The sequence below is a fragment of the Nostoc sp. genome (assembly GCF_036919895.1).
In the GTDB taxonomy this organism is placed as follows: Bacteria; Cyanobacteriota; Cyanobacteriia; order Cyanobacteriales; family Nostocaceae; genus Nostoc.
In genome coordinates this window covers 1-108,155 of sequence record NZ_JBALBW010000078.1, presented here as the reverse complement: position 1 = coordinate 108,155, position 108,155 = coordinate 1, and the positions used below count along the sequence as shown (strand labels likewise).

The window sequence follows — 108,155 nt, the reverse complement described above, 5'->3', positions numbered from 1 at the left end:
AATGCACGAGCGCAATGCTCACAACTTCCCTCTAGATTTGGCTGCTGGGGATCTTGCTCCTGTTGCTCTTTCCGCTCCTGCTATCAACGGTTAATCCGGTTAATGATAATCTGAAATACTTTACGATTATCTGTAAGTAAAAGACGCTCTCCCGAAAGGGAGGGCGTTTTTGCATTGGTTAACGTTCATTACTTCAGAATTTAGGCAATAATTATCAAAAAGTAAATTTTACGGGTAATAATTGCTAGCAGCGCAGATAATTGCCTCAAAGCTCAACTATAAGGAGAAGCCAAGAATGATTTTACACCGTGGGCGTAGGGTAGTAGCTGCTTTATTGCTGTCAGTGGTACTACTTACAACCGCCTGTACTCCAAAAACACCTGGACGTTTTGACCAGGTACAAAAAGAAAGCACTCAACAAAAAAGCGGCCAAGGGGTTGCTAAAACAGCAACTCAGGGTAGCGAATTTAATAAACTTTTCCCAGAAGGTGGTGATGGCTACCAGCGTGTCTATACCCAAGAGAAAAAAGGCTTTGCAGAAGCGAAGTTGAAAAAAGGCGGTAAAGAACTAGCGTTGCTATCTATTTCTGATACTACAAGTACACCTGGTGCAGCAGCAAAGTTCTCAAAGAGTAGCAAAAAAATTGGCGGTTATCCCGCAATCGAAGTTGGGAAGACGCAAACCGCAATTTTGGTAGGTAAGTACCAAGTAAAAGTACTTTCCCGCGATCCGTCATTTAAAGCTAGCGATCGCGCCGATTGGATAGAGAAGTTTAATCTGAATCGTCTGGCTAGCCTCAAATAAGCCGGATACTCGACATTGAAGATAATAAAATCTAAGCAAGGAGATTTTTGTGAGCAAATCGATTTTTGAATTGGTAGATCAACTACCAACTGGTGGATTAACTGTTTCTATGTTGAAGTCCCTTGATTTTGTTGCTCCTGGAGAGTGGCAAAATACCGTCGGCTTTGTCAATACTATTAAGACTGTTACAGGCGAAGACGACGAAGATTTAATTCAGCAAATTGGCGAAAGAGCGATTTATCTATTCAACGACAAGTCCCAAGGATACCAAACAGCTTTGTGGCTATATCAAACCGTTGATAATACAGATAAAGCCCTTGGTGCAGCCGCTTTAGCTAACAAAGTTAGTGAAAAAATCCCTTTATTGGGTTTTTTAAACTCTGTCACTCCCAAACCAGACAAAGCCCAAACCATCGATCTGACATTAAAATTAGTGGCTGAGTTGGTGGCTTTTTGCCAAATTAACGGTATTCCTGGAGATAGTATTGGTGATTTTGTCGCCTCTTTAGGTGAATATAGTGGTGAGTCACTCATCCGCATGGTGGCGTTAGTTTGCGTTGATGGTTTGATTCCTCTGGGGCCAGACTTCATCAGCAAAGCAATATCTGGACTTAATCAAACCAATCCACAGGAGTTAGAACAGAACTCGACTTTCCAAAGCATCAAAGATGTGATTCCAGGGAGCAATGCTGGTAGTAAACTCAACTTTATCGGCGAAAGCTTTGACTCAGTTAAAGGTTGGATGAGTGGTATTGTCAGTGCGAATAATTTAACGCCAGAAAAAGTAGTTGGCAATTTGCAAAGTTTTGTCGCTATTGCCGATGACAAGTTAGACTATCTGGCGGCGTTCCTAGATGTAGCAACGAATTATTATGAACACACTGGCACGCAAACTTTAGCACGTCGCTTGATTGAACGGGCGATAGCTGAGATTTAGATTGATTGGGAAAGTGGGAAATAGGGAGTGATGGGAAAAATAACCAATTCCCAATTCCCAATTCCCATTAGGGTAAATGCAAATCTGCTGCGATCGCATACAAGTAAGGTTGAAAAATAGCCAAGTCTTCTAGTTTATCAAACTTACCCGTTTGCGTACCTGTGTCAAATGCAGTGGTAATTACATAAAGTTTAGTACCATCAAAAGCAACATGACCGATATGTTGCTCTTGTACTCCACCTTTTTGCTTAATTCCAGCGAACCCATAGCGGATTCCCTGAAGCTTACCAATGGGTACTGCTTGCGGTGGGTAGGCTGAGAAAGTAATCTCTTTGCCATATTCACTCTGACGATCTTTTGCAAAAGCAGTGTAGTGGTCTGTAACCCAAGCTTTGAGTGCTGGTAATACCTGGTTTTGATACTTAGGACTTTGATAATCCACTTGGGAACCAATTGGAATATTATCTGCTACAAGTTTCTTTCGGAAATCCTCATTGTTTGCTAATGGGTAAACGTTAATCTCAACTGTACCCAAACGTTCCCCTTTGGAGGAGATACACAATAACGGTGCATTTCCTTCACAAGGGGCAACTTGCCAGTTAGTTGGAGCAGCAGCGTTTCCCAGTATTTTCTGCCAGATATTTCCCTCTTTTGAGTTGGCAAGTTTGGCAACAGTCGGAGGTTTTACCGCTTTGGGTGGAAAAAATTGGGGAATAACAAATTTTGCTCCCACAGGTATCGACACTACCAAAATAGAACCTAGTAATAAATGATAAAGTCGTAACATTTTTTCAAAATCCAGAGCCAATGATTGCAGACTAACGATATCTACAATACTTTATGGGTATAAAGGAAGAATACATTTATATTGCTGCGAGTTCCGCAAATGGAACTCAACAAACTATAGCGCTTCTTTATGCCTAATTTTTGTGTTTCGCTGGAGGTATGGCAATAATGAAGAGATCCTGGCTGCATGTAAAAGCAAATTAAAAAATATTCACCCTCAAATGCGCCATTAGCTGCGATCGAACTGTGCTAGAATTTTTTCTGCTTCCTGGCACAGGGCTTCGTGATATTCACCATTACTAGCTAGCAAACCTCCCCATTGATTGATATCACCAGTGTTATACTGCAACGGAGTCCCATCAAAATGCGTAAACTTACCACCAGCTTCTGTTAGAATCAGTTCTGGGGCTGCTATATCCCAGTCTTTGGGCGCAGACTTACCAGAAAGGGAAATATAGATATCTGCTTGTTGCTCGACAATGGTGGCGATTTTGCAGCCTACACTACCCACACCTTTCTGATTTTGACAGGGTAAATTTTGGAGCAAGTAATCTAATCGTTGGTTGCGGTGAGAGCGGCTAACGACTAAAGTTAAATCTTCAACTCGTTTACCTAACGACACTTGTAAAGGAATAGAGCGATCGCGGGTTTCTACAAATGCTCCCCCACCTTTGGTAGCATAATATAACTTTTCTGCCTCTGGTACTGCCACCACTGCCAATACTGGGCGTGTTTCCTTGACTAAAGCAATGTGAACTGCATAGTCACCAGTTTTTTCGATAAAGTCTCGCGTACCATCTAAAGGATCAATTATCCATACCCAAGGCAAAGAAGAGTGTGCGCCTGTACTTGGCAATTGATAAGTTTCTTCGCTGATGTAAGCAAAATCTTCATTACCCAAACTTGCTTGTAGCTTCTGCAAAATATATTGACTCACAGCTACATCGGCAACGGTAACAGGCTCATTCTGTTTATATTGAACATCTAAATTAGGATCTTTTGCGGTGCCGTGGTAATACGATCGCAGTATATCTGCTGCGCCCCAACCGATCTCACGGGCGATCGCTAATATTTCTTGTAAATCTTTCATTAATTTAGCCCAATTAAAAATATGTATAATATGAGTAGAGGCGCACTTTGCGATCTAACAGTCTTAAAATTACGAATTATTTTAAATCCATCCAGCGCCGAGTCCCAAAAAATTTGCAGGAATCAGCTGCAATATTAGCTGCTAGCGCCAGTGTATCAGTAAAACTTTCCCGTAAAATGTAATCACAAAAAGCACCGTGGAAAATATCTCCAGCCCCCAATGTATCAACCGCTTGAATCAGTGGAATATCTACGATACCAGTTTTAGTGCTACTCAAGTATTCAATTGGTTTTTGCCCGTGGGTAATGGCGATGTGAGCAATGTTAAATTCGCTCAGATAAGCAAAAACGTCTTCTCCAGTCTGGCAATTAGGGGGATAAAAATTAGCTGAACAGATGGCATAATCCACAAACGGTAGAATTTCCTCAAATCCAGGTTTCCAACTACCACCATCAATTACTATTGGGATATTCTTAGCTTTAGCCATTTTAGCTATAGAATAACCAACAGCAATTTGATGTCCATCAATCAGTACTATATCGACATTTGATAAAATATCTGGCGGGATAGATGCTTCGCTGGCTGGAGTTTTGACAGCATTGATGGAAACCACAGCCCGTTCACCTGTGGCTTGGGTGACAATGATTGAGGAGACAGGCGGTGCTAAATCAGTGGTAGGCTCAAGGTCTGCGATCGCAACTTGGTAATTTGCCAAATCATCTCGGATTAGCTGCGTCATTGGGTGAGAACCAACTACACCTAAGACTGTAGCCTGATTACCTAAATAACTGAAAGTTACAGCCGCGTTAGTTGCTGGGCCACCTGCCGCTACAGTATAGTCAGTAGCGACAATCTTTTGATTATTCTTAGGGGCAGAGTCGGCAAGGTAAATCAAATCCAAGGTTACTAAACCCACAAATAACCCCCGATCTAATTTTGGATTTTGGATTTTAGATTTTGGATTAGTCATCATATATTTTCCTATAGGTGCATAAATTCTTATTTTTAACTCATAACTCCTAACTCTCCCTAATGCAAACCGATCCAAAACCAGGAACACTTTATGTTGTCGGCACACCAATTGGTAATCTGGAAGATATAACCTTTCGGGCGGTGCGAATTTTGCAGACTGTAGATATTATTGCTGCGGAAGACACCCGTCATACAGGGAAGCTGCTACAACATTTTCAAGTTAAGACTCCCCAAGTGAGTTACCACGAACACAATCGTACCAGTCGCATTCCAGAATTATTAGAGCATTTAATTAACAATAAAGCGATCGCTCTTGTGAGTGATGCTGGAATGCCAGGTATTTCCGATCCGGGATATGAACTGGTGAAAGCTTGTATAGAGGCGGGGATTTCCGTAGTTCCCATTCCTGGCGCTAGTGCAGCAATTACCGCTTTGAGTGCGGCTGGATTACCAACGAATCGATTTGTCTTTGAAGGCTTTCTCCCGGCGAAAACTCAACAGAGACAAGAACACTTAGAATCTCTGCAAACAGAATCTCGCACATTGATTTTCTATGAATCGCCCCATCGCTTGCGAGATACTTTGCAAGACTTAGCAGAAGTTTGGGGAAGCGATCGCCAAATTGTGCTGGGGCGAGAGTTAACAAAATTGTATGAAGAATTTTGGCGGGGGACAATTGCCGAGGCGATCGCTCACTACAGCCAACGAGAACCCCAAGGTGAATATACATTAGTAGTGGCAGGAATTCCAGCCAATCAGCCCCAATTGACAGAAGAGGAGTTGAAAGCCGAATTGAAAGAGTTAATTAGTCAGGGAATATCGCGATCGCAAGCTAGCCGTCAGTTAGCAAAATTTACCTCCCTTCCCCGTCGCCAACTCTATCAACTAGCTCTTTCCATAGTCCTGACTCCTGAGTTGTGAGCAGCTAATACCACTTAAACATCCTCTGAGTTTATATTTTGTAATCGATCTTGCACCAATCTGAATTATGGGATTTAGTCACTCAGTATTGAATCTAAAACCATTAGTTTAGCGATAAAGTTCAATAAAAAGAATGTAGCTTTATTGCACTTGTGTTAACTAAATCTGGGTTTATACAGAGAGGTGCAAGACATGAGTAAATTAACTACTTTCAGCGTTCCATAAATCATCTATCGGTTCTCAATAATTACAGAGATGATGTAGAAAATGCCAGTCAGTTAAACAGTAAATATGCAACTACAAAAAAATCCAGACAATTACCTGCACTGTTTGGATATTGGGATTTGTCGGTCTGCTAACAGATATTAACTCTGAGATGATTCATTCTGTGTTGCCCTTATTTCTGGCATCAGTTTTAGAGGTAGATGTGTTAACTGTGGGTATCATCGAAGCCATTGCTATATATTATATATATGCATATATATGCTGTGCTTTATCCATAATTCTTTGTGAGCAAGCTTTTTAAGACTTAATTGTAAAAGTTAGATGTAGATAAGCTACCACAAAACTTGCTTGCGCGATAATAGATATAAACTACGAAAAGTTACGTTGCCATAGCATTGTAGCTGCCTATTCTCATCTCTAATATTACTAAAATTATAATTATAATGTTATACAAGAATTTAAATATCATCACAAAAGTATCTGCTAATCTCCTCTGTAAGCTTTTAGGACAGCCTAGTGTTAGTAATTTAGAAAGTAAACTGCACGATCAACACGTTCAAATTCAGCAGATAGAAGAGCAAGAAAGGGCGCTTTACCGAGTTATTAGTAAAATCCGAGCTTCTCTTGAGTTAGAAACAATTTTTCGTACAGCTACTAAGGAAACTTGCAAGTTGCTCCGCGTCGAGCGGATTGCTGTCTATCGTTTCCATGAAAACTGGGGTGGAGAATTTGTCAGCGACTTCGAGTTTGCAGAGACTGGATGGGATGATGTCGAGACATTAGGAAAAAATACAGTTTGGAATGACTCTTACCTCCAAGAACATCAAGGTGGACGGTATCGTAATAATGAAACTTTAGTTGCTTCAGATGTCTATACAATAGGCTTGTCTCAATGCCATTTAGAAATTTTAGAACAGTTCCATATTCGAGCTTATGCAACTGCACCAATTTTTGTTGGAAAAAAATTGTGGGGAGTGCTTGCTGCTTATCAGCACTCACAACCACACGAATGGAAAAAATTAGAAATTCAATTTCTGTCTCAGATTGCAACGCAGTTAGGATTTGCAGTTAAACAAGCAGAATTTTTAGCTCAAGCAGAACAAAAAGCCGCAGAACTGTATAAAGCGAATCAGCAACAGAATATTCTGTTTAATTTAGTTGCTGAAATTCGTGAATCTCTTAATCTAGACACCTTGTTTAAAACTACTGCACGAGAAATTCGGAAAGCTCTCCGTAGCGATCGCGTCAGTATCTTTCGATTTGACCCGGAATCGAACTATACTTCTGGGGAATTTGTCTGCGAGAATGTATTGCCTGACTACGATTCTATGATCGCCATCAAAGTAAAGGATGGTTGTTTTGGTGAAAAATATGCAGATCCTTATCACCAAGGGCGGATACAGGTATTATCAGATATTTATCAAGCTGGGCTAAAGGATTGTCACCTGCAACTGTTAGAGCAATTTCAAATCAAGGCGCAAATTGTTGCACCTCTAATGAAAGGAAAAACCTTATGGGGGTTACTATGTGTTCATCAGTGCCGTTGTCCGCGCAAATGGAAAACATCTGAAATTCAATTTATCCGACAGTTAGGTGCTCAGTTTAATGTCGCTTTAGAACATTCCGAATTATTAGAGCAATCCCGCTCTCAAGCTAATCAACTTGCTCAAGCGAACCATGCTTTAGAAGTTGCAAACTCTCAGCTAGAAAAAATCAGTAACCTAGATGCTTTAACCCAAATCGCAAATCGTCATTGTTTTAATGAATTTTTAGAGCAGGAATGGAATCGACTAAGACTAACAGAAAAATTTTTATCTTTAGTTCTATTTGATATTGATTATTTTAAGGATTATAACGATTCTTATGGACACCTAGCTGGAGATGAGTGCTTAATACAAGTTGCTCGTGCAGCCCAAGCTGCATTAAAGCGTCCTACCGATCTACTAGCTCGTTATGGTGGTGAAGAATTTATTGTCATTTTGCCAAACACGAGCGAATCAGGTGCGATTAAACTGACTAGGTTGATTCAAAATTCTATTCAAGAATTAAAGATTCCCCATAAGAAGAATAATAACTTTAAATATTTTGTGACCGTCAGTTTAGGTGTTGCGACTCAAAAACCAACAGCTAAAAGTTCAGCTCAAGATTTGATTAACGCAGCCGACAAAGCTTTGTATAAAGCTAAAGAACAAGGACGTAATAGGTGGGTTTGTGCTGCAAAACTCTAAATCTGGGGGGTAGATTGCTGAGAGCGACTTTAGCGCTACCCAGCAATAAAAGAGTTCCCAGGCACTAATGCCAACAAGCAATCAGTTGTGATTTTTTTGCCTCACTCGGAACTCATTTTCGGCTTGATGTATGCGATCGCATGTTTCCAAACAGTAGTTTGGTGACTGTTTTCATCCGCAAGAGAGATACACTGTGGGTCTTGCCATAAAACCTTCCCTGTCAGTACATCGCCAGTCAGCAGCTTTAATTCCACTGGCGTTGTTTGTTTAATCAGGTTTTGGACTTGTCTAATACTGGGTAAAGTGGTGTCAAATTCGGTAAGCATTTTTAGTAAAGATGAACCTACAAGGCAAAATAAAGAGTAACTAATCCTTGATAATTCATCCTTGAAGAAATGGCAATCGAATTTACTAAGTATCATGGTCTAGGCAACGATTTTATTCTGATTGACAATCGCTCGTCATCAGTGCCTGTAGTGACTCCAGAGCAAGCCATCAAGGTGTGCGATCGCCATTTTGGTATCGGTGCTGATGGTGTTATTTTTGCCCTACCTGGAGAAAACGGCACTGACTACACCATGCGGATTTTTAATTCCGATGGTTCAGAACCAGAAATGTGTGGCAATGGCATTCGCTGTTTAGCTGGCTTTTTGGCAGATTTAGAAGGCGAATCCCGGAATAAAGATTCATATCGCATTCATACTTTGGGTGGCGTAATGACTCCCCAACTCTTATCTGATGGTCTAGTTAAAGTAGATATGGGTTTACCCAGATTACTGGCTGGCGAAATTCCGACTAATCTTGCACCTGCTCAAGAAAAAGTAATTTCTCAGCCGTTGGAGGTGGCGGGACAAACTTGGGAAGTCACCTGTGTAAATATGGGGAATCCGCACTGCATTATTTTTGTAGAAGATGTATCAGCAATTGAGTTAGAAAGCATCGGCCCTAAATTTGAGCATCACCCAGCTTTTCCCCAACGCATAAATACCGAATTTATTCAAGTGGTACGCCGTGATTATTTGAAAATGCGGGTTTGGGAAAGGGGGGCTGGGATTACATTAGCTTGCGGAACTGGTGCTTGTGCTTCCTTGGTGGCTGGAGTATTAACCGGGAAATGCGATCGCACCGCCACTATAGAATTACCAGGTGGCCCCTTACAAATTGAATGGTCAGAAGTAGACCAACGGGTTTACATGACAGGCCCGGCTGAGAGGGTATTCACTGGGAAACTATAACCAACTTCCCATTGATGTTACGCAAGTAGCAAACTTATTTCGAGTTTAGTATAGCCTTCCTTAAAAAGGGGGAAGAATCAAAGTCCCCCTTTTTAAGCTATCCATTATAAACATCTTTCTTAACAGAAAGTTTGAGAGAAGCCAGAAGTTGTGTATTGTCTATATCAAGAGGTGGAAACATACCTTAGTCAGCAAATGGAACAATGGATCGCACAAGAACTAGAAAGAACCGAATAAGGAAGGGTTCTGGTTGTGTCTTCTTTTCCTTGCTAATGGAAACTCACATTCTATATCATTTATCAATGCGTAAGTCCTACTGATGATTTTTTTGTCTGAATCCTCTACTACATAACTGCTTACTTCTGTCAAGTTTTCTGTTAAGAAAGATGTTTATAATGGATAGCTTAAAAAAGAGGGGTTAGGGGGGATCAATAAGTGCCTAAAATCACAGCTAAATACTTTTCAAACAACCTCTTAGATCGTTAGCGATCGCTGAATAATAGTGAAAAAATCAAACTTAAATGCCTGAAAATTCATACCCGTATTTAATTACTTCTGTCAATGCGTAAGTCTTAAACATAAGACTTTTGACTTCCGCGCAGAGGTACTAGTCTCTTTTTTATATGTTCTGGTGTAATTAGTTCATGACTGTTGCTTAGATACCAAATCTTGATATATCTTTAGCATCCGCTTTTGTAAAATTGCCTCATCATACTGCTCGACAATAACTTGCCGTGCTTGTGCAAGATGTGCTTGTCGCTCTTGGGTGGGTTGATTGACGACTTTGATCATTGCCTCTGCTAAAGCATCTGGGTTTTCAGGTTCTACCAAAGTACAAAATTCTTCAACGAACGTACCCCGATAAGCTAATAAATCACAGGTAATCACCGGGCGTTCGCAAGCAACAGCTTCAATGAGTGTCGAAGGAAAGGCATCGCTGGCAGGATAATTGATAATTACATCTGCTAAGTTGTGGACTGTAGGCATTAGACTGTAAGGTAGACCAGGCATCCAGCGTAGGTTGTCTAATAAGCCAAGTTCTTCTGCTTGGTTGCGGATGTTTTCGTAAATAGCTACCGCTTCCTTACCACCGGCACGCCCTAACTTTAAAAAGAGAAGTATCGTCGGTTTGGTGAATTGAGGAAAAGCCTGTGCATAGGCTGCAAATATCTGCTCATGATTGTACACTTTAGCCCAGCCACGGGGCGAAAGCAGAATTGTGGCTGCTTCGTTAATCTTCAATACTTCCCGCCGCCACTTTGGTAAATCCTTGGTGACTCCAGAGCGAAAATGTTGGGGGTTTGCCCCTAGAGGAATTAATTCTACCCGTTGATCAGAGTTCAGGAGTGCTTTAGATTTCTCTATCAAACTAGGTGTCTCTACAATCAGCACACCAGTATTCTTAAATACTTGGCTAACCCGATCTTTCTGTTTGCTTTGTTCCCTTTCTGGTTGTAGTAGATGATTTAAAAAGCCCCAAGCAGAGACAACAAGAGGACTTAGATTCGCTAGGGCGCAACACTGGGCGTGCCAGCCAATGGCATGGACATGGATAATATCAGGCTGGAATTCCTCTACAAGTTTACGTAACGGCTCCGCCATTTCCTCAGCCATCTGTTCTTCATGAGGGTAGGTGTCGGTAAACTCCTCTAGATACTTTCGCCAAACAGTGGGGAAATAGCGGTAGTTTTTAGGAGCTTCGGTTTCATAGGGGTCTACATCTCCTAGTAGCCAAACTTCATAACCTGCTTTGACTACCCAATCTAAGGGTCTTGTCAAGGCAACGCCCCCAGCACCAATCATCAGTACACGCATAATTTGATTATTTACGTTAAGAATCAGTAATTTCCACTAGTCCAGCTTTGACTAATTTCTCAATAAACTTGAACAAATCTTGTTTTAACCTCTCTGGCTCTACCTCATACTCTTTTAGCAAGGTGTCATAAGCTGTCTGGATAGAATCTGACTCAGTTAGCAGAAAAAATATTTTTGTACCAACTTCGTTTTGACTAAAATATTCTTCGCTTTGTAGATTCAACAAAACGGACTCCCCTGCTAAGTCTTGAGTTAGAACATTTGCGGATAGAGATACTTTTTGGTTTAAGACTATTTGTGTTGTCATTCTTTATAAAGATATATCGAGTTTAGTTAATTAGTGTTCATTAAGCTGTTACTTGGAATTGCCAATTGCCTTAAATTTAGGGGGCTTGAATCGTTGCAAGTTTAAAGATTGGTAAGCTAATCGGCATTTGAGTTACATAATCAGGGCGGGCAAGATGCCCACCCCACAAGATATTGAGCAAATTTGAATATGCAAATTAGATGTGTTTTAGCTTATTCACAACTACTAAATTCACACTTTCGGTAGTATATAACAATCCATTAACTAAAAAATGATATCGAAAAACAGTAGTATTTGAAAAGGTAAAGGCAGTTCTTGCAGGAGAAACTGCTAAAGGGAGAGCGCAAAAATCTGGACTGAAGCGATCGCCTGATTGAGAGTAATGTTATAGTACTGTGGGTAATGCACTAACATTTCCCTAAATTCACGACATTTGAATATAGAGATGGATACTCAAATGTGTGAAAAGTACCTGGAGAGGTGTCCGAGCGGTTCATGGTGACGCACTCGAAATGCGTTTTGGGGAAACCCAACGGGGGTTCGAATCCCCCCCTCTCCGTCTTTCCTTATTTTGTAAGCGGGTACAGACATCCTTTTACCTTCAATAGAAGTACAATATTAGGACTTACGCACTGTACAAAATAACTATCTTGTGTATCAACGTAAATACGTTGTTTCAGGCTTTTATTAATCACTCAAGATTTGCTGCAATCGCCAAAATATCATTGAAAAATCTAGCTAGAAGCCTTGAAAACTATACCTGTTACTTTGGCTTCTCTGTCAATGCGTAAGTCCTATGATATACAAAAAGAGAAAAATATTATAAATAATAATGAATATTTTGATTTTCTCGTCAAAAAAATTATGTGACGAGTAATAACTAGTGCATTATTATACATTTTATTGATATTTTACGGAAAATATTGTATCATTATACTACAGCAATATACGTAATACTACAGTAATATACGTAATGTAAATCATTACTTGTGTGTGATTTAAGTCAACATAACTACTTGATATTCGTACTAATAATTCATCTCCTAGTCCTAACATTTGCTTTATCTGCTGATAAGCTAATGAGCATTTAAGTTGCATAAAAGCAGGGCTGAAGCCCTTACTACGAGCGAATCATTCTGGAAAAATGAATGACGATTAGCTTAACTCCTGGTTCGCTCATTTTCTAGGCGGTTAGAAAAAAGACGGAACGGAATAATTAGGGTTATAGCGTTTCTCCCAGATTGCGATCGCAAGCGTTGCGAATTAATCTTCGGTATTGGTTGACCATTTGGTACCATCCAAAAACTTGATTTATCTCAAACCCTTATGAATACGTTATTTACCAATTTTTAGAACTTAAAAAAATGGGCGAACCGGGAGTAATCAAGCTTTTCCCAAAAATCCGATGAAGATTAATAAGAAGGGAGAAGTTGTTGTCCAGAAAAGGAAATAAATGTGAGATTAATTTTAACTTGAAGACAAAATCTAAAATTGACTAATTATTATCATCTTGTAGCTTTTCCTGCAATTTGCGATCGCTCTGCGGTTGATTATCAGTCTGTGAATTTTGCTTTTCCAGTGTTGGTACTACCACCGCAGAAGGATCTGACTGTTTGGATTGTGTGGGTGGTGTTGTTGGTATAACCACAGAATTTGGCGGAATCACCGGTTGAGGGGAAGCCGAATTCTGATTAGAAGTGGGTAAGTTCTTTTGTGGCAATGGTGCGGGCGAAGCACTCCGAGATGACCTGATTGCCCGTAATTTCTCCACTAGCGAGGGTGTGGGGGAAACGCTAGGTGATGGTGCAGATTGCTCCAAATCGCTGCGTTGTGATTCTTGTGTAGGGCTGCTGGGAGTTTCTTGTGGGGAAGAACGGCGATTACGCCGCCGCTTGGAATTATAAACAGGTGTTGATTCGGTTGTTGAGGTGGCGTTAGTCTCTTTACCATTATCCGGGTTAGGTACTTTCGCATCTGGTTCTTGAGTTGGCTGTTCAAAAAGCGGCTTTGCAGTTGGCTGCGGCTGAGATTTCGGTAAGATGCTAGTGATGCCAAAACCTGCCGTAGCAGCAACCAGGGCTACACCGATAGCAATCAATATTGATGAGCCAGGTTTTTTAGTCAGTACATTTTCCTTGGCGATACTTGGGTTGGGCTGCGCCAACACGGATGGTTTATGAATTCCATTTTGGGCCGTTTTCCCCAGCAAAGTTGCGGCTTGTTGGGCAGATAAATTGACTGTTGGAACTGCATAACTTGCTAAGGCTTGCGGTGACAGATTCGCCTCATTTCCAGGTAGCAGTTGTAACCATTCAGCAACTGTCGCTGGGCGAAAACGAGATTCCACCGCCATCCCGCGCATTACTGCCTGGTTGAGAGCAGCACTCAAGTGTGGTTGCAGTTCGCGGGGAGAAGGCATTTGTTCGCGATCGCGCAATAATGCTGGCATCGGAACTTGGGCTGTCAACAGTGCATATAAGGTTGCGGCTAAACCATAAACATCGGTGGCGGGTGTGCGCGGCGCTTGCGTCAAATACTGCTCAAGTGGAGAATAGCCTTCAGAAACTAGACCGGTGTGAGTCTGCCGGACACTGCCATTAAATTCCCTGGCAATGCCAAAATCAATTAGTACTACTTCTTGGGTTCCAAGGCGTTGGATAATATTATCTGGTTTGACATCTCGGTGTAGCAAACCATTATTATGTACTACCTGCAAAGCTGCCCCAATTTGCCGGATGTAATGAATTGCTGTGGCTTCAGGTAAGGTTATTCCTGGTAATACAAATGCGTCTCCCAAGGTTTCGCCACGAATGTATTCCATCACCATGTAAGACAATCCGGCTTCCACAAAAAAGTCACTGACTCGGACTATATTGGGGTGGATACACGTAGCTAATCGTCTGGCTTCATCTTGGAATTGGCGCTCAAATTTCGCAAAATCAGGATGTTGTCGCAGCCGTTCATTGATGGTTTTCATCACCACCTCCTGACCTAAGTAGTGATGGGTAGCTTGGTTGAGTCGATGGGGGATATTATTCCCCGCACCTCTCAGTTAAATCTGGGCGTGCGACTTTCACCGCACCCAGCTTCCGATGTTCTCAGCTTGCGCTTTTGCTCATGTGTTTGTAATCGTGGCAACTCTCATGAATTGCTTCCAGATTACTTTTCTTCCAGTTGGCGTGATTTTTATCGATGTGATGCAGGTTTACCCGTTCTTCATCGATAAATTTTAAACCGCAGGAAGCACATTTATGGTTTTGCTTTTTAAGGGCTTTAGAGGTTTCACCGTCATAGAGTTTACTGTTACGTTCGCTCCAGTAGACGGTATCTCCGTCATAGGGGGATTTTATTCCTTTAACCATGACGTGTTTTCCTTCGGAGTAGGAAACTGTTGGGAATGCCTTTTTAATTAGCTCCTTGCTAGTGTGGCGTGTAAGCTTTGTTTCCTTGTTAAATACCGTGTAGGCTCTGCGGTTTATGAACCAAAGCGAGTGCTTTGTCCCGTCCATCTTGCAGAACTTGTGGTAATTTCTCCAGCCTCTAACTATCGGGGCTAATTTCTCAGCCTTTGCGGTAGCACCATAATTCGAGTTGTTGACAATGTGTTTTACTTTCTTACGAAATGCTTTGAAGTTATCCACTGAGGGAGTACTTTTGAGTTTTCCGTTTTTCTGGACTTGAAAGTGCCAGTCGAGGAAATCAAACCCATCTGTCGCGGCGGTAATTTTGGTTTTCTTTTGGCTTACATTCATTCCGCGTTTGCGGAGGAACTCGCTGATTCTTTCAAGTATCTCTGTCGCATTATCTTCGGGGCGGAGTATAATAACCATGTCATCTGCGTATCGGATTGATGGCTCGATGATATTACTGGCTGAGGTTTTAGCAGTTATTCTGAATCCTCGTCTTTCGTGATGTCTATGTATACTCTCAATCCCGTTGAGTGCAATATTTGCTAATAGTGGGCTAACTACTCCCCCTTGGGGTGTTCCCTGTTCGGGGAATTCTGGGTTTACTCCTGCCTTGAGGCATCGGAAAATACCGAGTTTTAAGCCTTTGGGCGATATGAGTTCATCCATTATTACTGAGTGGTTAATCCTATCGAAGCACTTTTCGATGTCGAGTTCTATAACTCGTTTCTCTATTCCATTACTACTGGAGTTAAGGTTGTTAAAGATGTACCTTTGTGCGTCGTGGGCAGAGCGCCCTGTTCTGAACCCGTAACTCCTGGCGTGGAAAGTGGCTTCGTGTGCTGGTTCTAGTGCATATTTTGCTAGGCATTGCCAAGCTCTATCCGAGATGGTTGGTATCTTAAGTATTCTGGTAGTTCCGTCCTTTTTAGGGATAGGGATTTCCCTTAGTCCTTGATGTTTCCAATTTCCACTGTTCATTTTCAGTAGTTCTTCAAGATTGAAGCGTTCTTCAAATGAGAGGGATTTCTTACCATCAATACCAGCCGTCTTTTTACCAGCATTTAGCTGAGATACAAGTCTAATTGCAAGAAATCGAGCCGAGGTTGATTTTAGAATAAGCTTTTGGAGTGACCTAGCTTTCCGCTTGTCTCCAACAAGAACCGCTTTGTACACTCGCTTTTGAAGGCGGAAAAGGGTACGGCGGAATTTCTTCCACGGTAAGGCTCTCCAAGATTCACTAGTTTTTAAACTGTGTCTAATCATTTTCTCTTCTAGAGTTTGTGTATTCTGAACACCTCAGACCAATTACGGTCTGTCCTACCCGAATCAGAGGGATTCCGTATCCCGTCTTACCTACCTGGGGTTCGACTCCCCCAAGACCTTTGATTCGTTTTTATTCGTTCCCTCGGTAAGATTGATTGTTCCGTTAGGTGTGGTCAATTCAACTACTGGATTCCCATGACTCTTGCCGATATCCGTTCAATAATGCGGCGGGAATTAATTCTCCAGTGGAGTCAGGGATGTTGTGTTACGCCCTGCTTGCATCTAAGTTGCTTTTCTAGACCCGGTTTCACCGTGGGAACTCCCTGTTAGCGCCAGTGTCAACCCGTAACGGTTGTCTGATTGCGCCCTTTTCCCAGCTTCACTCTACAAGAACCGAGCTTGTTCGGTGTGGGCAGTTAAGGAGTCAAATCTGAGTCTGATTGGTAGGGCTTTCACCTACATCAAACCGAGAGTTCAGCCTTTAGTGTCAGTAATCTGCTGACGGGCTGGGTTAGTTATTTACGGACTGGATACCGTGATTCACTAGCCAACGAATCGCACTAAACGTAATGCCAAAGCCACCCCGCCCTATTTCTTGAATTAGGGTATATTTTCCATCCTGCAAAATTGTGCCTGCTAACATAAAGAGTCCTGATTCCTGAGTGAGCAGATAAGTAGCGATTCCTGAGTCTTGAGGGATTCCCAAAAAATTTTCCCATATTTTTTATATCGAGCAGGGTTTCCGCCTGTCTATTTTACGGGATGATTTAGTTGTTGGAACTCTCAAAGTGAGAAAGACCTCCCCGCGATCGCAATAGTTGCATCTTTTTCAGATGATAACGCGAGAGTCAAGAAATCTTGAAGTAGGAAACAGGCTTAAGCTTACGGTTGTGACGTGATTCCCCTAATCCGGGCAGAAGTGCAAAAGCGGGAGCGACAAGCAGCTGTTATTGCTTAGTAAAGCTTTGCGGAAAATTGTAGTATTTTCAAACGCAGAGGTACGCAGAGTCTTTTCAAGCAATTTAACTACTCGCCATTCCTATGCTTAAATATCTGAAAACTTTTGTAAATAATTTGATTATTTCAAAACTGCATGACTAAAGTCCTCATTCTCAATGCCAACCAACAACCGTTGTATCCAGTACACATTAGCCATGCTAGGCTGCTATTGTCACAAGGTAAAGCTACTGTATTTCAACGGTATCCCTTTACTATCATTCTCAAGGAGTCTCTATCTCATCTAAAACTTGAGCAACTTGGCTTTAAGATTCACCCCAGCATTAAAATAATTCGTAATCCGTAATTACTTAATCTTAGTCACCTCCAAAACCGAGGAATTATAGATGAGAAACCATACCATTTTGGAACCATTACCAGAAGACCAATGGTTTATTGAGAGCCAGGAATTACTATCCTTTATAGCAACAGTGCGAGAAATTAGCGATCGTCAGCAGTGCGATCGCCCACAAACTCTCGCCAGATTAGAACCATATTTTCAAGAACTGCTTGCCCAACAGGAATGGCTACCTGAAAAGTTTGCCCAAATTAATCCTGAAAGCAAGATGGGCGGCGGTATAGGTCAGTGGCTCCTTTATCGCGCCAAAGACCGCTCCCTCTCAGTCTTCAGTTTGGTGATTCCCCCAGGTTCCACGACTCGCGTCCACGACCATTTAGCCTGGGGATTGATTGGTTTATACAAAGGCAATCAAGAAGAAACAGTCTATCGCCGTGTAGACAACGGCGATGCTGAAGGACACGCACAATTACAAGTAACTGAAGTGCGTAGGCTTCAACCAGGGGATATCTACCGCCTCTTACCCCCAGATGGTGACATCCACGCCGTCAAAACTACATCCCAGAGCGCATCTGTATCTATTCATATTCTGGGTAATGATACTGGCTGCATCCTGCGTCACCAGTTCATCCCAGAATCTCATAGCGTCAAATCCTTTCGCTCTGGATATTCTAACGCTCCCTGTAAAGAGGAAGAGGAAAAAGAACATGCCCAGGTACGATAGACCACAACCTCCTATATTTGAGCGAATTGAAGACGAACGTCTGCACCGTCAGCAACGCCTCGCCGCAGCTTTCCGCCTATTTGGTAAGTTTGGGTTCACCGAAGGAGTTGCAGGCCATATTACAGCTCGCGATCCAGAATTTACAGACCATTTTTGGGTCAATCCATTAGGAACATATTTCGGTCACATCCGAGTTTCTGACCTGATCTTAGTTAACAGAGAAGGTGAGGTGGTTAAAGGCGATGCCGAAGTAAATCGAGCCGCTTTCGCCATCCATTCTCAGATTCATGAAGCTCGACCTGATGTAATTGCGGCGGCTCACGCCCATTCACTTTATGGTAAAGCTTGGTCTAGTTTGGGTCGTCTCCTTGACCCCTTGACTCAAGATTCCTGTGCTTTTTACGAAGACCACGCGCTATTTGATGATTTCACAGGTGTGGTTTTAGAAACTTCTGAAGGTCTGAGACTGGCGGAAACTTTGGGGCCAAAGAAAGCCATAATTCTCCGTAACCACAGTATTTTAACTGTGGGACATACGGTAGATGAAGCTGCCTATTGGTACATTAGCTTAGAGCGATCGTGCCAAGCCCAACTACTGGCAGAAGCTGCCGGTAGACCAACTACTATCAAACACGAAACAGCCCGTTTAACCCAAACTCAAGTGGGTTCACGGACAAGTGGGTGGTTCGGTTTCCAGCCCCTTTACGACAGAATTGTTCGCGAAGAACCTGATTTGCTGAATTAATGTTTTTTGGCACTGGGATAATAAACGGGGAAGTATAAATTTACCCACTTCCCTCTATTCTTTTGAAGTCCCATTTCCCATTATGTACTGCACTTTTGAAGTCAAGTATGGGAAGCGAGTCCTCATACTTAGGTTAAAGGTTGATCGCCCTTTCCCTGTCCTTGTGCCCCTGCCTCCCCTCGTGGTGCAGACATTATTTGTTTTTGGTGTTCTTGTAGCCAGGTTTCAAAGAGCTCATTCAAGAGGCGCACTTTCATAAATTCATCCAGTTGTGCGGGGATAAATTTTTCCAGTCGCAAAATCACGAACCAGTCAGCGATGCGGGTAGGGGGCAATATCTGACTTGGTTGACTGCTAGAGAGCATTTGCACCATTACTGGATGTAGTGCATTCAGTTCAATCGGGCCAACTAAGCCACCAGTCTGGGCTTCTGGCCCGAGTGAGTATTCCCGTGCTAAGTCAGCAAAAGAGTTTTCTTTTGCCTGAATCCGAAAGTAAAGTTCTTGGGCAATTCCCACATCCTGAGTTCGTAGTAGTGAATAAATCACTTTGTCTAGTTTTGCCTTGGACTGAAAAAAGTAGGATTCTAGTTTATTACCCCAATTAGCTTGCTTGAATTTTTCAATTTTCAGCTTACGAGTGGTAATAACTTCTAGTTGTTCAGGAATCAGCCCTTGATGTGCCATCCAAGCCTGAATGTCTTCTTCATTTTTGAACTGTTTTTCGGCGTAAAACTGCTGTTTGGCCTGGGCTACTTCCTCAGGTGTACACTCTATCCTTACCTTCTCGGAGCGTGAGTTTTGCTCTATCGCCTCATCAATGATCAATTCTCGCTGCAACTGTGGCAGCATTTGGTAACTTGCCAGCAAGGAAATCAGTTCACTCGCTGTGATTGTCCGATTACCGATTTGGATCGCTTCAGTCATTAGCTTTCGGGCATCTCAAGAATATCTGGTTTGTTAAAGAAGCTAAATGGTAGCCATTCGCTAGGAGCTTTTGTCTTAATCTTACCGAGTTAGGTACAGTAACCTCACTAGTAATTCCGATATCTTGGCAGCAGTTAATCGGTTTTTTCGTTCATTTAATTCCTGATAACCACTGATGGTGGCAAAAAGCTGACAAACTCAGACTGTCGTTTTTCTGTGGCTTGCTAAGTGGGATAATCTTTGTAAGCGAGTAAGAGTGTTCCAAAAAATAAATGATCCAAAACCCGTCATTGAGAGCGAAGCAAAGCAATCGTAGCCCTTGGGATTGCTTCGCTTCGCTCACAATGACATTCCAGAAATCATTTACAACGACTCTAAATAGCTCAAAAGATCTGCCATTTCTTGGGTGCTAGGCTGAAATTTTGGCATTGGCGGCGTTTCGCCACTGATTACCTGATGAATCAATCCATATTGAGACTTATGCTTGGAAACAGCTTGCAAACTTGGCCCTACTCGCCCGTCTGCTTCCAAGCCGTGACAACCAGCACAGTTAATTTGAAAGATCGCGTGTCCTTGAACTGGGTTTCCTGTTAGGGATAAAACACTCTTGACATAGGGATCGGAGGCTTGAACCAACTGAACACCAAAAAAGCCCAAAGGGACTGATAGCAGTATGGCCAGCGTCAATAAAACGATGCGCTGAATCAAAATTTCAGGTTTGGTAATCTGGTTATCCAAAAGGTTTGCGGTGAAAGTCTAGGTGTGCTAAAAAGTTTTCTTTTCCTACACATAGCTTAAAAGTTCTTGATGGTGTCTGCAAGCACAGAAGACTATTTTCTTTTGAGCAGTCGCCTTCCAAAAAGTCTGTAGGGCGCAGGATTCATACCAAATTTGGTAAAATCAAAAACAGGCAACGAATATTTAATAATTACAAAGAGGAGATTTCCAGTGGTTGAACCCCTGCTATCAGGTATTGTCCTTGGTCTAGTTTTCGTCACCCTCGCCGGACTGTTTTACGCTGCCTATAAGCAATACAAGCGCCCCAATCAGTTGGGCGGTTGAGGAAGCAGTGAGGGCTGAGTTCCCAGTGCTGAGTTAGGAGTGAGGAGTTAGGAGTGAAGAGTTAGGAGTTATGTTGTTCCTCATCTCCTTTATTTGCCCCTGATTCCTCACTCCGAATTCTGTAGAAAGTAAGTGATGTGTTGCCGTAAACTTTCTCGCGGCAAATTTCCCAATCGGGAATCTCTGGCGGTATCCAACCTTGTGAGGCGTGTTCAACTGCGATTTCGCCACTAGGATCTAAGAGTTGATGGTGAGCGATCGCTTCTAATACTGGCTGGTACAATCCACTGGCATAAGGTGGATCGAAGTAAATTCTATGGAATTGCTTGCCTGATAAAGTCTTTAACTGCTGCGTAATATCTCCCCGCAATACCCGAAATTCTTGCTCGGCATTAGCTACCTGCTGCCAATTTTGTTGAATGGTGGCACAGGCTCGGCTGGATTGTTCAATTCCCACTGCTAGGCTAGCTCCTCTACACAAAGCCTCTGCGCCCATTGAACCAGTTCCGGCGCACAAATCTAGCCAGCGACAACCTGCAATTTCTCCCTGCCAAATATTAAAGACTGCCTCCCTTACCCGCGCACTGGTAGGTCTAGTTTCTTTCCCTGGTAAAGTTTTTAGCTGGCGATTCCCGTAAATTCTCAGGCTCATTGGTTATTAGTCATTGGTCATTAGTCATTAGTAATTGGTCATTAGTTTTAGACAAAGGACAAAGAACAAATGACAAAAAGAGTTTAGGCAGGAATTTTTTCGCGGACTTGAGCAACAAAATTAGATAGGATTTGCAATCCGATATTAGAGGATTTTTCGGGGTGAAATTGAACTGCCATCAGATTTTCGTGAGCGATCGCAGCTGTGACGGTTTGAGTCCCGTGGGTGATGGTTGCTGCACGGATTAGCGGGTCTATTGGGTCAACATAATAAGAATGGACAAAATATACCCAAGGATCGGCCGGTAAATGCTCCCACAAAATACTTTTTGCCTGAGTCATTTCCAGCTGATTCCAACCCGTATGAGGAATAGTGATGTCAGGTTCTGGACGAAAGCGCCGCACTTTTCCTTTAATAATTCCTAGTCCTGGTTGCGTACCTTCTGCACTTGATTCAAAGAGAATTTGCAATCCTAAACAAATTCCTAAGAAAGGTTTACCAGATGCGATCGCGTCTTTAATAGGTTGTTCCAAACCACGCGATCGCAGGTGTTGCACTGCTGGATCAAATGCTCCCACTCCCGGCAAAACTATTGCATCTGCCTGCTCTAATTCCTTTGGAGAATAAGTAACATTAGGAGTTGCCCCAGCTTTTTCTAAGCCTTTACAGACTGAGTGCAAATTTCCCATCTCATAATCTACGACCGCAATTACTGGCATTCACCTGCTCCTTGTAAATTTATTATTGGAGGGTTCTTCTATGTTTTTCTATTCTAAATAATATTTGATATTAAGAAAAGAATTCTATTAACTTCTTTTGACATTTGCCTAAAAGATCAACAGTCGAATTCTGCTGATGATTTATTACTTGAAGTTACCAAACTCGATCTGATACCAGATGACTTAAGTTTTTTACGCCAGTTACCCGGAGATGTGCAACTTGCCAATACTCAGGTAATGGAAAAAATCAATGCAATTCAACCTGAATACATCATCTGTTATGGGCAGGCTGGAATCCTTACACAATTAAGTGTGGAAGCATTTGCTAGCTGTAGATAAAGTAGAAGTTGATATAGAAAAATTAGTGCGGAAAGAAGTGGCAATTCAGATTAGTCACGACTGTGGTAAGTTTGTCTTTACTATTCAGTCTTGGACTACTTAGACCAAAATCAACTCACGATCCGTTATCTTCTTATCCACATTCCCGTTCTAAACCAAGAAAATTTGATGGGGATTCTTGGGATTTCGTATTAATTATTAACAAACTGGCACTTTCATCAAGTTGTTAATGTCTGTATGGTGAAAGAAATATCTAAGTATATGTTGCCATTGTTACTAATTTTCCCAATTGCTCAATCAACTCCTGCGACACCAGCACCTGAAGAAGTCGTACAACCACAAGAAGTACGTCCTCTACCAGGTAAATTGGATACAGTACCAACCTTTAACAGCAATAGTCCAGAATTGGTGTTGAAAGAAGGAATTTTGCTCTCCACTTTTCCACCAGAAGGCAAAAAAGTGCCAACAGCGCATTTGAATTTTCCCTTTCGAGGACGATTTGATATTTTTGCCCATCACGTTGCTAGGGCTGAACCTCCAGAAAATTTGCGCTCGCTCTATTTAGGGATAATTTTGCACAACCCTGCTTCGGAAGCAGTAAAGGTGAATATTTTGCAGGCGGCGAGTTATTTGAGTCAACCGGATGCACCATTTATTCAGTTACCATCCTTTAGCCAAAATCCTTTAGGGACAATTTTTGCTGGCCCAGGCGATCGCGTTATGTCTGATGTGTTGAGGGGACTACGAGAAGAGATTTTCCCGAACCAAATTGAGATTCCAGCAAAGCAAAGTCGGATGTTACTAAATTTACCAATTCCTGTGCAGGGATTGACACCGCCTCTGAATGGTCGGTCTACATTGATCCGATTGCAAAGTAATGGCATTGTTTATGCAGCTAGCCTCGCCATGTTTGCAAAGGTGAATCCTGATGGCAGTGAGCGATCGCCTACTTTAGAAGAGTGGCAGAATTTACTAGATAATGGCGATCTGGCTGGGCCACGAGATAAAGCGCCCACTCCCCTAGAAGAAACTGCCAAGCCGATAATTTATGGGCGGGTTGCTGGAGTAGCTAGTGGTTCGCGATGGAGAGCCTTATTAGTGGATAATCCTAAAGTTAGGTATCTGACTATTCCTCAGCCTGGTCAAGTATTTTCTTACGCTTTGAGTACGGTGCATGGCGGAACATTGGGAACTGGTCAAATTCAAAGTGCGCCGATGCTGGTGCGCTATCCTGACACCGCATATCGCGCTCATGGCAACTATGGAATTCAATATAATCTGAAGTTGCCGCTATACAACAATACTCAAACTTCTCAAACTGTGAGTGTATCCATACAAACCCCACTCAAGGAGAATGAGTTAGGCAAACCAGGGTTACGCTTTTTGAATATACCAGCCCGTGAAGTATTTTTCCGAGGGACAGTTCGGGTACGTTATAAAGATGACCAAGGTCAGCCACAAACTCAATTTGTACATTTAGTGCAAAAGAGAGGTCAACCAGGAGAACCGTTAGTTTCATTAAAGATGAAAGCTGGCGATCGCTCTTTAGTAGAAGTAGACTTTCTTTATCCGCCGGATGCTACGCCACCACAAGTCTTAACAGTGTCAACTCAGGCGCAGAGTCGGTAATGAATCATAGGTAATTAGGTATAGCTTTTCTCCAATTACCTATTAAAATTTTTTGAAATAATAAAGCTGCCGTAACTGTAAACATCCACGCTAATTCATCTTTAGCAGTGCGGAATGACTACTGGGGAACGAGTAGGAATAGGTATCCCAGAAATTTAATTGTAAAAAATGACTGTTGATGAGGCACTAAATATCCTTGAAGAGATTTTAGAGATAGAGCAGCTGAATAAGGTACAAAAGATTGTCTTTTCCCAGTCTTGGGAAGGACGGTCTTACATGGAGATTGCCAATGGTTTTGACTATGACTATGGCTACATTAAAGATACTGGTTCGCAACTTTGGCAGATGCTCTCAGCTAATCTGGGACAGAAAGTGACAAAATTAAACTTTCAAAGTGTCCTCAAGTATTACGCTAAACATCAAAAATCTAAGTTCCCCAGTCAATCAGCTTCTCCTAGACCAGAAGTTAAACCATTAGGGAGTTCGCCATCACCAGAATATTCTACTTCTTTGATTGGAGAGGATGAAACTCGCTGGATCGGGCGTGAATTGTTAGTTGATGCACTGAGGAAGAAGATTCAGAGCAATTGCCGTGTACTGATGCTAGTCGGGATTACAGGTATTGGTAAGTCATCCCTTGCGGTTCGACTGGGCTTAGAACCAGCAATGGCTCATACCTGGCCGGTGCTTAAACTAATTCGCTTTGATGACAATTTGCATATATTTAAACAGTTTGCTCACCAACTCTTAGAGGAGCAGATGCCATCAGAGCCGGAGTTAGGACAGAATTCTCAAAAACTGGTCATTGACCTCGTTACGTATTTGCAAACCCATGCCTGTTTGCTCGTTCTTGATATGGTTGAGGAAATTCTCGAAATGGGCGATCGTGGCGAGTTTCACTACAAAGATCCCTTATTTGCCAAGTTTTTTGATCTGTTTACGCAAGCAGAAACAATGCCATCCCGTCTGATTCTAACTTCTCAGGATAAACTCCCTGTGATGGTCGAGGGACGGTATTTAGAGCGATCGCACCTAGAATGGCTCAAAGGCTTAAATCCCGAAGAAGCCCTCGAACTTTTTGGGATTTGGGAGGTTCATCCTCAGACAGCCTCCGAACATGAATATCTCCAGCGCATCATTAGGGTTTATGAAGGTCATCCTCTGGCCTTGCGGGTAATCGCTGGAGAAATTCGAGAAAGTCCATACAATTGCGACATCCAAGCCTACTGGCACGATTATGGGGAAGAGATGATCGCCATCGAACAACAAAAACAGGCTTCTGATTTACGTTCAACCGCAGATTCAGTAACTTTAGCCAATTACAGCGTCAGTTTAACCGATCTAGTTAAGTGCCGCGTCGAAAGGACATTTACCCGTCTGCACGTTTCATTTCATTTAGCTTACGTTCTGCTTTGTATGGGAGCTACATATCGATGCTCTGTAGAACGAACGGCCTGGTTAATTTTAATTGCAGATTCTTCCAAAGAAGCGCAATTAGCAGCATTTCAAACCTTACAACGCCGCTTTTTACTAGAAACAGATTATACTGTTGGTCGGGTTTTGTATCGACTCCACAGTTTGATTCGCAGCATCGCGCTCCAGCATCTTACCAATCCTGAGTCAAAGGCAGCCCGATGAACGTTTCAGATCGAGAGTTGCAACTGAAGACATTTACAGAGACAGAGATTTTGAACTGTTGCTTTACAGCGACAGGACAATTGGTTCTAGATAGCGCCAACGATCTTGACCGACAACCTACTCTTCATCAAAAAGCGCATTTCCGAGCAGCTATTTACTGGCTTAAGCATTATCAACCTGATCGCCAAGCCTCTCAATTAGAGCAAGTGCGAGGCTACCTAGAAGCTGCTTACCATTTAGGGCAGCTTGAAGCCTGGGATCTAATTCGTCAAATTTTATTCGTTCGTCTTGATAGCGATCGGAATTTGCCGCTACATCAGCAGCTTGGCATTTGGGGATTATATCGAGAACAGATTGATTTGTGTCAACCTTTGTTAGGTAAAGCCAATCATGAATTGGACTGCCTTTGTCTGAATAATCTAGGCTATGCCTATACCCATCTCTGCCAGTATCAAACAGCAGTTAGTCACTACCAGCGTTTATTACAACTAGCAACAGAGAATCACAATGCAGAAGCTCAAGCTAAAGCGTTGGGGGGTTTAGGGCTTTGCTATGGCAATTGGGGACAATATCAAACAGCTTGGAATTACTGTCAGCAGCAGTTGCAGGTATTAGATCGAATTGATGAATCTCGCTCTAGCACTAAATCGGGGAATGCCATATCAGTAGAAAGTTTAGAATGGGAGCAAGATAGTTATGGTGAATGCCCGTCTACAGCAGTTGAGAGGGGTCAAACCTTTGCGACTCTGGGGTATCTAGAAATTCACCTGCGACGTTACCGAAAGGCTATTTATTATTGTCAGCAAGCTTTAGCGATCGCTCATACCATCAATGATACCCAAACACAATGGTACGCTCTTGGACGGCTTGCAGTCGCCAATGCTCAGTTGGGAAAACGCCAAAAAGCCTTGGATGCCTTACAGCAACAGTACCAACAGCGACACCAAAACCGCAATTGCCGCCAAGTTAGTGCCGTATTAGTGAATCTAGGCTTAGTCTACTGCTATCAGCGCAACTTTCAAGCCGCCATCAACTGCGGACAAGAACTTTTAGAAATTAATCAACAGAATGGTGATATCAGCGCTCAGTGTTATGCCTTACTAACCCTAGCTTTTATTCATATTTGGCAAGATGAAGTTCAACTGGCGATGGAAAAAACTCGTCAGTGTCTGAGTCTTGCCCGTCAATTTAACTATCCACACCACGAATCTCAGTCGTTATCACAATTTTCTTATCTCCATAGCGCAATGGGAGAGATTCCTCAAGCCATAGATTATGGAGAACAGGCTTTAGCGATCGCTCAAAACGTTAACAATTCTTTATTTAAAGGGATTGCACTGGCTGTTTTGGGATTGGCTTACCTCGAAACGGGTAAGTTTGTCCATAGTCTACGTTTTATCGTTGCTAGTTTCATCGCTCTCCCTCCTTGGCGCGGTGGAGATAGTAAGTTATTGTTAGCCTTAATTATCAAAAGATTTTTCAAATATTTGTTAAAACTCAGCTTTATTCATTTGAACAAATTCATTGAGTAATTTGTTCGCTAAGGCAATCTAAAAGTATCTACCAGAGATAAAAAGCTAGTGCAGCACGGCAGAAATAACTATCCAGTTTAATTTAAAAAGCTCACTATATAAGCTTTATTGACTCCTGCCGTGTTGCACTAGTACAACACGGCGGAAATAAACAGACCATTCCAAATCAACGAAACGCTCACGCTGCATTAATTTTGAATTTTGAATTCTGCCTTGCGGTACTAGTACCTTTGCTATAGCCGAGTACTAATACTACGTGTGTATGGTAAGGTTTTCTATATATTTACTAACCTCTTTGAAAACCCTTTGCTGGCTTTTGTTGCCCCTTACCCTTGGGCTTAGATTTGCTAACTTCTCCTAAAGCTTCCTGAAATAAGTTATGCAAATGTATGGGTACACTGGCAATATCTGGTAACTCTGGCTCAATAGGTTTGTGGAATTCTTGCAAAAGCTTATCCAAGTCGCTTTCAAGGCTAAATTCTGGACGTTGTAAAAATGTTTGCAACACATTTTCTAATTGAGTCGGATATTGTTGCGCTAATCGATGCCAAATAAAGGCATTAATACTTTTATCTTCGAGATAGTAGCGAACTAGTTTTTCCGCTCCTTGAATACTTTGCCAGTCATCTGCCGATAATATTGCTTGTATCTTACTATATGTTGGTAAAAACATTTGTCCCCAACGGGGATGAGAAAGGGCTGTTACCTGTTCAGCTTTCTTGAGTTCAGCAGGCAAATCAACCTTTGGCATCACCATTTTGCTATTGCCGCTTTTGCTGTTCAATATCTGAGAGACGACGTTGGAATCAGCACCAAATTCTTGTGCTGCTGCTTTGATTTCCTCGTCTCCAATGCCAGCTGCTTCTGCCACTTCAGCCAAAGACTTAGAAGGATCAATTCCTGCGGCTGCAAGGGTTTTTTCGGTAATTACTTCTTGAAATTCCGCTATCTTTTTATTCAGATGGTATCCAGATAGGGTGATTTCATCAGAGCCAAAAAAGTCCACAAACTGCTGATGATATTTTCCTACTGACTGCCAAGCTTCTTCTAGCAAGTCTGGAGCATCGCTGTAAAGATTACTTTTATAGTTTTCTTTGAAATTGCCAATTGCTACAGCCAGTTTTGGTTTACCTAATTTGCCCATTATTGTGTAGGGGCCAGACAACATCCAGTAGCTATCGGTGACAGGAGAAATGCGAGTTAGTAAAATTTCTCCTACTTTCAACCGAGATATTGCCTGTAATATTTGGGTATTGTTTGGCTTGACAATGTAGCGTTTATCTGTCAACCAGTTAGTCAATTCAAAGCCATCAGGTAGGATATTACTAATGGCAAATAAGCCAATAAAACTATGATGCCAGCTTTCGATCAGGTTGCGATCGCTCTCTTCTAAATCTGGATGGCTTTCAATAAATAACTCTAATGGGGACTTATCGCCGACTTTGCCGACAGTCAGAAAGCTATCGATGATTAAATCCTGCTGCGTACTATCCCCACTTCCACGGCGTGACTGTTCTGCTGCATAAGTTTCCAGTGCTTTTGCTAGTTCGCCTTCAGCATCAAGGACAAAATCAACTAAGGCTTGTTTTAATTGGTGCGATCGTTCTAATATGACATCCACAAGTTAATCTCTCGGTGCGACAGATGTAGATTATAGCGTTTGAGAGAATTACAGCATCTAGCTATTGCTAGATTTATGGTGGCGTGTACATAGCATATTTGGCTATAAAACTTATCTTAAACTAGATACAACGCATCATACAAGGTTATTCCAGATGGTCGCAATCCCAAATTCTAGCTGTATTTTTCCAGAAGACTATCTCAAAGGAGAAGAAACTAGTCCTATTAAACATGAATATAGACAGGGACAAGTTTATGCAATGGCAGGAGCAAGTAATGGTCATGTAATTATTTCTCTTAATATTGCTTCAATGCTGAGAAATCATTTGCGTGGGAGTGGTTGTCAGAGTTATATCTCAGATACAAAAGCACATATTGAGTCCATTAATATCTATTACTACCCCGATGTGATGGTAAGTTGTGACCAACGAGATAAAGCTTTTAATAACTTTCTGCGTTATCCCAGCTTAATTGTAGAAGTACTATCTCCAACAACAGAAGCCTTCGACCGAGGCGATAAATTTGCTGACTACCGACAGATAGAGTCACTTCAGGAATATGTACTTGTGAGCCAAACTCGCTTAAATGTTGAGTGCTTTCGCCGCAACTCAGAGAGACAATGGGTACTTTATCCCTATGGAAAAGAAGATATCATTCACCTGGCAAGTGTAGATTTTCGGTGTGCTGTTACAGATTTATATGAGGATGTTACTTTTGAATCACTTTAATTGACTGATTGGAATTGAATGGTTTTGGATAAACTACCTTTTAACAATTTAAAATCCAAAAAGTTGATGTTGGGTTTCACTTCCCCACGGGACGCTGCGCGAACGTTCAACTCAACCTACAAATCTTATTAACTGAGGTGAAAAGCTGGTAACTTTCATCTTCTTACTTATCCCGCCTTTTTTCTTAAGGAAGGTGGATTAAAATAAGATGCAAAACTTCATCCTGTCTCTAGCTTCCCTCTCCTTTATAAGGAGAGGGATTGAGGGTGAGGTAAACCAGGAACATAAATTGTATGTTATTTAATTCTTATTCCTAATTGACATTAAGGGTTATGTTATGACTCAAGCTAATTCTGAGGTAAAAGCAAGATGAATCTCGACGTTTTCATCCAAGAGTTGACTGATACTATCAAAAGCGGAACTGAAGAAGACATATTAAAACTAATGTATTTCTCTGACAAGACATTTGAAGGGTTTAATAATGCAGGTGCAGGCAATCTATTCAAGAAAATGCTCTTACTTCCATTTATTGGTTTTAAGGATAAAGACTTGCAAGTAACAACAAGTGAAGTTGAATTGTCAGAGTCAGATAGAGAGAGATTTTTAAAGACGCTTGCTGACAAAGTACAGCTTGAGTGTATTTGTAATCTAACCTATCAAGACGAATATCAAAATATTTCAGCTTCTGCTCCTATTGGTAAAATTGGTGATACATATAAGCTAGTCTTCTTTTAAGCATCTAAGAATACTATCAAGTTCGGATGAATACTTATCATTACCAACGAAGTGAAGTAATCGCAGAGATTTTGTGATTGCTTCACTTCGTTGCGATCGCAAATATAAAAAAGCTAGCTATCTGTACAGTTGCTCATTGTGTGTTTTTAGAAAGCAAAATAAAAAGGCAAAAGAAGATTTTCTTTTGCCTTTTCAGTTTTTACCTTTTAATCAAGACGCGAGATTTCAAGCCTTTATTCCTCGTCGAAATCATCCTCGTCGTCTTCCTCTTCTTCCTCGAAATCGTCGTCGTCTACTACTTCATCGGCGATTAATTCATCTTCCTCATCTAGAACTGACCTTTCTGCACGTCTGCTACCAAAACCAGATTCGCCAAGAGTCGGAGAGTCTAAATTATAGGCGCGAGCTGTGCGGTCATCTAATACCATATCGAGGGGATCGTTAACTTCATCTAAGACACTACTGCTAATTTCAGTAGCATAATCTTCGATCGCACCAGGTTCTTCATAGGTATTGTACCCAGTCCCAGCCGGAATCAATCGCCCGATAATCACGTTTTCCTTTAATCCGCGCAGCCAGTCTGATTTGCCTTCAATAGCGGCTTCCGTAAGTACCCGTGTTGTCTCTTGGAATGATGCGGCGGAGATAAAGCTGTCGGTGTTCAACGATGCTTTGGTGATACCCAACAATACTGGGGTATACTGTGCCCTAGCACCGCCTGTAATTGCCATAGCTTCATTCACCTGTTCAACTTGGCGCAGTTCCACCAATTCGCCGGGAAGCATGGTGGTGTCACCACCATCATCAATCCTAACTTTGTTGGTCATCTGGCGAACAATTACTTCAATGTGCTTATCGGAAATATCAATCCCTTGAGATTGGTACACCATTTGCACTTCGTTCACCAAGAATGTCTGTACCTTCTGCAAAGCAAGGCTAGCACAAGCATAGATTCCATCTTCGGAACCCAGGCTAAAGAAGATTTCCAAAATTTCGTGGGGATTAGATGGGCCATCAGTTAACGGTTGTCCTGCTAATACCATTGAGCCATCTGGCACAATCAAGTTTTGTCCAGGCCCCAGAGGATAATCTGTCACCACGCCATTTGATTCTACGACCTTAATGGCGATCGCTTCATCACCACCATCAGCATAAACTACCTTAACTTCACCCGCCCGGCGACATAAAATACACGCTTCTTTGGGTTTACGAGCTTCAAGCAGTTCCTCAATCCGAGGCAAACCTTGAATGATATCTCCAGTTTTGGCGCGTTCAAACACCAGCAACACCAAGTTATCACCCCGTTGTACCAAATCGCCGTCTTCTATCTGCAACACAGCACCAGGGCTGACTCGATAGGGGCGACCAATACGGCTAGTAATAGCGTAGTTTTTAGTACTCAAAGCTGAGTCACTACCAGGTGTAGCAGGGGCATTTTTGATATCCACTACTTGCCCTGATTCTTGGGCAAAAACTCCAGGAGCAATTTCTGTACCTTCTACTAGCAAGTCACCCACTTTTACTTTGGGCTGAGTACTAGTATTTGTAACGATTCTGTCAACGTCGCGCAACACCAAACAGCGACGCACGTTTTCGGTTCCTTTTTTGACACCCCGCACTTCCCCCCCTTCTTTACACAAGATTTGGGTACGTGCTACCACGGCTCCAGGGGCGATGGAAATCCCGTCGTATACCTCAAGTGTGGTCTCGGTGCTACCTTGGGTGGCATCGGCAGTAATATCTCGACGAATTACCAAGGACTCCAAAATCACTAGCTGCAAGCGTTGAACTTCTGAGTCTTCGGTATCCTGTACCAATTCAATATCGGCTGCTAGGGGCGAAGCATTGTGGTCTTGTTCCCCTTCTTGCTCAATTTCTAGCACTAGCTGGGTTCGCAGCAGTTCTACACCTTCAACAGATTTGACACGTTCCGAATCTTTGTAAGGGAGTCTCTGTACTGCCCGTAACTGAATCGATCGCCCGGTTTGTTGACTTACCGATGTAGTTGATGGCACATCTGGGTTATCCGGTACGGCAAACTCAACTACTGGACGACTCAACAGGGCGGGGCCTTCTGGTGTCTCCACATACTGGATATAGCGCAATTCCGTGGCTACATTACCTTGGAATTCCTCACCTGGTTGGATGAATGTGTTATCTCGCCCGATGACTGATTCTGGATCGTCCACCATCAGCAGTTCCCCTGGCTTCACCACAACTTCCCGCAGGATGTCGTTTTTCTGGGTCACTTCTACCACACCACTGTTTTGGCAGAAGATATCCTTCACGACTTCGGTACCAGCTTCTACAAACTGACCGTCTTCCACCAACAGTAAGGAGATATCTTTATTAACTTCGTGGCTTTCTTCGGGAATCCACAACAGAGTCCCACCCTGCACCACTTCATAACCCAGCTTGGCTTTACCTTTTTTCTGGACTTCCACACCCGCGAATTTCAGGAATCCGCCAGTGGTTGTGCGATAGCGGTCATCAATTAACTCTGCTACTACTTGACCATTTTGCACTTTTGTGCCTGGTGTCGCCCGGAGGTTAAATACCTGGTTGTTGCCAGTGGAGACTAAGTAGTTATTGCGACCTTGAGAACTTTGGACTGTCACCGTTGCTTGGTCTAAGACTACAGAAGCAGTGATAATCTCAATTTCTCTGGTACTCTTACCTGGGGTAACTTCCGGCAAACGCACCACACCACCGTGCAAACTGCTTAACTTGGTTTCTGCTAAAACTCCATTAGAAGCGATCGCATCACCATTTTTGACAATCAATTCTGCACCGGGCGGCAAGTTGTAAACTTCCCCAGACAAAATCCAAATCAAACCACCCCGTGCGGCTGTGGTTGTGGTATTACCTTGACGGTCAGTTTTTTGTTCTGGAACTACTTCGGCAAATTGCACTTCCCCTGCTAAGTCAGAGGCGACATCTTTAACTGCTTTTTCTGTATTAGTCCGAGTTGTCCGTCCACCAAGGGCAACCTCTGCCAACAACTGACCTTGTTTTACCTTATTGCCATCAAATACATATAGTGTTGAACCTTGGGTAAGATGAACCTCTTGATTCTCTGGAGTAACATCACCTACTTTTGTTGGCTCCAAAAGCATGATGCCATTAGCCTCAACATAGAGGGCATCTTCCCCGTGGCGAGTCCGATATGTTCTAGTCTTCAGCTTACGGGGAAGCTTGACAGTCCCACCAATTTTAGAACGAACTTGTTGCGCCACTTCTCCAGTAAACACCCCACCAGTGTGGAATGTCCGCATGGTTAGCTGAGTACCAGGTTCACCGATACTTTGGGCAGCAATGATCCCCACAGCTTCGCCTAAGTCTACCATTTTGGCGTGGGCTAAACTCCAGCCGTAGCAGTGTTGACAGACAGAACGTGCGGCTTCACAAGTTAGTGGCGATCGCACCACAACTTCACCCACCCCAGATTTTTCAATTTTCTTCGCCAAGTCTTCAGGAATTGGGGAATTACGTGCTGCAATCAATTCTTTTGTTACCGGATGCACCACATCTTCGCCAATTACCCGTCCCATTAAGCGGGTTCCCAGAGGAATCAAGGTTTTAGCACCTTCTGTCATTGGTCGAATCGCCAGACCTCTAGTGGTGCCACAGTCAAATTCCCGAATAATTACATCCTGGGAAACGTCCACTAATCGGCGGGTGAGATAACCAGAGTCAGCCGTCCGCAAGGCAGTATCCACCAATCCCTTTCTGGCACCGTAAGACGAAATAATGTATTCCGTTACAGTAAGTCCTTCACGGAAGTTAGTTTTGATGGGTAAATCGATAATTTCCCCTTGAGGATCTGCCATCAGTCCCCGCATCCCCACCAACTGCCGGACTTGGGAGATGTTACCCCGCGCCCCGGAGAATGCCATCATGTATACGGAGTTCAGGGGATTAGTCTTCTTGAAGTGGACGACTACTTCATCTTTCAAGGCTTCACTGGTACTATTCCAGGTATCAATTACCTTTTGGAAGCGTTCTACTTCAGTGATTTCTCCCCGTTGATAACGGGTTTCAGTAACGCGAATTTCTTCCTCGGCTGCTTCTAGGAGCAATCGCTTAGTTGGTGGTATCATCAGGTCATCTACACTGATGGAAACCCCGGCTTTGGTAGCGTAGCGAAATCCCAAATCTTTCAGTTTGTCCGCCATCACTGCGGTTCGCGCCGTACCATAATTCGTAAAAGCCCAAGAAATTAAATTTCTTAGTTGACCCTTATCAACCACCCGATTGCGAAAAATCATTTTTTCGTTAGTCATTAGTCATTAGTCCTGAGTCATTAATAATTAATAATTCGTAATACTCGCCGGAGGCGAGAAGCAAGCTACGTAGTTCGTAATTCATAATTAATTTTTCAATTACGAATTACGAATTAGAAATTACGAATTAACTAGCAAGTGCTTCCTGAATGGCGTTATTGTAAATAACTCGACCAGGCGTTGTGTATATATACTGAGAAAGTACATTACCCTTGGCGTCTTGTCTGACTCGGCGGAACTTATAGAGTAATGTCCGGCTACCATCCTCGTTTTCCGTCACTTTCACGGGTTCTATATCCGGTTCGTCTGATTCTATTTCACCATCAAACCTTACGTAAATATAGGCGTGCAAGTCAATTTGATCTTGCTGGAAAGCCATAATTACATCCTCTAGCGAAGAAAAGTAATTTCCTGCGCCTTTTGTTGCACCAGGATTTTCTGCGGTTAAGTAATACGCTCCCAACACCATATCTTGGCTAGGTGTGATGATGGGTTTACCGGTGGCTGGTGACAAAATATTGTTAGAAGCCAACATCAACAACCGCGCTTCAGCCTGACTTTCTAACGATAGAGGGACGTGTACCGCCATTTGGTCGCCGTCAAAGTCGGCGTTAAATGCTGGACATACCAGAGGATGCAGTTGAATCGCTCTACCTTCTACTAAGATTGGTTCAAAAGACTGAATACCCAATCGGTGCAACGTTGGTGCCCGGTTTAACATTACAGGGTGTCCTTCAATTACCTCTTCCAGCACATCCCAAACACTAGGATCGTTACGTGATATCAGCTTTTTCGCAGCTTTGATATTATTTACCATGCCGCTACGAATCAGGCGGTTAATTACAAATGGTTGAAATAGCTCAATTGCCATTTCTCTAGGCAAACCGCACTGGTGAATTTTCAGCTTTGGCCCAACTACAATTACCGAACGTCCAGAGTAGTCAACCCGTTTACCTAACAAGTTTTGTCGGAAACGTCCTTGCTTACCCTCAATAATGTCGGACAAAGATTTCAGTGGTCGGTTATTTGCCCCTACTACAGTGCGTCCCCGACGACCATTGTCAATTAAAGCGTCCACTGCTTCTTGCAGCATCCGCTTTTCATTCCGCACAATAATCTCTGGTGCCAAAATTTCTTGCAAGCGTGCCAAACGATTGTTGCGGTTAATTACCCGCCGATACAAATCATTCAAATCGCTGGTAGCAAAACGTCCGCCATCTAGCTGCACCATTGGGCGCAGGTCGGGAGGAATCACGGGAATAACAGCCATTACCATCCACTCTGGTTTGGAACCAGTAGCGATAAAGTTGTCAATTACCCGCAGTCGCTTAATTAGCTTTGCTCTCTTTTGTCCCTTGGCGTTGCCAATTTCTTCGCGTAGGCTTTCCGCTTCTTGTTCTAAATTGATATCGGCAAGCAAGCGCAACAGTGCTTCAGCACCAATACCTACCTCTACGCCTTGCAGCACAGAATCTTCGCTATAAATTTGGTCTTCTATTTCCAACCACTGGTCTTCACTCAGTAGCTGTTTGTAAGTTAAAGTTTCGGCATTACCTGCACTCAGGACAACATAAGAGTTGAAATAGACAATCTGCTCGACATCCCGTAAGGGCATATCCAACAGGATGGAAATATAGCTAGGAATCCCTTTGAGATACCAAACGTGAGCTACTGGTGCGGCAAGTTTAATATAGCCCATGCGGTGGCGGCGCACCCGTGACTCGGTGACTTCTACCCCACAGCGCTCACAGACAATACCTCTATGACGAACTCTTTTATACTTACCACAGTGGCATTCCCAATCTTTTGCAGGGCCAAAAATGCGCTCACAAAATAAGCCATCCATTTCTGGCTTGAGAGTTCGGTAGTTAATCGTCTCTGGCTTGGTAACTTCACCGACTACTTGACCATTAGGCAATGTCCTTTCGCCCCATTGCCGAATGCGTTCGGGGGAAGCCAAGCCGATTTTTACGTAGTCAAACTGATTAGTTTGGGCAGGTCTCATACTTAAATGCTGAGTTCCGAATAATGAGTTTTGAGTATATTTAGTTTTAAGTTAGGAGTTAGGAGTTATGAATTGTTAACTCCTAACTACCTCACTCCTCACTGTCTATTCATCATCATCCAGCGATTCGCGGGAAAGAGATTCATAGGTTGGTCGAGGAGGTGTGCGACGGGCTGATTGGTCTGCCATCAAATCGACTTCCACATCTAGGGAACTGCCGTCTGCTTGGGTTTCTACCTTGTGTACGGCAATGTCTAACCCCAATGATTGCAACTCGCGCATTAGCACCTTAAAGGATTCTGGGGTTCCAGGTCTAGGAATTGCCTTACCTTTAACGATCGCATTTAACGCTTCATTTCGTCCTTGCATATCGTCAGATTTAACTGTGAGCAATTCCTGTAAGGTGTAAGCCGCACCAAAGGCTTCCAATGCCCACACTTCCATTTCTCCAAACCTTTGACCACCTTGTTGGGCTTTACCACCCAAGGGTTGCTGAGTCACCAGTGAGTATGGGCCTGTAGAACGGGCGTGGATCTTATCATCCACCAAATGCACCAGTTTCAGCATATAAGCCACACCGATGGTAATTGCTCGGTCAAAGGGTTCGCCTGTACGACCGTCATACACCATGATTTTGCCTGGGTTATCTGGGTTATATACCCAGTCTTTACCTGTTTCATCACGTGCTTCTTGCAATTTGCCATGTACGATTCGGCGGGATGTCTCTTCACCGTACATTTCATCAAAGGGAGTAATCTTAAATCGGACTCCCAAGGTTTGACCAGCCCAACCCAAGAGGCACTCAAATACTTGTCCGACGTTCATCCGACTGGGTACGCCCAAGGGATTGAGTACAATATCCACTGGTGAACCATCGGGTAAATAAGGCATATCTTCCGCCGGTAATATTCGAGAAATAATCCCTTTATTACCGTGACGACCTGCCATTTTGTCGCCAACTTGGATTTTGCGTTTTTGAGCAACATACACCCGGACTACCATATTGGCTCCTGGTGGCAGTTCGTCGCCTTGTTCGCGAGTAAACAAGCGCACATCAACTACGCGACCTTTTTCACCATTCGGTACTCGCAAGGAATTGTCCCGCACATCCCGCGCTTTTTCACCGAAAATAGCCCGCAATAGTTTTTCTTCTGGCGGTTGGTCAGATTCACCTTTGGGTGTTACCTTACCCACCAAGATATCTCCAGCTTCTACCCATGCCCCAATGCGAATGATTCCCTGTTCATCCAACTGACGCAAGGCATCTTCCCCGACGTTGGGAATTTCTCTGGTGATTTCTTCTGGCCCCAGTTTGGTTTGTCTAGCTTCAATTTCATATTTTTCAATGTGAATTGAGGTGTAGACATCATCCTGCACCAGTCTTTCAGAGATTAAAATCGCATCTTCGTAGTTGTAGCCTTCCCAAGGCATATAGGCTACGACGATATTTTGTCCTAGTGCCAATTCACCGCCTTCGGTGGAGGAGCCATCAGCCAGCACCTGACCAGCGACAACCTTTTCGCCAATGCGGACGAGAGGTTTCTGGTTTAAACAGGTGTCTTGGTTTGAGCGTTGATATTTAGAAAGGGTGTATTTAATTTCTGAGGTATTAGCTTTAGGACGGACGCGAATTTCTTTAGCATCCACATAAGTGACATCGCCATCGGTACGCGATACAACCACCATCCCGGAGTCTCTTGCTCCTTGCGCTTCCAAACCAGTACCTACCAAAGGACGTTCTGGTTTCAGCAGGGGTACTGCTTGCCGTTGCATGTTCGATCCCATCAGCGCTCGGTTAGCGTCATCATGCTCCAAGAAGGGAATCATGCTGGTTGCTACCGATACAATCTGTACGGGAGATACTGCTACGTAGTCTACCTGTTCTGGTGTTGTGGTAGAAAATTCTTGGCGATAACGGACTGGTACTAGTGGCCCAATAATGTGTCCTGTTTCATCTACAGGAATATCTCCAGGAGCAACCCGCAGATCGTCTTCTTCATCGGCTGTCATGTAGGCTGGAGGCAGATCGAATCTGACTTGCCCATTTTCCACAGGTCTAAATGGTGTTTCTAGGAATCCGTAGAGGTTAACCCGCGCATGGGTTGCTAAGGAACCAATCAATCCGGCGTTGGGGCCTTCTGGTGTCTCAATGGGGCAAATGCGTCCATAGTGGCTAGGATGAATATCTCGCACGGCAAAACCGGCGCGTTCACGAGTTAAACCACCAGGGCCAAGAGCGCTCAAACGGCGTTTGTGCGTCAGTTCTGCGAGAGGATTGGTTTGATCCATGAACTGACTTAACTGGCTAGAACCAAAGAATTCTTTGATTGCTGCTACCAATGGTTTAGGGTTGACCAAGGAAGCGGGGGTTAATACTTCAGCATCGGATACGGTCATCCGTTCCCGAATGATTCTCTCTAAACGGTTTAAGCCCACCCGCACTTGGTTTTGCAGCAATTCACCGACGCTTCTCACCCGACGATTGCCTAAGTGGTCAATGTCATCGATATTACCGATGTCATATTCTAGGTTAATTAGGTAATCTACGGCTGCCAAAATATCGCCAGCAGTCAATACCCGCATGGTGTCTGGGACAGAAAGGCGCAATTTCTTGTTGAGTTTGTACCGTCCAACGCGACCAAGATCATAACGTTTCGGGTCAAAGAAACGAGAATCTAAGAGTTGTTGTCCACCTAATACTGTGGGTGGTTCACCAGGACGGAGTTTGCGATATAACTCCATTAGGGCTTCTTCTTCAGAGAATTGCCCTTCTTTTTCGATGGTTTTTTGGAAATATTCGGGGTGGCGTAAAGCGTCAAAAATTTCGTTGTCTGATAACCCTAAAGCTTTAAGTAGTACCTGCGCTGAAAGTTTACGGGTTTTGTCGATACGTACCCACACTAAATCGTTACGGTCTGTTTCAAATTTCAGCCATGCTCCCCGGTTGGGAATTAAGCTAGCTGAATAAGTCCGTCGCCCGTTTTTGTCAATTTCTGATTTGTAATAAACCCCTGGTGATCGCACTATTTGGTTGACAATTACCCGCTCGGCCCCGTTAATAATAAACGTCCCGCGATCGGTCATCAAAGGCAAATCGCCAATGAATACCTCTTGCTCTTTGATTTCCCCGGTTTCTTTATTAATCAGCCTTGTGGGAACATACATTTGGACAGCATAAGTACTATCCCGCCGTTTCGCTTCTTCGACGCTGTACTTTGGCTCTTTGAGTTTGTAGTTATGACCCAAAAAGTGCAATTCTAATTTGCCCGTATAATCTGTAATAGGACTAAAGGAGTTCAGTTCTTCTATCAGCCCTTCTTCCAAAAACCAGCGAAAGCTCGCTCGCTGGATTTCAATCAAGTCGGGCAGCAGAAAGGCTGGTTCCATGTATGTTTCTTTAGTCATGCCTCTTCCTTTGTCAACCTGGTAAAATTTTCCCTTGGACACTGCCGTTTGACTCTTCCCACTGCTAGCCAGTGTCCTTAGCTGTTTGGGAACTTAATTCTTACACACTTGCTATTTACAACAGGTGTGGGCAAACGCAGCGATGAAAGCTGGAATGAGCGATTTGGACAAGGGGATAATTGCCCCTAATCGGGTACTCAGACACCAGAAACCCACTATAGTCTTGATTTAAGAAGAATATACAGTTGAGATATTCCTGAGTTTTATCTACGTTTTTCATTTCCCCTCCAAAAAGCGCGTTAATTTGCTGACGCAGCTCTAGACGGTGTGTTTTAAATTCACCCCGCTATTTATACTCTCAGTAATATCTTAAATATCCTAAGACTGAGGGAACGATCCGCACCTTGTCGGTTTTGAATCAGAATCACTTCGTTTTGCTGGATTGTACTCACAAGGCAATTTCGTTTAAGGATTTTGTATAGGTTAAATACACAGAAGCCGATTTTGTGCAAAAGTTTAGCTCAACCTGGTTTGGCACGGTTAGTCATGTGTGGAGAGCATCCGCTTGTGGAGATTTGGAGGATGGCCAAGCCGATAACATCACGGAAAATTAGGCTCAGAAATTTTAGGTTCCTTCCTTTATCATTATGGCGCAAGCAAAATGTTTTTGAGGGAATAATATTACCATATTTTCCCTTCCTAGAGTTTTATTTTTTTTAGCACAACTGAATTAAAGAGATTAGAACCCACTTTATATTGACAGACCGAATAGTTCACAGGCATTCTGGGTGGTTTGATGGGCGATCGCTTCTACTGTTTCTTGACGCAGTTTTGCTACTTGCTCGGCTACGTAAATTACGTAGGCAGGCTCGTTCCGTCTCTCACCCCGTTTCGGAACTGGGGCAAGAAATGGGCAGTCTGTTTCAATTAGTAGGCGATCGCTACTTACCATCGCAGCTGATGATTGGATTGCTTTGGCGTTTTTGAACGTTACCGTCCCGCTAAAGCTGATGTAGAAGCCTAGATCGAGAAACCATTGAGTTTCTTCTGGCGTTCCTCCCCAGCAATGCATAACGCCCCGCACTCTTTCTCCTTTGAGTTCGCGCCATTTTTGCAACACTTCTCTAGTTGCCACAGCAGCATCTCGGCAGTGGATAATTACAGGTAAGTTGAGTTCAGATGCGATCGCTAACTGTGACTCAAATACCATTAGCTGATGCTCATAGTTATCAGCTTTGTAAAAATCCAGCCCCATTTCTCCAATAGCTACCACATCCGAGTCAGAACTCGCTAAAGTTTTGATTTTTTCGGCTGTATCGCTATTCCACTTATCAGCATCTAAAGGGTGTAATCCCACGGCAAAGCTGATTTCGGGAAACTCGTGGGCAATGGATTGAATGCTAGAAAACTCATCAGGGTGAACACAGGAATGTACTAGACGTATTACTCCTGCTTCTTGCCACCGCGATCGCACCGTTGCTAAATCTGGCTGAAAACTATCAAAGTTAAGGTGAACGTGCGTGTCTACCAGTTGCATTCTTTGTTCTTTGTCGTTAGTCATAAAATTGTTAGCCCCGATCGCGACTAAGGACAAATCAGCCTCCGAGTTAATCTTTACTCCTGTGGCAACCACTAAGCGATCGGCTGATGTTTAAGAGGAAAACCATGCCTGTCACTTGTTTTAATTGGTATAAACAAAAACAGTTGCCTCTGGGATAAACCCTGCCGTAGACGGGTCAAAAGCCCAAGTTGTATGGAAACCCATTACACTAGCTTCCCATGAGCAACTAGCGTTTTATGCCAATTACTACAACTTTAAGAAAGTTACTAACCCAGTGATTCACTGAGTTAGAGGATGTACTGGCTCACCAATAACTATTCAGATGCTGTTTTAGTTAAGGGCTTTAGTTTATGAGCTAATCTCGACTTTTTCCTTGCCCCGTTGTTGGGGTGAAGGACACCCCGTTTGACTGCTTTATCGATTTTGCCGTAAGCCTCGGATAACCGAGCCTCTGCTTCTTGTTTTAATTCTGGGGTAGGATTAGCTGCATAGACAGCTACCGCACTAGAGTATTTCTTCATCAGCGTTTTGACTGCTGATTTGTAAGCTTTATTACGCAGTCGGTTACGTTCTGCGATTTCGGCACGCTTGAGAGCAGACTTTGTATTCGCCACAGTCAATTCCAAAAATACTATTAATATGTACACACACTACTAGACTTACTAATATAGCATCCCAATTGCCAATGTTATAATTTCCTAAAAAAATTAATTCTGCCATTTGGGAATATTTCTTCTCCTGCTTCCCAATCTCCCCAGTCCCGAATTTAGTGTGTCGTCAATTAAGGAAATGCGTTAAAATAAGCGATATAAAATAAACCAGTGACCCTAACTCACTGGAATCTAACTGATAAAGCAGTCGGATTGTCAATGCAATCTGTCCTGAATTTAGGATGTATTGTCAGAGGCAAAAAACTGTAACCAGCTTTTCAGGGGGTTTGAAAGTACAGAAGCGATATAAAATCGTGTCTGTATTAGGAGATGTTAAGTACTAAGAAGTTAGGAAAATAAGTAATAATTATACTCAGGCCCTATCCCCTGTAAATTTGGGGGATTAAGATGTGCAAACACACCACCTGCACCCCGTAAGGAGTGAGGGGAAGGGCAAAAGGGTAGTGGAAAATGGCACATCCACTTCCTACCGCTAGCCTGTGAAAGGTTGTCGGACTGAGCAATTAAGTCGTCTTCTTAAGTAAACCATCTGTTGGCAGCCTTGAGAGGATCAAAAAAATCCAGGTTAAGCTAGAGAAGAGAATTAGAGTCAGCTTGCACACCCCAGTGGGTCAAGAGCAATACTAAATCTCAGGTGTGAATATTATAATTATTGGCATTGTCCTTACTCCATGCTGCGAATCATCACTCAGCAGGCAGACGTTAGAGCAGAACTGCAACGGATCTGCGATCGCACCCATGACGAACAGGTGCTTCACAAAGAAGCAACGGTGCGGGAAGTTTTGCAAGCAGTGAAGCGCCAAGGCGATAAAGCTGTATTGCATTACACAGCCGAATTTGACAAACAAACCCTGAAAGCAGAAGAACTCCGAGTTACAGGCTCGGAACTAGATGCAGCCTATCAGCAGGTGTCAAAGGAGTTGTTGGGCGCACTTCGGCTAGCTTGTCGCCAAATTGAAGCGTTTCATCGTCAGCGAGTCCCAAAAAGCTGGGTACACTTTGGCGACGATGAAGTAGTGTTGGGCAAACGCTACACTCCCGTAGACCGAGCGGGATTGTATGTGCCTGGTGGCCGCGCCGCCTATCCCAGCACAGTGCTGATGAATGCAATTCCGGCTCGTGTTGCTGCTGTACCCCATATAGTGATGGTGACACCACCAGGCCCAGGGGGTGCAATTAACCCAGCCGTTCTAGTAGCTGCCCAAGAAGCAGGAGTGCAAGAAATTTATCGCATTGGGGGCGCACAAGCGATCGCTGCTTTAGCATATGGCACAGAAACGATTCCAAAAGTGAATGTGATTACTGGGCCTGGTAACATTTATGTCACCCTTGCGAAAAAACTTGTCTATGGAACCGTTGGCATTGATTCTTTGGCAGGCCCCAGCGAAGTGCTGGTGATTGCTGATGAAAGTGCTAATCCGGTGCATGTAGCTGCTGACTTGCTAGCCCAAGCCGAACACGATCCAATGGCGGCAGCAATTTTGCTGACGACAGATGCGGCTTTGGCGAAAAACGTGCAATTAGCCTTGGAAAGACAGCTAGTGGATCATCCACGGCGAATAGACACAGAAAAAGCGATCGCTCATTATGGGTTGATTGTCCTTGTGGAATCCCTCGAAGCAGCAGCAGAACTCTCAAATGAATTTGCCCCCGAACACCTGGAATTAGAAGTAAAAGACCCTTGGGCACTCTTACCACAGATTCGCCATGCTGGGGCAATATTTTTGGGTTACTCCACACCAGAAGCTGTGGGAGACTATTTGGCAGGGCCTAATCACACCTTGCCAACTTCTGGCGCTGCCCGCTATGCCTCAGCATTAGGGGTTGAAACCTTCCTGAAACACTCCAGTATTATTCAATACTCCCAAACAGCGCTGCAAAATGTAGCTGGTGCCATTGATGTCCTAGCAACAGCAGAAGGCTTACCTTCTCATGCTGATTCAGTCCGCCGCCGAGTTCAGCAAGAAGAGTGATTTGGAATGGTTAATTTTTTTTAAAGACTGTTGACAAAAGTGATTCCGTAGATAGCAAATAAACTGTTTGCTACCCTGTTTTAAGCCTTTTGGCGGGCATCTACTAGACATTGCCCGTCTATTGTGCTGAGTTCTTAAAGAAGAAGTTGTGTTTGTAGTTAGCCAGTGAACCGTTTCAGACGCGGGTTAGTGTCTCAAATAACTGGCAAAAATATCTTCCGGCAAAGCATTAGCGGCAAAGCATTAGCGTCAAAGTTGGGTGAAACCGATTTATGGCATAGCCTCGAAGTGTATATACTAAATAGGCCGATGGAAAAATAATTTAGTGTCGCTGCCAACAAGTTTTGCTACATACTAATGTAATGAGTCTACTTTTATTAGGAGACGAGAGCGGTGCTAAAGAATATTTTGGTAGCTCTAGACGGTTCGGAAATTGGAGGACGAGTAATTCAGAGTTTAGATAATTTGGCATTGTCAAAAGATGCCAATGTTATCCTCTGTCATGTATTTTCCACGCCAGAGTCAGAAATGGAACTACCTGCCGATCGTCCTCAACCAGAGTCCCCAACATTTTCTTATTTCCAGTTGGAAAAACAGTTGCAATCCTATCAGGAAAAATTATCAGTCACAAGTGAGTTAGAACTGGTAACTGGCGATCCTGCTGAAGAGATTATTCGCCTTGCCAATATTTACAAAGCTGACTTGATCGTAATTGGCAGTAGAGGGTTGATTGGGATGAAGCGAATTGTCCAGCGTTCTGTTAGCAGTCAAGTTGTAGAAGAGGCTAATTGTTCGGTGTTGGTGGTAAAGCCTAATTAAAATAATGTCTTCACATTAATAGAAGAATTATACGAACCAGTAGAGTTTGTTGGTAGCGATCGCATTCTATCTCAAATTTTTCCAGAGTTAGAATTACAGCGCTTCCGGCTATTATGCAATACAGTTTTCCTCTTGCCCCCTCTCCTATCAAAGCTTTCAGCTTTAGGGATGTACATCATAGCAGCCGGAAGTGCTGTAACAGTTGAGCAAGTGTTGACTGGTGGGGATTAAAAGTAATTTAAGGATTTAAAAAATCTAAATGCTCACCTGGTTGGTGGCGTAACTTCTGTAGAGAAGCTATATCCTTTCTCAAGAAGAGACTGTTATGACATTTATTTTGAGAAAAGCGAGGCTATTAACAGATTTATAGGTTGATTGAGAAAACACATAGGACAAGGAAAATCCCCCTTGTCCCTACATTCAGTTAATTCAACGTCCTTGAGTTGCCAAAAACTGACGCAAGCTCAACAAACTCAACGTTTGACCCAAATTCAAGGGCAGAAGTGAAACTCCTTCCAAGCGAGATTGTACCCAACCTTCTCCCCAGTACCATTCGTGAAACCCGTCAATACCTCCACTGAGTAGCAAACGGAGACAGTTGGATTTTACAACGTCTACTTGATGATGAATCGAGATTGGCCCTGTCCAGGTTGTAAACTCGAATCCTGAAAGCAGTTCTTCTGGCATTCCTGGTGCAAAGCGTTGCCCTAAGAGCCATTTTTCTAGTTGTACCGGATGCAGTAGACTGTCACGAATTGCATCTGTTGACGCTTCAATTTCGATCCTTAGTTGACTTTGTTGAAAATTACCTAGCATTTTCTAAGATTGCCTAAAGGTGAGACATTACTATTTCTAATATTGCAAATACAATCAGTGATTATTACGGTGTCACTTTTCTAGCAGCAGAGAACTTAGAATAGAAAATGTGAACTTGTTAAGAAATGTAAGGTTATTCATGGCGGATCAGTTAATTCGTGCAACAGCAGCCGAAGGTGGAATTCGTGCCGTAGGTGTGATAACCACACGTTTAACAGAAGAAGCACGGGGGCGACACAAGCTTTCTTATGTAGCAACGGCAGCACTGGGTAGGACTATGGCGGCGGGTCTGTTAATGGCTTCTAGTATGAAGCGAAGTGGATCAAGGGTCAATGTCCGGGTAAAAGGTGATGGGCCTTTGGGTGGCATATTGGTAGATGCTGGGTTAGATGGTACGGTACGCGGGTATGTGGGGAATCCATCTGTAGAATTGCCTCCTAATGCCAAAGGTAAGCTAGATGTTGGTGGTGCAGTTGGTGATGGCTACTTATACGTTGTGCGGGATATTGGTTATGGTTATCCTTACTCTAGTACGGTAGAACTAGTTTCTGGCGAAATTGGCGATGATGTGGCTCATTATCTGGTGAATTCCGAACAAACACCTTCAGCTTTAGTTTTAGGTGTGTTTGTGGGAGCGGGCGGAGTAACTGCGGCTGGAGGCTTACTAATACAAGTGTTACCAAAAGCTGCCAGAGATGAAGCCTTAGTAGAAACATTGGAATCACGGGTTGCTAGTCTGGCAGGATTTACGCCATTATTGCAAGCCGGGAAGAATTTGACTGAAATTTTTACCGACCTCTTGGGCGACATGGGCCTGGAAATCTTTCCCGAACGGCAAATGCTGCGCTTTCAGTGTGGTTGTTCTTTCGATCGCGTTTTGGGGGCACTGAAGATTTTGGGAGAAGCCGAACTGCAAGATATGATTGTTAAAGATCATGGTGCTGAAGCAACTTGCGACTTTTGCGGCAACGTTTACCAGGCAAGTAGCGAGCAGTTAGCTGAACTAATTGCCGATTTGCAAGCTGAATCTACTGTTTCAGGATAAAGTATAAACTAGCACTGATTTTTTAGATTGTTAATGGTACTCTGTGGAGAGAGATAATCAAAAAAGTAGCTTTTTAATCATGAGAAAGTTACTATGTCAACAATGGAATTATCAACCTAAAACAGAGCGCTATTCAATTATTTTGGTGTGAGAGATGACAGAGCGGGATATTCCAGACAGTTGGTCTTCAGCCGGTGATAGAGAGCCAGATCAAAACAAAAGATTATCCCGAACAGAACAATTCGGTGAAACTCAACCATTTGATGTCCCAGCTACTGGTTCTACCTCCAAGTCAGTGAAGCGGCGAAAAAAAAACCATAGGGAAGGATTACCTATAAATAGTAATTTAGAAGAAACTGCCCAACTCAGTAGTACTTCTGGGAAATGGCCACGCTGGATGAAAAGCTGGACATTATGGCTAGTACTACTATTGTTGATTCCTGGCAGTGTAGGATTTTTGGCAATGGCAATGCTGTTAAAGTTGCCATCTGCTCCTAATTGCCCCTCGATTTTCTGGCCCCTAGCTAGTGCTTCTGTACGGCTACACTGCGCTCAGTTGGCGGCTTCTAAGCAGACAGTAAACGACCTATTGCAAGCGATCGCTCTGGTGAAGCAACTACCAGCAAATCACCCGTTGCATGGAGAAATCGATCGTTTCATCGAAGAATGGTCGCGGGATATTTTGAAGCTAGCCGATCAAAGTTTCCAAACAGGAAATTTAGAGGAAGCGATCGCTACTGCTCGTCAGATACCCGAAGATGTGGGAGCTTATAAATTAGTCGATGAACAAGTTGACAAATGGCAAACAATTTGGTCAAAGGCAGAAGCCACATATAATGGTGCGATCGCAGAAGTCAAGGAACGGCGCTGGCAATCGGCCTTCATGTTATCCGCCAAAATGCTGCGCGTAGACAATCAATTCTGGGCGGGTACTAAATACGACCAATTGAATCGTCTAATTGCCACAGCGCGGGAAGATGGCGATAAGTTAGGAAAAGCTGAAAGTTTAGCAAACAGCAAAGTAGTCGATAATTTACTGGAAGCTATCAAGTTAGCCGAGTCTATTGGGCAAGAAAGTTACCTTTATCAAAAAGCTCAAGAATCGATTCCCGCATTTGGACGCAAAATGCTGGAATTGGCACAGGCAAAACTAGATAAGCAGGATGCCGATGAAGCACTGAATATTGCTCGACAAATTCCAGAAAGTGCGAAACTACAAGGCAAAACAGATGACTTTATCGCCATAGCTGACGCGAAAAGAAGTGCTTGGATAGGTAATGTTTCTGGTTTAGAAGCTGCGATCGCTCAAGCCCAACAAATCGATCCTTCCAGACCAGTGTATAATGAGGCACAGCAATTAATTGCTCGTTGGCAGTTGGAAATTGAAGATGTTGCCCATCTGGAAAAAGCAAGAATATTGGCTAGTCAGGGAACTGTACCTAATTTAACAGCAGCGATCGCTCAAGTACAGCTTATTCCTGCTAGTAACCCTAGAGGCGTAGAAGCTAGGCAAGAGATAGGTCGCTGGAATGCCCAGGTGGAGACAATTGAAGACCAACCTTACTTAGATCGTGCCGAACAGATAGCAATATTTGATGATATTAACTCCTTGCAAACTGCGATCGCTCAAGCCAGCGAAATTGGTAGAGGTCGGGCATTATATCCAGAAGCACGGAAAAAAATTCGTACTTGGGTAGGGAAAATTCAGCGAATTCAAGACCAACCCTACTTGGATCAAGCACAAGAACTAGCTCAGAGTGGAAATCTCACCGCCGCCATTAGCGCAGCTCAACAAATTGCCTCGTCGGGAAGGGCGCTTTCACAAGAAGCACAAGCTGCGGTAAATGACTGGGAAGGTCAAATCCGCACTAAAGAAAACTGGAAAAAAGCCCAGGAAGTGGGCGCGGCTGGAACACCAGAAGCTTTGGTTGAAGCAATACGCCTGGCAGATCGGGTTTCAAACAATAGCATCTTACGTATGGATGCGAATCTGGCTATTGACCAATGGAGTCAGCAATTGTTAGAAATAGCCCGCTCTCAAGGTCAGTCTGATATTGCCAGAGGGATTGACATTGCCAAATCGATTCCACGCGGTAGCGCTGCTTACAGTGCAGCGCAAGAGCAAATTAAGACTTGGCAAGACTTTCTGAATCCTAAACCTGAACCTCAGCCTGAACCCCAGACCCAGACCCCGCCCCAGACTGAATCTCTACCATTTCCTCAATCAACTACTACTAGTGGGCAGTAATATCGTTTTTAAAGATTAAAACCTTTTAATTTAGTATTTTCAAAACGCATATCGGGGATACAAGGGTGTAAGGAAAAACTTCCTTTTTTAAGTAAAGTAGCACAGCTAGCTGTGCTACCTTATCGACAATTTATTCACCCCATTCTTTAATTACAGAAAACAGTGATGAGTAATCATCATCAGCAAATGACATTTTCACGGCTGTTTGTAAGATTTGCCGGACACCTTTAATACTGCTGAGATCCAAACTTCGGGATTTTGCTTCCGAGATAAATAATTCTGTATCTTTGAGTAAATGTTTTGTGGGGAAGTTCGGATCGGCATAATTGCCATCCAACATCCGTTGTAGCTTTTTGTCAAAGGTAGGTGCGTAGAGTGGACTGTCGCGCAAAATTTGCATAAACACATCCACATCGACACCCTGACGCTGGACGAAAGCCAGACTCAGAGCAAAACTAGTTGTTAGGGAAGCTATTAGTTGATTTAGTGCCAATTTGAGCGCCGCCGCAGATCCCACAGGCCCTATAAGTAAAGGTTCTGTCCCAAAATTTTGGAGTAACTTCAAGTGGCGTTGATATTGTTCTGGCTCTGCCCCTACCATAACACTCAACTTGCCAGCTTTTGCTTCTGGAATACTCCCTAATACAGGTGCTTCTAAATACTCACCACCACCACCAACAACTGCATCTCTTATTTCCTGGCTTTCTGTGGGAGTAATTGTTCCCATTTGAAGGATTGTGCGTCCTTCCAGAGTTTGCCAAGCAGTATCTGAAAGCAACACATTATAAATGGCTGGGGCATTAGTAAGCATGAGGATTACGCACTCAGCAGCACGAATAGCGTGGCGGGGATGTGTAGCAATTTCAGCCCCGGCTGCTTGTAGTGGTGCTAATTTTTCTGGGGTGCGATTGTAGGCAACTAGCTGTATATCTGCGGCTAATAACCTTTGAGCCATTGGTAGTCCCATCAGTCCAGTTCCCAGAAATGCCACCTTCATTTTTCATATTCCTTTAATACAGCGTCACCGATAGCGAGTCTTTGTTCGCGGAGCGTCTCGTTAATAGCGTCACAGCCCATCGCGAACATCGCGTTTGCATTGTTTGATTCAAATTTAGTTGGAAAGTAGTTATTTGAGACTTAAGATCCAATCCCAAATCTCAGGTTTTCTACTCCCCACCGCTACTCTCTAACTATGGTAATCAACCACCTGCGGCAAAAGTCACCATAATTATCACTGAAAGTAAAATACCAGGGGTAAGTAGTGTTGCTAGCATTAGCAGGTCATGAGTTGACATAATTATTACTTTGGTAATGTGTTTAACTTTACAGTATTCACTGTTATGCTAGTCTAAATAAGATTGATACTGCATTCTTAAATAGAGTTTTAACTTTTCAAATATACCTTTACTTTGGCAGGGTCAATCCTTTTATTGGTTGAGAAGTTTCTGTATTGTTCAGACCTTTGCTCTGAATTAGGACTCCAAAACCGCCTAGTCCTGTGGGATCTATAAGTTGGTGTAGTGCGTCGCGTCGCTGTAGTAACTCCGAGAGGGGTTGCTTTTGATAAGAAAGGGCTGCAATGCGATCGCCTAAACCCAGCGCCATCAAAAATAATCCTTGCTGGATAAAACCAATATTCTTTAAATTGCACTTCTCGCCCCAGCGTTCCAAAGCCGTAAAGTCAACATGGGCAGTGATATCTTGTCGCCCAATATTAATATAGGGGTTGTCATGGAAACGATGCTGATAATAGCATTGTAGGGTTCCTTGCGATCGCCTGGGATTATAGTAACGACTGGCGGGGTAGCCATAATCAATTGTTAACACATAGCCACGCTGCAAGCGGTCTGCTACTATACTCAACCAGTCTAGAGCAGCTAAATTAATTTCACTGCGGTAGCCATCTGGATATGCACTTTGGCTAAAGTCCATTTCCACCAAGTTTAAATATTCAGCGAGTTGGGGCGTTGAAGGTTCTGCTGTGACTTCCACAAATGATAAGCGGGTTTCTTTCTCATTACTATCTGTAGTTACATAAATTTCTCGGAGTTCTCCCGTTTCTAGGATAAATTGATGCACGGGGAACGCATCTACTAACTCGTTGGAAAAAAAGCAGCCTGCGATCGCATTTGGTGGTATCTCCTCTAAATTACACCAACGCACGGGTAAATCTTGTAAGCGTTGCTGCTGTTCTTGTCTTAAAGTTGGGGACTTTTCAACAATGATGTACTCTAGCGCAGTAAAAAAATCTGGGTAGTGCTGTTGATGATATTTGAGGATATGCAATGCTAGCAGCCCTTGACCTGCTCCCATTTCTACCAGAGAAAAGGGTATAGGTTTTCCTAAAATCTCCCACATCTGGAAAAATTGTTCTGCTAGTAACTCGCCAAAGTCAGCACAGAGGTTAGGAGAGGTAAAAAAATCACCACCTTTAAAGCCAATTTTAAGTGCATCGCTGGAATAGTAGCCGTATTCAGGGTGGTATAATGCCAGATCCATGAATTGGGCGAAAGTAATTCGTTGTTGAGGACTGGTGGTAATGTGATTTGCGATCGCTACACACAAAGCTGGATTTGAATCCATAAAATTTGAGATTGGATAAAAAATAAAATAAATAAATTATGAATGATGCAAAACAAAATTCCTAATTTAGCTGTTCAGTATCTATTATCTATGTTCATTAACCCAAAGGAGAAGGATCGACTTTATTGAGAACAATTTTTACAGCATCTATCATCACATCAGGTTGATCTACCCATATAAAATGACTGCTATTACTTGCTTGAATTTGAGTACAGTTCGTTGATAAATTAAGTAACTCTAGGTGCATCTTGTGGCGCAATTGGTTAGCGCCTCTCAAAGGAATAAAAAGAGTCCAGAAAGAAGGTTTGAAAAAAGAATTTGCTTTGATATTTACTATAGGCAGATCGCTAAACTGATTAGCTATGATAACCTCACGTCCACTAGCACTTAGATTTAACATCTCTCGGCTCATTGTAATCCAGTGTTTAGGACGGCAAAAGGAACGTTTAATGGAATTGAGTAAATGATTAGGAAATTTATTTAATTCTGGCTTCAACATTTCAAATACTTTGCATATCCTCATTAATCGAATAATGCCAAGTATTGAGCCTAGAATAGACATCACAAAGCCTGATATAAAAAAGAGTTTCAAGGCTTGCAACTGAAAAGACATTTTGAGCATTTCAGTCTCATGTAGTCCGTCTGTGAGTACCATTCCAATAACTTTCTCAGGAAACCGATGGGCATACAGCCGGACATTATAGCTCCCAAAGGAATCTCCTATCAAAATGTAGGGTGGTTTAATTCCTGCTTTTGTAAGCAGTGTATCTAATTCTGTCACAATTTGATTGCTGGTTCGGGGATGTGGGCTATGATTGCTCCATCCATAACCGGCTCGATCGTAAATACATACTCTTCCTAATTTCGCCAATTCTTCAACTAGAAGATAGCCCTCAATTCCTCCTAAGCTGTGGTCTAGAACAATTGTTGGACTAGCTTCTCCTTCAGTGTAGAGATGTAGACAATATCCACCCACATCAAACATTTTACCGGGGGGAAGTTTTCGATCTTCAAGCCAGCACGCGATCGCTTGATAAAGTGTTGTAGCAACTAGCAGAAAAACTCTGGTTAAAATCAACATAGTTTAAGTTTTCTTGCCAGTTAATTACGATTTACAAATTGGTAATTAACGATATCAGTACACCATTGGGATCGCGGACAATTTTCACAGGTAGGGGCAATTCATGAATTGCCCCTACTGCGTATAGTTTTGCGTAAATCCTATTCGTAAGGTTTTCTAACCCAGGTCGCTGGTTTCTAACCGCCCTTTAACTTTCTAGTATGTAAGGGGCTGTTGCTAGAGTTTGCGCCCCTGCTTGCATCATTTCCATATTTGATGGCGACCAATGATGAGACCCTTGACAGTGGTGTGCTGCTAGTAATCCCCATAATCCTCTGGGAACCAAAATTGGTACAACCAGGTTGGCTCGAACCTGCATATTGCGGAGAAAATCTCGGTGACAAGATTCGATTGGCTCTAATTCAATATCAGCGATCGCTTTTACCCTTCCTGCCAAGTATAAAGCAGCATACTCGTCGTTAAAACAACCATCTGGGCCAGTGGTACCCAGAATTGAAAATTCTTGAGAACTCAAAGATTCAAAAGTCACTTGTCCTTGCCACTGTCCGTAAAAGTAATACAACACTACCCGATCAACCTGAAGTGATTTTCTGAGTTGATTGGTTGTTTGCCGGACTAACTCATCGCGCTGCATTGTTTTAATAAGGCGATTGAGCAAACCTTGCAAACCCTGTTCACGGCGATCGCGGCTATGGTTAAATTCTGAGTGAGGATGAATTTGCACAGTTCTAAAATGATGACTAAGTAAATACTGCCGGATTTATATAGTAGTAATTTATTAGACCTTATAGCGTTTCTTAATCACATGAGTTACATCATAGCCCCCTCCTCGCTTGCGGGGAGGGGGTTGGGGGTGGGGTTCTTATACCTCACTCAATCGAGAACCGCTATGTAGCACCAAGTCAATTGTAACGAAAAATAATACTAGTCAAGCTCTACGATGATTTTAAAATAAATTATTAAGAAATTACAATTTTTAATCTGTACTAGAAATTGTAGCAGACTTAGATCCTTTAAGGTTTGCTGTCTCTAGTTAACTTACACGCTGTAGGGGTAATTCATGAATTACCCCTACTTGGCGACGGTAAGCTTCTAACGCTGCTTCTTTAACGGTTGCATTCACAATGGGAAATGTTGTGAGGATGTAGCTAAATTCATCTTCAGTTAAACCGTAAAGGTGTGCTACCATTCCATCGAGTTCGGCGCGGAGTTTAGCGCGTTCTGCTTCGTCGGTAACGCCTTGTTGATGGGAACCTAAACCGACTTCTTGCGCGAGTTCGTCAAATTCTGGTGTGGTGCAGATGAGTTTGGCAGCGCGTTGTACAATATCGTTGAAGTTGCGATCGTTTTTTGTTAAACGTGGGACTGGTAGTTGGTAGACATAAAACATATTGCAATGAGACGTAACTTTTTGACGAGTTACAAAGTCGCAAGTGAAACTATTAAGTAAAGAGCAAATAAATAGTAATTCATTAAGTTTTGAAAATCGGTTTGACAAAACTACTGTATTCCCTGCAAAAACATTAGGGGGAAGAATTGCTGCAATCATTGTTCGTTGATTGGTACTTGACGCTATATCCCTATAACCTAGACGGTAGTTTTGATAGTCAAACTTTTGACCACTATCTACTTCCTTTCGTTTTAATAATGCTTTTCTACCTTCTTGTTCATCTATCCAATATTTTGCTTCAGCAAAGATATGAGTAAACTGATGAATCATTTTACCTTCATAGAGCGCTAGTTTCCCTTGCTCTGGCTTTTTCTTGAAAAGAAAAGCATCATCAGTCATATTAAATTCACGATGTAGTTCCAAGTTCCATTTATCTTCAATTTTTTCACCCAGCAATGGTAACTTGGTCATTTTATCAGCAATGTGAAAGTCAATCTCATTTTTGAACTCCATTACTGAGAGAGAATCAGGTGATAGTTTTCGCACTAAGTCAATACTAATTGGTAATCCATCATTTTTAGGGAAACGTTGCAATTCTTGTACATCTTGCCGCATGAAAGCAGCAGGAAAATTTTCTGTTCTCCCTTGTTTTTCAAAAGTTAAAATTGCAAATTTAAAACTACGATGAACTCCTTCAAAAATTGTCTTACGATTTTCAAAGCAGAATAAACCAGTGATTTCAGTCTGATTAAATAGCATCTCTCGAAGCTTTTTAGCTCCTAAATCAGTATAAATTCCACTTGGTATAACGATTCCACATCCACTACCATAACGTAAAAGATTAAAACATTGTTCTAAAAACAGTTTGTAAAAGTTAACATCTTTACCGTGGCGTTTACCATTAATTATAGGAACCTGATTTTTATACTGTTCAGCAAATCTAAAATACTCTCTTTGATGATTGTAATCACTTTGATACTTTAACCATGCTTTTTGAATTTTTGTATCTATTAATAAACGTTTTAGCTCAACCTCAAAATCTTTGATGTCCATCTTTTTCTTAGACACGACATCACTGTATTCAGAACAAAATTCTTTTGCATCTGGCTGAAAAGTTTCCCACGGCGGATTAGTAATAATCGCATCAAAGCCGCCGCGTTCTAAAACCTTATCAAAATGATAACCCCAGTGAAACGGCTTCAAAGCTGCAATATCCTCAACCTTCAAAACCCGCTTCTGTGACTTTCCAGTTAACTGAACTTCCTCATACTTGATACCCAAACGCTTACTAAACTCATCCAACAGCAAAAGATTTAACTTCTCTTGCGATTTTTTGTTGAGTTGTTCAATATTTTTGCGAATGTGTACCAATCGAGTATCTTGAGGCGTATCTGTATCGGGTAATGCTTTCGGTAAAAAAGCGTGTTTTTTGTACAAATCAACAGACTTATTTTTTTCTTCTAAAATCTTCTTATAATTATCTGCGGCTAAAGACTGTAATAGATTTCCTTGTAGAGAATTTCCCACTGCATCAAAAGCAGTATCATCTACTTTAATTAAACCAATTAACGAATTACCCGCCATAATATTAAAATCAATATTAGGCAAAGGTTCTAACTCTTTAACATCGTGAGCAGAAGAAACCAAAGCTAAGAAAAGGCGTAGTTTCGCAATTTCCGTCGCTTCCTCCATGATGTCTATACCATAAAGGTTATCAGAAACAATCCGCTTTTTGATAAAATAAGGTAGTGACGGGTGTAAATTTTCTATATCCTCAAGTTTCTTTTTGAGAGTGTCATCACCCATCAACTTAATTGTCCCGAACACCGCACTATAAACTTGAATTAGCGTCTTCATCGCCGCCACAAGAAAAGCACCAGAACCGCAAGCCGGGTCAAGAATTGATAAATTAGGAAGAATATCTTCCATTAATAGACGACAAACATTTGCATCCAGTTTAATCAGAAGTTCATTGATATCCTCAAATGACTTATACTGATCGGATAGCGCATCATTTACGCGGTCTACAATTAACTTGTGGATAGTTCTATCACAGAGATATTCTGTAATTTGCGGTCTAGTATAATAGGCTCCAAAAGCTTTTTGATTAATATATTTTTCAAAAATATATCCTAAAACATCAGGATTTATCTCGTCGTCTTTCCCTTCCGGCGTATCATCTAGATTCCAAGAATAACGCCCAAATAAATCTAGAACTTGCTCAAACGCCTCATCAACTATAGTAATATCATATTTATCTTCAATATGATGCTTTAGAAATAATCCACCATTTAGGTATTTAACCTTTCCTACCAATTCTTGAACAGATGAATCGCGTTCAAACTCAGGTTTAGCAAAGCTTTCAAAAAACAAAGCCTTGAGAAATTCACCATAAAAATGATCTTCACCTTTTTGTTTGCTTTGTTCTAGCTTATTTTGCAGATAACTTAAATCTTCATTATCAATAAAACCCTTACGCTGGAGAAAATAAACGGTCAACATAAATTAAAGAATCATTTCCCTCGGTGGTTTTCATATAAAGCAATACTCCCTCCGGTTGCACAGGCTGCGGAGTATGAGCGCGGGTAGAATAAGCTACATTTTGCATTTCTTCAATCGTTTTTTTCAAGCCCGGATTATTATCAGTGGCTTTTTTCCAAATTTGAAATGCTTCCGAAGTCAAATCAACTTCTGTATCTTCTTCGCCATCTAAAATTCCAGATTTTTCGTTGTATAAATCAAGAATTACTCGCGCATCATCATCTTCAAAAAAAGCTTCATCAGTTCCCACCACTTCGGCATTTTCTTGCAATCGTTTACGGAGTCGTCCCCGCAAATTAATAATCCGTTCTACTCCCTCGGCTGGTAAAAAAGAATAACAGAGAATTTGGTCAGCATTTTGTCCAATGCGGTCTACTCGTCCGGCGCGTTGAATTAAGCGAATAATTGCCCAAGGTAAATCCCAATTGACGATAATTGCACAGTCTTGTAAATTATGACCTTCACTCAAAACGTCAGTAGCTATTAAAATCCGCAACTCATCTGATGATGAAATTTGCTCCCGTTTTCCATTACTCACAGGGCTAAATCTTCCGGTCATTACTGTCGGGTCTTTAGCTTGTCCTGTCACTCCGGCGACGTTGGTAATTTGACTCAACTGCAAATTGTCTGCGAGATAACGGACTGTATCAGCAAACTGAGTGAAAATTAGGACTTTATCTTGGGGGTGAGTTTTTGTTAGCAGTTTAATTAAAGCTGTAAGTTTTTCATCCTTTTGAGGGTTCCACTCGCCACACTGTTGCAGCACATTAATCAGTGCTTTCGCATCTTCTAGCAAATCACGTTTGAGCTTTTTTATATCAAAAAGTGTAGAACGCAGCCACTTAAATCGCCGTTGATATCGAGTTGTATATTCTTGATAAATTGATTCTGCCCTTTGACGAAATACTTTTTCGGTTTTCGATGCTTTCTCCTCTTCGTTAGAAAAAAGAGTTACTTCTACTTGCGGCGAAGTAGTAGAATCATCTTCTTCTATTTCTGTATCGAATAAAGCTGCTACTACAGAATCAGCATCTTCATCATTATTACTCGTATCTAATAACTCAGCTTCTTGAGTTCCAATCGGAATATCAAGCCCATGCTCTAAGGCATATAAATAAATGAAATTTCGTAGAATATGACGTTCAATTGATTGAATAAAAGCAACGCCACTACTTTCTAAACGTTTAAATAAATTAGTGCGCGAAAAACCCATTAACCTCCTACCACCACGAAATAAGCTATTAATAAAATGTTGCTCGGTATCTGTTGGTGGCTGTTTATGTTTAGCAATAATGTAATTTCCTAACCCATAACGCGGTAAATTGAGTTGATTAATTACTTCTATTACTAACTCAGAGTAAAGACGAGCATAAAAGTCTGTATCAGAACCTTCTAAAGGAAACTTGAGACTACGAGGCACACGCTGGGGAAAATAAGAACGTCTCCCATCAGAAAATGCTAAATATTTGCGCCCTGTTTCATCTGTGTGGGCATAATTTTCTTTAATAAATGAACGAGTGCGTCGCACCATGTAACGCTTCATCAATTCTCGCCAGTCATCAGGGTGTTCGCTTTTCTCAAAGGCTGCTAAAGAACGGACTGAACACTGATGCTTTCTAATAAACTCTAATTCTCCTACCGAACTGCCACCCAGTTCATTAATTAAAGCTTCTGGTCTTAATCCTAAATCTTGGTCTTCTGGCACAAATAGCCGTAGTTGCGCGGAAAGGTCAAGATAACTTTTATTGTAAGGAGTTGCAGATAATAAAATACATTTACTTTCGTTAGCTGCAATATATTCTGTAATCGTTCTATAACGTTTACCTTCGCGGTTACGTAAATTGTGGCTTTCATCAATTAACACAACTCGGTAGCGCCGGAGTTTTGGTAATTTATTTTGTACTTGACTAATTGGCATAACCTCGGCAAGTAACCGATAGTTATTTACATATTCTTGCCACATTAACACTAAGTTTTTTGGGCAAATTATCAGTGTTTCTAAAAAACAATCTTCTTGTAATATCTTAGCTAGGGCAGTTCCAACTAAAGTTTTGCCCAAACCGACCACATCACCCACTAACACGCCACCACGCCTAGTTACATGACGTGCTGCTAGCTGTACGGCAGCTTTCTGGAAGTCAAATAAGTTATTAAATTCGCGGGGGATACGAAATTCTGAAAGTCCTGCGATCGCTTCGTGGGATAAGTGGTAAGCTATCTTCAGGTAGATGTAGTAAGGCGAAACTAGCTCTTGTCTAGCCCAACTGCGATCGATAATTTCAGCCAATTCTTGAGATATATCTACACAACCGTAATCTTGCCAGCGATCGCTAAACCACTTTTGCAGTTTATTACAAGCATCGTGGTCTAAAATATCAACATTCAACTCCCCTTGTTTAGCCAATCCAGGAAGAGTTAAATTACTACTTCCTAAGAATCCTACAGTTGGAGTGTTAGCATCGTTCCGATGCACAAGATATAACTTGGCATGGAGAGAATGCCGCAAAAACAGTTTAATAATTACCTTCTGACTTTTTAGCTGATGACTTAACCGCCGCAACCCCGCTTCATCTTGATTAGTCGGCGCACCGATAGTTAATTGCTGGCGAAATTCCGCCGCCATGCGTTTTTTAAACCGCACAATGCTACTATTGTCAATCCTTCCATCACCACTAACAAGGCTAAATGCTGCATGAACTTCATCACTGGGTAAGCTTTGCATCCCAATTAGCAAACGACAACAAGCATTTTCGCCACCAACATACTGTTCGATTAAGTCATCAATTCTTCGCCAACCTCTGAGGTTAAAGTAGCCAACGCAAAAATCTGCGCGATAAGAGACTTTGAGAGTTTCTCGTAAAATCGGTAGCAGTTGTAAATCAATGTTGTCAAATATCCGGGGCATTATTTAAAACTCTATAAATATAACGGTTCTCAGTTGAGTGAGGTACAAGAACCCCACCCCCAACCCCCTCCCCGCAAGCGATGAGGGGGCTATGATGTACTTGATGTGATTAGGAAACGCTATATAACGAACCACAGAGGCGCAGAGGACACAGAGAGATGAAGAAGAGAAAGGATTATTGTATGAAATTTTTGGATGTTTTTAATTTGGAAGTCTCTTAGTGAATAGTGCGATCGCTCCACGTATTAAACTGGATAGAATCCAGCATTTTCTCCTTCTCTCTGTGTCCTCTGCGCCTCTGTGGTTCGTAAAAAAAGAGCAGTTGCATAATACAACTGCTCAAAAAAATAATTAGATAGATATTTTCTACCTATCCACAGAACCCATAATTACGTCAACACTACCGAGAATGACCACAATATCTGCAACCTTCATTCCGCGCAGTAAATGTGGAACAATCTGGAGGTTGTTGAAATCTGCGGCGCGAATCTTCCAACGTGCTGGGAAGACATTATCATCGCCAACCAAATAAATTCCCAATTCACCTTTGCCACTTTCTACACGGGCGTAGATTTCACCTTTGGGCATCTTGAAGGTAGGGGAAACCTTTTTACCAATGAATTGGTAATCAAATGCGTCCCACTCAGATTTTTTACCTGCGGCTAAACGCTTCGCTTCCAGATTTTCGTAAGGGCCGCCAGGAAGTCCTTTAAGTGCTTGGCGAAGAATCTTCACCGATTCGCGCATTTCCCGCATCCGCACTACGTAACGGGCAAAGCAATCACCGGCAGTTTCCCACTGCACATCCCAGTCGAAATCGTCGTAACATTCGTAATGGTCAACTTTCCGCAAATCCCATTGCACGCCAGAAGCGCGTAACATTGGGCCAGAAAGTCCCCAGTTAATTGCTTCTTCACGGGTGATAGTCCCAATACCCTCAACACGTCGCCGGAAGATGGGGTTATCGGTTACTAAGCGTTCGTACTCATCAACTTTGGGTATTAAGTAGTCGCAGAATTCAAAACACTTATCTACCCAACCGTAAGGTAAATCGGCTGCTACTCCACCAATGCGGAAGTAATTGTTATTTACCATCCGATAACCTGTGGCAGCTTCCCACAAATCATAAATCATTTCCCGTTCGCGGAACTGGTAGAAGAAGGGAGTTTGTGCGCCTACGTCAGCTAAGAAGGGGCCAAACCATAGCAAGTGGTTAGCGATGCGGTTCAACTCCAACATAATGACGCGAATGTAGCTAGCGCGTTTGGGAACAGCAACACCTGCAAGCTTTTCTGGGGCGTTAACAGTAACCGCTTCGTTGAACATTCCCGCCGCGTAGTCCCAGCGACTAACGTAAGGGACGTACATTACATTAGTCCGGTTCTCAGCGATTTTTTCCATTCCCCGGTGCAAATAGCCGATAACTGGTTCACAGTCAACGACATCCTCGCCATCCAGAGTCATGATTAGCCGCAGAACCCCGTGCATTGAGGGGTGGTGTGGCCCCATGTTTAGCACCATTGGTTCAGTGCGGGTTTCTAGTCTGGTCATAGATTTCGTGTTCTCCGTTCGTGAAAATTTTGAATTGAACCGCCTAGATGCCAACCACAGCCGATTTATCTAGTCTGCCAAAATGAGGTTTGTAGGGGCAATCTATATAATTTTGACTCTACAGGGTTATGTTGGAGAGAGGATAGCAGCGCAGGAGTTGTAATTGTTTCATTTCGTTGCACCTCTTCAATTATTATAGGGAAGCTTGATATACAAGGGATTTAGGCACAGGTTTTTTTTCATCTAATCTCTTTTTGCATTTAAAATCCTGATGTTGAGTATTGGGATTGAGTGTTAAATAGGACTTAAATCGAACCACAGAAGACGCAGAGGACACGGAGGAATAGGATTTTATAGCGGTTCTCGATTGAGTGAGATACAAGAACCCCACCCCCAACCCCCTCCCCGCAAGCGAGGAGGGGGCTATGATCTACCTCATGTGATTAGAAAACGCTATAAGAGGTTTTTGGTGTAGGTCTTACCAAATAGAAATAAAAATAAAATTAAAGATGAAATCAGATTTACAAACACCGTTAGATTTAGAAGAACTCGCTTTTTCTCATATTTCCGTTTTGGGACGAGAGGTAATTGAGGGTTTGGCGGTTCGTCCAAGCGGACATTATTTAGATGTAACGGTAGGCGGTGGTGGTCATAGTCGCCTAATTTTAGAAGCTTTGCCAGATGTGCAATTAACGGCGATTGACCAAGATGAGGATGCTTTAGCAGCAGCGAGGAAAGAATTAGCTGAGTTTGGCGATCGCATACAATTTATCTATAGCAATTTTTCTGACTACAAATATCCTCCTAATACTTTCGATGGTATTCTCGCCGATTTGGGGGTAAGTTCTTACCATTTAGACCAAGCAGAAAGGGGTTTCAGCTTTCGCCAAGCCGCAAATTTAGATATGCGAATGGATCGAGGGCGATCGCTAACTGCTGCTGATATCATTAATAATTGGGATGAAGCAGAATTAGCTGATATTTTCTTTAAGTACGGTGAAGAGAGATTATCACGGCGCATCGCTCGTCGGATTGTAGAACGCCGACCGTTGCATACTACTACAGAATTGGCTGATGCGATCGCTTCTTCAGTTCCCCCAAAATACCGCTATGGCAGAATCCACCCCGCTACTCGTGTTTTTCAAGCTCTGCGAATTGTCGTCAACGATGAATTAAAATCTCTAGAAACCTTTTTGGATAAAGCCCCAAAGGCCCTTGTCCCTGGTGGCAGAATTGCGATTATCAGTTTTCACAGTTTGGAAGACCGCCCGGTGAAGCATGGTTTAAGAAATTCACCTTTATTAAAGGTCTTGACAAAAAAGCCGATTATTGCACAAGAAGAAGAAATTAGTCAGAATCCGCGATCGCGATCGGCCAAACTGAGAATAGCTGAAAAGCTGCTGTAAATGCGATGCAGCCTTAAACTGCTGTATAACAACAATCTGTTAATCTAGCGTTGTTGGTGAGTTAAAAAATAATAGATGGAAATTAGTAATCTGTTTACAGCAGGTGGCGTAGTCATGTGGCCTCTGCTGGCATTCTCTTTGTTAGGCGTGGCGCTGATTATCGAACGGATCATCTTTTGGGTAGGGATAAATAATCGGCAAAACAAGGTAGTGCGAGAGGTGCTACAGCTTTATCGCCTTGATAATGTAGTTAGTGCTTTAGATAAGTTGCAAAAGAATGCTGATTTACCAATCGCTCGAATTTTTTTAGCAGCTTTAGAATTAGAGGAGCCGACACCAGAAGAATTTCGTTTGGCATTAGAAAGTGAAGCACAAGGCGAAATTCCCTTACTCAAGCGATCGCAAAATATTTTTGAGACAATTATTGGTCTTGCGCCATTGTTGGGACTTCTCGGCACTGTCTTAGGATTAATTAACTCCTTTGCCTCTCTAAATATTGGAGATGTAGGAGGTACTAAAACAACAGGTGTAACATCTGGAATTAGTGAAGCCTTAGTATCCACAGCATCAGGGTTAGTAGTAGCAATCTTTACATTATTATTTGCTAATACCTTCCGGGGACTCTACCAGCGCCAGATAGCTTGGATTCAAGAATATGGTGGACAGTTAGAATTACTCTACCGCCGTCGCTATGAAAAAGGTGATAAATCCTATGTGCCTAACAGATAAAGCGGAATTGGGTAATTGTAAATTAGCGATCGGTAATTGGGATTAATTTACTACTTGTTACCGATTTTGCTCTGCAATTTTTGACTCTAATAGTGTTCTAAAATAACTAAATAGCTTTTTTCGCTACAGTTTTTGAGGAAATATTCTATGACTATTTGGGTAAACGAGCAAATTGACCCGTCTGGGATGATTCATGCCTGTATTGCTACTTGTAATGAATCTCAAGCTAAAGAGTGTCATGATTCCTTTCAGAATAATTTGACCGAGAAGCAAAAAGCAGCAGGTTGGGTAGCTCAATTGCGGACAGTCGATTCTTGGGATGAAGTGCCGGTGAATTCTTTAAAACTAAATTAATTGGGTGAGATGGAGTTCATTTTTTGAGGTTTTGATCGAATAAATTTCAGGAGCATAGGCGTAGCCAGCTTGTCTATGACACTCTGCATCTATGCCAATGCCTACAGCGATCGCAGCAAATCCCATAAACACAGGTTAATAAAGGATAAAATTTGGATTAAAACTCTCAAATTATTAACTTATGCTTCTAAAAAAAGTAATATAAAAGAGGAAAATGATGATTTTTCTGAACTTTTAAGAGCTATCATCTATACCGTAGATTAAATTAAAAAACTTGTATAAGCCGAATCAATTTAGTGAACTATCCCAAAGTTTACACTTCGGAGCAAGCCTGTCCTATTAATTTAGTTGGCGAAACGGGACAAGCGGTTCAAATTTCAATTCATGCTCCCAGTCAATATATCTGTGCTAACTGCGAACGGATATTACCAGATTGGAAACGGCAGCCATTTTTAAGAGTAGTGATTGTCTTACAGCGATCGCGTTATCAATTAGTCAAAAAGACGGCAGAAGTAGAGTCAGAGAAAGAACGCTTACGAGAAAAGTTTATGAGATTTGGCTGTGATTTAGCATTTAATCTGCGCGATCGCGGCTATCTAACAGACTTAATCGACCCTCGTACAGGCTATCCTTTACTGTCTCACCCGGGCGCAATTCCCCACGATGACACAGCAGTTGTCAAAGCTTTACTCAACTATCCAGTGATTAAAAATCAATGCCGCGTACTAGTGCATCCCGAATGGGGTGCAGCAGTTTATCCTAGCATTTTGATATCAGAAGCTCCCCCAATTTTGATCGAATGGGTTACTAAAGGTGTAGCAGCTATGCATGGGTGGAAAGAAGTTGATTATTAATTATTAGTCATTAGTTATTGGTTATTTCTCCCTGAACCGCCTCATCCATATATATTGGAAAAGAGGAAAATAAAAAACAGATACTTCGGTATTTAGAGATTAGGACGTGCTTAAAAAGACTCAATCTAGGGAATAGGCTGTCTGCATCGATTAAGTCCACCTGGTTGTAATCAGAAGCTAATCAAATTGACAAATCGATTCTGGTTTTACAGGACATATTTTGTGTGCGATCGGGTTATTCTTAATATTAAGAAAAGTCAATTTTTTCAGAGCGGACAAAGGCTTGATATCGCTGATTTTATTTGAGTTAAGAGAGAGTTCAGTCAACTTAATCAGAGCGGACAAAGGCTTGACATTGCTGATTTCATTTGATTCAAGAGAGAGAATAGTCAATTTAGTCAGATTAGACAAAAGCTTGATATCGCTGATTCCATTTGAGTTGAGGTAGAGATAAGTCAAATTAGTCAGAGTGGACAAAGGCTTAATATCACTGACTTCATTTGAGCGCAGGGAGAGAGAAGTTAAATTAGTCAGAGTGGACAAAGGTTTGATATCGCTGATTTTATTTGAGCGGAGCGAGAGAGCAGTCAAATTAGTCAGAGTAGACAAAGGCTTGATATTGCTGATTTCATTTGTGTCAAGGTTAATAGAAGTCAATTTTTTCAGAGTAGACAAAGGCTTGATATCGCTGATTTCATTTATGCCGAGGTCAATAGAAGTCAAATTATTCAGAGCAGACAAATGCTTGATATCACTGATTTTGTTTGAGTGAAGGGAGAGAAAAGTCAATTTTGTCAGAGTGGATAAAGTCTTGATATCACTGATTTCATTGAAGTTGAGGTTGAGAGAAGTCAAATTAATCAGAGTGGATAAAGGCTTGATATCGCTGATTTCATTTGAGCCGAGGTCGAGAGAAGTCAAATGAGTCAGAGCAGACAAAGGCTTGATATCACTGATTTTATTTGAGTTGAGGTCAAGAGAAGTCAAATGAGTCAGCTTTTGGTTAGCTTGCTTGCAATTTTGAGTTTTGGCTTTTTCTAAAAGAACCTCAACAGTATGTTTTGTCTGTGGAGGTAAAGTTTGTTTCTGCTTACACCAATCTGTAAAGCTTTTGGTAGTTACCAGAGGAGCAGCAATAGTTCGTGTACTGTAAAATCCCAAAGCGAAAGTCAATATTGTGGCGATACTTAATGTAAGTTTCATTGTGATTTTTATTCTTGATGTAGTAGACTATTTGCTAATTTTTATCTTGAATCAATCAGTAAATGTATAACACTTATACATGGATAAATTAAGTGATTTACTAGTCTTATTTGCAGCTAATCAAATTGACAAATAGATTCTGGTTTTATAGGACATATTTTGGGTGCGATCGGGTTATTTTTAATAATAAGAAAATTCACTTTTACCAAAGTGGACAAAATGTTGATATTGTTGATTTTATTTGATTCCAGGTCGAGATAAGTCAAATTAATCAGAGTAGATAAAGGCTTGATATCATTGATTTCATTTGAGTCGAGATTGAGAAAAGCCAATTTCTTAAGAGCGGACAAAGGCTTAATATCGCTGATTTTATTGAAGTTGAGGGAGAGATAAGTCAATTTTGTCAAAGCGGACAAAGGCTTGATATCGCTGATTTCATTTAAGCTGAGGGGGAGATAAGTCAATTTTGTCAAAGCGGACAAAGGCTTAATATCACTGATTTTGTTTGAGCCGAGGAAAAGATAAGTCAAATTAGTCAGATTGGATAAAGGCTTGATATCGCTGATTTTATTGAAATTGAGGGAGAGAAAAGTCAAATTAGTCAGATTGGACAAGGGCTTGATATCGCTGATTTCATTGAAGTCGAGGTTGAGACAAGTCAAATTAGTCAGCTTTTGGTTAGCCTGATTGCAGTTTTGAGTCTGGGCTTTTTCTAAAAGAACCTCGACGGTATGTTTTGTCTGTGGAGGTAAAGTTAATTTCTGCTCACACCAATCTGTAAAGCTTTTGGGAGTTGCAAGAGGAGCAGCAATAGTCCGTGTACTGTAAAATCCCAAAGCAAAAGTAAATATTGTGGCGATGCTTAATGTAAGTTTCATTGCATGATATTATACTTTTAAAGTATGCAATTACACTATACAGGCATTACTTAAAACTTGGTATAAAAAAGTAATTAAGGAAAAAAATCAGGTATTTTTCGGTCGCCGCAGTTGCTTGGAATTAATCGGGCCGAGAATTTGGTTTAGGCTACGCAACTGTTCAGCTGTACCCATACCAATTAGCCGATCGCCTGGCATTAAGACTGTATCGCCAGTGGGACCACCGATTAAAGTCCCATCAACGCGGCGAATTGCCAGAACTAATGCCCCAGATTGCGATCGCAATCTCGCTTTTTGCAAACTCTGACCCACAAAGGGACAAAAAGCCGGGTCAAGTAAAAATTCTTCCATGTACAACTGGCGGTCTGCACCTGTCAGAATACCGTCTACAAAGTCCAAGACTTGGGGTCTAAGTGCCGCAGCAGCCATGCGCTTCCCACCAGTAATATAGGGGGATATCACTTCATCTGCACCACCGCGTCGTAACTTCTGCAAAGCTTCTTCTGTACTCGCGCGGGCGATCGCGCGAATTCCTGTATTTAGTGTTTTTGCTGATAAAACAATATATAAATTTTCAGCATCGGAAGGGAGTGCTGCAACGATACACATCGCCCGTTCAATGCCAACTTTCAAGAGTGTGTCATCGAGGGTAGCGTCACCTTGGTATGCTGTGTAACCTTCCATCTGCGCCCTTTGCACAGATTCCATCTCCGAATCAATCACCACAAAAGATACATCTTCTGCCCGAAATTCCTTAGCAATTTGCCGACCAGTCCGGCTAAATCCACAGATGATGTAATGTTCTGATAGGGATTCCATTAACCGCCTCTGTTGTTGTAGCCGAATTCCTTCTTGAAAGTAGCCTTGAATGATCGCTTCTGTAAATCTGTTGACAATGTAACCGATATTGACTACACCCAACAAAATCAGGGCAATTGTAAACAATCGTCCTCGGCTACCCAGTGGGTGTATCTCTCCATATCCCACAGTGGCTAAAGTGATGACTGTCATGTACGCTGCATCTTCCCATGACCAGCCCTCGACTAGCCAATACCACAAAGTGCCAATGAAGAAAACACCGCCAAGAGCGATCGCCCCGGCCATTAACTCTTTTTGGATCCGTTGATATTTTTGCTCAAGTGTTGAGAATGAAGTAACAATAGTACTTTTAACCTAATTTTCTAGTTTTCTGCTAACTTTTTAGTATATTTAAACTCAGTTTGACTTTGAGGATTAACTAATGACTCAAGCCCTACAAAGAAAACTAGTCACGTTTGAAGAATTTATCACTAAATACCCTGACAACTCAAATAAACGCTACGAATTACGCGATGGAGTAGTAATTGAGATATTCGCACCGACAGCCGACCATGAGGAGATTATTTTATTTTTAATCGAGAGATTTATTTTAGAATATACCCGACTGAAGCTATCTTATGACTCTCCCAAAACAGCATTCGTAAAACCATCTGAAAGTGAATCTGCTTATTTACCAGATGTGTTGTTGTTAAACCGCCCCAACCTAGTAAATGAACCTCTGTGGAAAAAAGAATCCACTCTTACTCAAGCAGAGTCAATTCCTTTGGTAGTTGAGGTTGTAAGTACAAACTGGAGAGATGATTATTTTACAAAATTGGGTCGTTATGAAGGAGTCGGCATCCCTGAATATTGGATTGTAGACTACGCAGCACTGGGAGGCAGACGATTTATTGGCAACCCCAAACAGCCGACAATATCGATTTATTCACTAGTTGAGGGTGAATACCAACTCTACCTGTTTCGTGGAAGCGATCGCATTATTTCACCCACCTTCCCAGAATTGGATTTAACCGTAGAGCAGATTTTTAATGCTGGTAATATCTGAACGACATTTTTTTAATCGATCGCAATTCCTGAAATCCTTATTCAGAGTGGGTTACATTAATTTAATTAAATACGTTGTTCATTCCCCACTTGATTCTGTAGCAAAAAATGAAGTATAAAATGTGGGCTATAAACGTTAACTTAAAAAGAAGTACAAGTTGTGCTAGATAAAAAGTAATTTTTAGGGATTTCTAGCAAACTAGTAAATAACTATATAATGAAAAACTTTCAGGAGGAGCGGTAGTGAGCCTACAAACTCTCGTTGACCAAGGCACCATCCCCCCAGATTCAGGGTCTGTAGCATCTAGTCCCTTTGATGCAGATAGCTTCAATGAAGCTGTCATGTCTACCTACGGTCGGTTTCCCTTAGCCCTAGAACGGGGTGCTGGATGCCGGGTGTGGGATACACAGGGACGAGAATATCTGGACTTTGTAGCGGGAATTGCGACTTGTACTTTGGGACACGCCCACCCAGTGATGGTAGAAGCGGTAACACGCCAAATCCAGAAGCTGCATCATGTCTCTAATCTGTACTATATTCCTGAACAAGGTGAATTGGCAAAATGGCTTGTTGAACATTCTTGTGCCGATCGCGTATTTTTCTGCAACTCTGGAGCCGAAGCCAACGAAGCCGCAATTAAACTGGCGCGGAAATATGCCCATACAGTATTAGACATTGAAAAACCAATTATTTTAACCGCCAATGCCAGTTTCCACGGGCGGACTTTGGCCACCGTTACCGCTACGGGACAACCAAAATATCAAAAGTATTTTGATCCTTTGGTTCCTGGGTTCCACTACGTAAATTACAACGATATTAACGCTGTGGAAATAGCGATTAGTGAGTTGGATGAAGGTGATTACCGGGTAGCGGCAATTTTGATTGAGCCATTGCAGGGAGAAGGCGGTGTGCGTCCGGGAGATGTTGCCTATTTCAAAAAGCTTCGGCAGATTTGCGACCAAACTGGCATTTTATTGATTTTCGATGAAGTGCAAGTTGGTATGGGGCGCAGTGGCAAATTATGGGCTTATGAACATCTCGGCGTTGAACCGGATATCTTCACCAGTGCCAAAGGCTTAGGTGGCGGTATCCCCATCGGTGCAATGATGAGTAAGAAATTCTGCGATATTTTTCAGCCAGGGGAACACGCCAGCACCTTTGGCGGCAATCCTTTTGTGTGTGGTGTAGCACTCAGTGTTTGCCAGACATTGGAACGGGAAAATATTTTGCAGAATGTGGAAGAACGGGGTGAACAGTTGCGAACTGGATTAAGAGCGATCGCAGCTAAATATCCTCAGCACATTGGCGAAGTCCGGGGTTGGGGTTTAATCAACGGTTTGGAGTTGCGAGCCGATATTCAACTCACCGCAGCAGATATCGTCAATGCTGCCATCAAGGAGGGTGTATTACTCGTACCCGCCGGGCCAAAAGTAGTCCGATTTGTACCACCGCTAATTGTCACAGAGGCGGAAGTAAACATTGCCTTGGAAGCTGTGGAAAAGGCGATGTCTAACGACAAGCCGTAGGGCATCTACGCAACTCTTACAGCTTAGATAATCAAAAAGCGAGGATCAGTATTTGTGTCTGTTTCTCGCTTTTTCTTTGTTTTATGAAAACAGAATATCAGAAGTCAGAAGTTAGAATGGGCTGAACGCCCCGCTACCGCTAACAGAATCAATTCTGTACGAATGGTGAATAGCGCCGTTGATTCAAGACTTGCTAGTTTATCTCGCCTGGGACTCGCCGTCAGTAATTTACCCTCGTAGACTGCAATACTCCACTCGATCTAGCTCTTAGTAGTTTATATATAGCGATCGCTCAGAGCAAAGCTATTATCACTTATTTGTCGAGATTTTCCTAGTGCAGGAACTGGTCTAGCTACTTGTAAAAAGATCGTCGAGCAGTATGGCGATCGCATCTAGGCTGAGTCGGAACCTAGCGGAGGAACAGTACTTTATCTTACCCTGAACGCAAATTAAGGTATCTTTAGATATATGTACTGTACACCTGCCTAATAACTTACTAATAACTGCATGATTCATAATCAGGCATTGCGACTCATTGAAGTTTTGCTAGTTGAAGACTCTCCTTGTGATGCTAACCTAACCATTAAAAGCTTCTTAAATGCCCAAATTGCCAACAACTTGTACTGGGTTGAAGATGGTGAAAGTGCTATGAACTACTTACGGGAGCAAGAAGAGTTCGCTTCTCCCCGTCCAGACTTAATCTTACTTAACCTGAATTCCCCAGGAATGGATAGGCGGGAAGTGTTAACAGAAATCAAATCAGACCCAAATATTGAATGCATTCCTGTTGTCATAATTAGTACCTCAAATGATAAGCAGGATATACCACATTCTGATAATCTCAGTGTTAATTGCTACGTAAGTAATAAAGCCTATTGATGTCTACCAGTTTATTCAGGTTGTGCAATCGATCTAAAGATTTCTGGCTGATAACAGTGACACTACCACGAACGGAATGGGGTTGGTAATTTAAATTGTTGCTAATAACAGCAGAGAAATAAGCCCTGTCTGAACCAATAGCAAATCAGGTGATTATCTAACAACTTGATATAACCCTGTACGATGGAAAAACCTATAATTCACATTTTATTAGTAGAAGATAGTCCTAATGATGCCCATCTGCTATGCCGGATATTTTTTCATGCAGATCAAGAACAGTGGCAGATGTTACATGTTGAACGGCTATCTGAAGCAATATATGCCAGCAGGGAAAACTCCGCGTCCACTGTTGATGATTCTCAGATAGAGAGTCGCAAGCAACGCAGATTCGACCTAGTTTTATTAGACCTCAGCCTCCCTGACTCCATTGGACTCGATACCTTGAAAGAATTTCGGGCAGCAGTTCCCGATATCCCAGTTGTGGTATTAACAGGGCTTGATGATGAAGATTTAGCAATGCAAGCATTAGCAGAAGGCGCACAAGACTATCTCGTTAAAGATCAAATAACGATACAACAGTTAGTGCGTGCCATTCGCTATGCCATTGAAAGGAGCGAAATTCTCAACCAACTACGGGATAGCGAAGAACATACCCGTCAGGCGCTGGCAAAAGAACAAGAACTCAACGAATTAAAATCGAACTTTGTAGCAATGGTCTCCCACGAATTCCGTACCCCCATGACTACGATTCGGACGGCTGTAGATATCCTTGAATATAACAGTGAAAAACTAACTGACGATCGCAGAACTAAATACTTCGATCGAATTCAAAATGCTATCAACCAGATGCTCAATCTCTTAGATGAGATACTATTTTTGAGTAAAACTGAAGCAGCTAAACTAGAATGCAAACCGACGTTTCTGGATTTAGAAAAATTCTGTACTGAACTTACAGATATTCTGCAAGTCAATGTAGGTAGTCAGCACAGCATTATTTTTACCTTTCAAGGTGAATCCACTCAAGCCCAAATGGATGAAGACCTCCTCAATTGTATCTTCACGAATTTGATTTCCAACGCCATCAAATATTCCCCTCCAAATAGCACTATTTGGTTTGATTTGATTTGTAAAGATGGTCTGGCAACTTTCCAGGTAAGAGATCGGGGAATGGGTATTCCCCTCAAAGACCAAATTTGTTTGTTTCAAACCTTTTATCGGGCTAGTAATGTGGGTATAATTCCAGGAACAGGACTAGGACTCACTATAGTTAAAAAATGTGTTGAGTTACACGGTGGTCATGTTCAATTAGAAAGTGAGGAGAATGTTGGCACAACAGTAATTGTGACTCTCCCACTGCAATGGCTAGGCGGGTAAACTAAATTTTACTGATTTAGAGACTATCAAAAAATAAATCAATAACCGTGTCACTATAGAAAATAGAGCTGCAATATTGAGCAATAGGAAGACTAAAGAACACTGTGCAGATAACATTCTTAGGGACGAGTTCCGGTGTACCGACGCGATCGCGCAATGTTTCCAGTGTCGCCCTGAGATTACCCCAAAGGGCAGAACTGTGGTTATTCGACTGTGGTGAAGGCACGCAGCATCAAATTATGCGGAGTGAACTAAAAATCAGTCAACTTTCCCGAATTTTTATCACCCACATGCACGGCGACCACATCTTTGGCTTGATGGGACTTCTTGCTACTTGCGGCTTGGCTGGCAATGTGGAACGAATTGATATATACGGCCCACCTGGATTAAATGATTACATTCAATCCGCCTCCCGTTACTCTTACACACACTTTTCTTACCCAATTAAAGTTCACGCCATCCGTCCAGGGGTAATTTATGAAGACAATGACTTCACCGTTAGCTGTGGTAATTTGCATCACCGTATTACAGCTTTCGGCTACCGCGTAGCCGAAAAAGACCGGACAGGACGCTTTGATGTAGAAAAAGCCAAAGCGTTGGAAATTCCTTCTGGTCGCATTTACGGTCAACTCAAACGCGGTGAAACTGTTACCCTTGACGACGGACGGGTAATTGATGGCACTCAATTATGCGGCCCTACAGAAATTGGTCGGAAAATCGCCTATTGTACAGACACTATTTATTGTGATGGTGCAGTAAAATTAGCTCAGGATGCAGATGTGTTAATTCACGAAGCAACCTTTGCCCACCAAGATGCAGACATGGCTTTTCAGCGCTTGCATTCCACAACCACAATGGCAGCGCAAACAGCTTTAGCTGCTGGGGCACATCGACTGATTATGAGTCATTTCAGTCCCCGCTATGCTCCCGGTAATACCTTAGAATTGAAGGATCTTCTTAAGGAAGCCCGTGCTATTTTTCCCCGTACTGACATGGCTTATGATTTCATGATTCATGAAGTACCCAGACGACGAGAAGTAGAGTTAACCAAGGTAGGCGTTTGAATTTTAGATTTTGGATTTTGGATTTTGGATTTCCTATTGAACTCTTATAATCTAAAATCTAAAATTAACTACGTTCTACCTTGGAGTTTAGTAATCCAACTCATAACGTCCAGCAAATAGGCAGCAGTTGATTTTTGCGAGTAAGTCAACTAATTAACCAATAATTTACGGTTAGCTAAGTGGATAAAAAATATATAAATATTATGGGTTAAATGTTTTTCTAAATGTGTTTTTTATATTACAAGTTATCAAAATAACTTTAATATATAGTAGTGGTGTATGTCAGATAACTTTTTACTTCAAAACTTAGGAAAAATAATTAATTTTCCGTCAAGATTTCTCTTTCTTAAATAAAATATTTATTAAAAATTTATTCTTCCAATACTGATTAAGAATTTATATGCGTGAATTGATGAACATGAAAGCGCCAGTTGGCATAATCTTGTGCCAAGTTAGCTTGTCATCCTTGGAAGAATAATTAAGTATGCTATTGCGGCTATAGGTGTAAAAAACATTTCCCATTTTTCATAAATCTTCCAAATAAATATAGTGTTTCGATATTAGAGGAGTTTGATAGTGGCTAAGATTAGTCTGAATCAAGAGCAACAGGTTACTACTTCAGCACAAAGCGCGGTTGACATCAGACAACTATCTACTATTTTGCTTCGCCGACGCTTTCTGATCTTCGGGGTTTCCTGCGTAGTTATGTCAGCTGCTAGTCTCTTAGCTGTCATTACCAAACCTGCTTACCAGAGCAATATGCAGATATTGGTGAATTCCAATTTATCTCAAGGGGCGCAATCAAATAATATTCCAGTCGAGGCAAATAATCAGATTAGTAATTCTAATTCTTTGGTTGTTGATTCAACTACTCAGATGAAACTCTTGCTGAGTTATAAGCTTCTCCAGAAAGCTGTAGATTTACTTCATTCTGATTATCCTGATATGACCTTAGCAGATATCAATGGTCAGACAAAACAGAATAAAAAATCACCTCTAGAAGTAACTCCAGAAGAGGGAGGTATAGGAGCTAATCAAGTTTTTAGTCAAGTATTTAAAGTTTCTTTCCACGATCGAGATCCAGTCAAAGCTCAAAAAATACTTCAAGCTCTACAAAAAGTCTATCAAAACTACAATAAAGAACAACAAAAAGAACGCCTAAATAATGGACTGGCTTTTGTAAATACTCGACTACCTGAGATAAAAAAAGAGGTTAGTAAAGCTGATAAGAATTTAGAACAATTTCGCAAAAAACATAAATTACTCGATCCCGAAGTCCAAAGTAAAATCCTGTTAGAATCTCTAGCCGATATTCAAAACCAGCTACAAAGCACTCGTGCTAACCTTCAAGATGCAAACGCTCGCTACGATAACCTAGAACAACAAATAGCGTCTTCATCCCAGCAGAATGAACTAATTTCTTCTCGTTTAAATCATTCAAGTCGCTACCAAACATTATTGAGTGAAATTCAAAAGACTGAACTAGCATTGGCTAAAGATCGACTGCGCTATACAGACGATTACCCATCGGTACAAAAACTAAAGCAGCAACGCCAAAGTCAATTGTCGCTATTACGACAAGAGGTTAAATCTATTACTACTAGTAGTAAGGGAGAACCCCTTTTAAAAGGGCAAATGGTAGGGGTCGATCCAACGCTAATAGACGAGTTTATTTTAGTGCAGACAACTGTTTTAGGACTAACTGCCAATGAAAAAAATCTAGCCGAGTCAGAACAGCGACTCCGTTCCGATCTCAACAAATATCCAAGCTTAATAGCAGAGTATAATCGTCTCCTCCCAAAAGTAGAAAGTAGTCATAAAACTCTTGAACAACTCCTGCAAGTGCAACAGTCTTTAGGACTGAAAATTGCTCAGGAGGGATATAATTGGCAAATTTTGACGGAGCCGGCTTTAGGGACTTATATGGGGAGCAACAGATTATTACTTTTGCTTGGGGGAGCGGTAATTGGGCCGATTTTAGGTATCTTAGCAGCCCTGATTTTGGAAAAATTTAATGATGCTATTTATTGTGCGGGAGATTTAAAGAAGCTGACGAATCTCCGTGTACTGGGATCGTTACCAAAACTACCGTCGCATGGTGGGAAAAAGCGGTGGCGGGGACTGTCTTGGAATGGACAACGCCGAGCAAATGACTCTGTAATAGAGGCCACGACTAAATTGCCCGTCCATGAGAACCTGGATATGATATACCAAAATATTCAGATATTAAAATATCCCTTACCTTTCAAGTCGTTGATGTTTACTTCAGCACTACCAGGAGAAGGGAAGACAACCTTAGTATTAGGGCTTGTAGCTAGTGCTACTCGGATGCATCGACGGGTATTAGTTATTGATGCTAATTTGCACAAACCTAGCCTGCACAAAATCCTAGAACTATCCAACGACTGGGGACTATCTCTGTTATTAGTTGATGAAACAACTACTCATTTTCAAGATTACATCCAGCCTATTCATCCTTCAATTGATATTTTGACTGCTGGGCCAGAACCAGAAGACACGGTGAAGTTGCTCAGTTCTCGAAGAATGAAAGAACTAATAGAGTTGTTTGAGCAAAGTTATGACTTAGTGCTGATAGATGCTCCGTCTATTTTAGGTACAGTTGATGCCAGGATTGTGGCATCTTTGTGCAATGGGATTGTGATGGTAGAGCGCATGGGTAAAGTAACCCGAAGTGAACTGACTCAAGCTACAGAAATTTTGAGTAATTTGAATTTAATTGGAATAATCGCTAATGAAGTGAGCAATTCTCGAAAGGTATTGGCATCGTAAGATTGGGGATTGGGGATTGGGGATTAGAAACAGGTAGAAGAGAGGAGAGGAATTCTCGCCCTGGCTTCTTTAGCTGATTTATCGCTGAGAGCTAAAGCAAAATGCATAATTAGTAGGAGGTGGCAACCTCCTGCGTTGGAGAGGTGTCTCATCTTAAAGTAGTAGACGCAAAAACCTAGAGCGTCAATTAGATACTAGTGTGATTAGATGACCAGCATGAAATTCCAACTTTACTTAGGCTTTTTATTTTCCCAGATTAAAGTACGTCATTGGTGGGTAAGTGTCCTTTTATGGATTGCTTTGGTTGCCCCAGCGCAAGCGTCTGTAATTCTGCGCGTGGCAATTGAGAGGGGTGTTAATCAGGTAAAAGTGGGCAGTTCCACCACTGGGATTGTCAAGGATAGTACCGGACGAACTCTCGGACAGTTACCAGCAATGAGTGCGTATTATGCCCAAGCTATTCCTGGCGGAGTTGCTTTAGATAAGTGGCAGTCTGGTTTATTTTGGATTGAGCCAACAGGTAAAGGATTCGTTTATATTGGCGATCGCTGGTATCGGGGCAGAACTCTGGTTGTTCCCACAGAAAAAGGCTTAACGGCTGTTAATTGGGTTGACGATCAAGAATATCTTTATAGCGTTCTCGGTGGCGAAATGGATGCTAGCTGGCCCCAAGAAGCTCTAAAAGCCCAAGCGATCGCAGCCCGCACTTATGCTCTTTATGAACGAGAAAAACAACGGAATAATCCTGTTTACGATTTAGGTAATACCCCGGATCGTTGGCAAATTTACAAAGGTGTGAGCAGTGAGGCTCCTGCTACTTACGCCGCAGTGGATTCCACACTAGGGCAGGTACTAACTTACAAAAACCGGATTATTCTCTCAGTTTTCCACGCTTGTTCTGGAGGACACACCGAAAATGTAGAAGATGTTTGGGGAAGCAGCGAGCCTTACCTACGCGCTGTTCAAGACTACGATCAAAATATTAGCGAGTGTAATTGGGTGAAAACCTTCTCGCCAACTGAAATTAGCGCTAAATTTCCGGGAGTTGGCACTGTGACGGCGATGACTCCAGAGACATACTCGCCTTTCCGCAGTGTTAAAGTCTTGAGAATTGTCGGCAATAAGGGTACGAAGGTGCTACAGGGTGAGGAAGTGCGAACAGCCCTGAAGCTAAAGAGTACCCGCTTTACCGTTACCAAGGGAGCCGATGGAAGTTTTGTACTGCAAGGGCTTGGCTACGGTCATGCTTTGGGTATGAGTCAGTGGGGGGCGTACAATCTGGCTCGGCAAGGAGTTAACCACCTGCAAATTTTGGGACATTATTATCAAGGTGTAGCCCTAACACCAATTCAGGCAAAGTAGTGAACTTCTGTACTTATAGCAACCGTCAAGGCGGTTTGAGCATAAATTGAAAGTAGTCTCTTTTTTTGTAGAGCGATCGCTGTATATATGTCCTAGCCGCCAAGGCGGTTGCTATATGTTACAAAACGCAAACAGGCTTCAAGCCCTTACTAATGAGCAATGACAAAGGACAGCCTTTGCCATTTAGCTTTAATTGCACCGACCTACTTAAACTTTTGCTTCCAAAGACTTGAGTAACTCGGTATTCACACCCGATTCACGAGTCAGAGCAATTTTCCCAGTGCGGGCGATTTCTTTCAAACCAAATTTTTGCAACACCTGCACGATGGCTACCATCTTACCCGGATCTCCCACAACTTCTAAGGTGAGAGAATCTTCAGCTACATCCACGACTCGCGCCCGGAAAATCTGAGATAGTTCGATCACTTCTGAGCGATTGCTGGTGCTAGCATTAACTTTCAAAAGCATCAGTTCCCTCTCTACGCAAGGGTTTTCGGTAATATCCTGTACCTTAAGGACATTGACTAACTTATATAGTTGCTTGGTGAGTTGCTCGATCACGCGATCGTCACCAGGTACAACCATCGTAATGCGGGAGACTCCTCCTTGTTCAGCAGGGCCAACAGCAAGGCTTTCAATATTAAAGCCGCGACGGGCGAATAAACCAGAAATGCGGGAAAGAACACCCGCCTCATCTTCTACCAGAACTGAAAGAGTATGTTTCATCTTCGCCGACAGAGGCTAGAGCAGGAATTGAGTAACGCAGACACTAGTACCACTTTGCAGAATTCACCCATTCAAAATTCAAAATTCCTTGAGTTTTAAACTCTTGACATTTTGTAAAATGTATGTTTTTTCTACTGTGATGTACTACTGCACTAATTGTCAGTGCGACCTTTAATTGTAAACTCAATAGTTGCACTCATTGCATTCTCTAAAAATAAATTGGGTAAAAATCATTCTGCAAGGAAGAGTTTCATTCAATGAATCTCTTTTCATAGGTAGATGCGGAATTTTGGTAAACCTTTTATACTCAAGTTTAATTAGCCATCTAATAGGAGAAAAGTTTTATGGGTTGGTTACAAAGATTATTTGGAATGGAAAAACCCGAAAATGCAGAAGTAAATCCTACTCCGCAGTCAATAGCGCCAGATACTACTAGTAGTAACGTTGCTACGCAATCAATACCCCCAGAACGTTTAGGATTAAGCGGCGAATACGACCAAAGTGGCTTGGCAAAGCGCGTAGCGTTGGCATTCGATCAAGATCCCCAACTTGATGATGTTAATACCCTTTGGGTTGCTCAGACGGGTAGCACAGTGGTGTTGAAAGGGAAAGTTCCCAGCCAAGAAATTCTCAATAAGATGGTTTCTGTAGCTAATTCTGTGAATGGGGCTACAGATGTTGATACTAACCAGGCCACGATTGGCTAGGCGTTAAGCAATTTAAAATTCAATAGCGGGATTGGCTAGTGCGATCGCTGCCATTGCATAATATTTAGGAAGTAAGTGATGCCTGGCGATGCGTGCGGCGGGCTACGCCTACGCTAACCCATCTCTCAATCCAATCTAAAATAGCTTGGTTAACTAGTTCAGGACATTCATCATGGGGACAATGCCCTACGTTTTCCAAATTCAGCACTTCCAACTTCTCGTTGTACTGAGCGAATTGGCTAGCCAGGGCTGGGGGAACAAACCGATCCTTTTGTCCCCAAATTAACAGCATCGGAATTGTTAAGGTTGGTAACACTATCTTGACACTGGGACTAAAGTTAATTCCGATCGCAGCTTTGAACAAAGCACTAAAAGCCCTCGCCGAACCTCTGTCTTGGGGAGGGCCAGCTAAAATTTCTATGAGTTCATCGGTAATCGCCTCTGGGTTGGCGTAGGCGATACTAGCCCAACGACGCAGCACCCCAGGACGGCGCACGAAGTTAAACACGGGTTTTAGAATCAACGGCGAAGCGACAATATTTTTAATTGCTCTGACAAGTGGTTGCAACACAGGCGGGATTGCTTCTTGCTCTAGTGAAGGGTCTGGTAAACTCATCATCACCATACCCAGAACCATATCGGGGTGGGTAGCTGCGGCGGCCATCGAAATCAGCGAACCGTTGGAATTGCCCACCAAAATTGCTGGTTCACGGATAAATGTTTTCCAAAAATCGTAAACCTGCTCAACCCAGAGTTCGATGCTGTAATTAGCTGCGGCTTTTTCCGAAGCGCCAAAACCCAGCATATCGATGGCGTAAACAGTGTGATGTTCAGCCAACACTTCTAAATTATGTCGCCAATGACCAATGGAAGCGCCAAAGCCATGTAGCAATATCAGGGGTGTTGTCTTGTGATGATTTTGGGCAGGGCGAATGTAAGTATAGCGAGTTTGCCAGCCGCGCCAAACCCAATCCCTTTGATTACCAACCCGCTCTTGCCAGTGTAGTGTAGTAGTCACAGTCTCCTTTAATTCATCAGCTTTAAATTCTATTATAGAAAAATGTCTGAGAACCTCGTTACTTCAGCACCGAACCACCTATACATCTAATTCCACTATCTCTATCAAGCGGGTAGGTACGCTATCAATACGGTTCGGATAAGATCCCCCCGCCTGCGGCGACACCCTTAAAAAGGGGGTAAAGATGACGGTAAAATAAACCGTTACCCCACTTGGGAGAAGGCAATACAAGGGCATCTTTTAAGATATGCTCTCAAGTTTTTACCCTGACTCCCCAATTGTCTAGAGTGAAGTTCATAGCTAGTGAAGGTATTGTAATAAAAGCAATTACTGGATAAAACAAAAAATTTATATGACCTCAGTTTCTCCTCACAAAAAAGCCAGAGCTTTAAAACCTACCAGCCGCCGCCCTGCGAAAGAACTTTGTAGCGAGTGCGGACTATGCGATACATACTATATTCACTATGTCAAAGAAGCCTGTGCTTTTATTAATCAGCAAATAGGCGAACTAGAAGAAGAAACCCACACGCGATCGCGCCATCTCGAAAACCCTGATGAGTTATACTTTGGTGTCCATCAAGACATGATGGCAGCGCGGAAACAGCAACCAATCGAAGGCGCACAATGGACGGGTATTGTTAGCAGCATTGCTATTGAAATGCTGAATCGCGGCTTAGTTGAAGGTGTGGTGTGTGTACAAAACACCAAAGAAGACCGCTTTCAACCCATGCCCGTCATCGCCCGAACTCCAGAAGAAATACTAGCAGCGCGGGTAAATAAACCAACACTTTCCCCCAACCTTTCCGTATTAGAACAGATAGAGAAATCGGGGATGAAGCGGCTGTTGGTAATTGGTGTTGGTTGCCAAATCCAGGCATTACGAGCCGTCGAAAAACAACTGGGTTTAGAAAAGCTGTATGTTTTGGGTACGCCCTGCGTAGATAATGTTAACCGCGCTGGACTGCAAAAATTCTTAGAAACAACTAGCCGATCGCCTGATACAGTCGTGCATTACGAATTTATGCAAGACTTTCGGGTTCACTTCAAACATGAGGATGGCTCATCAGAAACAGTGCCTTTCTTTGGTTTGAAGACCAACAAACTTAAAGATGTCTTTGCCCCATCTTGTATGAGTTGCTTTGATTACGTCAACTCCCTAGCCGATTTAGTTGTTGGCTACATGGGCGCACCCTTCGGCTGGCAATGGATTGTAGTTAGAAATGACACTGGTAAGGAAATGCTGGATTTGGTGCAAGACCAGTTAGACACTCAACCAGTTACGTCTAAAGGCGATCGCAAGGAAGCTGTACAACAAAGTATTCCCGCTTACGATAAAGGCGTGACCCTTCCCATGTGGGCGGCAAAACTGATGGGTGTGGTTATCGAAAAAATCGGCCCCAAGGGTTTGGAATATGCGCGTTTCTCCATTGATTCTCACTTCACTCGGAATTATTTGTATGTGAAGCGAAATCATCCAGAGAAATTAGAAGCGCACGTTCCAGAGTTTGCCAAGCGTATTGTTGGGCAATATAAGTTACCAGAATAAAAATTGGGAGTTGATAAAGGGGCAGAGCGGAAAACTAATCTCCATGCCCCATGCCCCACTTAGTTGTAACTACTAGCTTGACGAGTAAACATTAGGTGATACTGTCCGCCTAGTGCGATTAGTTCGTCATGAGTGCCGACTTCGATTATTTGACCGTGTTCTAGGACTACTACTCGGTCTGCTAGTTTTGCTAAGGCGAGGCGATGGCTGACTACAACGGCTATTCTCCCCTTGGCCAGAGTACGCAAAATGTTGTAAATCTCGTGTTCTGTTTTGGGGTCAAGATTTGCTGTTGGCTCATCAAGTATGAGTAATTCGGCTGGAGACAGTCGCAGCAATGCACGAGCGATCGCTAATCTCTGCCATTGTCCCCCTGATAAATCGATACCACCCTCTAGCTGTTTGCCTAAGAGGGTTTCTAAACCACCATCTAGCTTTTCAATTACTTTAGCCAAACCAGCCTCAGCGATCGCTTCCGTAATTGCTTCGTCATCCTGCATTTTCGGTAAATTCCCAAAGGCAACATTTTCACGCACGGTAGTCGGAAAACGAGCGTAATCTTGCATAACGACATCAATCCGCGATCGCAAATCTTCTAAAGGGAGCGATCGCAAATCTTGCCCATTCCAAATAATCGCACCCTGGCTAGGGTCATAGAGGCGACACAATAGCTTTGTTAAAGTCGTCTTACCAGCACCATTTTCACCCACTAATACAATCATCTCGTTAGGGTGAATTCTCAAGTTGATGTTTTTTAGGATGGGGCGATCGCTATTTGGATAGGTAAAGGATAGATTTTCGATGTCGATACCTTTCTGTAATGCTTCACCCGATAAACTTTGCCGATTTCCATTTCTTTGAAAGTTCTGATTGTTAGCAGCCGATTCCCTAGTTTTTCCCCATGACTCTGGATGAGAACTGGATAATTGTGGCTCTAACTCCAAAAGCTGGAAAATGGGCGTTGTTGCCAGTGCAATATCATACAACTCTGACCCGCCAGACATCAAATTATCCAAACTTCGACGCACTTCTAAAATTACCCCAGTGTAAAGCGCCAAATCTCCTAAAGTATGGGTTCCACCTAGCACTCCCTGAACTACATATAAATATGGCAACGCAAAGCCTAAGCCACTGAGTAAAGACCAACCAATAACCGCCGTTGTCCCCCGACGACGGATCTGTTCCATTGCTCTAAAAATTGTCCGATAAAGTCCGTGCCAACGTTCTAGTAGTAAAGGCTGCAAACTAAACAAGCGTATTTCTTTGGCGTATGTCTCTCCAGTTAAAACCGTTTTATATAAGTTCATTTCCCGAAGAACACTTGCTTGGGTTTTTTCTACCCTCCAAACTTGCTTACGGTATTTCCTTTCTACATACATGGCAGGGGTAACACAGCTAAACAAAATTAGTGGTATCCACCAAGCAAGGGACACCGAAAGGAGTATGGCTGGTATGAAGATAAAAATTCCCTCTAACATCATTACCAGCCTGACACAAAGTTCTGGAAGTCGTAGTACCCCTTTTTCGGTCAACTGCAATAAATTGAGCAAATCGGGTGTTTCAAACAGGGCAATATCTTCAAAAGTGGCAACCTTCTCAATCACTTGTCCTTGGATAAAGCCTGTAATCCGATCGCGCAGGGAAGTATATACAAAGCTATTTATGTTAGCGATCGCATCACTCACCAAATTTACCAGCAGTGAACCTGCAATACTGGAGAGTAGCAATGGTTGAGAAAGGATCAGGGCGATCGCATTCTGCGTTGTTCCCGTACTCAATAAGCGGGTAATTTCATCAATGATTACCTTATTGAGCCAAATGGCGATCGCTGGCCCTGCACCACCCAGTAATGTCAAAATTGCCACATAGCGTAGCTCCTGTGGAACTACTTGCATCACCGTCATCACACTGCGGCGAAATGCTTGGAATGGAGAAATTTCAATTATTTGCATATATTTTAAAGTAGCAAATAATAGCAAAATTCTCAGAGCAGCGTTGTGATCTCAATTTCAATCAGTAGGGAGCAATTATACTGATATCAAGTTACTATAGGACTCATATTTGATTTTTGAACAAAACTCAGTACACCTTTATTCCTTCTTCCCAGTCCCCAGTCCCTAATCCCCAGTCCCTTACCTCTACGAGTGATTCAGAAATCAAATCGGATTGCTATAGCAGATATGAGCGTAGGCATCCTGATCTAAGTGCAGGAAAATTTTGATAATTAAGCGATAGTTTTCCGAAATTGATAATCTAAGTTTGGTAGTAATTAACAGAACCCTAAATTATAAATGACTTCTATAAATAGCCTTGGGGGAATATGGCCCTAAAAAAACCTGGTCTTTGCGATCGGGTTTTTTGGCATAGATAAATTAATAACAATCAGAAGCGAAACCCAAACTTAAGTTAATTGTGATCGAATCATCCACACCAAAATACCTAAGATTTGCTCTACTGGCGGGATTAAGTATTCAGTTAAATCAATAGTAACAGTGCTTTCCTCTAACTTCAGGAACGTCCACAAATTACCACTACTAACACTACCATAGATAGTAGCAAGAGGTTTTTCATTTTTGGCATTAAACCTTTGGGCGGCAATCATTTCTGCAATACACTGCCCCAAACCACCTTTGAGATTTTCCTTCTTGGCTTCCACTATCACCACTGCTGGAGCTTCAATAAATAACTGTTCTAGCGAAAGACTAATCAAAAAGTCGCAAAATCCCGCCAGTCCCACTTCTGGCTCAACATTAAATTCTTCTCCAGAAAAGAAACTGATTTGTCTGTTCAGAATTTTTCGGATTTCAAACAAGATTGGACTGATAATCAATTCCGATCGAGCTTTCTCAGAACCCATTGCAATTGCTAGCTGGATACTTTCTGCTAAAAATTCAGCCAGCATTGGGCTTGGCAAGATTGGTTCTATCGGCGGCAAAAACCGTCCGCCCTCTACTAGGGTGAGGTTAAAGTCTTGTTTTACTTTTCTCAAAGAAAATTCTCTATAAGACATTCAGTCTCTCCATTAAATCCCCTCTCCGATTCGGAGAGGGGTTAGAGGTAAGGTTAAGCTGGATAAATCCGCAATCTTCTATTTGGTTCTTCGCCAAAACTATGCGACTTGAGGCGATAATGTTCTACCAACTCATGTTGCATTTTGCGGACTTGAGGAGAACGCGGTAATAACTCAACTGGCTGTCCTTTAGGAATCACAATTTGCTCAACAGCAAGTCTAGCTTCTTCCAAGGCATCCATCTCATCATCGCTACCATTGTGCAAAAACAGTTGCAATTCTAAGTCATCGGCCATTTCTGGATCGTCCATGTTCAGCAACCGCCGCAAGCCACGGGTAATTTGCGGAATGGTACTGGACTTAATCATGTGGATGGGTACATGACGGGCTTTGGCCATTTGGCGTAATTTGGCATGGTTTTTGACGTGCGATCGCAGTGCTAAAATTGCATCAGCAGTATCTATATCTTTTGTCAATACCACGGGTAAAGTTAGCACGCTAATTACCTGTTCTAATTGGTGGCGACTAACGCCATAAGGGTAAACGTGCAGTGGCAAATCTTCACCATTTGGCCCTGGCACTCTTGTAGCAGAATCCAAATCAATGCTCTCAGAATAATTGAAGGATTCATCCAGCAATCGATCGAACTCACTGCGTCCAGTCACCCGTTCTACAGGCAATTGCGGTAGTGCAACCATTTGTCCAGAAGAACGCCAGCCATTAGATGGTCGCGCCGGGGCGAAAGAATCTTCCACTGTGGCTAGCTGTCCACCGCGACCGTTGACAACAGCTAACTGCCTTGTAACCCCAATTTTGCCCTGATCGTCAACGGTTCTCGTTTGTGGGGTAGCCTGACGACCCCGCAGCAGAGTATCTACTGTGTCAGCAACACTTTCGTGTACTGTCCAACGTTGGCGTTCCAACATTTCCACAGCAATTTCAAAGGTAGGAGGGGCTTTCCGCTCCAAAACAGTCTTTTGAGAGCCTCGCCGTCTGGCTTCGTCGTCTCCTAGGGTAACAGCTTGGATACCCCCAACTAAATCAGCCAAGGTAGGGTTTTTAATCAGATTTTCGATCTGATTCCCGTGGGCAGTACCTATCAACTGTACGCCCCGTTCAGCAATGGTACGAGCCGCTAAAGCTTCCAGTTCTGTGCCAATTTCATCAATAACAATGACTTCTGGCATGTGGTTTTCCACTGCCTCAATCATCACCTGATGCTGTTGTTCTGGATGAGCCACTTGCATCCGTCTTGCGCGACCAATGGCAGGGTGGGCGATATCACCATCCCCGGCGATTTCATTGGAAGTGTCAATAATCACCACTCGCTTATGCAGATCATCCGCCAATACCCGGGCAATTTCCCGTAAGGCGGTAGTTTTGCCCACGCCTGGACGACCCAGCATGAGAATCGATTTACCAGTTTCTACCAAATCGCGGATCATGCCAATGGTTCCGAATACCGCTCGACCAACGCGACAGGTCAAGCCAATAATCTTACCACTACGGTTGCGGATAGCACTGATCCGATGCAAAGTTTGCTCAATTCCTGCCCGATTATCTCCGCCAAAAATTCCGACTCGTTCAATGCAATCATCTATCTGTTCTTGAGTAACAGGTATTTCGCTCAGATACTCAGCTTGATTCGGAAAGCGAGCTTCTGGGCGACGACCCAAATCCAAGACTACTTCTACTAAAGTATCTCGTTTGGGATGACTCTCTAGTACTTGTTGCAGGTCTTGGGGCAAAATATCTAATAACTTTTGGAGATCGTCTGTAATCGTCATGCTTTCTATGGTGACGGAAACAACAGTAAATCGATACTTTCAGCTTCTAACGGTTCTCAAGCGCTCATTCAATGCTCAAACCTCCTACCTTGACTATACAAACATAAATTAAACATGAATTACAGAACTTTTTATGACTAAGTAATTATGCCTAACTAATGCTCACTTTCCCTTCTCTGCCGTGACTTAATTTGGGAAACGAGAGAATGGGCAAGTTCTACAGCTTGCCAAAGTAATACTTCATCTTCTTCTAGGCGAATAGTTGCCTTCATATTGGCGTTACTTACCTCCTTATTCTCTAACTTTTCGAGAATTGGTGACAGCAATACACGGGCGTAGCTACCGTAGGCAACCCCGGCAATGGAGGATGGGGGGGAGAGAGGCAGAGGGGCAGAGGGGCAGAGGGGCAGAGGGGCAGAAAATTCTCGCTTCTCCCCTGCTCCCCTGCTCCCCTGCTCCCCTGCTCTCTTCAGCAGTCCCATTGCCTTTAACTTAGCAACTGTATAGCTATTTGTGCCGCCTGCTAACTGCACATATCCCGGTAATTTCGCTGCCAAAACTTTCTGCCCTAATTTGACTGCGGCTATTGTAGTGCCATCGCCAATATCGCCACTCATCGCACGACCGTCGGTTTGCCAAATTAAAGCACTTTTGAGTGGGGCAATCAGGTCATACACTGTTCTTAGATAATCAGTCATCCCCTCGCCATCGGGACAGCTGATAGCTAGTACCTTTAATTGATCGGCCCACGGTGAAATTGCTTGCCACAATCGCTGAAATTCTGCCAACCGCCCTACTTGTGTATGGATTTCTACGGCATCTACTCCTGTTGACATTACTAATGGCGCGATCGCTCCTGGCGTTGTCACATACGAAGCTGTATAAATTATACTGTATGGACAAATTGGGATGCAACGACCGCAGCCATAACACTTTTCGGAAACTACTCCCGAAAAGTCTTCTTTGATACTGTCAAAAACGATCGCTTGTGCTGGACAAATCCGTTCACAGGGTCTAGGGCAATCTTTAGGACACTCATTAGGATTAAATTCTGCTTTGCGAAAATGGGGGTCTTCTCCATCGTTTAGGCTGACCATTAAAAAGGGTGAGTTGCCTTTGTAGTCAAAGCCTCGTTTTTGGGCATCCTTAGCAAGAGTTTTAGCTACTTGTAGCCCAGCTTGCGCTGCTGCAATCACTGCTGGATCAGCTGCAACATCTATGCAGTCAGCGCCCGCCAAAGTATAGGCTAACGTTAAACTTCTGACTGCCGGCAAATGCTGGAAGCTAGCTCCGCAGATGAGCTTGAACCAGTCACCTTGTTTGAGAGATTGTAAAGGGACGAACAAATCAGTCACACTTCTATTATGCGTTTATGTGACTAAAAATAGTCGTCTGCGATCGAGAAAAAGTCCCGATTTCCTGAATTATATCAAGTTCGCTGTTGGCTAACGCTCAGGTTGCTCAATGGGAATTTCGATCGCAAACTCTGCTCCTTCCCCAACAGGAGAAGCACAGGTAATATTTCCTCGGTGTTTTTGGACGATAATCTGATAGCTAATAGATAATCCTAGCCCACTACCTTTGCCCACAGGTTTTGTGGTAAAAAATGGGTCAAATAAACGCGATCGCACCGACTCTTCTATACCAAGACCATTATCTGCGATCGCAATTTTCACCATATTAAAGTCTGTCACCTCTGTGTGAATCCGAATTTGGGGAGTAGGAAGAAGCCACTGCGGTTTTGGGGTTTCTCCAAGTGCAGAAGGCAGTAGAGTCTTCTCCCAACGCGAAGGAGCATCTTGAAGAGTTGGGGAGACACTAAAAGCGATGGGATCTTCCGAAGTGGAGGAACTACCGTCAATTGGCATTAGAGAATAAGGATTAGAAGCTTGATTTTCCACTTTCTCTTCTATTGCATCTATGGCATTATTCAACAGATGCATGAATACTTGATTGAGTTCACTTGCATAACAAGTGACTAGGGGTAAATTACCATAATCTTTCACTACAATAATTGCCGGACGGTCTGCGGCTTCTCTGAGCCGATGTTGTAACATCACCAAAGTATTTTCGATGTCTTCATGGATATCTACCCGTTTCATCTCTGCTTCATCATGGCGAGAAAAGTGTTGTAGCGCTAGAACTATTTCCCGAATGCGATCGGAGCCTCTATACATTGCACCTATCAGGTTTTGCAGATCCTTAATCATAAAATTTAGGTCTACATCTTGGGCTATTTGCTGAATTCTGGGTGTGGGTTTGGGATATTCTTGTTGATAGACCTCAATCATATTCACTAGGTCTTGCACATATTGACCAGCATATTGCAGATTACCATAAATAAAACTGATGGGGTTATTAATCTCATGAGCCAAACCGGCCACTAACTGCCCTAGCGCCACCATCTTTTCGTTTTGAATTTGTTGAACTTGAGCAGATTTCAAGTTATCAAGAGCCTCTTGTAATAAAAAGTTTTTTTCTTGCAGTTTAACTTGGAGCAAACGTAAATTAATTTGATTTTCAATTCGCAACACAACCTCTGCCCCATGAAAAGGTTTGGCAATATAATCTACACCACCAACATCAAAGGCTTTTACCTTATCTACAACATCATCCAAAGCGCTGATAAAAATTACTGGAACTTCGCAAGTTTTCTCATCAGCTTTTAGTTGTTGACAAACTTGATAGCCATCCATCTCTGGCATATTGATATCTAGCAAAATCACATCTGGTAAAACCATTTGACACGCAGTCAGTGCCATTTTCCCGTTTAAGGCTTTACGAACTTCAAAACCTTGTGCAGTCAACATTGCCGACAAAAGCCGCAAATTATCCGGGGTATCATCGACTACCAAAATGTTTTTTTTATGATGGTTAATTTGATTAAAATGCATTATTATCAAAAGCTATGCGTATAGTTATTGAGGATAGTAAATGCTATCTTTGAAATCACCATAAAATTTGTTTATTAATTTCACCAAAATAGTTATATTTATAGTTTAACTCCCACGATGACTGGAGAGGACTACTGACTCTCATATATTAGCCATTTATGAGCTTTGCGAACTTTATGGCCTGTTTATAGCAGTATATTTAGATAGCACTCGCAGATTATTTAGCCGAGCGTCTGCTACTTGATTGCTACCATTGAGGTGCTGCGGCAAGCAACTTAAGAACCGATTGTTGTTCTATGGGTTGAGAAAATAGATATCCTTGAGCAAAATTACAGTTTAGACTTCTCAATTGAGCTAGCTGTTTTTGTGTTTCGACACCTTCAGCGATCGCATTCATGCCCATTGAGTTGGCAATGCCAATCATTGCTGGTACTAAACCCATATTTTCTTGGTTATCCTGCATCCGTTTGACGAAAGATTTGTCAATTTTGAGTGCATTAAAAGGAAAGCTGTGCAGGTAACTTAAAGAGGAATATCCTGTACCAAAGTCATCCATAATCAACTTAATTTTTCGCTGCTTTAGTTGTTGAAGAATTATTTTAATTGCATTAGTATTCTCCATAATTACGCTTTCTGTAATTTCTAATTCTAAGTATGCAGGATTCACATTGTTTTCATAAATCATTCGGTCAATCTGTTCTACTAAATTGGGCTGTGAAAATAATCTAGCACTCAAATTGACACTCATAGTTAGAGGTTCTGGTGTGACTGGATGATGTTGCCAAATGCTGAGTTGATGACAAGCTGACTGTAATACCCAACTATTAATTGCGTTAATTAAACCTGTTTCTTCTGCCACCGGAATAAACTCTATGGGAGAAACCAGACCGCGAGTCGGATGTTGCCACCGCACTAAGGCTTCAAATCCAGAAATTCTCCCTGTATCCAGAGAAACAATTGGCTGATAATAAACAAGAAATTCTTGCCTTTCCACAGCCCATCGCAGGTCATTTTCTAACTCTAAAAGCTGAATTGCTTCCCGATGCATCGCTGGATTAAAAACGTGATATTTGCCTCTTCCTTGAGCCTTGGCTCGATACATTGCTGTATCAGCATCTCGCAGCAGGTACTCTGGGCGATCGTAATCTTTATTGCCCCAACTAATACCAATACTGGCATTCATGAATACTTCATATCTTGATAGGTTAAAAGCAAGTGATAACTGTTGCAGAATCTGTTCGGCAACTTGGATTGCGATATTAATATCTGTGATATTTTCTAGGAGAATTCCAAATTCGTCACCGCCTAATCTTGCTATAGTATCAACAGGGATCAGACATGCTTGTAGGCGATGAGCGATCGCTATCAGCAATTCATCCCCTACCAAATGACCAAGAGAATCATTGATAACTTTGAAGCGATCGCAGTCTAAAAATAGTAGCGCAAACTGATAACTAGATTCTTGCTTGGCACGATTTAGAGCATTTTCTAGTCGTCTGATAAACAAAACTCGGTTTGGTAATCCAGTCAGGGAATCATGCAGCGCTATATCTAGAAGTTGACTTTGCAATTTCTGCCGAGAATTGATTTCTTGTTGGAGTTTTTGGAGAGCTTTTTCTAACTCCCCTGTTCGCTCTTTTACGCGATGTTCCAATTCGACATTTAGTTTTAATATTTCTAATCGCGCCGATCTCAATGCCAGTTGATTTTGTACGCGCACTAAAACTTCTTGAAACTCAAAAGGTTTGGTGATATAGTCTACACCACCCACTTTAAAGGCTTTAACTTTGTCAAAAACATCATCTAAAGCACTAATAAAAATCACCGGAATATCGGCTGTTAGCTCCGAAGCTTTAAAGGTCTGACAAATTTCATAGCCATCCACTTCTGGCATCATAATATCGAGTAAAATCAAATCCGGTAATACTGTTTGAGTTGCGGTCAGTGCCATTTGCCAGTTCAAGGCTTTACGAACGTTATACCCTTCCCTTGTCAATATTGAGGACAAAACCCGGAGGTTGTCCGCCATATCGTCAACGATCAAAATATCTTTTTTATCAGGGTCTAAATGCTCGTAATTCATTCTACGTTTGTTTTAGTCAATTCCATGATTTTTTCAAACTGGTAGTTATTTGCTAAATCCCTAAGAACTTGGGAAAGCTGAACATTGTCTGGTGGAATTTGCTTGATTAACTCTAAAATTAGTTCATCGCTACAGCTGGCTGCGGCATAGTGGATCTTTTGTAGCCATTTAGGTGACATTTGTGATAGATGGTTGAGGAGTTCAGCAACACTGACAAATCTCTGTGTAGCTCGATCGACGACTGCTGTGTTTGTTTTTTCTATTTTGTTGGTATACTTTACACCCAAATGTTGACTCAGTTTTTCCAATAATACTTCCTGTGTGAATGGCTTGCGAATAAAATCGTCGCAGCCGATGGACAAAATTTTTTGGCGCTCTTCCTCAAAGGCGCTAGCAGTTAGAGCAATAATTATCGTGTGTTTATTGTAACAACCTTGTTCTATCTCAGAGATGTTGGAAGGGGGAGCTAGGGCTGTTGGCAATCGCAAAGTGGATGGATCGGAAGGATCGTTTCCGATCGCACTTATTGCTTCTTTGTAGGAGTACAACTTAGGAAACCTCCGCAACGTATTAGCTTCCCCATGCCCTATTTCTCTAGCCTTGATCGTTCTTGTGGCTTCATAACCGTCCATGACAGGCATTCGCATATCCATAAAAATCAGGTGTGGCTGCCAAGATTCCCAATTAGCGATCGCTTCAGCACCATCTGTAGCTTCTCTGATTTCAAAGCCTAGAGATGTGAGAATTTTAACTAATAAAAGACGGCTTTCTTGAGAATCGTCAACAACTAAGATCCGGTATGTTCTTTCAGTCGGTGCTAAAGTGAGAATCTGATATTTAATTTGGTTTGTCGGGATTTCTCTGGGGCAAGTTAAAGCAATCTGAATATCAAAAACAAATGTACTACCAATACCAGGCATACTGCTAACATTAATATCTCCTCCCATCAGTTCCACATATTTACGGCTAATTGCTAAACCTAGTCCCGTCCCTTGCTGGCATTTTCTACCGATTTCAGTTTGCTCAAAAGCCTCAAACAGTAAGTTAATTTCTTGTGAGGTAATACCACAACCAGTATCTTCTACCTCGAAGATTAAGGATTGGGATGAAGAGGCAAAGGGGCGGGGAATAGGGGATAAGGGGGAGAATGAAGAATTACGATCTCTTTCCTCTTTGTCCTCAATTCCCCAGTCCCCAGCCCCCAGTCTCACCCGTAATGTTACCCTCCCCCTATCAGTAAATTTGATGGCATTTCCTAAGAGGTTGAGCAAGACTTGACACAGTTTATTTTCGTCTGTTTCTATGTACTGAGGAATGTCTTGGGGATATTCAAATACTAATTCTAAATTTCTAGATGCAGCCCGCAAGTGCAACATCTCTTCTAAGTTCTTTAATAGATGAATTAAGTCAAAGCTACTGAGATTTAATGTAATTCTGCCAGCTTCGATTTTGGACATTTCGAGAATGTCGTTAATTAAGTTAAGTAGATGTTCGCCAGCACGATTAATAATTGCCAAGTTTTCTTGATGTTCGCCAGATAGCGAATAATCTCGGCTCATGACTTGGGTGAAACCAAGAATTGCATTGAGTGGGGTACGCAGTTCGTGGCTCATGTTAGCGAGGAATTCACTTTTAGCGAGGTTGGCGGCGGCGCTTCGTGCTGCTTCACGAATAGCTGCTTGTTGTTCCTGCGCGGCGATCGCTTGCGATTGAATCAGTTCTTCTTGGGTGGTTTGCAGTTGCTCAATAACTTGCTGGAACTCATCAGTCCGTTTTTTTACCTGGGCTTCTAAGGTGCGATTATATTCTGCTAATAACTTTTCTGTGTGTTTGCGTTGGGTGGTGTCAAAAAATGTGGCGATCGCAAAAGCTAGATTCCCCGATTCATCATAGATTGGCTTTCCTAAAACTTCAATGGGAATAATCTTGTCACAATGGTGAATTTCTATATCATCCACCCTGCTACTTTCCCCAAGTAATGCTCTGGAAATCGGTAGGCGATCGCTGGGGTAGAGTTGATCTGTCCCAGCAAGGTAAATTTGATATACCTCTGACAATTTTTTGGTGGTAACTTGTGCGTATACACTTAGTGGCTTGTCGTTAGACATCGCTTCTAGACCAAGAATTTGCTGCCCAATGTGATTGATGTAATAAGGTTCACCTTTAGCATTTACAATCAATACACCAACTGGTATTGCTTCTAAAAATTGAGTTAACCGACTCTGACTCTCAGATAGCGCCTCATTTAAAACTTGCATCTGAGCATTTCTTGCTTCCAATACACTAAAGGATGCTTTGAGTTGCTTTGCCATCGTTTCAAATGACTTAGCTAGTTCCCCCAGTTCATCGGAGCGCTTTATTTCTGGTGTTTGCTCCCATTCTCCTTGAGCAATTTTCTTAGCTGATGTGTTTAATTGTAAAATCGGCTTAATTACCCAGCGAGCGGTCAAAATCCCAATTCTTGTAGCTACCAAAAAAGCAACTATGCACAGCAAAATCACGATTCGGGTATTAGCATTAACTTGATCCATAAATTTGTCTTCGGGAATCACCGCCACGATTAGCCAATCTAAACCTGGTTCGTCCCTCCAACTTTTTACCTGCACAAAATAGCGCATTCCATCGGCGTTAAAACTTAGCTGTTGCTTTCCCACAACAAATCTCAGATTGCCAAAGCGTTCGATCAAAGACTGGGTTGTAAGTCGAATCAAAGAATTTTGACTGTCTAATGCGGCTTGACGCTTTATTTGACCATTAATGATAGTATATGGTGGCTCAGGAGAAGAAGCGACTATTAACCCGGAACGTTCTAAAATAAAAGTTTTGCCCGGTCTTTGTGTGTTGAAGTTGGCTAAAAAATTGCTGATTTGTGACAAGATCAAATCAACACTAATTACCCCAACAAGTTGATGATTTTTATTGTAAACAGGATAACTAGAAGATATAGATAAAATTTCTGGTTTATCTTCCCATTGATAAATTTGACTCCAGACAGGTTTACCTGCGTTGACTGCATCTGTATACCACGCTTCCAGACGAGGATCGTAATTTTTGACTTGCTGAAGCTGGCGGCGATTCCCCTCCAGGTCTGAATTGTAAATATAAAGTTTCCCTATACCATGCTTTTCACTAACTTCGTTAATCAACAGCTTGCCATTATTTAGGCGTTCAATACCGATGAACTCACCTTTGGGATTAGCAAAGCTATTGTAGCCAACATTGAAAACCCGCATTTGTTTCCAAAAGTAATTTCCAGTGGTTTTAAAGTCCGTAAGGTTGAGCAAACCTAGTTCAATTGCATCTAAGTTGATTTGATTGATTTGTTTCGGAGTTGTTAAATAGCTATCAAGATGTTGTTCAATGCGATCGCAGATTTCATTTTCTAATTGAGTAGCAAGCTCCCTGACCGCTTTGTGTCCGTTTTGATACGAAAGATAGCCCACAAGTCCTACCGCCCCAAAAATTTGTAATATAAAGGGCACAATCAGAACATACCTCAGAGGCATCTTGGCATAAACTTTGCCAACTAAGCGATTAATAGATTTGACAGGCCGAAGTTTGGATAACATTGTTGTTTAATTTTCCCCAGCATCTAAATAGGGGCATTTTTGCCATATCAGCTACATTTAATACCAAAAAAATCCGGTATGTCATCGCTTTGACTATGACATCTCTGAGAAAAATAAGTATAAAAAAGCATTCTGAATTTGGTTCTTATATTTACTAAATAGCTAAATTCCTCCAGCGCCGAACAGCCCGTCATAGACATCGCAGCTTAATTTGCTCCACTAAACTGAAATTTAACCCATAAGCATACAGTATGCCATTCTAAAATTCTGGTCGCCATTAGCACCCAATCCTAAGTTAAATTTTGAATTGCTGAGGTCTTGATTTTCCAGTCTCAAAACCCCTGGACTAGTTACAAAAAATTATATTCAACTACAACAATTTTAAAATTGTCATCCAAATACATAGTAAAAACAAAAAAAATGCAAAAAAAATTTACTTAGTATTTTTTATTGTAAGAAAATATTAATTTACTTATAGAAGTATATCAACCTCATCACTGATTTGTAAAATTTTTCCGGCTGACGATGCAGGTAATTGGGTATTAACACTCAATCTGTAAAAGTGATTAAAAGGGGATGAAGCAACCCAATTTGGTAGAGTTGCTTGTCGCTGGGTTGCAAAGATTTTTTGGAAGTTTGGGTAAGCTTCCCCTAAGTAAGAATCGCGGGTTGGGACTATACAACGCTGGCATGGATTAACCCCAAATAAATCCACATCTCCGACTCGAAAGGAGACTAAATCACCTTGTTCGCTAAATAGCCGATCTTCCCAAAATGCTGGTACACCATCAATCTCGATATTGGCACGCATCCGACGGCGGATTTCATTTATACTTAAACCGGGAAACCAAGAAGCTACTTCTGTCAACGTTGCTGTACTAATTACCGTTGGCCCTGGTGAGCGTGTATCGTCAGGAAAGCCCATCAAGGAGTTTTGTCTTAATGTAACAGCAAACTCAAAATAATTACTTAAAGTTGCTTCTAGGGCTTGCCGATTATCATCCAGATGAAAAATTTGTTGTGAGTCGCCGCCTGGAATTTGTAACGAGATAGTTCTATTGAGGAGTGTAAATTGCGTCCTTAGTAAATGGATTTTAGCATGACGTTTGCCATTGACAAACTTACCCTGTTCGTCAAAAATAGCCAACTCGCGGTCATGCTGTAGTGCGCCACTGGCAAGAACTGTAGCTTTTTCAACTTCAACACCATCCAGTGATTTTACTGGATACAGTAAAATCTTAGCTAGGTAAGGCATCATAGCAATTTTAGATTTGGGATTTGGGATTAAAGATTGGTGATTTAGCAGCCCCCAATCTAAAATCTAAAATTCTTTTGTTACTTATCCACCTAATAATATTGTTAATTTATGGATATAGTGGCGATTTGTCTATTCCCCCAATGTGATTTAGAGGCCAGAAGCGAACTACAGCCCGTCCAATAATATTTTGGCGGGGGACAACACCCCAACAGCGTCCATCGTAACTATTGGTACGATTATCACCTAGAACCAAGTATGAATCGGTTGGTATAGTCTGGGGTCTTGCTAAAAAAGGTGGCTGTGGCCCTGATTGGCAAACATCAATGACAGTGGTCTGGCCAGAACTGAGATAATTAGCTTCTGGTAGGGGTTTATTATTAATGTAGACCTTGCCATCTTTAAGTTGTACTTGTTCTCCAGGTAAGCCAATCACCCGTTTTATAAAAGCATCCTGGTATTGTTCTTTTTGCAGCTCTTTCGTAGGTGAAAATACCACAATGTCTCCCCTCTGCGGGTCAGCAAATTTATATTTCAATTTATCGACAATGATTTTGTCGGCTTCCCACTGGTTTGGCGTACCATGCAGAGTCGGTTCCATCGATCCAGAAGGAATCCATCGTGCTTCAGCCACAAAGGTACGAATACCCAGAGCTAGAATAATACTCAATACAATTGTTCTACCTAGCTCTGCGATCCAGGAATTATCGGGTTGTTGACTAGAGTTGTTATCAGGCACTTGATTTTGCATGAAATTACTTAACGGAAGGAAAGATATAGGTAATTAACTCACCTAGTGAGACTTTATCTGTTAATCTTAACGGGAAAATTTTAATTTCCTGATTATGTTTGCATCCTGACTACCAATTTTAGATTGGGGATTTTAGATTTTGGATTGAGGATTATCACTGGTCTCTGGTAGGCGAAAACAATCTAAAATCCCCAAACCTTATCCCTTGTAGGATAAGGTCAATCCCAAATCCAAAATTGATTTACAGAGTACTTCATAGATTAAAAGTAAACTTTTTTTAACGCGCGGCAAAAAATTTAACAGTCAGAGTGCGACTAAGTTTAACCTAAAATCATAGTTGTCTGTCTGTAATATATAGCTCCCTGTGTGAACTTTATTAGCCCTATGTCATCTCCAAAAATTTTACTGATTCGCCGCGCTCGCATAGTCTTACCCAATGGTGAACTGATGATTGGGGATGTGTTGACGCGCGATCGCCAAATAGTCGAAGTTGCGCCAGAAATCTCCCAAACACCACTAGCCACTGAAGTTGACGCAGAAGGGTTAACTTTGTTGCCGGGAGTTATCGATCCGCAGGTACATTTTCGCGAACCTGGACTAGAACACAAGGAAGATTTATTCACCGCCAGCTGTGCGTGTGCTAAAGGTGGAGTCACTTCCTTTTTAGAAATGCCTAATACGCGCCCCCTGACAACGACACAGCAGACTTTAGACGATAAGCTAGACCGGGCCTCACAAAAGTGCGTGGTTAATTATGGCTTTTTTATTGGGGCAACAGCAGAGAATCTCCCAGATTTGCTTTTGGCAAAGCCAACACCAGGAATTAAGATTTTCATGGGGTCGATGCACGGTCAGTTGCTAGTTGATGGCGAAACAGCATTGGAGGCGATATTTGCGAAAGGCGTTAGCGAAGCTCCTGCAAAGCAGGCTCGCTTGATTGCCGTTCATGCCGAAGACCAAGCTAGAATCAATCAACGCCGCCAAGAATTTGCCAACATCCACAACCCAGCCGTTCACTCGCAAATTCAAGATAATCAAGCGGCAATGCTAGCAACCCAACTGGCATTAAAACTTTCTCAAAAATATCAACGTCGTCTGCATATTCTCCATTTGTCAACAGCCGAAGAAGCAGATTTGCTGCGTCAGGAGAAACCTAGTTGGGTAACAGCAGAGGTAACGCCACAGCATTTGTTGTTGAATACCAGTGCTTATGAAAAGATTGGTACCTTAGCACAGATGAATCCACCTTTGCGATCGCCCCACGATAACGAAGTTCTTTGGCAAGCTTTGCGCGATGGCGTGATTGATTTCATCGCTACAGATCACGCACCCCACACCTTAGAAGAAAAAGCTCAAGAATACCCCAATAGTCCTTCGGGAATGCCTGGGGTGGAAACTTCCCTAGCATTGATGCTAACTGCGGCGATGGAGGGAAAGTGTACTGTTGCCCAAGTTGTGAACTGGATGTCTAAGAACGTAGCTGTAGCTTATGGTATTCCTAATAAAGGAGCGATCGCACCTGGTTACGATGCCGATTTAGTGCTTGTAGATTTAAACACATACCGTCCAGTCCGCCGCGAGGAGCTTTTAACCAAATGCCGTTGGAGTCCCTTTGAAGGCTGGAACCTTACTGGCTGGGCTACAACAACTATTGTCGGTGGTGAAATAGTTTATGACAAAGGTCAGGTCAATACGGAAGTGCATGGTCAAGCTTTAACTTTCTTATAGCAAATATTTATTTAAGCTTACGTAGTAGACAAATAATTTTACATCAAAGCCATACTTGAACGGGCAAGATTTTCATCTATCCAGAGTTAAGACTAGACCAATGTGGTTTCGTTAAAGCTAAAAGATGAAAATTCTTGTTTTTCCTCCTTTACCCTCTCAACCAAAGGGTATTGACTTGTCGCTGTATCATAAATTGCAACTTAAAACCCTGAGCTTATTTATAAGTGTTTCAAGTCAAATTTTCAATAACTATAGGACTTACACAATAACTCTCTGAAACTCTTATTCCTTTGTTTCCTAACGTGCGGGAAGCCACTCTGTGCTTATGCAATACAGTTCGGTTAGCTTGTTTACCGAGGGAATATCCCCTAACCCCTCTTAAAAAGGGGCTATAGAAATAATCAAGGAGAATTGCTATGTCATTCAAAATTTTGGCTTTAGACGGTGGCGGTATTCGTGGAGTCGTTGCAGCACGAATACTTCAACAAGTAGAAAAAGAAATTAGAAGTCAGGGGAAAGGAAACTTTTTACATGAGTACTTTGACCTGATTACTGGCACTTCTACCGGTTCAATATTAGCAGGAGGGATTGCTGTTGGAAAAGAGAGTGATGAACTAATTAAACTGTATACAGAGCGGGGTAAAGATATATTTCCACCGGCTATAAAAAACCGCTACAAAAACTTACCACCCATCATAAAATCAATTATTGATGTGTTCTCAGGAGCTAAATATTCTCATGATGGAATTACTAGCGTCCTCAAAGACACGTACAAATCCACAAGAATAAAGGATATTGAAAAACCGATTATTTTAATTCTTGCCTACGATACGCTATATCGGAATACAACCTTTTTTACAAACTGTCATCCAGATTTAGGAGACAGATGGTACGATGACTGTTATTTATGGGAAATATGTACCGCTTCTGCCTCAGCGCCCAGTTTTTTCCCACCATATAAATTAGAACCTATAGATAAAGAAAAATTTGGTGATTGGGAATTTCCACACATTGATGGTGGAGTCTCTGCTAATAACCCTTGTCTTGCAGCTTTGAGTTTAGTGATGAGGATAAGTCAGTCTTCAATATCTTCGACAATCAAGCAAAAATATAAATTGAATAATCTGCGATTGGAAGATATTTCTATCCTTTCTATTGGCACAGGTCAAACTGGTGAACCATATCAATATAAGCAAATAAGCAAATGGAGAGGCTTAGACTGGGTACAAAATCTGACTAATATCTTTATGGAACCTACATCTGAGATTGATAGTACGATTTGCCGACAAATCATGGGTGGATATGATTCTAAACGTTACTTACGCCTTCAGTTTGACTTAAATGAGACGTTTAAACCCAAGCCAAAAGAAACTTATAAAGATCCTCGCATTGTATTACCTCCAGAAGATCGAAAAAACCGATTTACAGGGGAAAAAGTCACTGAAGAAATAGATGATGCTAGCGCGGAGATTATTCAGCAGTTAATAGATACTACCTCTGCATTTATCGATCGAGGTCTTACGTACTATACCAGAGATGACTCTGGTTCTCCGATCAAAAAGGCGATTGCTTCTTTTATTCGAGATAACTAGTGCATCCACGTAGGCATATTAACATAAAGTAATTTCGGGTATAACATCTCGTATTTCTACTATAATTCCTGTAAAAATACGAGATGTTTTAGTTAATAGTGTCTCGATCCCAGTGCTAATTACAGATGTTAATCTAAGAATTATTTGCTAGTTAAAAATATTTTAAATAATTAAAAATCGAAAATTAATTTATTACTTGGTATAGATTATGAACACAAGTTGGGAATACTAAGTGTAAGGAAAGTTAAACGACTTATACAGAACTTGACTTTGTTTAATTTTTCTCTACTAGCTTTCGCTACTCACTAACCCAGATTGGATCTCCGAATCACAGTAGGTAACTAATCTGGTTCAGGCTTACTAAGTTCTGTCAAACTCTCATTTACCCAACAACAGTTTATTTGCATTTGCTTTATTTACATACCATCTAAATCATTTTTTAACTGCTGATTACAGCAATAAAGCTAGTAGGTGTCAATCTCGAATATCTCAGAGGTACGGAAGAAGTAGTAGTGGTCTGTCTTATTAATTCTGATGGACATACATATTTATAGTAAGGACTTTAATTATTGACTTTTTAAGCACTTTAGTGCTGATTACAAACCTATCAAAACTTTGATTCAAAAGAACCATATTTCAACTCAACCTATTTGGATCTCTGTTTTTAGCTTTAACTGAACCCTATTGCAATATATCTGCTGTTGAACAATTATTTCGTTTATTTTTGGTAGAGAGAACAATGTTAGTGACTGACAGTGGTGAACGTGGTAGTGGTAGATAGGACGAGTGTGGAGTTCTCCCTCGACTATTGGCAGAAATTTTTTAGTGTTGCGATCTAGAAAGGTGAAATCTCTCGTACTTGGGTCGGGAAATGAACTTAGATAGCACCAATGACTTCGTTAATGGCACAATTGAATGGTATGAGTTCGACTTGACGAGTACCCCCATCCCCATAAGTTAAACTCACACTCAGATAACTATCTGGCTTGTAGGGCAATCGTTCCGCCCATTCAACTGCCACAATTCCTGGTATAATCTCAGCACCTTCCCAGTAACTTTCTAAATTCAGGGCTGCAACTTCTTCTGGTTCCAAGCGGTATAAATCCAGGTGGTAAAGGGGGAGCCGTCCTTCCGTGTACTCATTAATCAGGGTGAAAGTAGGACTGACAATACATTCAGTAATTCCCAAACCCTTGCCAATACCTTGAACTAGGGTAGTTTTACCAGCGCCTAAATCACCTTCTAGTAAAATTACACTGCCAGGAGTCAGGGACTCTCCGAGAGTAATACCTAAGTGTAGTGTCGCCTCTGTATCTGCAAGAAAAATTTTCATATTTTCATCAATTATATTAGTCATTGGGCATTGAGCATTGGGTATTGGGCATTGGTTATTTACAAATGACAAATGACAAATGACAAATGACTAATGACTAATGACTAATGACTACCTAGCATGATGACCTCTACCGTACCACCGCAACAATACTTGTGCTAGTTTCTGCGGATTGTGACGGACAACACCCGTTTCATCTTCATACAAAACATTAGCTGGAACAATCCTTCGCCCTAGCTGAATCACAGCTTCTCTATCCAGAAAAACGGGATAGGAATTTTGTTGGGCGTAGCGGACGAGTGATTGCTCCGAGGGGGATTTTTTGTGGATTAGTACAGCATCAAATAGCCGTCTTTGCCCACAAGCAGCATCAATCGATCTAATATGATCGGCAACAGTATAGCCTTCAGTTTCTCCTGGTTGAGTCATTATATTGCAGATATAAATACGGGGGACAGATGTTTGAGCGATCGCATCGGCAATTTCTGGTACTAATAAATTAGGAATCAGGCTTGTATAAAGGCTACCCGGCCCAATAATAATGTAATCAGCTTCTTTAAGTGCCTTAATCGCTGCTGGTACTGCTGGAGGATTAGCTGGAATGCAACCAATTTTGACAATTTTCCCCCCAGCTTTAGGAATGCTAGACTCCCCGTCAATCCGGCGACCATCAGCTAATTCTGCCCAGAGGCGAACATCACTGAGAGTTGCTGGTAGTACTTGTCCTCGTACCGCTAGCACTTTAGAACTGGCTGCAACTGCTTGTTCTAAATCTCCAGTAATATCACTCATTGCCGTTAAAAACAAATTACCAAAACTGTGACCCGTTAACCCATCTCCAGCCCGAAAACGGTATTGAAACAATTCTGTTAATAACTTTTCTTCATCTGCTAGCGCAGCCAAACAATTGCGGATATCCCCTGGTGGTAGCACTCCAAATTCTTGACGCAACCGCCCAGAAGATCCACCATCATCGGCTACAGTGACAATAGCAGTAATATTAGCGCTGTAAGTTTTCAGTCCTCTCAACAACGTAGAAAGTCCCGTACCACCACCAATTACCACTATTTTCGGGCCTCGGTACAATCGATGATGTGCCAGCAAGACATCGATGAGTTCTTCTCCACCTTCTGCTCTTAGTACCTTAGTAATTGAGCCAACGGTGCGAGTTTGTCCCCAAAGCACCAACAGCAAGCCACCGAGCAGCACCAAAGGCCCACTGATATAGTTGGGTAAGACGTTGGTGATTACTCCCAGGAAATTCCGAAACAACTCGATCATCCAAAAAATTGGGGTCAGCTTAATCCAGATAGCTAACCCCAAACTTGTCAGCAGTACACCCCCAACACTAATCAACAACCAACGTTTTACCGATAGTCCAGGGGATAACCATTTGAACCACTGGTTAACCCGATAGGAAGTACGAGAACGCGACTGCTTTTGCAGGGCGTTGAGGGCTTGTCTGAGAAAACCAATTGACATACCTGATTTACAGCAGTGCTACAAACAATAATTAACAGAAAATGTACACCACTTGGTTTAAAACACTAGGCGTGAAACTATTATATTTGTCTATTCCATTAGACTAAGAGCAAGTGGTTAAGATTGCCAGTATTCCCACTTAAACAATAGCGTGGCTTACTAAAAGTGAATTGAATGGAAAAACGAATTTTAGGATTAGATCCAGGACTGGCAACTTTAGGGTTTGGGGTAATTACCTATACACAAATTTCCAACAAGGTGCAAGAAACTACAGTAAATATGCTGGATTTTGGGGTAATTAAAACATCAGCAGATGTAGAAATGGGACAGAGGCTATGTATCTTGTTTGATGATTTACACACCGTGATAGAAGAATTTAAACCAGATTTGGTAGCGATCGAGAAACTATTTTTCTATCGGATGTCAAATACAATCCTGGTTGCTCAGGCAAGGGGTGTACTCATTTTGGTGTTGGGTCAGTGTCATCTTCCTTACATAGAGTTTACTCCGGCTCAAATTAAACAAGCTTTAACGGGGTATGGCAATGCGGATAAGTCGGAAGTTCAAGAGGCGGTAGCGCGGGAGTTAGATTTAGATGAGATTCCCAAGCCGGATGATGCTGCGGATGCTTTGGCGGTGGCTTTGACGGCTTCGTATCAGCTGTAGGTTTATACGCAAACAATAAATAAACTTCTTTTCTAACTGGCACATCAGTACCAATATATAGCACCAAAAACCTTGGAATCAGGTGCGTTACGGCTTAAGCCTAACACACGCTACATATACTTAGAAAGTCATTAAGTGGCATCGAAAGATAAAACACAAGGGTAATAGTGGCTATTTTGCAATTTCGATGCCGATTAGCTTAGTGTGAATATATAATTGTAGCGTAAATAACCATTTTTGAATCTGTCACACCACACCGTAAATTTACTAATTTGGTCGATAAAGTGTTAATTAAAAACATCTTACCACTCGATTTTAGGTAATTTACGAATAATGAAGAGTTTGCTGATTCCTGTTCAAAATTTGCAGCCAGGCGATCGCACCGCCATGTATGCGTTGCTGCAAAATCACTTCCAAGGTATAACCTGGGATGGATTTGAAATTGATCTAGAGCGCAAAAACTGGGTTTTGTTGTTGAGAGATGAAACATCCAACGCACTCAAAGGATTTTCAACTCTGATGTTATGCCAAAAGACTTTTTTGGGAGAAAAAATTAGTGTGGTGTATTCCGGCGACACTATTGTCGATCCTAGTGCTTGGTCGAGTACAACACTACCACGAAGTTGGATTGCCGCTATCAATTTTCTTCGTCAACACTATGCAGAAAATAAACTTTACTGGCTGCTAATTTGCTCTGGTTTTCGCACTTATCGTTTTCTCCCTACTTTTTGGCAAGATTTCTACCCCCGTTATGATGTTACAACACCTGCGGATGTTGAAAATATAATGGGGAATTTAGCACGCGAATACTATGGTAGTTTGTACCAAGAAGCAACTGGTATCGTCCATTTTCAGCATCCCCAAATTCTTCGTGAGGGTTTGATTGAAATCCCCACAGGAAGACAGACTAACCCCCATATCCAGTTTTTTGAAGAACAAAATCCCGGCTATCGGGTAGGGGATGAATTAGTTTGTTTAACTGAAATTAACTATGACAATCTCACTCGTGCTGGAAAACGGATGTGGGAGTCAGAATCATCGTTAGAATTTGTGCAAGATTGTGTTTTAATTTAAATTTTATGCCATCTACAAACCTACAATCAAACTTTAACAATCCAACTCAATTTATAGAGGGATGGTACTGGGCATTACCATCGAAAAAATTAAAAATTGGCAAGATAAAAGCTATAAGTTTGCTAGGTAGAAATCTGGCAATTTATCGGGGAGTTAGTAATCAGGTAGTAGCTGTAGATGCTTATTGTCCACACATGGGCGCTCATTTAGCAGAAGGTAAGGTAGAAGGTGATGGAATTCGCTGCTTTTTTCATAATTGGAAGTATGACAGTCGCGGAATTTGTGTAGATGTTCCTTCTCTCGGAAAACCGCTACCCGTGTGTATTAAAACTTGGCACACGGCGGAAAAATACGGCATTATTTGGGTTTGGGTGGGAGAAGAAAAGCCAAGTTCGCTGCCCTTTGTACCAGAATTAGAACAGGCAGATTGCGATCATATATTGGGGACTCGGTTTGTCAAAAACTGCCATCCCAATGTTTTGCTAATTAATGCGATTGATGCTCACCATTTTAATACAGTACACAATCTGCCTTTAGAGATTGTATTTGATTCTCAACACCTCAATCCCAACGCTATTACCTTCAGCAACACTACACGGGGAGGTGATGATTCTTGGTTAATTCGCCTGATTCGTCCTCTATATCGCAACGAAGTTACTTATAGTATGTGTTACTGGTATGGCAGCACTGGCACTGTGACGCTAGGGCCAGATTTCCTGCACTTCTATATTATATTTACGCTGCGAATGATAGAAGGTGGTAAAACTGAAGGGCAAACAATTCTTGTGACTCCTAAGCGTTCGGGGTTTTGGGGATGGGTTTTAAATCGTGGTTTGTTATGGTTAACTCAGCGAGTTGGTAATTACTTTGCCAAAGGGGATACACAGGTATTTCAAACAATTCAGTTTGATTTGAAGACTCCGACTAAAGCAGATCAATCTATTCTGGAATTTATTCAGCACGTTAATCACCAGAAAGCCTTAAGCTGGGGAACTTGGGAAACTGTTAATCGCTATGAAGATGCAGTTAATTATTAAACGAACCGCCAAGTACGCCAAGAGAGCAGGAGTAATTATTCAGCGCAAACTCATGGAGAATTGGTATAACAGTCCTAAATGATTCGTAAACTTCTTTCTTCCTTCTCTTGGCGCTCTTCTTTAACGAGATGCTGCGCGATGGCGGCTTGGCGGTTCGATAATCTTTATAAATCAAATAGGATTGCGATATAATCACAAATCCACTTTAATTAAACAGTAAAAACATGGATTTTAAATATAAGATTTTCGGTTTTGACCTACCACATACAGATTCTCATAACAGTTTACGACGGATATTAACAGCAGCATTACCCAATCAGAATAATTTTGCTAATTACCCAAAATTAAATTATTGGGATGCTGATTTTTTCAACTTACATCAAGTCAAAGTTTTTCAACAATCTAATATTACTGAACAATCTGCTATTCTGGAACTTGCCAACCGCAGTTTGTTAGAAGAATCATATTTCATTGAGAAAGCAGGGGTTGGCTACATGGCAAAAATGCTACTGTTAGCAGAAACAGTTGAAGAACGAATGCTTTATGCATTGTTTACGGCTGATGAAGCTACCCACCTTCACCAAATTAGCCATTTTTTACCAGAAATGGAAGTAACTAGCACGGACGATCCGTTTTTGCGCTTACTATCAGAAGTGGTTGAAAGTGCAGAGAAAACAGTTTTATTGTTTGTGCTGCAAGTGGTTTTAGAAGGATGGGGTTTAAGCCATTATCGGCGTTTAGCAAAGGAATGCCGCTATCCAGTTTTAGCAGAACTTTTTTCTAGTTTTTTACAATCTGAATCCCGTCATCACGCCACGGGAACCACCTTGTTTAATCAAATTACTGTTTCAGCATTGAGTCAAACAACAATTCTCGATGTATTGGCACAGTTTTTGTTTATGGTACAGGTGGGGCCACAAAGCGTTCTAACAGCAGTCGAACAAGTAAAAGGACATCTGACGCGATCGCAAAAAATCCAAATTCTAGAAGAACTGGATACTGAAACCCATAGTGGAACGCGATTACAAATATTGCGATCGCTCATGGGGATAAAATCAGCCCAGTCTATCCTGCAAACCTTAGAAGAACGCGGAGCCTTTCAACCTTTCCCCGCCCATCTATGTGTGTAATCAAGATCAATCTTATCTCTGCGTTAAATCAAAACGGATATGGAAAAAACTATTCATCGCAAATTACAAATTAACCACACTCGCAATAAACAGCAAGATCATACTGCTTTAATGGATGAAGCTGTCACCAATTTTCGCTATGAAGATTGTCAAAACGAGTATTGGAATCCAGAAGAGTTTTCCCTACTATATGGTACACCTTTATGGGAACAGTCCAGCCAACATCAGCGTATAATTTTGAACCAACTTTACTGGGTAGCTTATTACTCACAAATTGTTTCTGCTGAAATTGCCACTATCTTTTTCAATCAAACCAGTGCAGCCGGACTTTATGCTCAAGAAGATTTTCGCTTAATCTGCGATACATTAGACTTGGAATCCGCCCAAGAGCGATCGCACATTAACGCCTTCCGCACAATTGCCAAAGAGGTTGAACAAGCGTTGTTTGGGGAACTGATCTTTACCTACCCCATGCGCGGCCCCTTTACAGAAACGATGGTTTATGCTGACACCAATGCTCTAAAAACTTGGTGGAAAAAAATTCAACTTCAATACTTTGGGCTGATTTCTGCAAATAATACTTTTTTGGCTTGTCAGTATTTCACAGTCCGAGGAGTAAGGACGCTAAACGGCAAGTTAGTACAGCATAAACTCAGCAATTATTATCAAAAACATCCTCATCCTGAAGCGGCTCCCATTCCGGCTAAAGTCTCTTATTATCATTTTATGGATGAAAGTTTTCATTTCAATAGTTCGACAATTATATCTCACGATGTTGTCACTTGCCTGAAGCCACCGACTGGTTTTGAGCAACTGGTTGCTAATTTAGGATTGCTGGGATGTCAGCGCGATCATTTTCATTTTTCTGCGGCAATTAACGGGATTTTTTGGTACGATCCGGCGCTGTATGGCAAGATTTATCGGGTGTTGCGATCGCCTACTTTTGAGATGAGTGATAAGGATGCTAAGGAAATGATGCGGCGTTGTTTTACGGAGGAGTCGGAAGGATTGCAGCGCAGTTTTTTAACTCATCAGGAGGCGATGAAATCTTATCAGGTGTATGTTGAAAAACTCGATTATCTTTGGCAACGTAATCGGGATATGTCACTGATGGCTACTAATTCAATTTCTCGATATTTGGCAACTCAAAAGAGGGCAATTTAAGGGTTTGAACAGCAGGGCTATTTCATTCTAAATGTAGACGCGATATGGTAAGATGCAGCGCCAGTTATACTTCAAGCATCTATTATCGTGTCTGAAATCGAAATTA

Annotated in this window: 82 protein-coding genes, 1 tRNA gene and 3 pseudogenes; 41 read left to right on the top strand and 45 right to left on the bottom strand. The window is 42.1% G+C overall.

The window, feature by feature from the left end:
- From V7K55_RS16080 to V7K55_RS16070, 3 genes and pseudogenes are all read left to right on the top strand, one after another.
- A pseudogene (locus tag V7K55_RS16080) lies at positions 1 to 94 on the top strand (photosystem II protein D1); the annotation flags it as partial.
- A 201-nt stretch (positions 95 to 295) separates the two neighbouring features.
- Entirely contained in the window at positions 296 to 805 is a 510-nt protein-coding gene (locus V7K55_RS16075) for a hypothetical protein (RefSeq protein ID WP_334832917.1), read from the top strand.
- A 49-nt stretch (positions 806 to 854) separates the two neighbouring features.
- Positions 855 to 1,742 carry a hypothetical protein gene (locus V7K55_RS16070; RefSeq protein WP_334832915.1) on the top strand — a complete coding sequence of 296 codons (888 nt, stop codon included), beginning with the start codon at positions 855 to 857 and terminating at the stop codon, positions 1,740 to 1,742.
- Positions 1,743 to 1,809: 67 nt separating this feature from the next.
- Here the strand turns inward: V7K55_RS16070 and V7K55_RS16065 are convergent, their stop codons facing one another.
- From V7K55_RS16065 to V7K55_RS16055, 3 genes are all read right to left on the bottom strand, one after another.
- Positions 1,810 to 2,529: a hypothetical protein gene (locus tag V7K55_RS16065; protein ID WP_334832913.1), complete on the bottom strand. Its 720-nt coding sequence runs from the start codon at positions 2,527 to 2,529 to the stop codon at positions 1,810 to 1,812.
- A 228-nt stretch (positions 2,530 to 2,757) separates the two neighbouring features.
- Positions 2,758 to 3,618 carry a 3'(2'),5'-bisphosphate nucleotidase CysQ family protein gene (locus V7K55_RS16060; RefSeq protein ID WP_334832911.1) on the bottom strand — a complete coding sequence of 287 codons (861 nt, stop codon included), beginning with the start codon at positions 3,616 to 3,618 and terminating at the stop codon, positions 2,758 to 2,760.
- 76 nt (positions 3,619 to 3,694) lie between these two features.
- On the bottom strand, positions 3,695 to 4,588 hold the full coding sequence (locus V7K55_RS16055) for a sugar kinase (protein WP_442949091.1): 894 nt from the start codon (positions 4,586 to 4,588) through the stop codon (positions 3,695 to 3,697).
- Positions 4,589 to 4,650: 62 nt separating this feature from the next.
- On the opposite strand from V7K55_RS16055, the gene rsmI reads away from it, so the two are divergent.
- Positions 4,651 to 5,511 (top strand): 16S rRNA (cytidine(1402)-2'-O)-methyltransferase, encoded by an 861-nt coding sequence (rsmI, locus tag V7K55_RS16050; protein WP_334832907.1) that lies wholly within the window; start codon positions 4,651 to 4,653, stop codon positions 5,509 to 5,511.
- 668 nt (positions 5,512 to 6,179) lie between these two features.
- Complete coding sequence (locus V7K55_RS16045; protein ID WP_334832905.1) at positions 6,180 to 7,964, top strand: diguanylate cyclase domain-containing protein; 1,785 nt, start codon at positions 6,180 to 6,182, stop codon at positions 7,962 to 7,964.
- Positions 7,965 to 8,065: 101 nt separating this feature from the next.
- Here the strand turns inward: V7K55_RS16045 and V7K55_RS16040 are convergent, their stop codons facing one another.
- Positions 8,066 to 8,290 carry an Hfq-related RNA-binding protein gene (locus V7K55_RS16040; RefSeq protein ID WP_334832904.1) on the bottom strand — a complete coding sequence of 75 codons (225 nt, stop codon included), beginning with the start codon at positions 8,288 to 8,290 and terminating at the stop codon, positions 8,066 to 8,068.
- 69 nt (positions 8,291 to 8,359) lie between these two features.
- Between V7K55_RS16040 and dapF the strand changes: the two genes are divergently transcribed.
- The gene (dapF, locus tag V7K55_RS16035; protein WP_334832902.1) at positions 8,360 to 9,199 is read left to right on the top strand and encodes a diaminopimelate epimerase; all 840 of its coding nucleotides are present in this window, start codon (positions 8,360 to 8,362) and stop codon (positions 9,197 to 9,199) included.
- A 642-nt stretch (positions 9,200 to 9,841) separates the two neighbouring features.
- Here dapF and V7K55_RS16030 read toward each other — a convergent pair.
- Positions 9,842 to 11,014 (bottom strand): glycosyltransferase, encoded by a 1,173-nt coding sequence (locus V7K55_RS16030; RefSeq protein ID WP_334832900.1) that lies wholly within the window; start codon positions 11,012 to 11,014, stop codon positions 9,842 to 9,844.
- A 16-nt stretch (positions 11,015 to 11,030) separates the two neighbouring features.
- Positions 11,031 to 11,321, bottom strand: a complete 291-nt coding sequence (locus tag V7K55_RS16025) for a PqqD family protein (RefSeq protein WP_334832898.1) — start codon at positions 11,319 to 11,321, stop codon at positions 11,031 to 11,033.
- Between the two features lie 474 nt (positions 11,322 to 11,795).
- Between V7K55_RS16025 and V7K55_RS16020 the strand changes: the two genes are divergently transcribed.
- Positions 11,796 to 11,880: transfer RNA gene (locus V7K55_RS16020), tRNA-Ser, on the top strand.
- 601 nt (positions 11,881 to 12,481) lie between these two features.
- On the opposite strand, the gene V7K55_RS16015 is transcribed toward V7K55_RS16020, so the two are convergent.
- From V7K55_RS16015 to V7K55_RS16000, 4 genes and pseudogenes are all read right to left on the bottom strand, one after another.
- Complete coding sequence (locus tag V7K55_RS16015) at positions 12,482 to 12,619, bottom strand: hypothetical protein (RefSeq protein ID WP_334832896.1); 138 nt, start codon at positions 12,617 to 12,619, stop codon at positions 12,482 to 12,484.
- A gap of 197 nt (positions 12,620 to 12,816) precedes the next feature.
- Positions 12,817 to 14,334 (bottom strand): annotated as a pseudogene (locus tag V7K55_RS16010) (protein kinase domain-containing protein); the annotation flags it as partial.
- An 85-nt stretch (positions 14,335 to 14,419) separates the two neighbouring features.
- A complete protein-coding gene (locus V7K55_RS16005) occupies positions 14,420 to 15,994 on the bottom strand; it encodes a group II intron reverse transcriptase/maturase (RefSeq protein WP_334832894.1) in 1,575 nt (524 codons plus the stop codon).
- Between the two features lie 511 nt (positions 15,995 to 16,505).
- The gene (locus V7K55_RS16000) at positions 16,506 to 16,700 is read right to left on the bottom strand and encodes a hypothetical protein (RefSeq protein WP_334832925.1); all 195 of its coding nucleotides are present in this window, start codon (positions 16,698 to 16,700) and stop codon (positions 16,506 to 16,508) included.
- A gap of 387 nt (positions 16,701 to 17,087) precedes the next feature.
- Between V7K55_RS16000 and V7K55_RS15995 the strand changes: the two genes are divergently transcribed.
- From V7K55_RS15995 to V7K55_RS15985, 3 genes are read left to right on the top strand one after another with little or no spacing between them, the layout of a single operon-like run.
- Entirely contained in the window at positions 17,088 to 17,297 is a 210-nt protein-coding gene (locus tag V7K55_RS15995) for an RRXRR domain-containing protein (RefSeq protein ID WP_334832892.1), read from the top strand.
- Positions 17,298 to 17,337: 40 nt separating this feature from the next.
- Entirely contained in the window at positions 17,338 to 18,012 is a 675-nt protein-coding gene (locus V7K55_RS15990; RefSeq protein ID WP_334832890.1) for a hypothetical protein, read from the top strand.
- Positions 17,996 to 18,757 (top strand): class II aldolase/adducin family protein, encoded by a 762-nt coding sequence (locus V7K55_RS15985; protein WP_334832888.1) that lies wholly within the window; start codon positions 17,996 to 17,998, stop codon positions 18,755 to 18,757. Before V7K55_RS15990 ends, V7K55_RS15985 begins: the two co-directional genes overlap by 17 nt.
- Positions 18,758 to 18,885: 128 nt before the next feature.
- Here V7K55_RS15985 and V7K55_RS15980 read toward each other — a convergent pair whose 3' ends face one another.
- Entirely contained in the window at positions 18,886 to 19,683 is a 798-nt protein-coding gene (locus V7K55_RS15980) for a peptidylprolyl isomerase (protein WP_334832886.1), read from the bottom strand.
- Positions 19,684 to 20,046: 363 nt separating this feature from the next.
- Positions 20,047 to 20,421, bottom strand: a complete 375-nt coding sequence (locus V7K55_RS15975) for a c-type cytochrome (protein ID WP_163928961.1) — start codon at positions 20,419 to 20,421, stop codon at positions 20,047 to 20,049.
- Positions 20,422 to 20,631: 210 nt separating this feature from the next.
- Between V7K55_RS15975 and petG the strand changes: the two genes are divergently transcribed.
- Positions 20,632 to 20,745, top strand: a complete 114-nt coding sequence (gene petG / locus V7K55_RS15970; RefSeq protein WP_063721252.1) for a cytochrome b6-f complex subunit V — start codon at positions 20,632 to 20,634, stop codon at positions 20,743 to 20,745.
- Between the two features lie 61 nt (positions 20,746 to 20,806).
- On the opposite strand, the gene rsmD is transcribed toward petG, so the two are convergent.
- Positions 20,807 to 21,397, bottom strand: a complete 591-nt coding sequence (gene rsmD, locus V7K55_RS15965) for a 16S rRNA (guanine(966)-N(2))-methyltransferase RsmD (protein ID WP_334832884.1) — start codon at positions 21,395 to 21,397, stop codon at positions 20,807 to 20,809.
- 83 nt (positions 21,398 to 21,480) lie between these two features.
- Entirely contained in the window at positions 21,481 to 22,116 is a 636-nt protein-coding gene (gene hisH / locus V7K55_RS15960) for an imidazole glycerol phosphate synthase subunit HisH (RefSeq protein ID WP_334832882.1), read from the bottom strand.
- A gap of 69 nt (positions 22,117 to 22,185) precedes the next feature.
- On the opposite strand from hisH, the pseudogene V7K55_RS27550 reads away from it, so the two are divergent.
- From V7K55_RS27550 to V7K55_RS15940, 4 genes and pseudogenes are all read left to right on the top strand, one after another.
- Positions 22,186 to 22,685 (top strand): annotated as a pseudogene (locus V7K55_RS27550) (peptidase C15).
- 31 nt (positions 22,686 to 22,716) lie between these two features.
- A complete protein-coding gene (locus V7K55_RS15950) occupies positions 22,717 to 24,084 on the top strand; it encodes a DUF3370 domain-containing protein (protein ID WP_334832878.1) in 1,368 nt (455 codons plus the stop codon).
- 168 nt (positions 24,085 to 24,252) lie between these two features.
- Positions 24,253 to 25,722: an ATP-binding protein gene (locus V7K55_RS15945; protein ID WP_334832876.1), complete on the top strand. Its 1,470-nt coding sequence runs from the start codon at positions 24,253 to 24,255 to the stop codon at positions 25,720 to 25,722.
- The gene (locus tag V7K55_RS15940) at positions 25,719 to 27,254 is read left to right on the top strand and encodes a tetratricopeptide repeat protein (protein WP_334832874.1); all 1,536 of its coding nucleotides are present in this window, start codon (positions 25,719 to 25,721) and stop codon (positions 27,252 to 27,254) included. Before V7K55_RS15945 ends, V7K55_RS15940 begins: the two co-directional genes overlap by 4 nt.
- Positions 27,255 to 27,540: 286 nt before the next feature.
- On the opposite strand, the gene V7K55_RS15935 is transcribed toward V7K55_RS15940, so the two are convergent.
- A complete protein-coding gene (locus V7K55_RS15935) occupies positions 27,541 to 28,875 on the bottom strand; it encodes a hypothetical protein (RefSeq protein WP_334832872.1) in 1,335 nt (444 codons plus the stop codon).
- 154 nt (positions 28,876 to 29,029) lie between these two features.
- On the opposite strand from V7K55_RS15935, the gene V7K55_RS15930 reads away from it, so the two are divergent.
- A complete protein-coding gene (locus V7K55_RS15930; protein WP_334832870.1) occupies positions 29,030 to 29,602 on the top strand; it encodes a Uma2 family endonuclease in 573 nt (190 codons plus the stop codon).
- A 369-nt stretch (positions 29,603 to 29,971) separates the two neighbouring features.
- Positions 29,972 to 30,337, top strand: coding sequence for a hypothetical protein (locus tag V7K55_RS15925; protein ID WP_334832868.1), 366 nt, complete (start codon positions 29,972 to 29,974; stop codon positions 30,335 to 30,337).
- 233 nt (positions 30,338 to 30,570) lie between these two features.
- Here the strand turns inward: V7K55_RS15925 and V7K55_RS15920 are convergent, their stop codons facing one another.
- The 5 genes from V7K55_RS15920 to rpsT form a co-directional block, all read right to left on the bottom strand.
- On the bottom strand, positions 30,571 to 34,620 hold the full coding sequence (locus V7K55_RS15920; protein ID WP_334832866.1) for a DNA-directed RNA polymerase subunit beta'': 4,050 nt from the start codon (positions 34,618 to 34,620) through the stop codon (positions 30,571 to 30,573).
- Positions 34,621 to 34,747: 127 nt separating this feature from the next.
- Positions 34,748 to 36,625, bottom strand: coding sequence for a DNA-directed RNA polymerase subunit gamma (locus V7K55_RS15915; RefSeq protein WP_334832864.1), 1,878 nt, complete (start codon positions 36,623 to 36,625; stop codon positions 34,748 to 34,750).
- A 105-nt stretch (positions 36,626 to 36,730) separates the two neighbouring features.
- Positions 36,731 to 40,030 carry a DNA-directed RNA polymerase subunit beta gene (gene rpoB / locus V7K55_RS15910; RefSeq protein WP_334832862.1) on the bottom strand — a complete coding sequence of 1,100 codons (3,300 nt, stop codon included), beginning with the start codon at positions 40,028 to 40,030 and terminating at the stop codon, positions 36,731 to 36,733.
- A gap of 751 nt (positions 40,031 to 40,781) precedes the next feature.
- On the bottom strand, positions 40,782 to 41,567 hold the full coding sequence (locus tag V7K55_RS15905) for a TatD family hydrolase (RefSeq protein ID WP_334832923.1): 786 nt from the start codon (positions 41,565 to 41,567) through the stop codon (positions 40,782 to 40,784).
- A 338-nt stretch (positions 41,568 to 41,905) separates the two neighbouring features.
- Positions 41,906 to 42,205, bottom strand: a complete 300-nt coding sequence (rpsT, locus tag V7K55_RS15900; RefSeq protein ID WP_334832860.1) for a 30S ribosomal protein S20 — start codon at positions 42,203 to 42,205, stop codon at positions 41,906 to 41,908.
- Positions 42,206 to 42,933: 728 nt separating this feature from the next.
- On the opposite strand from rpsT, the gene hisD reads away from it, so the two are divergent.
- Entirely contained in the window at positions 42,934 to 44,235 is a 1,302-nt protein-coding gene (hisD, locus tag V7K55_RS15895; protein ID WP_094330482.1) for a histidinol dehydrogenase, read from the top strand.
- A 393-nt stretch (positions 44,236 to 44,628) separates the two neighbouring features.
- Positions 44,629 to 45,054, top strand: coding sequence for a universal stress protein (locus V7K55_RS15890; RefSeq protein WP_334832858.1), 426 nt, complete (start codon positions 44,629 to 44,631; stop codon positions 45,052 to 45,054).
- A 429-nt stretch (positions 45,055 to 45,483) separates the two neighbouring features.
- On the opposite strand, the gene V7K55_RS15885 is transcribed toward V7K55_RS15890, so the two are convergent.
- Positions 45,484 to 45,870, bottom strand: a complete 387-nt coding sequence (locus tag V7K55_RS15885; RefSeq protein ID WP_334832856.1) for a hypothetical protein — start codon at positions 45,868 to 45,870, stop codon at positions 45,484 to 45,486.
- A gap of 139 nt (positions 45,871 to 46,009) precedes the next feature.
- Between V7K55_RS15885 and hslO the strand changes: the two genes are divergently transcribed.
- The gene (hslO, locus tag V7K55_RS15880) at positions 46,010 to 46,915 is read left to right on the top strand and encodes an Hsp33 family molecular chaperone HslO (RefSeq protein ID WP_334832854.1); all 906 of its coding nucleotides are present in this window, start codon (positions 46,010 to 46,012) and stop codon (positions 46,913 to 46,915) included.
- Between the two features lie 154 nt (positions 46,916 to 47,069).
- A complete protein-coding gene (locus tag V7K55_RS15875) occupies positions 47,070 to 49,163 on the top strand; it encodes a chromosome segregation ATPase (RefSeq protein WP_334832852.1) in 2,094 nt (697 codons plus the stop codon).
- A 130-nt stretch (positions 49,164 to 49,293) separates the two neighbouring features.
- Here the strand turns inward: V7K55_RS15875 and V7K55_RS15870 are convergent, their stop codons facing one another.
- From V7K55_RS15870 to V7K55_RS15840, 7 genes are all read right to left on the bottom strand, one after another.
- Positions 49,294 to 50,160, bottom strand: a complete 867-nt coding sequence (locus V7K55_RS15870; protein WP_334832850.1) for an NAD(P)-dependent oxidoreductase — start codon at positions 50,158 to 50,160, stop codon at positions 49,294 to 49,296.
- A 407-nt stretch (positions 50,161 to 50,567) separates the two neighbouring features.
- Complete coding sequence (locus V7K55_RS15865; protein ID WP_334832848.1) at positions 50,568 to 51,746, bottom strand: class I SAM-dependent methyltransferase; 1,179 nt, start codon at positions 51,744 to 51,746, stop codon at positions 50,568 to 50,570.
- A 97-nt stretch (positions 51,747 to 51,843) separates the two neighbouring features.
- The gene (locus V7K55_RS15860; RefSeq protein ID WP_334832846.1) at positions 51,844 to 52,827 is read right to left on the bottom strand and encodes an alpha/beta fold hydrolase; all 984 of its coding nucleotides are present in this window, start codon (positions 52,825 to 52,827) and stop codon (positions 51,844 to 51,846) included.
- A 187-nt stretch (positions 52,828 to 53,014) separates the two neighbouring features.
- Positions 53,015 to 53,551, bottom strand: a complete 537-nt coding sequence (locus V7K55_RS15855) for a GAF domain-containing protein (RefSeq protein WP_334832844.1) — start codon at positions 53,549 to 53,551, stop codon at positions 53,015 to 53,017.
- 309 nt (positions 53,552 to 53,860) lie between these two features.
- Positions 53,861 to 56,719: an Eco57I restriction-modification methylase domain-containing protein gene (locus tag V7K55_RS15850; RefSeq protein WP_334832842.1), complete on the bottom strand. Its 2,859-nt coding sequence runs from the start codon at positions 56,717 to 56,719 to the stop codon at positions 53,861 to 53,863.
- A complete protein-coding gene (locus V7K55_RS15845) occupies positions 56,691 to 59,663 on the bottom strand; it encodes a helicase-related protein (protein ID WP_334832840.1) in 2,973 nt (990 codons plus the stop codon). The genes V7K55_RS15850 and V7K55_RS15845 overlap by 29 nt, the downstream gene beginning before the upstream one ends.
- Before the next feature lie 366 nt (positions 59,664 to 60,029).
- Positions 60,030 to 61,214: an NAD(P)H-quinone oxidoreductase subunit H gene (locus V7K55_RS15840; protein ID WP_334832838.1), complete on the bottom strand. Its 1,185-nt coding sequence runs from the start codon at positions 61,212 to 61,214 to the stop codon at positions 60,030 to 60,032.
- A gap of 509 nt (positions 61,215 to 61,723) precedes the next feature.
- Between V7K55_RS15840 and rsmH the strand changes: the two genes are divergently transcribed.
- The 3 genes from rsmH (at position 61,724) to V7K55_RS15825 (ending at position 63,703) form a co-directional block, all read left to right on the top strand.
- Entirely contained in the window at positions 61,724 to 62,620 is an 897-nt protein-coding gene (gene rsmH, locus V7K55_RS15835) for a 16S rRNA (cytosine(1402)-N(4))-methyltransferase RsmH (RefSeq protein ID WP_334832836.1), read from the top strand.
- Positions 62,621 to 62,695: 75 nt separating this feature from the next.
- Positions 62,696 to 63,349: a MotA/TolQ/ExbB proton channel family protein gene (locus V7K55_RS15830; RefSeq protein WP_334832834.1), complete on the top strand. Its 654-nt coding sequence runs from the start codon at positions 62,696 to 62,698 to the stop codon at positions 63,347 to 63,349.
- A 147-nt stretch (positions 63,350 to 63,496) separates the two neighbouring features.
- Positions 63,497 to 63,703, top strand: a complete 207-nt coding sequence (locus tag V7K55_RS15825) for a glycogen debranching protein (protein WP_114081438.1) — start codon at positions 63,497 to 63,499, stop codon at positions 63,701 to 63,703.
- Here V7K55_RS15825 and V7K55_RS15820 read toward each other — a convergent pair.
- Positions 63,695 to 63,835, bottom strand: coding sequence for a hypothetical protein (locus V7K55_RS15820; RefSeq protein ID WP_334832832.1), 141 nt, complete (start codon positions 63,833 to 63,835; stop codon positions 63,695 to 63,697). The two genes, V7K55_RS15825 and V7K55_RS15820, sit on opposite strands and share 9 nt — an antisense overlap.
- A 164-nt stretch (positions 63,836 to 63,999) precedes the next feature.
- On the opposite strand from V7K55_RS15820, the gene V7K55_RS15815 reads away from it, so the two are divergent.
- Complete coding sequence (locus tag V7K55_RS15815; protein ID WP_334832830.1) at positions 64,000 to 64,557, top strand: methylmalonic aciduria and homocystinuria type D protein; 558 nt, start codon at positions 64,000 to 64,002, stop codon at positions 64,555 to 64,557.
- Positions 64,558 to 64,734: 177 nt separating this feature from the next.
- Here V7K55_RS15815 and V7K55_RS15810 read toward each other — a convergent pair whose 3' ends face one another.
- From V7K55_RS15810 to V7K55_RS15800, 3 genes are all read right to left on the bottom strand, one after another.
- On the bottom strand, positions 64,735 to 65,760 hold the full coding sequence (locus V7K55_RS15810; protein WP_334832828.1) for a leucine-rich repeat domain-containing protein: 1,026 nt from the start codon (positions 65,758 to 65,760) through the stop codon (positions 64,735 to 64,737).
- A gap of 116 nt (positions 65,761 to 65,876) precedes the next feature.
- The gene (locus tag V7K55_RS15805; RefSeq protein WP_334832826.1) at positions 65,877 to 66,638 is read right to left on the bottom strand and encodes a leucine-rich repeat domain-containing protein; all 762 of its coding nucleotides are present in this window, start codon (positions 66,636 to 66,638) and stop codon (positions 65,877 to 65,879) included.
- Between the two features lie 87 nt (positions 66,639 to 66,725).
- Positions 66,726 to 67,742 carry a potassium channel family protein gene (locus V7K55_RS15800; RefSeq protein ID WP_334832824.1) on the bottom strand — a complete coding sequence of 339 codons (1,017 nt, stop codon included), beginning with the start codon at positions 67,740 to 67,742 and terminating at the stop codon, positions 66,726 to 66,728.
- A 136-nt stretch (positions 67,743 to 67,878) separates the two neighbouring features.
- Between V7K55_RS15800 and V7K55_RS15795 the strand changes: the two genes are divergently transcribed.
- From V7K55_RS15795 to V7K55_RS15765, 7 genes are all read left to right on the top strand, one after another.
- Positions 67,879 to 68,502 carry a Uma2 family endonuclease gene (locus tag V7K55_RS15795; RefSeq protein ID WP_334832822.1) on the top strand — a complete coding sequence of 208 codons (624 nt, stop codon included), beginning with the start codon at positions 67,879 to 67,881 and terminating at the stop codon, positions 68,500 to 68,502.
- Positions 68,503 to 68,744: 242 nt separating this feature from the next.
- A complete protein-coding gene (locus V7K55_RS15790; protein ID WP_334832820.1) occupies positions 68,745 to 70,028 on the top strand; it encodes an aspartate aminotransferase family protein in 1,284 nt (427 codons plus the stop codon).
- A 507-nt stretch (positions 70,029 to 70,535) separates the two neighbouring features.
- Complete coding sequence (locus V7K55_RS15785; protein ID WP_334832818.1) at positions 70,536 to 70,907, top strand: response regulator; 372 nt, start codon at positions 70,536 to 70,538, stop codon at positions 70,905 to 70,907.
- A gap of 183 nt (positions 70,908 to 71,090) precedes the next feature.
- Positions 71,091 to 72,281, top strand: coding sequence for a hybrid sensor histidine kinase/response regulator (locus V7K55_RS15780; RefSeq protein ID WP_334832816.1), 1,191 nt, complete (start codon positions 71,091 to 71,093; stop codon positions 72,279 to 72,281).
- A 104-nt stretch (positions 72,282 to 72,385) separates the two neighbouring features.
- Positions 72,386 to 73,345 (top strand): ribonuclease Z, encoded by a 960-nt coding sequence (locus V7K55_RS15775; RefSeq protein WP_094332666.1) that lies wholly within the window; start codon positions 72,386 to 72,388, stop codon positions 73,343 to 73,345.
- Positions 73,346 to 73,921: 576 nt separating this feature from the next.
- Positions 73,922 to 76,135, top strand: a complete 2,214-nt coding sequence (locus V7K55_RS15770; RefSeq protein WP_334832814.1) for a GumC family protein — start codon at positions 73,922 to 73,924, stop codon at positions 76,133 to 76,135.
- Positions 76,136 to 76,351: 216 nt separating this feature from the next.
- Positions 76,352 to 77,497 (top strand): SpoIID/LytB domain-containing protein, encoded by a 1,146-nt coding sequence (locus V7K55_RS15765; protein WP_334832812.1) that lies wholly within the window; start codon positions 76,352 to 76,354, stop codon positions 77,495 to 77,497.
- A gap of 207 nt (positions 77,498 to 77,704) precedes the next feature.
- On the opposite strand, the gene ilvN is transcribed toward V7K55_RS15765, so the two are convergent.
- Positions 77,705 to 78,223 (bottom strand): acetolactate synthase small subunit, encoded by a 519-nt coding sequence (gene ilvN, locus V7K55_RS15760; protein ID WP_334832810.1) that lies wholly within the window; start codon positions 78,221 to 78,223, stop codon positions 77,705 to 77,707.
- 344 nt (positions 78,224 to 78,567) lie between these two features.
- Here ilvN and V7K55_RS15755 point away from each other — a divergent pair, with 344 nt between their 5' ends.
- On the top strand, positions 78,568 to 78,930 hold the full coding sequence (locus tag V7K55_RS15755; RefSeq protein WP_334832808.1) for a BON domain-containing protein: 363 nt from the start codon (positions 78,568 to 78,570) through the stop codon (positions 78,928 to 78,930).
- 64 nt (positions 78,931 to 78,994) lie between these two features.
- Here the strand turns inward: V7K55_RS15755 and V7K55_RS15750 are convergent, their stop codons facing one another.
- A complete protein-coding gene (locus tag V7K55_RS15750) occupies positions 78,995 to 79,948 on the bottom strand; it encodes an alpha/beta fold hydrolase (RefSeq protein WP_334832806.1) in 954 nt (317 codons plus the stop codon).
- 352 nt (positions 79,949 to 80,300) lie between these two features.
- On the opposite strand from V7K55_RS15750, the gene V7K55_RS15745 reads away from it, so the two are divergent.
- Positions 80,301 to 81,494 (top strand): Coenzyme F420 hydrogenase/dehydrogenase, beta subunit C-terminal domain, encoded by a 1,194-nt coding sequence (locus V7K55_RS15745; protein ID WP_334832804.1) that lies wholly within the window; start codon positions 80,301 to 80,303, stop codon positions 81,492 to 81,494.
- Between the two features lie 59 nt (positions 81,495 to 81,553).
- Here V7K55_RS15745 and V7K55_RS15740 read toward each other — a convergent pair whose 3' ends face one another.
- The 9 genes from V7K55_RS15740 to lepB all read right to left on the bottom strand — a co-directional run bounded on the left by V7K55_RS15740 (position 81,554) and on the right by lepB (position 96,843).
- Positions 81,554 to 83,446: an ABC transporter ATP-binding protein gene (locus V7K55_RS15740; protein WP_334832802.1), complete on the bottom strand. Its 1,893-nt coding sequence runs from the start codon at positions 83,444 to 83,446 to the stop codon at positions 81,554 to 81,556.
- A 449-nt stretch (positions 83,447 to 83,895) separates the two neighbouring features.
- Positions 83,896 to 84,504 (bottom strand): hypothetical protein, encoded by a 609-nt coding sequence (locus V7K55_RS15735; RefSeq protein ID WP_334832800.1) that lies wholly within the window; start codon positions 84,502 to 84,504, stop codon positions 83,896 to 83,898.
- 53 nt (positions 84,505 to 84,557) lie between these two features.
- Entirely contained in the window at positions 84,558 to 86,291 is a 1,734-nt protein-coding gene (locus V7K55_RS15730; RefSeq protein WP_334832798.1) for a R3H domain-containing nucleic acid-binding protein, read from the bottom strand.
- 155 nt (positions 86,292 to 86,446) lie between these two features.
- Entirely contained in the window at positions 86,447 to 87,646 is a 1,200-nt protein-coding gene (gene ldpA, locus V7K55_RS15725; protein WP_334832796.1) for a circadian clock protein LdpA, read from the bottom strand.
- A 90-nt stretch (positions 87,647 to 87,736) separates the two neighbouring features.
- Positions 87,737 to 89,185 carry a hybrid sensor histidine kinase/response regulator gene (locus V7K55_RS15720; protein WP_334832794.1) on the bottom strand — a complete coding sequence of 483 codons (1,449 nt, stop codon included), beginning with the start codon at positions 89,183 to 89,185 and terminating at the stop codon, positions 87,737 to 87,739.
- Between the two features lie 247 nt (positions 89,186 to 89,432).
- Positions 89,433 to 91,268, bottom strand: coding sequence for a two-component system response regulator (locus tag V7K55_RS15715; protein WP_334832792.1), 1,836 nt, complete (start codon positions 91,266 to 91,268; stop codon positions 89,433 to 89,435).
- Positions 91,265 to 94,837 carry a HAMP domain-containing hybrid sensor histidine kinase/response regulator gene (locus V7K55_RS15710; RefSeq protein ID WP_334832790.1) on the bottom strand — a complete coding sequence of 1,191 codons (3,573 nt, stop codon included), beginning with the start codon at positions 94,835 to 94,837 and terminating at the stop codon, positions 91,265 to 91,267. The genes V7K55_RS15715 and V7K55_RS15710 overlap by 4 nt, the downstream gene beginning before the upstream one ends.
- A gap of 472 nt (positions 94,838 to 95,309) precedes the next feature.
- A complete protein-coding gene (locus V7K55_RS15705; protein ID WP_334832921.1) occupies positions 95,310 to 96,092 on the bottom strand; it encodes an MOSC domain-containing protein in 783 nt (260 codons plus the stop codon).
- 109 nt (positions 96,093 to 96,201) lie between these two features.
- Entirely contained in the window at positions 96,202 to 96,843 is a 642-nt protein-coding gene (gene lepB, locus V7K55_RS15700) for a signal peptidase I (RefSeq protein WP_334832788.1), read from the bottom strand.
- Positions 96,844 to 97,227: 384 nt separating this feature from the next.
- Between lepB and V7K55_RS15695 the strand changes: the two genes are divergently transcribed.
- Together V7K55_RS15695 and V7K55_RS15690 are read left to right on the top strand one after the other, a co-directional pair.
- Entirely contained in the window at positions 97,228 to 98,571 is a 1,344-nt protein-coding gene (locus tag V7K55_RS15695; protein ID WP_334832786.1) for a dihydroorotase, read from the top strand.
- Positions 98,572 to 98,987: 416 nt separating this feature from the next.
- On the top strand, positions 98,988 to 100,163 hold the full coding sequence (locus V7K55_RS15690) for a patatin-like phospholipase family protein (protein ID WP_334832784.1): 1,176 nt from the start codon (positions 98,988 to 98,990) through the stop codon (positions 100,161 to 100,163).
- 877 nt (positions 100,164 to 101,040) lie between these two features.
- On the opposite strand, the gene tsaE is transcribed toward V7K55_RS15690, so the two are convergent.
- Both tsaE and V7K55_RS15680 read right to left on the bottom strand, forming a co-directional pair.
- Positions 101,041 to 101,496, bottom strand: a complete 456-nt coding sequence (gene tsaE, locus V7K55_RS15685; RefSeq protein WP_334832919.1) for a tRNA (adenosine(37)-N6)-threonylcarbamoyltransferase complex ATPase subunit type 1 TsaE — start codon at positions 101,494 to 101,496, stop codon at positions 101,041 to 101,043.
- Positions 101,497 to 101,607: 111 nt separating this feature from the next.
- On the bottom strand, positions 101,608 to 102,978 hold the full coding sequence (locus V7K55_RS15680; RefSeq protein ID WP_334832782.1) for a gluconeogenesis factor YvcK family protein: 1,371 nt from the start codon (positions 102,976 to 102,978) through the stop codon (positions 101,608 to 101,610).
- Positions 102,979 to 103,152: 174 nt separating this feature from the next.
- Here V7K55_RS15680 and ruvC point away from each other — a divergent pair, with 174 nt between their 5' ends.
- The 5 genes from ruvC (at position 103,153) to V7K55_RS15655 (ending at position 108,049) form a co-directional block, all read left to right on the top strand.
- Positions 103,153 to 103,644, top strand: coding sequence for a crossover junction endodeoxyribonuclease RuvC (ruvC, locus tag V7K55_RS15675; protein WP_334832780.1), 492 nt, complete (start codon positions 103,153 to 103,155; stop codon positions 103,642 to 103,644).
- Between the two features lie 333 nt (positions 103,645 to 103,977).
- Entirely contained in the window at positions 103,978 to 104,718 is a 741-nt protein-coding gene (locus V7K55_RS15670; protein ID WP_334832778.1) for a hypothetical protein, read from the top strand.
- A gap of 5 nt (positions 104,719 to 104,723) precedes the next feature.
- The gene (locus tag V7K55_RS15665) at positions 104,724 to 105,755 is read left to right on the top strand and encodes an aromatic ring-hydroxylating dioxygenase subunit alpha (RefSeq protein ID WP_334832776.1); all 1,032 of its coding nucleotides are present in this window, start codon (positions 104,724 to 104,726) and stop codon (positions 105,753 to 105,755) included.
- Positions 105,756 to 105,979: 224 nt separating this feature from the next.
- Positions 105,980 to 106,885, top strand: a complete 906-nt coding sequence (locus V7K55_RS15660) for a ferritin-like domain-containing protein (RefSeq protein WP_334832774.1) — start codon at positions 105,980 to 105,982, stop codon at positions 106,883 to 106,885.
- 39 nt (positions 106,886 to 106,924) lie between these two features.
- Entirely contained in the window at positions 106,925 to 108,049 is a 1,125-nt protein-coding gene (locus V7K55_RS15655) for a P-aminobenzoate N-oxygenase AurF (RefSeq protein ID WP_334832772.1), read from the top strand.
- The last annotated feature ends 106 nt before the right edge of the window (positions 108,050 to 108,155 follow it).

Bases quoted from the DNA above. Each gene is read 5' to 3' on its own strand.
- V7K55_RS15865 (WP_334832848.1), bottom strand. From the start codon at position 51,746: ATGGATTCAAATCCAGCTTTGTGTGTAGCGATCGCAAATCACATTACC.
- V7K55_RS15740 (WP_334832802.1), bottom strand. From the start codon at position 83,446: ATGCAAATAATTGAAATTTCTCCATTCCAAGCATTTCGCCGCAGTGTG.
- V7K55_RS15925 (WP_334832868.1), top strand. From the start codon at position 29,972: ATGAATCTCGACGTTTTCATCCAAGAGTTGACTGATACTATCAAAAGC.
- V7K55_RS16065 (WP_334832913.1), bottom strand. From the start codon at position 2,529: ATGTTACGACTTTATCATTTATTACTAGGTTCTATTTTGGTAGTGTCG.
- V7K55_RS15915 (WP_334832864.1), bottom strand. From the start codon at position 36,625: ATGAGACCTGCCCAAACTAATCAGTTTGACTACGTAAAAATCGGCTTG.
- V7K55_RS15690 (WP_334832784.1), top strand. From the start codon at position 98,988: ATGTCATTCAAAATTTTGGCTTTAGACGGTGGCGGTATTCGTGGAGTC.
- rpoB (WP_334832862.1), bottom strand. From the start codon at position 40,030: ATGACTAAAGAAACATACATGGAACCAGCCTTTCTGCTGCCCGACTTG.
- V7K55_RS16015 (WP_334832896.1), bottom strand. From the start codon at position 12,619: ATGGTACCAAATGGTCAACCAATACCGAAGATTAATTCGCAACGCTTG.
- V7K55_RS16055 (WP_442949091.1), bottom strand. From the start codon at position 4,588: ATGACTAATCCAAAATCTAAAATCCAAAATCCAAAATTAGATCGGGGG.
- V7K55_RS15930 (WP_334832870.1), top strand. From the start codon at position 29,030: ATGGTCGCAATCCCAAATTCTAGCTGTATTTTTCCAGAAGACTATCTC.
- V7K55_RS16075 (WP_334832917.1), top strand. From the start codon at position 296: ATGATTTTACACCGTGGGCGTAGGGTAGTAGCTGCTTTATTGCTGTCA.
- ilvN (WP_334832810.1), bottom strand. From the start codon at position 78,223: ATGAAACATACTCTTTCAGTTCTGGTAGAAGATGAGGCGGGTGTTCTT.
- V7K55_RS16025 (WP_334832898.1), bottom strand. From the start codon at position 11,321: ATGACAACACAAATAGTCTTAAACCAAAAAGTATCTCTATCCGCAAAT.
- V7K55_RS15845 (WP_334832840.1), bottom strand. From the start codon at position 59,663: ATGCCCCGGATATTTGACAACATTGATTTACAACTGCTACCGATTTTA.
- V7K55_RS15735 (WP_334832800.1), bottom strand. From the start codon at position 84,504: ATGTCTTATAGAGAATTTTCTTTGAGAAAAGTAAAACAAGACTTTAAC.
- V7K55_RS15730 (WP_334832798.1), bottom strand. From the start codon at position 86,291: ATGACGATTACAGACGATCTCCAAAAGTTATTAGATATTTTGCCCCAA.
- V7K55_RS15995 (WP_334832892.1), top strand. From the start codon at position 17,088: ATGACTAAAGTCCTCATTCTCAATGCCAACCAACAACCGTTGTATCCA.
- V7K55_RS15745 (WP_334832804.1), top strand. From the start codon at position 80,301: ATGACCTCAGTTTCTCCTCACAAAAAAGCCAGAGCTTTAAAACCTACC.
- V7K55_RS15860 (WP_334832846.1), bottom strand. From the start codon at position 52,827: ATGTTGATTTTAACCAGAGTTTTTCTGCTAGTTGCTACAACACTTTAT.
- rsmI (WP_334832907.1), top strand. From the start codon at position 4,651: ATGCAAACCGATCCAAAACCAGGAACACTTTATGTTGTCGGCACACCA.
- rsmD (WP_334832884.1), bottom strand. From the start codon at position 21,397: ATGAGCCTGAGAATTTACGGGAATCGCCAGCTAAAAACTTTACCAGGG.
- V7K55_RS15720 (WP_334832794.1), bottom strand. From the start codon at position 89,185: ATGCATTTTAATCAAATTAACCATCATAAAAAAAACATTTTGGTAGTC.
- rsmH (WP_334832836.1), top strand. From the start codon at position 61,724: ATGAAATCAGATTTACAAACACCGTTAGATTTAGAAGAACTCGCTTTT.
- V7K55_RS15795 (WP_334832822.1), top strand. From the start codon at position 67,879: ATGACTCAAGCCCTACAAAGAAAACTAGTCACGTTTGAAGAATTTATC.
- V7K55_RS15920 (WP_334832866.1), bottom strand. From the start codon at position 34,620: ATGACTAACGAAAAAATGATTTTTCGCAATCGGGTGGTTGATAAGGGT.
- V7K55_RS15945 (WP_334832876.1), top strand. From the start codon at position 24,253: ATGACTGTTGATGAGGCACTAAATATCCTTGAAGAGATTTTAGAGATA.
- V7K55_RS15785 (WP_334832818.1), top strand. From the start codon at position 70,536: ATGATTCATAATCAGGCATTGCGACTCATTGAAGTTTTGCTAGTTGAA.
- V7K55_RS15985 (WP_334832888.1), top strand. From the start codon at position 17,996: ATGCCCAGGTACGATAGACCACAACCTCCTATATTTGAGCGAATTGAA.
- V7K55_RS15950 (WP_334832878.1), top strand. From the start codon at position 22,717: ATGTTGCCATTGTTACTAATTTTCCCAATTGCTCAATCAACTCCTGCG.
- V7K55_RS15940 (WP_334832874.1), top strand. From the start codon at position 25,719: ATGAACGTTTCAGATCGAGAGTTGCAACTGAAGACATTTACAGAGACA.
- V7K55_RS16040 (WP_334832904.1), bottom strand. From the start codon at position 8,290: ATGCTTACCGAATTTGACACCACTTTACCCAGTATTAGACAAGTCCAA.
- V7K55_RS15850 (WP_334832842.1), bottom strand. From the start codon at position 56,719: ATGTTGACCGTTTATTTTCTCCAGCGTAAGGGTTTTATTGATAATGAA.
- V7K55_RS15885 (WP_334832856.1), bottom strand. From the start codon at position 45,870: ATGCTAGGTAATTTTCAACAAAGTCAACTAAGGATCGAAATTGAAGCG.
- V7K55_RS15695 (WP_334832786.1), top strand. From the start codon at position 97,228: ATGTCATCTCCAAAAATTTTACTGATTCGCCGCGCTCGCATAGTCTTA.
- V7K55_RS15705 (WP_334832921.1), bottom strand. From the start codon at position 96,092: ATGCCTTACCTAGCTAAGATTTTACTGTATCCAGTAAAATCACTGGAT.
- dapF (WP_334832902.1), top strand. From the start codon at position 8,360: ATGGCAATCGAATTTACTAAGTATCATGGTCTAGGCAACGATTTTATT.
- V7K55_RS15800 (WP_334832824.1), bottom strand. From the start codon at position 67,742: ATGGCCGGGGCGATCGCTCTTGGCGGTGTTTTCTTCATTGGCACTTTG.
- V7K55_RS16005 (WP_334832894.1), bottom strand. From the start codon at position 15,994: ATGATTAGACACAGTTTAAAAACTAGTGAATCTTGGAGAGCCTTACCG.
- V7K55_RS15765 (WP_334832812.1), top strand. From the start codon at position 76,352: ATGAAATTCCAACTTTACTTAGGCTTTTTATTTTCCCAGATTAAAGTA.
- V7K55_RS15980 (WP_334832886.1), bottom strand. From the start codon at position 19,683: ATGACTGAAGCGATCCAAATCGGTAATCGGACAATCACAGCGAGTGAA.
- ruvC (WP_334832780.1), top strand. From the start codon at position 103,153: ATGGAAAAACGAATTTTAGGATTAGATCCAGGACTGGCAACTTTAGGG.
- V7K55_RS15670 (WP_334832778.1), top strand. From the start codon at position 103,978: ATGAAGAGTTTGCTGATTCCTGTTCAAAATTTGCAGCCAGGCGATCGC.
- V7K55_RS15805 (WP_334832826.1), bottom strand. From the start codon at position 66,638: ATGAAACTTACATTAAGCATCGCCACAATATTTACTTTTGCTTTGGGA.
- V7K55_RS15840 (WP_334832838.1), bottom strand. From the start codon at position 61,214: ATGACCAGACTAGAAACCCGCACTGAACCAATGGTGCTAAACATGGGG.
- hisH (WP_334832882.1), bottom strand. From the start codon at position 22,116: ATGCCAGTAATTGCGGTCGTAGATTATGAGATGGGAAATTTGCACTCA.
- hslO (WP_334832854.1), top strand. From the start codon at position 46,010: ATGGCGGATCAGTTAATTCGTGCAACAGCAGCCGAAGGTGGAATTCGT.
- V7K55_RS15780 (WP_334832816.1), top strand. From the start codon at position 71,091: ATGGAAAAACCTATAATTCACATTTTATTAGTAGAAGATAGTCCTAAT.
- tsaE (WP_334832919.1), bottom strand. From the start codon at position 101,496: ATGAAAATTTTTCTTGCAGATACAGAGGCGACACTACACTTAGGTATT.
- V7K55_RS15755 (WP_334832808.1), top strand. From the start codon at position 78,568: ATGGGTTGGTTACAAAGATTATTTGGAATGGAAAAACCCGAAAATGCA.
- V7K55_RS16030 (WP_334832900.1), bottom strand. From the start codon at position 11,014: ATGCGTGTACTGATGATTGGTGCTGGGGGCGTTGCCTTGACAAGACCC.
- V7K55_RS15680 (WP_334832782.1), bottom strand. From the start codon at position 102,978: ATGTCAATTGGTTTTCTCAGACAAGCCCTCAACGCCCTGCAAAAGCAG.
- V7K55_RS15830 (WP_334832834.1), top strand. From the start codon at position 62,696: ATGGAAATTAGTAATCTGTTTACAGCAGGTGGCGTAGTCATGTGGCCT.
- V7K55_RS16060 (WP_334832911.1), bottom strand. From the start codon at position 3,618: ATGAAAGATTTACAAGAAATATTAGCGATCGCCCGTGAGATCGGTTGG.
- V7K55_RS15665 (WP_334832776.1), top strand. From the start codon at position 104,724: ATGCCATCTACAAACCTACAATCAAACTTTAACAATCCAACTCAATTT.
- hisD (WP_094330482.1), top strand. From the start codon at position 42,934: ATGCTGCGAATCATCACTCAGCAGGCAGACGTTAGAGCAGAACTGCAA.
- V7K55_RS15825 (WP_114081438.1), top strand. From the start codon at position 63,497: ATGACTATTTGGGTAAACGAGCAAATTGACCCGTCTGGGATGATTCAT.
- V7K55_RS15810 (WP_334832828.1), bottom strand. From the start codon at position 65,760: ATGAAACTTACATTAAGTATCGCCACAATATTGACTTTCGCTTTGGGA.
- V7K55_RS15875 (WP_334832852.1), top strand. From the start codon at position 47,070: ATGACAGAGCGGGATATTCCAGACAGTTGGTCTTCAGCCGGTGATAGA.
- V7K55_RS15660 (WP_334832774.1), top strand. From the start codon at position 105,980: ATGGATTTTAAATATAAGATTTTCGGTTTTGACCTACCACATACAGAT.
- V7K55_RS15990 (WP_334832890.1), top strand. From the start codon at position 17,338: ATGAGAAACCATACCATTTTGGAACCATTACCAGAAGACCAATGGTTT.
- V7K55_RS15655 (WP_334832772.1), top strand. From the start codon at position 106,925: ATGGAAAAAACTATTCATCGCAAATTACAAATTAACCACACTCGCAAT.
- V7K55_RS15715 (WP_334832792.1), bottom strand. From the start codon at position 91,268: ATGAATTACGAGCATTTAGACCCTGATAAAAAAGATATTTTGATCGTT.
- V7K55_RS15870 (WP_334832850.1), bottom strand. From the start codon at position 50,160: ATGAAGGTGGCATTTCTGGGAACTGGACTGATGGGACTACCAATGGCT.
- V7K55_RS15905 (WP_334832923.1), bottom strand. From the start codon at position 41,567: ATGCAACTGGTAGACACGCACGTTCACCTTAACTTTGATAGTTTTCAG.
- V7K55_RS15710 (WP_334832790.1), bottom strand. From the start codon at position 94,837: ATGTTATCCAAACTTCGGCCTGTCAAATCTATTAATCGCTTAGTTGGC.
- V7K55_RS16045 (WP_334832905.1), top strand. From the start codon at position 6,180: ATGTTATACAAGAATTTAAATATCATCACAAAAGTATCTGCTAATCTC.
- lepB (WP_334832788.1), bottom strand. From the start codon at position 96,843: ATGCAAAATCAAGTGCCTGATAACAACTCTAGTCAACAACCCGATAAT.